This window comes from Pseudomonas sp. AM4(2022) (genome assembly GCF_036346515.1).
Lineage (GTDB): Bacteria > Pseudomonadota > Gammaproteobacteria > Pseudomonadales > Pseudomonadaceae > Aquipseudomonas > Aquipseudomonas paracarnis.
Window position 1 is genome coordinate 56,807 of record NZ_JAOTNW010000004.1, and the last position, 112,903, is coordinate 169,709.

The window sequence follows — 112,903 nt, forward strand, 5'->3', positions numbered from 1 at the left end:
CAAGCCAGCGGATCGTTCATCAATACCTGCCTTTTCTGAAAAAAAAAGCGCCGTTTCCCAGCTTGGCGTATAGGCCATTGCAGGGGAACGACGCCTTTGTCCGTAGGCCCGTGCCGCCTTTGGTGCGGGCTTGATACAGAGTGCATAGCAAGGCACATGCCATGGGTGGGCCGGTGCAACTGGCCGTCAGCTTTCCATCATGATTGAACCTCGTGCGCCTCGCAGTATGGCCGCTTCTTCAGGCCAGACCGCCAGGCATACCCACGGTGCACGCTGATTACCTCGCAACCCTCAATTGCCGCTGGCTGTACAGCGCGCTGCTGTGCGCCGCGCTGTTGCTGGGCAGTGGCACGGCCTGCGGCGCGGTGTTGCCGCTCTACGCCGCCGCCGACGCGAGAAGCTCGGCGGTGGTGCTGAGGCACATTTCCGTTAATAGGCTGCGCGGCATCATGCGCCGTGCGGGGCTGGATGAACCACGCTACCCCCTGCGTGAACACGGCGCGGGTACGTTCTATGTGACCGGGCCTCCCGGCTATGTCGACCAGGTGTTGCGCCTCGCTCAACGGATGGACCGACCCCCTCGCAAGGTGCCAGAGCGCGCCCCGGTATTCGGCGTGGTGAAAGTGATCAATGTCCTCGTAGACGATCACCTGCAGGGCGCGGGTGCCAACAGGGTCCTTGCACCGGGCATGGCTTCAATGATCAAAGCTGGGCTATCCCAGGCGCAGAAGGACCAACTGGCCGATGGCCGCCTTGTGTTAATGGCTTATCCGGATACCAACAGTCTGTTGATCAAGGGGCTGCCTGACCAAGTGAAGGTTATCGAAAAACGGGTGGCCGAGTTGGATGTCGCCCAGCCGCGGGATGAAACCTCGCCGGGGCAGGCGCACGCTGTCGGTGACGAGGTGCAACTGGCCGGCTCACCTCAGTTGACCGCCGCGCAATACGAGCACGTGCGACGTGCGTTCCTGCGAGCGGACCAAGAGTTTTCCCCCTGAAAAAGGCGTTTGTCCATGCACCTGGAAATACTGCTGCAGGAGCAACTGATCAGCCGCAAGCGTTTGGCCGCATTCGCACCAGGGAAGGTGCTGCCCTTGGACCCAGGCGTAACCCGCTGTGTGGAGGTGCGGGTCAATGGGCAACTGATGGCGGTGGGAGAGTTGGTGCAGTTGGAGGATCGGTTAGGGGTTGAATTGCAGGAAACCTTTCAGGAGTGGCTGCCGCGATAAGGGTGCGAGCGAATTATCTGACCGGCCTCGGCCCAAAAAAGGCAAATGAATGGGTTTTTTCCTAACGCAGGTACGGGGGCCGATTTTTATAGTCATGCCAATGGCAGATGAGTTGGTTCACACAGTATGGATTTGAATGTCGGCAGTCGACTACAGAGGTGCGTATGGCCGTCGTAATGGATGAAACGACGACGTCCCTGGTCTTCGCTCGTTGGACCTTGCACGGCGATGGCCGGTTGACGGGCGTGGAGGCGGATATTCAGTTGCCTCCCAAGGAGGGGCATGTGCTGCGGTTGCTGCTGGCCTCCGGCGGCGCGCTGATGACCAAGGATCGCTTGCTGGAACTGGCCTGGCCTCGGGGGGAAGTGGCCGATGAGTCACTCACGCGGTGTATCTATTCCCTGCGCAAGCACTTGAGGGCCGACAAAGGCTTTATCAAGACTATTTATGGCAAGGGTTATCGCTTTACATGCCCGGTCCGCACGGGTGATCAACCCAGGGCAGTGGTGCACGTGTGCGCCGTCTGTGGTCAGGCCAGCAATGTTCAGGGTTAAGGCATGGGGCAAAGGCCTGGCGCTCGGCGTATCGATGGGCTGCAACCCGGCATGGGCCTATTGCTGGGAAGAGGCGGCCAGCCGCCACGACCTTGAGCCGCAATTGCTGCAGGCTATCGCGTCGGTCGAATCGGGTTACCGGGCGCAAGCGATGAATTACACCAACCGCAATGGCACGCGGGACATCGGCTTGATGCAAATCAACAGCATCCACTTGCCTCGTTTGCTCAAGAAGGGCATTACCGAAGAACGGCTGTTGACTGAGCCTTGCCTGTCGGTAGAAGTAGGCGCCTCGATTCTTGCCGAATTTATCCAGCGCTTTGGCTACAACTGGACGGCGGTGGGGGCTTACAACGTGGGGCCTGGGCCCGGTCCTCAGCGTGAGGCATTACGCCTGCGCTACGCCGAAAGGATCTGGGTGCGTTATGAGGCGTTGATGGCGCAACGTCAATGAGATCGGGCGCGCCTCGCATGCAGGCCGCCACCCCGGCTATAATCAGCGCCACCTTTTGCCGCCATCCGAGTCTAGCCCGCCCATGTATACCCTGGCCCGCCAGCTGTTGTTCAAACTCTCCCCGGAAACCTCCCACGATCTGTCTCTGGACCTGATCGGTGCCGGTGGCCGTCTGGGGCTCAATGGCCTGGTATGCAAGGCACCGGCGAAAGTGCCAGTGTCGGTGATGGGGCTCGACTTCCCCAACCCGGTCGGTCTGGCTGCCGGCCTGGACAAAAACGGCGCGGCCATCGACGGGTTTGCGCAACTGGGGTTCGGCTTTGTCGAAATCGGCACCGTGACCCCACGGCCGCAACCGGGCAACCCCAAGCCCCGCATTTTCCGGCTGCCGGAAGCGGAGGCGATCATCAATCGCATGGGCTTCAACAACCTCGGCGTCGACCATCTGCTGTCGCGGGTTCAGGCGGCAAAGTACACCGGCATTCTGGGTATCAACATTGGCAAGAACTTTGACACGCCCGTGGAACGTGCGGTGGAGGACTATCTGATATGCCTGGACAAGGTCTACGAACACGCCAGCTATGTCACCGTCAACGTCAGCTCGCCCAACACCCCGGGCCTGCGCAGCCTGCAATTTGGTGATTCCCTCAAGCAACTGCTCGAAGCCTTGCGCCAGCGCCAGGAAGACCTGGCCGTGCGTCATGGCAAGCGTGTGCCGCTGGCCATCAAGATCGCGCCGGACATGAGCGATGAAGAAACCGTCCTGGTGGCCCAGGCCCTGGTGGATTCAGGGATGGACGCGGTGATTGCGACCAACACCACCCTCAGCCGCGTGGGCGTCGAAGGCCTGGCCCATGGTGACGAGGCGGGCGGCTTGTCGGGCGCGCCGGTGCGGGACAAGAGCACCCATATCGTCAAAGTGCTGGCGGCCGAGTTGGCTGGGCGTTTGCCGATCATCGCGGTGGGCGGTATCACCGAAGGCAAACACGCGGCTGAGAAGATCGCGGCCGGCGCCAGCCTGGTGCAGTTGTACTCCGGCTTCATCTACAAAGGCCCGGCATTGATTCGCGAGTCGGTGGATGCCATCGCTGCCTTGCGCTGATCAGGCAATAAAAAGGGCTCCGTAAAGGAGCCCCTGGGCCGAAGCCCGCCGCCCGGATGGGGCGTGCGTGGTTAAGTCGCTACAAATTCAAAGATGTGTGTGTCGCAATTAAATCCCCTGATTAGCCGACGGCGTGAAGTTCGTTGAGTCTGTGGATGCCCGCAGTGCCAGTCATACCGTCCCAGTTGTCGCCGCGTCCTTCTCGCCAGCCGTTGATCCAGGCTTGGCGTACCGACGGTAGAGTAAATGGGCAAAGCTCACGGGATTTTCCATGAACGCCATATTGATATCCGCGTAAAAATGCTCTTTCCAACGGATCACGCTTAAGTCTTCTCATAGGGTGTTTCCCTCACTTGTTGACTGTCTAGATATCCTTCGGCCTTGTCCAAGGCCGGGCAGAGTTTTTCTGCCGTTGGTGGGCTCGCTGCCGGCGTGGCGAGCCAATGTGTTGGCACCGTTACGGCGCCAACCTGTGTTGAGTTCTAACCAATAGGTCACATGTATTCAATGATCGTTTTGTCATAAGCACGTAACGATAGCGATGCTATAGCCATAAGCTGGGCTGGTTATTCGCCCCTTTTATAGGGCAAAGCCAGCTATGATGTGCCCTGTAAAGAGGAAAGGTTTAATTCCTTAGTGAGAATGCCCGCCTATTGCAGTCGGTTATTATTCGACGAAGGGTCGGAATATTTCTTTTTGTTGCGCAACATTCTTCTTCTGCCTCGCCAATAAAGGCTCAAGAGCCCACCAGACGGGGTGGAACGGCACATTCGTGCCACGCGAGCACTCTTCGAGAAAAGTGCTTGATTGAAAACCGAACCGGCGATGCGTCGCCGGTTCACTTATTGCTGAAAAGCCTGGAATGCCCCATGTCGGACCGTTTTGAACTCTTCCTCACCTGCCCCAAGGGCCTCGAAGGCCTGCTGATCGAGGAAGCCGTCGGGCTTGGCCTTGAGGAAGCCCGCGAGCACACCTCGGCCGTGCGCGGCATGGCCGACATGGAAACCGCTTACCGCTTGTGCCTCTGGTCGCGCCTGGCCAACCGCGTGTTGCTGGTACTCAAGCGTTTCCCGATGAAAGACGCCGAGGATCTTTACCACGGCGTGCTGGACATCGAATGGGCTGACCACATGGTCCCCGACGGTACCCTCGCGGTGGAGTTCAGCGGGCACGGCTCGGGCATCGACAACACCCACTTCGGCGCGCTGAAGGTCAAGGATGCGATCGTCGACAAACTGCGCACCCCGACCGGCGAACGTCCGTCCATCGACAAGATCAACCCTGACCTGCGCATTCACCTGCGCCTGGACCGTGGCGAAGCCATCCTGTCCCTGGACCTTTCCGGTCACAGCCTGCACCAGCGCGGCTACCGCCTGCAGCAGGGTGCGGCACCCCTGAAGGAAAACCTGGCGGCGGCGATCCTGATCCGCGCCGGCTGGCCGCGCATTGCTGCTGAAGGCGGCGCGCTGACAGACCCGATGTGCGGTGTGGGTACCTTTCTGGTCGAGGGCGCGATGATCGCCGCCGACATGGCCCCCAACCTCAATCGTGAATTGTGGGGGTTCACCACCTGGCTGGGCCACGTCCCGGCGCTGTGGAAAAAACTGCACGCAGAAGCCACTGAGCGTGCCGCTATCGGCATGAACAAGCCGCCGTTGTGGGTACGTGGCTATGAAGCCGACCCACGCTTGATCCAGCCTGCGCGCAATAATATCGAGCGCGCCGGGCTGAGCCATTGGATCAAGGTGTACCAGGGTGAAGTCGGCACTTTTGAGCCGCGTCCGGACCAGAACCAGAAAGGCCTGGTCATCTGCAACCCACCTTATGGCGAGCGCCTGGGTGATGAAGCCAGCCTGTTGTACCTCTACCAGAACCTCGGCGAGCGCCTGCGCCAGGCCTGCATGGGCTGGGAAGCGGCGGTGTTTACCGGCGCGCCGGACCTGGGCAAGCGCATGGGTATCCGTAGCCACAAACAGTATTCGTTCTGGAACGGCGCATTGCCGTGCAAGTTGCTGCTGATCAAGGTCAACCCGGATCAGTTCGTCACTGGCGAACGCCGCACTCCTGAACAGCGCCAGGCCGAACGTGAGCAAGCGGCTTACGACCAGGCCCCGAGCGAGCCGGCAGAGCGTCAGTACAACAAGAACGGCAACCCGATCAAGCCCGCCCCGACCCCCGTGGTGGAGCAGGCGCGCTTGAGCGAAGGCGGGCAGATGTTTGCCAACCGCCTGCAGAAGAACCTCAAGCTGCTGGGCAAATGGGCCAAGCGCGAAGGGGTGGATTGCTACCGTGTGTATGACGCCGATATGCCTGAGTACTCCATGGCGATCGACCTGTACCACGATTGGGTGCACGTGCAGGAATACGCGGCGCCTAAATCCATCGACCCGGAAAAAGCCTCGGCCCGCATGTTCGATGCCCTGGCGGCAATTCCCCAGGCACTGAACGTCGACAAGAGCCGTGTGGTGGTCAAGCGTCGTGAACGTCAGAGCGGCACCAAGCAATACGAGCGTCAGAGTGCCCAAGGCAAATTCACCGAGGTCAGTGAAGGCGGCGTTAAGTTGCTGGTCAACCTCACCGACTACCTGGACACCGGCCTGTTCCTCGACCATCGCCCGATGCGCATGCGCATCCAGAAGGAAGCGGCGGGTAAGCGCTTCCTCAATCTGTATTGCTACACCGCCACAGCCAGTGTGCATGCTGCCAAGGGCGGCGCACGCAGCACCACCAGCGTCGACCTGTCCAAGACCTACCTGGACTGGGCGCGTCGCAATTTCTCCCTCAACGGCTTCTCCGACAAGAACCGCCTGGAACAGGGAGACGTGATGGCGTGGCTGGAAGCGAGCCGCGATGAATTCGACATGATTTTCATCGACCCGCCGACCTTCTCCAACTCCAAGCGCATGGAAGGCATCTTCGACGTGCAGCGTGACCATGTGCAGTTGCTCGACCTGGCCATGGCGCGCCTGGCACCGGGTGGCGTGCTGTACTTCTCCAACAACTTCCGCAAGTTCCAGCTGGAAGACAACCTCAGCGAACGCTATGCGGTCGAGGAAATCAGCGACAAGACCATCGACCCGGATTTTGCGCGCAATGCCAAGATCCACCGCGCCTGGAAAATCACCGCACGCTGATTTTCCCCTGTAGGAGCGAGCTTCTGTGGCGAGGGAGCTTGCTCCCGCTGGGCTGCGCAGCGGCCCCGGAAAATTGCCGGCGCTTCGCACCCGAGCGGGAGCAAGCTCCCTCGCCACAATAAGTCCGTTGACGGTTTTGCACTGGTCAAACCCGTGACCGATGGCTATAACTTAAGCCCTAGCCAAAGTGACACCCCCGCACACTGGCGCTGTGAGTGTTGCCTATGCCGATGCAAGCCGTTCGCCCGAAAATCCTTGGTTTTATCAGTGAGCAGGCATCGGCTTGGCTGGTGGCATTGGTGGTGTTACTGGTCGGTAGCGCGCTGACGGTGGTCGTCGCGTGGGCGGCTTCTGACCTGTATCAGCAACAGGTGCGCCAGCGGTTCCAGTTGCTGGTCAACGAACGCTACAGCCGCATCCAGGAACGTTTTGAAGACCAAGAGCAACGCCTGGGCAGCCTGCAGCGTTTCTTCGTCAATTCCGGCGAGGTGTCCCGCGCCGAGTTCGACGGTTTCGCCAAACCGCTGTTGTTGCATGCCCGTGCCTATGCCTGGGCACCACGCATATTTCGCACGCAGCGCAGCTTGTTTGAGCAGGACATTTCTCGCCAGCGTGGCATTCCCTTCAGTATCCGCGAACTCAATACCTCCGGTGAATTGGCGTCAGCGGCCGAGCGCGATGAATACGTACCGGTACTGTACAGCCAGACGCAAAGTTTGCTGGGCTCGCCGCTGGGCTTTGATCTGCTGGCCCAGCCCCTGCGCCGTTCAGCGCTGGAGCGTGCGCAACAAAGCGGCCAGCTGGCGGTGTCACAACCTATGCAATTGGTGGGGGTGGAGCCCGCTTATGCGGCAGGCGTTTTGTTGGTGGCGCCCGTGAGCAAAGTCGCAGATGCCGAGCCTTATGGCTTTGTGATGGCGGTTATCAGCATGCGCCAGCTGGTGGCCGAGGGGTTGCCCAGGTCCAACCGGGACAACCTGGTGATGCAGATCGTAGACACCTCCGACACCCAGCAACGGGTGTTGTATGCCTCCAGCAACGCCTTGGGCAGCAGTGGTTTGACGGCTGCGCGCCGCCTCACCCTGGGCGATCATGTCTACGCCCTGAGCCTGAGCGCCAGCGAAGTGTTCGACAGGGCCAACCATTCTTCGATGCACACCATTCTGGCGATGGGCGTGCTGCTCAGTGCCTTGCTCAGTGCGTTGCTCTATGTGTTAGTCAGCCAACGCCAGCGCGCACTGAAACTGGTGGAGCAGCGCACCCTGCAATTGCGCACCCGTGAGCAGGAGTTGCGTGGCGCCCATGGGCAACTGCGCAGTGTGCTGAATGCGGCGACTCAAGTGGCGATCATTGCCACTGACCTGCGCGGCGTGATCAACACCTTCAATGCTGGTGCCGAGCAGATGCTGGGCTTTACGGCCGAGGAGGTGCTGGGGCATATGACCTTGGACCGCCTGCACGTGGCCGTGGAACTCGACGCGCGCGCTGAACCGTTGAGCAGGGCGTTGGGCAAGCGTATTCCAGCGAGCCAGGCGATGCTGGTGGAGAGCCCGGACGGTCAACATGAAGGACGTGAGTGGACGCTGGTGCGCAAGGACGGCAGCCAACTGACGGTCAACATGTTGCCGACCGTCCTTTTGGATGACCATGGCCTGTGGGTCGGGCACTTGGCGATTTACCTGGATGTCACCGAGCAAAAGCGCGCCTATGAGGCCCTTGCGGTACGCGACCGCCTGCTGAAAAAACTCAGTGCCCATGTGCCGGGTGGGATCTTCCAGTTCACTTTGGAACCACAGGACAATTGGCGTTTCATCTATGCCAGCGAAGGCATGCGCGATATCTATGAAATCGAACTGGGCGTGCTGCAGCAGGATGCGGGCAAGGTGCTGGAGCGCATTCACCCTTCGGACCTGGAGCGAGTGCGTGCCTCCATACGCCTTTCTGCGTTGCAACTGAGCCATTGGCGCGAAGAGTACCGCGTGCAATTACCCCAGCGAGGCCTGCGCTGGATTCGCGGCGAAGCGACGCCAGAAGAGTTGCCGGGAGGCGGTACGCTTTGGCACGGTTATGTGTCGGACATTTCTGATCTCAAACGGGTCGAGGAAGAACTGCGTGCGCTGTCCATCACCGACTCCCTGACGGGGATCTATAACCGGCGCTATTTCCAGGATCGCCTCAAGGGTGAAATGCTCCGGCTCAACCGGACCTCTGGCGCGCTGTCGTTGATCATGCTCGATATCGACCACTTCAAGCGCATCAACGATCAGCACGGCCATGCCGTGGGCGACAGCGTGCTGCAGGAGTTGTGCAAGCGTATCGGCCAACGCGTGCGCCGCACCGATGTGTTTTGCCGGCTGGGCGGGGAGGAGTTCGTGGTGCTGTGCCCCAACACCAATGGCGCACAGGCCTACAGCCTGGCGATGCAGTTGTGGCAGTCGTTGCGTGATGCGTCGATGGAGCCGGTGGGGGTGGTTACCGCCAGCTTCGGCGTGGCCAGTTGGCGGGTTGACGAAGGCATCGATGGGTTGCTGCTGCGCGCTGATTCGGCGGTGTACGTGGCCAAACAGGCGGGCAGGGATCGGGTCGAGGAAGCCCTGATGCCTGTAGGAGCGAGCTTGCTCGCGAAAAAGCCATAGACGCCGCGTTTATTCAGGAAACACGCGTTATCGTTGACGTTTTTCGCGAGCAAGCTCGCTCCTACAGGGCAATGTGAAGCTTTAGAGAACCGGTGCGGCTGCAACGGCCTTCGGCTGGCGATACAGGTCCAGCAGCACCTGATCCAACACCGACGAGGCTCCCCAAGGCTTGGCGTCGTTGAGAATCGCCACCACCGCCCAGGTATTGCCATTGTTATCGCGGCTGTAACCGGCGATGGCGCGCACGGTGTTCAAGGTGCCGGTCTTCACATGGGCTTCGCCGCGCATGGCGGTGGTTTTCAGACGTTTACGCATGGTGCCGTCGGTGCCGGCGATCGGCATCGAGCTGATGTACTCCGCCGCATAAGGACTTTTCCATGCCGCTTGCAGCATGGCCGCCATTTCGCGGGCGCTGACCCGTTCGGCGCGGGACAGGCCGGAACCGTTCTCCATCACCAGGTGCGGCGCAGTGATACCTTTCTTGGCCAGCCACTGGCGCACGACGCGTTGCGCAGCCTTGGCATCGTCGCCATCGGCATCGTTGCGAAACTGCGCACCCAGGCTCAGGAACAACTGCTGGGCCATGGTGTTGTTACTGTATTTGTTGATGTCGCGGATGATTTCCGCCAGGTCCGGCGAGAAGGCTCGGGCCAGCACCTTGGCATCCTTGGGCACCGGAGCCTGGATATCACGGCCCTGGATGGTACCGCCCAACTCCTTCCAGATCGCCCGCACGGCGCCTGCGGTGTAGGTGGCGTGGTCGAGCAGCGACAGGTAAGTCTGCGAGCTGCAGCCATCACCCAGTTGGCCGCTGACGGTCACGGTCACGCTGCCGTCGGCGGCGGTCACCGGGCTGTAGCGCACGTCACCGGTGCACTGTTTGGCGTTGGTGACTTTTACCTGATTATCGATGCGGATGCTGGCAATCGGCGGCTCGACCGACACGATCACCCGCCCCGAATCATTGCGGGTCACGAAGCGCAGGGCCTTGAGGTTGACCAGCAAGGCGTCGGGCTTGACCAGGAACGGCTTGTTCTCATCGTTGCCGTCGTCGTTGAACTCGGGCAATTGCGGCTGGTTGAAGAAGTTGCGGTCCAGCACCAGGTCACCGGTGACTTGCTGTACGCCATTGGCACGCAGGTCGCGCATCAGCAGCCAGAGTTTTTCCATGTTCAGCTTCGGGTCGCCGCCGCCCTTGAGGTACAGGTTGCCACGCAACACGCCGCCGCTGAGGGTGCCATCGGTGTAGAACTCGGTCTTCCACTGATGGTTGGGGCCGAGCATTTCCAGGGCCGCGTAAGTGGTGACCAGCTTCATGGTGGAGGCCGGGTTCACCGAGACGTCGGCATTGAAAACCGTAGGGGTACCAGGGCCGTTCAGGGGCAGCATCACCAGGGACAGCGCGGTATTTTGCAGCTTGGCCTTCTGCAAGGCCTGCGCAACGCTGGGTGGCAGGGTGTTATTGACGGGAGCGGCGGAAACGGAAAAGGCCAGGGGCAAGACAACACTGGCAAGTAACACTGAACGCAAAGATTTGATCATAAGAAATAAAACCCTACTGCTGAGGAGGGTGAAAAAGGCGAGGGGTATGGAAGAAAATCCCTCATTGGTCACGAAAGTGTCGGCATTATGCCCCAAGCTGGCGCCACGTGTAGCTGAACGATAGCTGCTAATCGTGGTTTTTTTGCGCGCATTTGCCCGTCGGTCCCAGAGAGTCGGGCAATTGCCGCCTTAAACTGCTAAAGTGCCGCCCGTTAATACTTATGAGGATTGTTCCAATGGCGACTAACCGTTCCCAGCGTCTGCGCAAAAAACTGTGCGTTGATGAATTTCAAGAGCTGGGTTTCGAACTGAACCTGGACTTCAACGAAGGCCTGAGTGAAGAAGCTATCGACGCTTTCCTCGAAGCATTCATCAAAGAAGCCATGGAAGCCAACGGCCTGGGCTATGTTGGCGGCGATGACTACGGTCTGGTTTGCCTGCAAAAGCGTGGCTCGGTCTCCGAAGAGCAGCGTGCTGCGGTCGAAGCCTGGCTGAAAACCCGTTCCGAGCTGACCAAGGCTGAAGTCAGCCCGTTGCTGGACGTGTGGTATCCAGAAAAGCCGATCAACGCGGCTAAGTGATACTAAAAAAAACGGCGACCTGAGGGTCGCCGTTTTTTTATGCCTTGCGCCAATTCAATATCAGCAGCGTCAACACCCCCGCCACAATCCCCCAGAACGCCGACCCGATGGAAAACAACGTCAAGCCAGACGCGGTGACCATAAAGGTGATCAGCGCCGCTTCCCGTTCCTTCGGCTCATTCATGGCGATGCTCAAGCCATTGATGATCGAGCCAAACAACGCCAATGCCGCAATCGACAGCACCAGTTCCTTGGGCAGTGCCGCAAAGAGTGCCGCCAGCGTGGCGCCGAACACCCCGGCAATGCCGTAGAACACTCCGCACCACACCGCGGCGGTGTAGCGTTTGTTGCGGTCTTCATGGGCGTGGGGGCCGGTGCAGATCGCGGCGCTGATCGCCGCCAGGTTGATGCCGTGGGAGCCGAACGGTGCCAGCACCAACGACGCCAGGCCGGTGGTGGTGATCAATGGCGAAGCCGGCACGGTATAGCCGTCGGCGCGCAGTACGGCTACGCCGGGCATGTTCTGCGAGGTCATGGCCACCACGAACAGCGGAATGCCGATGCTGATGGTCGCCGCCAGCGAGAAGTGCGGCGTCGTCCATACGGGCGTAGCCACCTCCAGATGAAAACCGCTGAAGTCCAACAACCCCATCAGCCCTGACAAGGCGGTGCCGATGAGCAGGGCGGCCAGCACGGCATAGCGCGGCGACAGGCGCTTGATGATCAGGTAGGTGAAAAACATCCCCAGCACCAGCCCGGTACGGTGCTGGGCGGCGACGAAAATCTCGCTGCCGATCTTGAACAGGATCCCCGCCAGCAACGCCGCTGCCAGTGACGCCGGAATCCGCTTGACCAGTTTCTCAAAGCTGCCGGTCAACCCGCAGAGCGTCACCAGTACCGCACAGGTGATGTAGGCACCGATGGCCTCGCCATAGCTCACGCCGCCCAGGCTTGTGATCAACAGCGCCGCGCCAGGGGTGGACCAGGCGATGGTGATCGGTGTGCGATAGCGCAGGGACAGGCCGATGCTGCACACCGCCATGCCGATGGAAATCGCCCAGATCCACGAAGAAATCTGCGCGGTAGTCAAGCCGGCGGCCTGGCCGGCCTGGAACATCAGCACCAGGGAGCTGGTATAGCCGGTCATCATGGCGATAAAGCCAGCGACGACGGCCGACGCAGAAGTGTCGGCCAGTGGGCGCAAGGGCGCTTGGGTGGCGTCGGTCATGGAGCGATGATCCTTGTGTCAGGCTTTCTTGTAGGAGCGAGCTTGCTCGCGAAAAACGTCAACGATAACGCGGGCTACCTGAATAACCGTAGCGCTCTCAGGTTTTTCGCGAGCAAGCTCGCTCCTACAAAGAGGGCGTGGGAAATCGTGGAATCAAGCCTAAACTCAAACGTAACGAGTCATTGCAATACAGCCGGGGCCGCAAACAGCCGTACAGTGTGTTGGCGCAGTGGGTTGTGTACAATGTGCGCTGTTTTTAGGTGATACTTGCCAGCGACACGCTGTTGCCGTATTACCGTTAATTCGCCGTTCTCAAACCCGAGTGCCCATGAACGAACAGTTGCAACCTCTCAAGAAACAACCGCGAGCCGGCAAGGCCGGTCGCAGCGGAACCCAGGACGATATCGTCTATGCGCATATCTTCGAGGCGATCCTTGAACAACGCCTGGCGCCCGGAACCAAATTGAGTGAAGAGGCACTGGGCGAGATCTTCGGCGTGAGCCGCACCATCATTCGCCGCGCGCTGTCGCGTCTGGCTCATGAAAGCGTGGTACTGCTGCGGCCCAATCGCGGTGCGGTGGTTGCCAGCCCAAGCGTTGAAGAAGCACGCCAGGTGTTCATGGCGCGGCGCCTGGTGGAGCGGGCGATCACGGAGTTGGCGGTGCAGCACGCCACGGCCGAGCAGTTGGCCGAGTTGCGCCAGATGGTCAACGACGAGCGCGACAGCTTCTCGCGCGGTGACCGTGGCGCCGGTATCCGTCTCTCCGGCGAATTCCACTTGAAGCTGGCCGAAGCCGCAAAGAACGCGCCGCTGATCAGCTTCCAGCGCAGCCTGGTATCCCAGACGTCATTGATCATCGCCCAGTACGAAAGCGGCAACCGCTCGCACTGTTCCTACGATGAGCACACCCAGTTGATCGACGCGATCGAAGCACGGGATGCGGTGCTGGCGGTGAACTTGATGATGCATCACATGGATCATATCGACAGCAAGCTCAACCTCGATGAAGAGAGTGCGTCGGATGATTTGCATGCGGTGTTTTCGCATCTTTTACAGACTAAAAAACCTGGGCGCTCGTCTGTAAAGTTGTAAACCCAATCAAATGTGGGAGTGAGCTTGTGTGGGAGCTGGCTTGCCTGCGATAGCATCACCGCGGTGTAACTGACATACCGCGGTGCCTGCATCGCGGGCAAGCCCGGCTCCCACACAAGCCCCTCCCACATTGGTTTTGTGGTGTCTCTGAGATCAGCGCTGGTGCACCAGTTGCCCGGCTGCATAGGTCTGCAACACCGTCCGGTCATCCCCCAGCGTCATCAGCACAAACAACGTCTCGGCAATGTTATTGGCCTGTTTCAGGCGATAGCTCAGCAGTGGCGTGGCGTTGTAATCCAACACCAGGAAGTCTGCATCGGTGCCAGGCTGCAAGGTGCCGATCTTGTCTTCCAGGCGCAGCGCCCTTGCGCCGCCCAGGGTCGCCAGGTACAGCGACTTGAACGGGCTCAGCCGCGCACCTTGCAGTTGCATGACCTTGTAGGCTTCGTTCAGGGTTTGCAGCAGCGAGAAGCTGGTGCCGCCACCCACGTCGGTGCCCAGGCCCACGTTCAAGTTGTGTTTCTCGGCCATCGGCAGGTTGAACAGACCACTGCCGAGGAAGAGGTTCGAGGTCGGGCAGAACGCGACTGCCGAGCCGGTCTCTGCCAGCCGTGCGCATTCGTCGTCACACAGGTGTACGCCGTGGGCAAACACCGAGCGCTCGCCGAGCAGCTTGTAATGGTCGTAGACATCCAGATAGCCGTTGCGCTCCGGGAACAGCTCATTGACCCACTCGATTTCCTGCTTGTTCTCGCTGATGTGGGTCTGCATGTACAGGTCTGGGTATTCGCCCAGTAACTGACCGGCCAGCGTCAGTTGCTCCGGCGTGCTCGTAGGAGCAAAGCGTGGCGTCACCGCATAGTGCAGGCGCCCCTTGCCGTGCCAGCGTTCGATCAGCGCCTTGCTTTCCTGGTAGCCGGATTCGGCGGTGTCGGTCAGGTAATCCGGCGCGTTGCGGTCCATCATCACCTTGCCGGCAATCATGCGCAGGTCGAGTTTCTCGGCCGCTTCAAAGAATGCATTCACCGATTGCGGGTGCACGCTGCCGAACACCAGCGCCGTGGTGGTGCCGTTGCGCAGCAGTTCCTTGATGAAGATATCGGCGACTTCTTCAGCGTGAGCCTTGTCGGCAAACTGGCTTTCACAGGGGAAGGTGTAGGTGTTGAGCCAGTCCAGCAACTGTTCGCCATAGGCGCCGACCATACCGGTCTGCGGTAGGTGGATATGGGTGTCGATCAAGCCGGGGGTGATCAGCGCGTCTTTGTAATGGGTGATGTCGATATCGGCGGGCAGGCTCGGCAGCAGGTCGCTGGCGTGGCCAAGGGCGCTGATCTGGCCGTTGTCGATCACCAGCAGGCCGTCCTCGAAATATTCATAGGAGGCTTCGATCCCCACGATGGCAGGGTCGGCGATGCTGTGCAGGATGGCGGCACGGTAGGCTTTGCGAGTCAAAGGCATGATCGTCTCAATTCAGATAGCTTGGCTGCGGCGCGAAGCCGGCAGCAGTTTGGCAATAGGTTCGGCGCCGGCAAGGTGCTGGCCGAAACTGGCGTTATAGGTGGCGATGATTTCGCCGGCGATGGAGATGGCGATCTCCACCGGAAGCTTGCCCTTGACCTCGGGGAGGCCCATGGGGCAGCGCATGCGTTGTAATTGCGCGGCGTCAAAGCCACGGTCACGCAGGCGGTGCTCGAATTTGACCCGCTTGGTTTTCGAGCCGATCAGGCCGAAGTAGGCGAAGTCGTTGCGCTTGAGCAGGGCGGCGGTCAGTTCCAGGTCCAGCGCGTGGTTGTGGGTCATGACAATGCAGTAACTGCCTGCTGGCAAGTCGGCAATTTCGTCGACCGGCTCTTCGCTGACGATTTTACGCACGCCTTGGGGGATGTGCTCTGGGAATTCCTGCTCGCGGGAATCGATCCAGCGCACCCGACAAGGCAGGCTCGCCAGCAATGGCACCAACGCACGGCCGACGTGGCCGGCGCCAAACACGGCGATGTGCGCTTGCGCCTGGCCCATGGGCTCGAACAGCAGCACGGTGACGCCACCGCAGCACTGGCCCAGGCTTGCGCCGAGGCTGAAGCGCTCCAGATGGGTGTTTTGCTGGCCGCGTACCAGCATGTCCCGGGCGATCTGCATCGCCTTGTATTCCAGGTGCCCGCCGCCGATGGTGTCGAAGGCTTGCGCGGCGCTGATGACCATCTTGGAACCGGCGTTGCGCGGGGTTGAGCCGAGTTCTTCGATGATGGTGACGAGCACGCAGGGTTCGCCCTGGTTGTGCAGGGTGGCGAGGGCGCTGATCCAGTTGTCCATGTCTACCTCAACATTTCTGCTGTTAGTTCGGCCGCCTTCGCGAGCAAGCCCGCTCCCACATTGGAATGCATTTCAAATGTGGGAGCGGGCTTGCTCGCGAAGGCCGCGCCTCGGTCTAGAGCGAAGCCATCTCAGTGTCAGCCTCGACAGCTTTCGCCACCTGCAACTGCCGCATCTGCTCACACCCCCACAACACCCGCTCGGGCGTGGCCGGCGCATCGATCTTGGGCTGCTGGCGATAGTCAGCCAAACTCGCCACTGCATCCTTGATCGCACACCACGACGCAATCCCCAGCATGAACGGCGGCTCGCCCACGGCCTTGGAATGGAACACCGTGTCTTCCGGGTTCTTGCGGTTCTCTACCAGCTTCACCCGCAGGTCCAGCGGCATGTCGGCCACCGCCGGGATCTTGTAGCTGGCCGGGCCGTTGGTCATCAGCTTGCCCTTGTTGTTCCACACCAGCTCTTCCATGGTCAGCCAGCCCATGCCCTGGATGAAGCCGCCTTCCACCTGGCCGATGTCGATGGCCGGGTTCAGCGAGGCGCCCACGTCATGCAGGATGTCGGTGCGCAGCATTTTGTATTCGCCGGTCAGGGTGTCGACGATCACTTCGCAGCAGGCCGCGCCGAACGCGTAGTAGTAGAACGGCCGCCCGCGTGACTGGCTGCGGTCGTAGAAGATTTTCGGGGTTTTGTAGAAACCTGTGCTGGAGAGCGATACCTGGGCGAAATACGCCTGCTGGATCAACGCCTCGAAGCTCAGGATCTGCTCGCGCACGCGCACATGGCTGTTGCGAAATTCCACGTCCGCTTCGCTCACGTCGTATTTGCGCGCCGCAAATTCCACCAGGCGCTGCTTGATGGTTTCGGCCGCGTTCTGGGCGGCCTTGCCATTCAGGTCGGCGCCGCTGGAAGCGGCAGTGGGCGAGGTGTTGGGCACCTTGTCGGTGTTGGTGGCGGTAATCTGTACGCGGTCGATTTCTACCTGGAACACTTCGGCCACGACTTGCGCGACCTTGGTATTCAAGCCCTGGCCCATCTCGGTGCCGCCGTGGTTCAGGTGGATGCTGCCGTCGGTGTAGATATGGATCAGTGCGCCGGCCTGGTTGAGGAAGCTGGCGGTGAACGAAATACCGAATTTCACCGGGGTCAACGCCAAGCCCTTTTTGAGGATCGGGCTGTGGGCGTTGTACAGGCGGATCGCTTCGCGGCGCTCTGCGTACTGGCTGCTGGCCTCAAGCTCGGCGGTCATTTCTTCGAGCATGTTGTGCTCGACGGTCTGGTAGTAGTGGGTAACGTTGCGCTCGGTCTTGCCGTAGTAGTTGGCCTTGCGCACGGCCAGCGGGTCTTGGCCTAAATGGCGCGCGATGGCGTCCATCACCTCTTCGATGGCGACCATGCCCTGCGGGCCGCCGAAGCCGCGATAGGCAGTGTTGGAGGCGGTGTTGGTCTTGCAGCGATGGCCGTTGACCGTGGCGTCGCCCAAGTAATACGAGTTGTCGGCGTGGAACATGGCGCGGTCGACAATCGAGTTGGACAGGTCCGGCGAACAACCGCAGTTACCCGCCAGTTCCAGGTTGATGCCGTGCAGTCGGCCGTTGTCGTCAAACCCCACGTCGTATTCGATATAGAAGGGGTGGCGCTTGCCGGTCATCAGCATGTCTTCGACCCGTGGCAGGCGCATCTTGGTCGGCTGGCCGGTGAGGCGCGCCACCACGGCGCACAGGCACGCCGGGCTGGCGGCCTGGGTTTCCTTGCCGCCAAAACCACCACCCATGCGGCGCATGTCGACCACGATCTTGTTCATCGACACGTCCAGCACTTCGGCCACCAGCTTCTGCACTTCGGTGGGGTTTTGCGTGGAGCAGTAGACGATCATGCCGCCGTCTTCGGTGGGCATCACCGAAGAGATCTGGGTTTCCAGATAAAAGTGCTCCTGGCCGCCGATATGCAAGGTGCCCTGGATACGGTGCTTGGCGCTTGCCAGCGCAGTGGCCGAGTCGCCGCGTTGGTGGGTGTGGCTGTCGAGCACAAAGTGCTTGTTGCGAAACGCCTCGACCACATCCAGCACTGGCTCCAGGTCTTCATATTCGATCACCGCCGCCATTGCCGCCTTGCGTGCGGTCTCCAGGTCACGGGCGGCCACGGCCAGCACCACCTGGCCGACGAACTGCACGGTGTCGATGGCCAGCAGTGGGTCGCCGGGCATCAACGGGCCGATGTCTTTCAGGCCCGGTACGTCTTCATGGGTGATTGCAATGCGCACGCCGTCGAAGGCGTAGCAGGGCGCGGTGTCGATGCTGATGATCCGGGCATGGGCGCGGTCGGACATGCGCGCATACAGGTGCAACTGGTTGGGAAATTCCAGGCGGTCGTCGATGTACTGCGCTTCACCGCTGACGTGCTTGGCGGCGCTGTCATGCTTGACGCTGCGCCCGACCCCGGTGGTGAGGTCCTGGGCAAACAGTGCGGCAAGTTCGGCCTGGGTTTTTACCACGGCGTGATGGTTAGACATAAGCGGTCACCCGAGTCTCGATGTGCGGCGTTTGCAGTTCGATGAAGTATTTGCGCAACAGGTTCTGCGCGCTGAGCAGGCGGTATTCCTTGCTGGCGCGGAAGTCCGACAGTGGGGTGAAGTCACCGGCCAGGGCGGTGCAGGCTTTTTCTACTGTGGCCGCATTCCACGTGGCGCCTACCAACGCAGCTTCGCAGCGGGTTGCGCGTTTTGGCGTGGCGGCCATGCCGCCGAACGCAACGCGCGCTTCGCTGACCACGCCGTTGTCGATCTTCAGGTTGAACGCTGCGCACACGGCGGAAATATCGTCGTCCAGGCGCTTGGACACCTTGTAGGCCCGGAACAGCGTGTGGCCCTTGGGCACGATGATGGTCTCGATGAACTCGCTGTCCTGGCGCGCGGTGACGCGGTAATCGATGAAGTAGTCTTCCAGCGCCAGGGTGCGGCGGGTGTTGCCCTTGCACAGTACGATCTGTGCGCCCAACGCAATCAGCAGCGGCGGCGAATCACCAATGGGCGAAGCGTTGCCGATATTGCCGCCCAGGGTGCCTTGGTTGCGAATTTGCAGGGAGGCGAAGCGGTGCAGCAGTTCGCCGAAGTCCGGGTATTCGTGGTGCAGCGCGGCGTAGCAGTCGGAGAGGGCGGTGGCCGCGCCGATTTCCAGGCGGTCGTCGAACTGCTCGATGCGCTTCATGGCTTCAATGTTGCCGACGTAGATCATCACCGGCAGGGTGCGGTGGAACTGGGTGACTTCCAGCGCCAGGTCGGTGCCGCCGGCCAGCAGACGGGCTTGCGGATAGGCGTCATAGAGGTCGGCCAGGTCGGCGACGGTCAGTGGCACCAGGCAGCGCTTGTCGCCGCTGTTGAGTTCACCGGTTTGCGTCGGCGCGATAGCCTTGAGGCGGGCGATGGTTTCAGCCTGGCGGCTGTCGAATTGATCCTGGGGCTTGTTGCAGCAGGCCTGTTCGGCGGCGGCGAGGATCGGGCGATAACCGGTGCAACGACACAGGTTGCCGGCCAGCGCTTCATGGGCTTTCTGGCTGTCGGGGGCATCGCTGTTCTTTTGCAGGGCAAACAGCGACATCACGAAACCTGGGGTACAAAAGCCGCACTGCGAACCGTGGCACTCGACCATGGCCTGTTGCACGCTGTGCAGTTGGCCCTGGTGCTTGAGGTCTTCGACGCTGATCAGTTGTTTGCCGTGCAGTGACGACACGAACGTCAGGCAGGAATTGAGGCTGCGATAACGAATCTGCTCTGCGCCTTGCTCGTCGGTGTGCAGCTCGCCGACCACCACGGTGCACGCGCCACAGTCGCCGCTGGCGCAGCCTTCCTTGGTACCGGGTTTGCCCACATGCTCGCGCAGATAGTTGAGCACGGTCAGGTTGGGGTCCAGGGCGTGCTCGCTACGGAGTTCCTGGTTAAGTAAAAACTGGATCACGGAAGGCCTCGCAGACTCATTATTGTTGTTAACCGCTTTGCGCCGAATCTAGTCATGTCTGACTTTTCGGTCAATTGTTTTCTGACCTAAGGGTCAAGAAAATACGGTCGCAACACTTTCAATTATGGTCCAGTCTTCTGGAACCGGCGTTTTTGGCGGCTTACAGGCTTTCAACGTTGCTTATTTCATGCCAAATTCGCCACGGTGGGCGTAGCGCCATCAGCGGGCCAATGCGCTACACTGCCGCGCTTGTACCGATAGCAGATTTTGAAGGGAAAACATGACGTTCAAGGCGCCGGACAGTCTCGCCGAGCAAATTGCTCACCACCTCGCCGAACGTATCATTCGCGGCGATCTCAAGCCTGGGGAGCGGATCCAGGAACAGAAGGTCACGCTGGCGCTCAACGTCAGCCGTGGTTCCGTGCGCGAAGCTTTGCTGATCCTTGAGCGCCGCCATCTGATTGCGATCCTGCCGCGCCGTGGCGCCCACGTCACCGAACTCACCGCGCACAAGGTGCAGAGCCTGTGTACGTTGATGGGCGAGATGTACATCCTGCTCGGCAATGCGGTTGCCGAAGGCTGGCAGACCCAGGCCGACATGGCGCCGTTCCTGCAAATTCAACAACGCCTGCAGCTGAGCCTGGAGCGCGAGGACATCCGCGCTTTCGTCGAAGAAAGCTTCAGCGTGATGCGTGCCGCGTACCCCTTCGCCAACAACCCTTATTTGCAGGAAACCGTCGAAAACCTGCAGCCGGCGATGAACCGCGCTTATTACCTGGCGCTGGATCAGCGCAAGGCGTCCATGAGCGAGTTCCTGGCGCTGTTCGAGCAATTGCTCGCTGCGGTGCTTGCCCGTGACCTGGTGCAGATTCGCCTGGTGCTCACCGCCTATTGCCAGCGCAGCAGTTCGCTGGTCATCGCAGCCTTGGCGGGCGCCTAAGCGTGCGGCTCAAGTGCATCAAGTTGGCGGGGTTCAAATCCTTCGTCGACCCCACCACCGTCAACTTTCCCAGCAACATGGCGGCGGTGGTGGGCCCCAATGGCTGCGGCAAGTCGAACATCATCGACGCCGTGCGCTGGGTGATGGGCGAGAGCTCGGCGAAGAACCTGCGTGGCGAGTCGATGACCGACGTCATCTTCAACGGCTCCACCAGCCGCAAGCCGGTGAGCCAGGCCAGTATCGAGCTGGTGTTCGATAATTCCGACGGCACCCTGATCGGCGAATACGCAGCCTACGCGGAAATTTCCATCCGTCGTAAAGTCACCCGCGACAGCCAGAACAGCTACTTCCTCAACGGCACCAAGTGTCGCCGTCGCGATATCACCGATATCTTCCTCGGCACAGGCCTGGGCCCGCGCAGCTATTCGATCATCGAACAGGGCATGATCTCCAAGCTGATCGAAGCCAAGCCCGAAGACCTGCGTAACTTTATCGAAGAAGCGGCCGGCATCTCCAAATACAAGGAGCGCCGCCGCGAGACTGAAAACCGTATCCGCCGTACCCACGAAAACCTCGCCCGGCTGACCGACCTGCGCGAAGAGCTGGAGCGCCAGCTCGAACGCCTGCACCGCCAGGCCCAGGCCGCCGAGAAGTATCAGGAATACAAGGGCGAGGAGCGCCAGCTCAAGGCGCAACTGTCGGCCCTGCGCTGGCAGGCATTGAATGACCAGGTGGGCCAGCGCGAAGCGATTATTGGCACCCAGGAAGTCAGCTTTGAAGCGCTGGTGGCCGAGCAGCGTAATGCCGACGCCAGCATTGAGCGCCTGCGTGACGGTCACCATGAGTTGTCCGAGCGCTTCAATCTGGTGCAAGGCCGCTTCTATTCGGTGGGCGGTGACATTGCCCGGGTCGAGCAGAGTATCCAGCACGGCCAGCAGCGTTTGCGCCAGTTGCAGGATGACTTGAAGGAAGCCGAGCGCGCACGCCTGGAGACCGAGTCGCACCTGGGCCATGACCGTACGTTGCTACTGACTCTGGGCGAAGAGCTGGACATGCTCACCCCCGAGCAGGAAATCACCAGCGCCGCCGCCGAAGAAGCCGCCGCCGCCCTGGAAGAATCCGAAACCACCATGCACGGCTGGCAAGAGCAGTGGGACGCCTTCAACCTGCGATCCGCCGAGCCACGCCGCCAGGCCGAGGTGCAGCAGTCACGCATTCAGCAGTTGGAAACCAGCATGGAACGCCTGGCCGAGCGCCAGCGCCGGCTGCAGGAAGAGCGCGTCCTGCTCGCCGCCGACCCGGAAGACGCGGCGATCATGGCGCTGAGCGAACAACTGGCCGAAAGCGAAATGACCCTGGAAGAGCTGGAGGCCAGCGAAGAACAGCAAGTGGAGCGCCTGGAGCAACTGCGTCAGCAGTTGCACACCGCGACCCAGGCGCAGCAGCAGGCCCAAGGCGATTTGCAGCGACTCAATGGTCGGTTGGCTTCGTTGGAAGCCTTGCAGCAAGCCGCGCTCGACCCCGGTACCGGCACCGCCGAATGGCTGCGCGACCAGCATTTGGCCGAGCGCCCGCGCCTGGCCGAGGGCTTGAAAGTCGAAGCCGGCTGGGAGTTGGCGGTGGAAACCGTGTTGGGTGCCGATCTGCAAGCGGTGCTGGTAGATGATTTTGCTGGTTTCGACCTGGCCGGGTTTGCCCAGGGCGATTTGCGCCTGCTCAGCCCAGCGGCTGATGGTGCACGGGTACCGGGCAGCTTGCTGGACAAGGTCGAGGCGGCGATGGATCTGTCGCCATGGCTGGGCCAGGTCAAGCCGGTTGAGTCCCTTGAGCAAGCCTTGGCTCAACGTGGCCAGTTGGCGGCCGGCGAAAGCCTGATCAGCCGCGATGGCTATTGGGTCGGCCGCCACTTTTTGCGCGTGCGCCGCGCCAGCGAAACGGAAAGTGGCGTATTGGCCCGTGGCCAGGAAATTGTCAACCTGAGTGCCGAGCGTGAAGAACGCGAAGCCACTCTGGAAAGCCTGGAAACCGAACTGCAAACCCTGCGCGCTACCCAGCGCCAGCAGGAAACCGGCCGCGAACACCTGCGTCGGCTGTTGCAGGACGAAGCGCGCCAGCAAGGCGAGTTGAAGGCCCAGTTGTCTGCGAGCAGGGCCAAGGTCGAGCAATTGACCCTGCGCCGCACCCGTCTTGACGAAGAAGTGGCCGAAATGGGCGAACAGCGCGCCCTGGAACATGAACAGATCGGTGAAGCGCGCCTGCACTTGCAGGAGGCCCTCGACAGCATGGCCCTGGACACCGAACAGCGCGAGTTGCTGCTGGCCCAGCGCGACAGCCTGCGCGAGCGCCTCGACCGCGTGCGCCAGGAAGCCCGCCAGCACAAGGACCATGCCCATCAGTTGGCCGTACGCCTGGGCTCGTTGCGCGCCCAGCACGATTCCACGCGCCAGGCCCTTGAGCGCCTGGAGATGCAGTCCGAACGCCTGACCGAAAAGCGCGAGCAACTGAGCCTCAACCTGGAGGAGGGCGAGGCGCCACTGGAAGAGCTGCGCCTCAAGCTCGAAGAGTTGCTCGACAAGCGCATGACCGTCGACGTCGAACTCAAGACCGCACAGATCGCCCTGGAAGACGCCGACCGCGAACTGCGCGACGCCGAAAAGCGTCGCACCATGGCCGAGCAGCAATCCCAGTTGATCCGCGGCCAGCTCGAACAACAGCGCATGGAATGGCAAGCCCTCACCGTGCGCCGCAAGACCTTGCAAGACCAATTGCTGGAAGACGGCTATGACCTGCACGGCGTGCTCAACACCCTGACCGCCCAAGCCAACGAGAAAGACGCCGAAGAAGAACTTGAACGGATTGCCGCACGTATTCAACGCCTGGGCGCGATCAACCTCGCCGCTATCGATGAGTACCAGCAGCAGTCCGAGCGTAAACGTTATCTGGATGCCCAGGACGCCGATCTGGTTGAAGCCCTGGACACCCTGGAAAACGTGATCCGCAAGATCGACAAGGAAACCCGCAACCGCTTCAAAGATACCTTTGATCAGATTAATGGCGGTTTACAGGCGTTATTCCCAAAAGTTTTCGGTGGTGGCAGCGCCTACTTGGAACTGACGGGCGAAGATCTACTCGATACAGGGGTAACGATCATGGCGCGGCCTCCGGGCAAGAAGAACAGCACCATCCATTTGTTGTCCGGCGGCGAGAAAGCCCTGACCGCATTGGCCCTGGTATTTGCCATCTTCAAGTTGAACCCGGCGCCGTTCTGCATGCTCGACGAAGTTGACGCGCCGCTGGATGACGCTAACGTTGGACGCTACGCTCGGTTGGTTAAAGAGATGTCCCAGACCGTGCAGTTCATCTATATCACCCACAACAAGATCGCCATGGAAATGGCCGACCAGTTGATGGGGGTGACGATGCATGAGCCCGGCTGTTCGCGGTTGGTCGCGGTGGATGTGGAAGAGGCGATGGCGATGGTGGAATCCTGAGCCACGCCGGGAGAGAGAATTTACAGCGCGCTGTAGGGCGATTTACCGGTCTGGGGAAAGTGGCAAATGGACATATTTGTTCAAGGCATTTTGACAGACGGTGTAAAGTTATCTTTGGTCGTGCTAGTTTAATGTCAATTTTTCGTGTGCGTGGGCAAAACGTCAGTCAGAACATAGAGTTGGCGCCACGTTTTAAAGCGGTTTGCACGGTGCTAAACCCCTTATTTTTCAGCATTTTTTATTAGAGGCACGGGATTACATGGAAATCGGTCTGCGCGAGTGGCTGATCGTCATCGGCATCATTGTCATTGCCGGTATTCTTTTTGATGGCTGGCGCCGCATGCGCGGTGGCAAGGGCAAGCTCAAGTTCCGGCTGGACCGAAACCTGTCCAACTTGCCTGACGACGACGGCGCCGCCGAGCTGCTCGGGCCGCCCCGTGTGCTGGATACCCATAAAGAGCCGCAACTGGACGAGCACGACCTGCCGTCGATGAGCGCTCCGCTGCGTGAAGCCCGCGAACCGTCGTCCAAGCGTGGCAAACGCGGTAGCGCGGCGGTTGCCGAGCCGCACCAGGGCGACCTGAACCTCGACGTCGATGATGGCCCGAGCTTCAGCAGCCGCGATGACGATTTCCCGGACGAGACGTCCACCAAGAGTGCAGCGCGCCAATCGGTGAACGATCAGCCGGCTGCCGAAGAAGTCTTGGTCATCAGCGTGATCTGCCGCGACGCCGGCGGTTTCAAAGGCCCGGCACTCTTGCAGAACATCCTCGAAAGCGGCCTGCGTTTTGGCGAGATGGATATCTTCCATCGTCACGAAAGCATGGCCGGTAACGGCGAAGTGCTGTTCTCCATGGCCAACGCGGTCAAGCCGGGCACGTTCGATCTGGACGATATCGACCTGTTCAGCACCCCGGCGGTGAGTTTCTTCCTTGGCCTGCCAGGCCCGCGTCACCCGAAACAGGCGTTCGACGTGATGGTGGCCGCCGCCCGCAAGCTGTCCCAGGAACTCAACGGCGAGCTCAAGGACGACCAACGCAGCGTGCTCACCGCCCAGACCATCGAACACTACCGTCAGCGCATCGTCGAGTTCGAGCGTCGCGCCCTGACACAGAAACGCTGAGGAACGATCTTAAGCGTTGTCTGTAGAATCCGTGCACTAACATATTGAGCAGCTTCGGCTGCTCTTTTGCTTTATGAGAGAACACCCATGACCGCCGCCCATACCCGCATTCTCGAACTGCGCGCTGAACTGGATCAGCACAACTACCGCTACCACGTCCTCGACGAGCCGAGCATCCCGGACGCCGAGTACGACCGCCTGTTCCACGAGCTCAAGGCCCTGGAGGCCGAGCACCCGGAACTGGTGACGCGTGATTCGCCGACGCAGCGGGTCGGCAGTGCGGCGTTGTCGGCGTTCACCCAGGTCAAGCACGAGATCCCGATGCTCAGCCTGGGCAACGCCTTCGATGAAACCACCATGCTGGAGTTTGATCGCCGGGTCACCGAGGGTCTTGACCTGCCGGTTGGCGATCTGTTTGGCGCTGGCGCGGCGGTGGAATACAGCTGCGAGCCGAAGCTGGATGGCCTGGCGGTCAGCCTGTTGTACCAGGATGGCGAGCTGGTGCGCGGTGCCACCCGGGGCGACGGCACCACGGGCGAGGACATCAGTGTCAACGTGCGCACCGTGCGCAATATCCCCCTGAAACTGCACGGCACGGGCTGGCCGGCCACCCTGGAAGTGCGCGGTGAAGTGTTCATGTCCAAGGCCGGTTTCGAGCGATTGAACGCCTCGCAACTGGAAGTGGGCGGCAAGACTTTCGCCAACCCGCGCAACGCCGCGGCGGGCAGCCTGCGCCAACTGGATTCGAAGATCACCGCCAGTCGCCCGCTGGAGTTCTGCTGCTATGGCATCGGCCAAGTGACCGCGGATATCAGCGACACCCATATCGGCAACCTCAAGCAGCTGCAGAAGTGGGGCATGCCGATCAGCCACGAATTGAAGCTGGCCAAAGGTATCCAGGAATGCCTGGACTACTACCGCGACATCGGTGAGCGCCGCAATGCGCTGGGCTATGAAATCGACGGCGTGGTGTTCAAGGTCAACAGCATTGCCTACCAGCGTGAACTGGGCTTCCGTGCCCGCGAGCCGCGCTGGGCGATCGCGCACAAATTCCCGGCCATGGAAGAACTCACCGAACTGCTCGACGTGGAGTTCCAAGTCGGCCGTACCGGTGCGGTCACGCCGGTGGCGCGCCTCAAGCCGGTCAAGGTGGCCGGCGTGACCGTGTCCAATGCCACCCTGCACAACATGGACGAAGTGGCACGCCTGGGGCTGATGATCGGTGACACGGTTATCATTCGCCGCGCCGGTGATGTGATTCCGCAGGTGGTCTCGGTGGTCACCGAACGCCGCCCGGAAAACGCCCGCGCTGTGCAGATCCCGCAAAATTGCCCGGTGTGCGGTTCCCATGTGGAGCGCACGCAGTTGGTCAAGCGCAGCAAGGGCAAGGAAACCGTCAGCGAAGGCGCGGTGTACCGTTGCGTCGGGCGTCTGGCCTGCGGTGCGCAGCTCAAGCAGGCAATCATTCATTTCGTCTCGCGCCGGGCCATGGACATTGATGGCCTGGGTGACAAGACCATCGAGCAACTGGTGGATGAACAGCTCATCGGTTCGCCGGCCGATCTCTACAAGCTTAAGTACGAACAGATCATCGACCTGGAAGGCTTTGCCGATATCTCCAGCAAGAAGCTGATCAGCGCCATCGAAAACAGCAAGACCCCGAGCCTGGCACGCTTTATCTACGCCTTGGGCATCCCCGATGTGGGCGAGGAGACGGCCAAGGTCCTGGCGCGCTCGCTGGCGTCCCTGGAGCGTGTTCAAAAAGCGTTGCCAGAGGTGCTGACGTACTTGCCGGATGTAGGGCTGGAAGTGGCTCATGAGATCCATAGCTTCTTTGAAGACGGGCACAACCAGCAGGTGATTGGCGCGCTGTTGTCGCCGGACGAATGTGGCCTGCAATTGCAGGAGCAGGGCGAGCTCAGCGCGGAATTCGCCGCCAGCACCACCTTGGGTGGTTTGCTCGACAAGCTGCATGTGCCATCGGTGGGCCCGGGCGCGGCGCAGAAGCTTGCGGACAAGTTCGGTTCGTTGGAAGGCGTAATCAAAGCTGACTGGCTCGATATGCGCCAAGCGCTGCCCGAGAAGCAAGCCAAGGCTGTACGGGAGTTTTTCGACAATGCTGACAACGCCAACCACGCCCTGGCCATTGAGCAACAGCTCAAGGACTTCGGCATGCACTGGCAGAGCGAGAAAAAGGTCGTTGAAGGCTTGCCCGAAGCCGGGCACACCTGGGTACTCACCGGCTCCCTGGAGCTGATGAGCCGCGATGTGGCCAAGGACAAGCTCGAAAGCCTGGGGGCCAAGGTGGCCGGTTCCGTTTCGGCGAAAACCCACTGCGTGGTGGCGGGACCGGGCGCCGGTTCGAAATTGGCCAAGGCCAATGAGCTGGGCCTGAAAGTACTGGACGAAGAGGCCTTCGTCGCTTTCCTGGCCAAGCACAACATCACCGTCTGATTGATCGTCCCCACGCTCCGCGTGGGAACGCATCCTGTGACGCTCCGCGTCGCGGCCTTCGCGCAGACGCAGAGCGTCCAAGGCGGCATTCCCACGCGGAGCGTGGGAACGATCTCTTCCGAGAAATGATCTAGTCTCTGTCACCCCAGGGAGAGATCGCCATGTTCCGCTACTTCGAGCAACTCAGCACGCGCATCGCCGCTCCGTTCATGGCCCAAACCTCGCGCAACAGCAAGGTGTGGCAATGCCGGTGCGGCCAGTCGCTGTTCTTTCGCAACAGCCAATGCCTGGCCTGCCAGGCGGCGTTGGGTTACCAGCCGCAGCAAAGCCGCCTGTCGTCCTTGCAACCTGGACCGGTGGTCGGTACGTGGCTGGCCGACGGCAATCTCGATGCCGGCGCTTTCCGGCGCTGTGCCAACCTCGATTCACCCGCCGCCTGCAACTGGCTGATTCCTGCTCACAGCACAGCGTCGTTATGCGTGGCCTGTAGCCTGAACCGCACCATTCCTGACCTTTCCGTTGCGCAAAACCCCGAACGCTGGCGCAAGGTCGAAACCGCCAAACGCCGCTTGGTCGCGCAACTGATCAGCCTGGGCTTGCAGGTGGTGCCCAAGAGCGTAGACGAAGAGGCTGGCTTGGCCTTTGACTTCATCGGTATCGACCTGGAAGGCAACGCGCCCACCACTGGCCACGCCAATGGGCTGATCACCCTGGACATCAAGGAAGCCGACGACGCCCACCGCGAAAAAATCCGCGTACAGATGCGCGAGCCGTACCGCACTTTGCTTGGCCATATTCGTCATGAAGTCGGCCATTACTACTGGGACCGCCTGATCGCCAACAGCCACTGGCTTACACCTTTTCGCAACCTGTTCGGCGACGAACGCGCCAGTTATGCCGAAGCCCTCGACCGGCACTACCAGAGCGGCCCGCGCCCGGACTGGCAACTCACCTGCGTGAGCGCCTACGCCACCATGCACCCATGGGAAGACTGGGCCGAAACCTGGGCTCACTACCTGCACATGATGGACGCCGTGGACACAGCACTGGGCTTTGGCATGAGCGCCCGCGAGATGGACCTGGATTACCAGCCATTCCCCCTGACCACGCTCTACGACCCCCAACACCCTGGCGGCCCGGCATTCCTTTCCTTCGTCAATGCCTGGATCGAACTGGCCGGCATGCTCAACGAACTGTCCCGCGCCATGGGCCAGCCGGATTTCTACCCCTTTGTGCTGCCGCCCGCGGTGATTGCCAAGCTGCACTTTATTCACCTGGTCATCCAGGAAGAAGGCGGCAGGGCCGATGGGGTTATGGCAAGTGCTTGAGCCTTCTCATTTTTTAATCCGGAACCAACGGTTGTAACTTCCGATGAGATGGGTACAATGGCGCGGCTTGCCGAGAGGCAGCGTCGTTATGGTGACCCCATCGGTCCCCCCGCAACGATTACCCGTGAACCTGGTCAGAGCCGGAAGGCAGCAGCCACAGCGGGAACATTGTGTGCCGGGGTGTGGCTGGTGGGGTTGCCTCCATAACGCTCCCTTCTGCAGTCCCTTCTAAAACTCAAGTTATTTTCAGCCAGTCATCTGTGATGCTTCTTGCACAGTGCATGACGGTCATTTCGCGTCTAGTGGCATACTCCCAAGCGTCTCTTCCCCTGGCTACGAGGCTCTATGCACTCGGAACATTTCGACTTATCCAGCCCCGTATTCTTGCCGATCACCGCGCACACCTGTGCGGGTTTGTTGGGCAGTGAGGGTTTCGATGCGCTTGTAGCCCTGAGTGAGCCCGAATTGGCGGCGGTGCTGGTGATCCAGAACCTGGCGCAGGTGCCGGAAAGCGACCTGAGCGCCAACGGTGCTGAAAAAGTGTTGGCCAAGCTGATTGACTGGGCAGTAGATGCCAGCCATTCGGCCAGTGTGTCCCTGCTCTCTGAAGCGCAGCGGCTGTTCGATCAGAGGAAGCTGTACTTCGGCCTCAATGTGGTCAAAAGCCTGAAGCTGCGCTTTCTGCTGGAGGAGGAAGTACAGGCGCGGGACTATCTGTTGCCCAGTGGCAAATGGGATGTCGAATATAAAGTCCGCCACCTCAAGGCCAATGATCCGTTCAGCCAGCAGGTGATCACGCCCAGGCATCGCGAGCGCTGGTTGAGCGCCGAGCAGGACAAGCTGCTCAGAACCTTCCGTGCCAACCTGAACGAAGACCTGCATGTGCAAGGCTACGCAGGCATTGGCAAGAGTCACCTGCTGGTGGCTTTGCTGGAGCACCTGCGCCCGGAAAAGACCTTGCTGCTGGCACGTACCCCGGCAAAACTCGAAACCCTGCGTGCGCGCATGGTGGGTGTGCGGGAGCGTAAGGCCGGGCATACCTTCCAGGGCTTTGCCCATGCCCTGTTGCATGGCCCCAGGTTACAGCCGCTGAATACGCCGGCGAGGGTGCCGACCAAGCAGGCGCTCGCCCAAGAACTGAATATCTTTGGTTTTCGCCGCCTGGAAGGGCAAGCGGTGGTGGAGGTGTGCCTCAAGGTGCTTGAGGCTTACTGCCGCTCCTGGGAGTACAGCCTGTCGGCCCAGCATTTGCCGCATTTCAAGCAACCGCTCGCCGGCGTCGATGCCAGGGTGCTGCTCGAATATGCTAGCCGGTTGTGGGGCTATCTTGAGGCGAACCCGGCCTGGGGCCACCATACCGGGTTTGAAGCCTTGTTGATGATCAAGCGCGCCAGCCTTGCAGGCTGCGTCGTCCCCGAGCGCTATACCCACGTGCTCATCGATGAGAGCCAGGACATCCCGGCGCCGCTGCTGCAAATCATCGAGCGCGGCCGCCAGGTGCTGATCACTTTGGGGGATGAGTATCAGCAGGCCAGTGGCGGCGTGGTCAAACGCGCCCGTGAGGTTCGCCATACCGACGTGTGCTACTCCGTGCGTTCCGGGCGCAATGTCGAGCGCCTGGTCAACCCGTTGATCAGCTTGCACTCGGAAAAAAGCAAATCGCTTTTCGAGGGCGCACGCGATGCCGATGTCGGCATTGAGTTTTATCCGCAGGGTTTCGTACCCCCGCAAGGTTGCGTGGTGTTGACCGCTTCCCATTGGGACACCATGCAGTGGGCGATCCAACTGAGCCACGCCCGTTGTGCGTTCGGCCTGGCGAGCAAAGAGGCCCAGCAGTCGCTCAAGCATTTCATGGACACGGTCATCGCGTTGTTCAAACCCGATTTCTATAGCAATGAGTTCAATGACCTCGGCCCCCATGCGTTTTTCAGTGACATGGCCGATTGGCAGCAGGTGCGCGAAGCCTGCCAGTTCGATGAGGCGTTTCTGTGGGTCGAGGCCGAACTGGAAAAAGGCTTTAACGTGGCGGATGTCACGCGTTTGAACAGGTTGATCGGCCATCCGGACGAGCGTGTCCTGTTGATGCTGGCGCAGGATGCGGGCGGCATGGAGTTCGACCGGGTACTGCTTACGCCGGAACTGTTGACCAACGTGAAGTTCCAGGACGCCTACGCGTTCGATCAAAGACTCTGTGCGGTGTATATCGCGATTTCACGGGCCAGGGTGCAGTTGTACCTGCCCTACGATGTGGTCGAGTGGCTCGACTACCACAAGTATCAAAAGACCCGTGAGTCCCACGGTTACTGACGGATTTAAGCCGGCTGTTTCACAACTTTCATAAAGCCCTCTGGACAACCCGCAGACCGCCTTGTTAGCTTGCGCCGGCCACTTGTTTCAGAGTATGACAAGGGCATGGATTTGATGTTGAAGTGCTATCACTTCTTTCACTCACAAGGATGTCTGTCATGAAAAGCCTGCAAGGGTTGCCTCGTCTTATCAGTGCTTCGGTAGGGACGCCCGGCAAAGCCCGCAACTTGCCCGCCGATGTTCAGTGCATCCAGTATCTATTCAATTTGATCATTCCCAAGATGGGGTTTGCCTTGCTGGAGAACGGCAAGTGCGACGGCCAATTGGTGCAATGCATCAGCCAGTACCAGTTTCGCCATCTCAAGTACGCCCATCCCGATGGCGTGATCGACCCCACCGGGCGGACGTTCAACAGTCTGATCGAAGAGGCGCTGAAGGTGCCGGTGCGGGCTTTTCCTAACACGCGTATTCCGACGTTTCTCAATATCTTCGGCAATAACAACGTCGATGCGGTACAGGCCACGGTCAATGTGTACCTGGACCGCGTGCGTGCGGTGATCGAGGCCGAACGGCGTAACCGGCAGTTGATGATGCAGTCCACCTGCGACGGCGGGACGACATTGAGCGATACGGATTTCCAGAACGCAGCCAAGCAATTGGGCAACGGTATTTCGGTGAATGTGGTCAAGGCGTTCGCCACGGTGGAGTCGGGCGGGAAGGTGGGGTTCGGGCCCGCCAAGTTGCCGATCATCGCCTTTGAAGGGCACCACTTTCGCAAGTACACCAAGCACATCTATGACCAGTCGCAGCCGCTGCTGTCGTATGTCTACAAGAAAAAAGCCGGCCCGCAGTGGCAGGTGAACAACAAGGATCAGGTCAAGGCCTGGGAGACCATGGCCACTGCCTTTGCGCTGGACCAGGAAGCGGCCTTGATGTCGGCCTCCTGGGGCATGTTTCAGATCATGGGGTTCAACTTTGCCGCGTGCGGATTCAAGACAGTGTTTGAGTTCGTGGCGTCATTGAAGGTCAATGCCGGTAACCAACTCAAAGCCTATCTCAGCCTTTGCAGCCACAATTCGGCGTTGTTGAGTGCCATGAAAAACAAGGATTTTACCGCCATGGCCCGAAACTATAACGGCGACGATTACGGCAACTATGACGTCCTGATGAAACAAGCCTACGAAGCCTTTGAAGGGAAGAAATAAGATGATTCGTTATCTGGCGATGGGAGTGTTGTCGTGGTGCGCCGTGGCGCCCGCGTTGGCCGGCTCGGCGGCGTTGCATTCAGGCCAATATGAAGGGCTGATGCTGGCGGTGACGCCTGGGCATCAGGTCGAGGGTTTCTACCAGGAATCGATGGGCGAGGGTGTGGCCCGTGGTTGCACGTTCTACCTGCAAGGCAAACCCGAAGCGCTCACCACCTGGCGGGACGCTGCCTACCCAGGCAGTGTGGCAGCGGCGCCCGACGGGGTGACCCTGACGGTGGAGCAGGGCCGCCAACACCCTGGCTGCATCAACGTGCTGATGCCGGAAATCGCCACCGGCCTGGAGCTGAGCCAGACCGCCAGCAAACAATGGATCGGCTTGGTGACGGTGTCTGCCGACAAGGCTTACCTGCTCAAAACGCCGGGCGCCAAAGCGGCAAAGCGGCCCTACATTGTCAAGCATGACGTGGTGGGCGTACTGGCATTCAAGGACGGCTGGGCGCAGGTGGAATTCATCAACGCTGACGACCGTTCGTTCACGGGCTGGATCAGCCAGGGCCAGTACGCACGGTTGGCTGCCCCGAAGCCCTGAATTGTAGGAGCGAGCTTGCTCGCGAAAAACGTCAACGATAATGCGTGCTTTCTGAATAAACGCGGCGCCCGTGAGTTTTTCGCGAGCAAGCTCGCTCCTACATTAGGGCGATTAAGGCAAGTCAGCCGAAGGTCTCGCGCAGTAGCCCGGCAAACGCATCTCGCGCCAGATGCCGCTGGGTGTCCGTATGCCAGAACAACAGGTTGTCCACGGGCGTCAGCGCTTCAAAGCGATAAGACGCCAACTGATTGGCCTGTTCATAGCGCGCCAGGATCCCCTCGGGTGCCAACGCCACGCCAATCCCCGCGCTGACGCATCCAATGATCGTGCCCCAGCTTGCATAGCTGGCGATTGCTGGCTTGACGTCATAGGGTTTGAGCCAGTTTTCCAGGGCGGCGCGATAAGGGCAGCCCGGTGGCCATACCAGCAATGTACGGCCGGCCAAGTCCTCGGCGCTGTTGATAGGTGCGCTGCACGCGCTGGCAATCAGCACCAGGCGTTCGCTGTAGACCACGCTCTGTTCCAGCTTCGTGCGTTTACCGCCGGCGGCCACCAGCGCCACATCCAGGCGGTGGTGCTGCAAGTCGTCCAGCAGTTGCGCCCAGGCACCGGTGACCAGTTCCAGGCTGACGTCGGGATAACGCCGGTGGTATTCCGCCAGCAGCGGCGGCAAGCGCCCGCTGGCACTGGATTCCACCGCACCGATGCGCAAGGTGCCACGGGGAATGGCGCTGGCATCCACCGCGCGTTTGGATTCATCCACCAAGGCCAGGATACGTTCGCAGTAATCCAGGAAGATCTCTCCCGCGGCGCTGATCGCCAGCCCTCGGCCGGCGCGGATAAACAACGGCGTGCCCAACTCGCTTTCCAACTGCTTGATGCGCGTGGTGATGTTGGACGGCACGCAGTGCAATTGCAGTGCAGCCTGGGCCACGCTGCCGGTTTGCGCCACGGCTCGCACCATTTTCAGTTGGGCCAGTTCCATTGCTCAGTTCCAATGATTTCAGAAGTCAGAAACGCTTAATTGTCCTATGCCTGGCGTGGGCCAAGACTGGCAGCATTCCTTTTGCGTGGATGCTGCCGATGAATACTCCGTCACCTCTGAAGCTTACGCTAGTCATCGCCAGCGTCATCCTCTGCTGGGCGTATTCGCCCATCGGCGTACACATGGGGCTGCACAGTTATAGTCCCGGCCAATTGGCGCTGCTGCGGTTTTTGATCGCGTCGGTATTCATGGGCGGCGTGGCCTGGGTGGTGGGAATTGGACGGCCACCATTGCGCGACCTGCCGTGGCTGCTGGTGCTGGGCTTTTTCGGGGTGTTCCTGCACCACACCAGTCTCAATTACGGGCAGCAATGGGTGACGGCGGCAGCGTCGAGTGTGTTAGCACAGTCGGCGCCGTTGTTCAGTGTGTTGATCGCGTTTTTCTGCTTGAAGGAGCAGGTCAGCGCCTGGCGCTGGGGTTGCGTGCTGTTGGGGTTGGCTGGCGTAGTGGTGGTGATCTGGGGCGACCAGGACATGGGCGATCTCAACCCGCGGGGTTTGCTGATCTTGTTGGCGGCCTGCTCATGGAGTGTGTACTTCGCCATCCAGCGGCATTACGCCCATCGCTACAGCCCGTTGACCATGGCCTGCTACATGGTGTGGTCCGGCACCCTGATGCTGTGCGTGAACCTGCCGGGCCTGCCCGCCGCCATCGTGCAGGCACCGATGGCGGAGAATCTTGCCGTGCTGGTGCTGGGCATTTTTCCCAGTGCCTTGGCCTATCTGGCCTGGGGTTACGTGTTGAAGCACGTCGAGGTCAGTCGTGCGTCGGTGGCGATGTACCTGATTCCCCCGGTTGCCATGCTGATGGCCGCCACGCTGCTGGGCGAACACGTCACGCTGCAGGTGATGCTGGGCGCGGGGATCGTGTTGGCCAGCGTCGCCGCTATCAGCCTGGAAGGGCGTTGGCGCTCCAAGGTGCCAGCAACACGCCCGCAGGGGCCTTCTGGGAGGCCAATCGAACAAGCTTCGTCAGATTAGACGAGCGTGCCGGATGCAATTTCCCCCTTGCTCCGCTAGCATTACCGGCTTCTGCTTCCCAGTTGCGACGGTTTTCGATGAGTTATCAGGTTCTTGCACGTAAATGGCGCCCGCGCTCGTTCCGCGAAATGGTCGGCCAGACCCATGTGCTCAAGGCTCTGATCAATGCCTTGGACAGCCAACGGCTGCACCACGCCTACCTGTTCACCGGTACGCGCGGGGTGGGCAAGACCACGATTGCGCGCATCATCGCCAAATGCCTGAATTGTGAAACCGGTATCACCTCGACGCCGTGTGGCACCTGTTCGGTGTGCCGTGAGATCGACGAAGGGCGTTTCGTCGACCTGATCGAGATCGACGCCGCGAGCCGAACCAAAGTCGAAGACACCCGCGAGCTGCTGGACAACGTGCAGTACGCGCCGAGCCGTGGCCGCTTCAAGGTCTACCTGATCGACGAAGTGCACATGCTGTCCAGCCACTCCTTCAACGCCTTGTTGAAAACCCTGGAAGAGCCGCCGCCCTACGTCAAGTTCATCCTGGCCACCACCGACCCGCAGAAACTTCCGGCAACGATTTTGTCGCGGTGCCTGCAGTTCTCCCTGAAAAACATGACCCCCGAGCGCGTGGTCGAGCATTTGACCCATGTGCTGGGCGTCGAGAACGTACCGTTCGAAGACGACGCACTGTGGTTGCTGGGCCGTGCCGCCGATGGTTCGATGCGCGATGCCATGAGCCTCACCGACCAGGCCATCGCGTTTGGTGAAGGCAAGGTCATGGCCGCCGACGTGCGCGCCATGCTCGGTACCCTGGACCACGGCCAGGTGTTCGACGTGCTGCACGCGCTGATCGAGGGGGACGCCAAGGCGTTGCTCGAAGCGGTGCGCCACCTGTCGGAGCAAGGCCCGGACTGGAACGGTGTGCTCTCCGAAATCCTCAACGTATTGCACCGCGTCGCCATCGCCCAAGCCCTGCCGGAAGGCGTGGACAACGGTCATGGCGACCGTGATCGCGTATTGGCCCTGGCCCAGGCCTTGCCTGCCGAAGACGTGCAGTTCTACTACCAGATGGGCCTGATCGGTCGCCGCGACCTGCCCCTGGCGCCCGACCCGCGGGGTGGCTTTGAAATGGTGCTGCTGCGCATGCTGGCGTTCCGGCCGGCAGATTCGGCAGACGCACCGAGACAGCCGCTAAAGCCAGTGGGGATCAGCCAGGCCACAGTTGATTCCGCCAAACCAGTGGCTGGCGCGGCCGTTGTCGCGCCAGTAGTTGCTGCGCCAGCGGTTGCTGTGCCTGAGCCGGTTGCGCTGGCACCTGAGCCCGAACCTGCGCCAGTTACCGTCGCACCTGTGGTCGAGCCCGAGCCGGTCATCGAGCCCGAGCCCGTGGTCGACTTGCCCTGGAATGACCCGGTCGAAGCGCAAGTAGAGCCCGAGCAACAGCCCGCCGTGGAGCCCGTGCTGGAAACCACCGGCGAGCAGCCCGAGCTGACGCCGATGCCTGCGCCGACTCCGGACAGCGTGGTGCCGGATGCCCCTGAGTGGGTGTCGGCGCCCGTTCCTGAACCGACGGTCGCCCAGGTCGACGCCGCCACCCCCGGCATTGACCTGGACGACGAGCCGCCGCTGGACGAAGACTACATCGAGCCGGACATGGATTCGGCCTACAGCTACCTGGACGAATTGGCCAGCGAGCACACTGCGGAACCTGCGCCCGAGCCCGAGGCAGAACCTGCCGCGGCCCCGGCTACCGGCCTGGCCCTGCAATGGCTGGAATTGTTTCCGAAATTGCCGATCTCCGGCATGACCGGCAGTATCGCCGCCAACTGCACCCTGATTTCCATCGAAGGCGACCACTGGCTGCTGCACCTGGACCCGGCCCATAGCGCCTTGTTCAACGCCACCCAGCAGCGCCGGCTCAACGATGCGCTCAACCAGTACCATGGGCGCACGCTGACCATCGCCATCGAGCTGATCAAGCCCGAGCAGGAAACCCCGGCCCAGGCAGCGACCCGTCGGCGCCTTAACCGCCAGCGCGAGGCCGAGGACTCGATCCACGCAGACCCGCTTATCCAACAAATGATGCAACAGTTCGGTGCGGTCGTCCGCCACGATACTATTGAACCTGTCGAAGCCCCGGTGCCCCAAGCGTCATGACACCGGGCTACTCATTGATCCACGTACTTTTGAGGTGATTCCCATGATGAAAGGTGGCATGGCCGGCCTGATGAAGCAGGCGCAGCAGATGCAGGAAAAAATGGCCAAGATGCAGGAAGAGCTGGCCAACGCCGAAGTCACCGGTAAAGCCGGTGGCGATATGGTCAGCGTGGTGATGACCGGTCGTCACGACATCAAGCGTGTCAGCATCGACCCAAGCGTATTGCCGGGCGTGGGTGAAGATGACCTGGAAATGCTCGAAGCGCTGTTCGCCGCAGCCGTGAACGACGCTGTGCGCAAGATCGAAGCCAACAGCCAGGACAAAATGTCCGGTGTGACCGCTGGCATGCAACTGCCACCGGGCATGAAACTGCCGTTCTGATACACGCTTTAGCTAAACTCAAATGCCAGGCATCGCGCCTGGCATTTTTTTTGGCCGGTCGAAACATCGAACCCCAAGCCTTCACCGATGGTCTGCACCCTATACCGTTGAAACCACTCACCGATAAAGGAGCCCCGCTGATGCCTCAAGATATGACGCTCAACCAACGCATCGTTCTGGTCTCACGCCCTCAAGGCGCCCCCACGCCGGAAAACTTTCGCCTGGAACGTGTAAGCCTGCCGGACCTGGCAGACGGCCAGGTGCTGCTCAAGACCCTGTACCTGTCTTTGGACCCCTACATGCGTGGACGCATGAGTGACGCGCCGTCCTATGCCGCGCCCGTGGAAATCGGTGAAGTGATGACCGGTGGGGCTGTCAGCCGTGTCGAGCAATCGCGCAACCCGAAATTCGAAGTGGGCGACCTGGTGGTCGGCGCCACTGGCTGGCAAAGCCACTGCATTTGCGAAGGCCATAACCTGATCCCGCTGCCCAAGGGCCTGCCGAGTCCGTCGATGGCCTTGGGCGTCCTGGGTATGCCGGGCATGACAGCCTATATGGGCTTGATGGATATCGGCCAGCCCAAGTCCGGGGAAACCCTGGTGGTGGCGGCTGCGTCGGGCGCGGTGGGGTCGGTGGTGGGCCAGGTGGCCAAGCTCAAGGGCTTGCGCGTGGTGGGCATTGCCGGTGGCGCGGACAAATGCCGCTATGTGGTGGATGAGTTGGGCTTTGACGCCTGTATCGACCACAAGAGCGAAGATTTTGCCCATGAGCTGGCCCTGGCCTGCTTCAAAGGCGTGGACATCTACTTTGAAAACGTCGGCGGTAAAGTCTTCGATGCTGTGCTGCCTTTGCTCAACCCCAAGGCGCGCGTGCCGCTGTGCGGGTTGATCGCCGGCTATAACGCCCATGAAGCGCCCAGCGGCCCTGACCGTTTGCCGGCCCTGCAACGCATCTTGCTGACCAAGCGGGTGCGCATCCAGGGCTTTATTGTGTTCGACGACTATGGCGACCGCCAGCCGGAGTTCCTCAGCGCCATGGCGCCTTGGGTGCGCGAGGGCAAGATCAAGTTCCGCGAGGACGTGGTCGATGGCCTGGAGCAGGCGCCCGAAGCCTTTATCGGCCTGCTCGAAGGGCGCAACTTCGGCAAGTTGGTGGTGCGCGTCGCGCAGGATTGAGTATTTGACGCTAATCCGGGGCGCGGGTATAAACCGCGTCTCGTTGTTTTGTCGGACCCTTCGCCCATGAGCTTCAGCCCCCTGATTCGCCAACTGATCGACGCCTTGCGCACTTTGCCCGGCGTCGGCCAGAAAACTGCCCAGCGCATGGCGCTGCAACTGCTGGAGCGTGACCGCAGCGGCGGTACTCGCCTGGCCCAGGCCCTGAGCCAGGCCATGGAAGGCGTGGGCCATTGCCGCCAGTGTCGCACCCTTACTGAAGAAGAACTCTGCCCGCAATGCGCCGACCCGCGTCGCGACGACACGTTGCTGTGCGTGGTGGAAGGGCCGATGGATGTGTACGCCGTGGAGCAGACCGGTTACCGCGGGCGTTACTTTGTGCTCAAGGGCCACCTGTCGCCGCTCGATGGCCTGGGGCCGGAAGCCATCGGTATTCCACAACTGGTGGCGCGGATACAAGAGCAGGGCACCTTTACTGAAGTGATCCTGGCGACCAACCCGACGGTGGAAGGTGAAGCCACGGCGCATTACATCGCCCAGTTGCTGACCAATAAAGGTTTGATTACTTCACGGATCGCCCATGGCGTACCGTTGGGTGGCGAGCTGGAATTGGTGGACGGCGGCACCTTGGCGCACTCGTTCGCAGGACGTAAACCCATCGCGCTCTAAAACCCACTGCAATTTGGGCTTCCTAATCCTGTAGGAGCGAGCTTGCTCGCGAAAAACTAATAGGCGCCGCGTTCACGCAGGAAGCACGCGTTATCGTTGACGTTTTTCGCGAGCAAGCTCGCTCCTACAGGGTTAGCGCAGATGCATGACTTGATAACCAAGCAAGCGCTTGGTAAGTTCGCTCCATCCCGCCATGGAGCTTGCCGATGTCTGCCTTTCAGGAATACTTCGATCCCAGCCACCAATTGGTCCGCGACAGCGTGCGCCGCTTCGTCGAGCGCGAGATGTTGCCTGGCATCGAGCAGTGGGAGGAGGCGCAAAGCTTTCCCCGCGAGCTCTACCTCAAGGCCGGTGCGGCGGGCATTCTGGGGATCGGTTATCCCGAAACGCTGGGTGGCAGCCACGAAGGCGATCTGTTTGCCAAGGTCGCCGCCAGCGAAGAGCTGATGCGCTGCGGCTCTGGTGGCGTGGTGGCAGGGCTCGGCTCCCTGGATATCGGCCTGCCGCCCATCGTCAAATGGGCCCGGCCTGACGTGCGTGAGCGCATAGCGCCTCGGGTGCTGGCCGGCGAAAAGATCATCGCCCTGGCGGTCACCGAACCCAGCGGCGGCTCAGATGTAGCCAACCTTCAAACCCGCGCCGTACGTGAAGGCGAGCATTACCGCGTAAGCGGCGCCAAGACCTTTATCACCAGCGGCATTCGCGCTGATTTCTACACCGTGGCCGTGCGCACGGGCGGGCCGGGCTTTGGCGGCATCAGCCTGCTGCTGATCGAAAAAGACACCCCGGGTTTCACCGTTGGCCAGCCGCTGAAGAAGATGGGCTGGTGGGCATCGGACACCGCCGAGTTGTTCTTCGACGATTGCCGCGTGCCGGTGGGCAATCTTATCGGCGTCGAGAACATGGGCTTTGCCTGCATCATGGGCAACTTCCAGAGCGAGCGCCTGGCCTTGGCGCTGATGGCCAACATGACTGCACAGCTGGCCCTGGAGGAAAGCCTTCAATGGGCCGCCCAGCGTGAAGCATTCGGCAAACCTATCGGCAAATTCCAGGTGCTCAAGCATCGCCTGGCGGAAATGGCTACCGCCGTGGAGGTTTCCCGCGAGTTCACCTATCGCCAGGCCGCGAAAATGGCCGCTGGCAAGAGCGTGATCAAAGAGATTTCCATGGCCAAGAACCTGGCCACCGATACCGCTGATCGAGTGACGTATGACGCGGTGCAGATACTGGGGGGGCAGGGGTATATGCGTGGCAGCCTGGTGGAGCGGCTTTATCGCGATAACCGGATTTTGTCGATTGGTGGCGGGACGCGTGAAGTGATGAATGAAATCATCAGTAAGCAGATGGGGTTGTAAACCGGGGTGTTCTTTCGGGCCTCATCGCGGGCAAGCCCGGCTCCCACAGGGGAATGCATTCCAAGGTGGGAGCCGGGCTTGCTCGCGAAGGCGGCAGTACTGACGACGCTTATCTTTCAGTCAGCCCAAATTGCGTCAGGCAAAACGTCGGAATGCCCATGTCTGCCAAACGCTGCGAGCCACCCAGCTCTGGCAAATCAATAATCGCCGCAGCCTCAAAAATCTTTGCCCCCATGCGCCGCACCAGGTTCGCCGCCGCAATCAGGGTGCCTCCGGTGGCGATCAGGTCATCGAACATCAGCACCGAATCGCCTTCGCACAGGCTGTCGGCGTGCACTTCCAGGAAGGCTTCGCCGTACTCGGTCTGGTAACCCTCGGCCAGCACGTCCGCCGGCAGCTTGCCTTGCTTGCGAAACAGGATGAGCGGCTTGTTGAGCTGGTAGGCGATGATCGAGCCGATCAGGAAACCACGGGCATCCATCGCACCGATATGGGTGAAATCGGCTTCGACATAGCGTTGGGCAAAGCTGTCGGCCACCAGGCGCAAGGCACGGGGCGATTGGAACAGCGGCGTGATGTCACGGAAGATCACCCCAGGCTTGGGGAAGTCGATGACGGGGCGAATCAGGGATTTGATGTCGAACGAATCAAAGGTCATCGTCGAGGAGTCCAGAGCGGAAAACGGACTCGAAGTATACCTGCGGCCTCGCCGATTGGCGCGGCCGCAGCCTGGATCAGACCTCCAGGGAACCGCCAGCCAATGCACACAGCTGGATCGGGTCGAGGATATGCACCTCTTTACCCTCGGCGGCAATCAACTGGTTCTGCTGGAAACGAGTAAACACGCGGGACACGGTCTCCACTGCCAGGCCCAGGTAATTACCGATCTCATTGCGCGACATGCTCAGGCGGAACTGGTTGGCCGAGAACCCACGGGCACGGAAGCGCGCCGACAGGTTGACCAGGAACGTGGCGATGCGCTCATCGGCGGTTTTCTTCGACAGCAGCAGCATCATTTGCTGGTCATCACGAATCTCGCGGCTCATCACGCGCATCAATTGGCGGCGCAATTGCGGCAGTTGCAGGGCCAACTCATCCAGGCGCTCGAAAGGGATTTCGCACACCGACGTCGTCTCCAAGGCCTGGGCCGACACCGGGTGAATCTCGGTGTCCATCCCCGACAGCCCGACCAACTCGCTGGGCAGGTGGAAACCGGTGATTTGTTCTTCGCCGCCATCGCTGAGGCTGAAGGTCTTCAATGCGCCCGAACGTACTGCATAGACGGAATCAAACTTGTCGCCCTGGCGAAACAGAAACTCGCCTTTTTTCAGCGGGCGGCCGCGTTTGACGATGTCGTCCAGCGCATCCATGTCTTCCAGATTCAATGAAAGTGGCAGGCAGAGGGGAGCCAGGCTGCAATCCTTGCAATGGGCCTGGCTGTGAGCGCGCAGTTTGACTGGCTCGGACATTTCTTAAATCCTTGTGGGAAAACACACATAAGACGTAAGGGTAACGCACTGGGGGGCACGGAGGCCAGCGTGTACAAAAAACCGATCGGTATATAAAGATTTGGCTAAAACCGCCGATAGTACTGCTATCGACTACAAATACGGCGGCTCAAACCATGTTAGCCCTCACTGCTCAACTCGCTTCGCGCACTCAGATCCAGGCACTGCCTGAACCCAAGAAGGCTGCCGAACCCGATGTTGCCGCGATTCCGACGACGGACGAAGCCAAGCCTGCTGTTTCGGTGACCATTTCCGGCGCCGCGATGAAAGCTGCTGCGGCGGAAAAAACCTCAAACAGTGACATCGACGAAAGCGGCCTGGCGGACAACGTCAAGAATCTGCTCAAGATGATTCGTGAGATCAAAAAGCAGATTGCCGAGAAACAAGCCGAGATGGCTGCGGTAATGGCCGACAGAAATCTCAGCCCTGAACAGGCCCGTGCCCGACTCTCCGGGCTGCAGTCAGCGTTGAGCGCACTGCAAGCCAGCTTGACCAGCGCCCAGGCGTCCCTGACCAAGGCGATGAAAGACATGAGTGCCGGTGATGCAGTCAAGGCCGCCAGCCTGGCCATGAAGTAAGTACGTCTAGATGACCCGCGAAAATCGTTGCCTGTTCTGGTGCTCCAGGTAGGCATCGAACACCATGCACACTGAACGTACCAGCAAGCGCCCGGCCGGGAGCACACGAATGCCCTGGGCGTCCAACTCGATCAGGCCGTCGGCGGCCATCGTTTCCAACTGCGGCCATAACTCGGCAAAATAGCCGCGAAAATCGATGTTGTACGCCTGTTCGATCCCCTCGAATGCCAGGCTGAAATTGCAGATCAAATGCTGGATCACATCCCGTCGCAACCGGTCGTCCGTAGTGCAGACCAGGCCGCGGCTGGTCGCCAACTGCGCGCCCGCCAAGGCATTCTGGTACTGGTTCAGGTCACTGCTGTTCTGGCAATACAGGTCGCCGATCTGGCTGATCGCTGACACCCCCAGCCCAATCAGGTCGCAATGCCCGTGGGTGGTGTAACCCTGGAAGTTACGCTGCAGCTTGCCTTCTTCCTGGGCCACCGCCAGTTCGTCGTCCGGCAGGGCAAAGTGGTCCATGCCGATGTAGCGGTAACCGGCCTGGGTCAGTTGTTCGATGGTGGTTTGCAGCATCAGCAGTTTTTCTGCCGGCGAGGGCAGGTCGTCGGTGTTGATCCGCCGTTGGGGCATGAAGCGTTCCGGCAGGTGCGCGTAGTTGAACACGGACAGGCGATCAGGCTGCAAGCGGATGACTTCCTCCACGGTGCGCGCAAAGTTCAACGGCGACTGCTTGGGCAGGCCGTAGATCAGGTCGATATTGATCGAGCGAAATTGCAAGGTGCGCGCTGCATCGATCACGGCGCGGGTTTCTTCCAGGCTTTGCAGGCGATTGACCGCCCGTTGCACCTCGGGGTCGAGGTCTTGGAGGCCGATGCTCACGCGGTTGAAGCCCAGTTCACGCAGCAGGCCCATGGTGGCCCAGTCGGCTTCACGCGGGTCGATTTCGATGCCGTAGTCGCCCGAATCGTCATCCAGCACATTGAAATGCTGGCGCAGGCATTTCATCACCTGGCGCAGTTCATCGTGGCTGAGAAAGGTTGGTGTACCGCCGCCCAAATGCAGTTGCTCAACGGGCTGCTGCGGGTCGAGGTGGCAGGCCACCAGCTGGATTTCCTGCTCCAGGCGCTGCAGGTAGGCCTGGGCGCGGCCACGGTCCTTGGTGATCACCTTGTTGCAGGCGCAGTAGTAGCAAATGTTGGCGCAGAACGGCACATGCACATACAGCGACAGTGGCCTTACGGCCTTGCGGCTGTCACGCAGGGCGTGGAGCAGGTCGAAGGTGCCGACCTGGCTGTCAAATTGTACGGCGGTGGGGTAGGACGTATAGCGCGGCCCCGCCAAGTCGTAGCGGTGAATCAGATCTGTGTCCCAACGAATGGCGTCGAGCATGCGGGCGGTCCCCCGGATTGGCTAGTGGGCCGAGTCTAGGGGCAGGGCGGTGCAGGCATCTTGATTTGCATCAACGGGGAGCGGCGCTATGCCACAGGGCCTGCTAATGCCCCATTAGCCAGTGCTGGTGGGGGCCAGGCAAGGTCCAGAGACCGAAGATCATCACCAGCACGCCACCGGCCACACGCACGCTGCGCTTGCGCAACAACGCAGTCACGCGTTCGGCGGCCAGCCCGGTGGCCAGCAGCACCGGCCAGGTGCCCAGCCCGAACGCCAGCATCAGTAAGGCACTGTCCAGCGCATTGCCCTGGCTCGCCGCCCATAGCAGGGTGCTGTAGACGAGCCCGCACGGCAACCAGCCCCACAGCGCGCCCAGCAGCAAGGCACGGGGCAGGCTGGACACTGGCAGCAAACGGTTGGCTACCGGCTGCAGATGCCGCCACAGGCCGCGTCCCAGGCTTTCGATACGGGTGAGGCCGCTCCACCAGCCTGCCAGGTACAGGCCCATGCAGATCAGCAGCAGCCCGGCAAGCACTCGCATGAACATCGCCGCCGGGCTGTTGGCCACCGCCCAGCCGGCCAGGCCGATCAATAAACCGGCGGTTGCATAGCTGAGGATGCGTCCCAGGTTATACGCCAGCAGCAGGCGAAAACGGCGGCTGCGTTGTTCCTTGGGGATCGCCAGGGTCAGCGCGCCCATCAGTCCGCCGCACATGCCCAGGCAATGGCCGCCGCCGAGCAGGCCGAGGATCAGCGCCGAGACCAGCAAGGGCGCCAGCTCAAACATGGGGGGGCTCTTTGGGCGCTTGCTCGGGGCTGTTGGCTTGGTCGATGGCGGCCAGGTGGTTCGGGTCCTGGTCGTCGAACAACACGCTGTGGGCCGGGCCATCGAGGTCTTCGTACTGGCCGCTGTCCACGGCCCAGAAGAAGATGTAGATGGCCACGCCCACTAACAGCAGTGCCGCCGGAATCATCACGTAGAGAGCTGGCATCTGTACTCCATGCCCGCGCGGCTCAGGCCGGCAGCGGGCGGGTTGCTGGGGCGGTGCCCGGGGCTTGCGTGCTCGGCAGGCGAGTGAGGCGCAACGCGTTGAGCACCACGGTCAACGAACTGAGGGACATGCCGATCGCCGCCCAGATCGGAGTGATCCAACCCAGGGCCGCAAACGGCAGCATAAGCCCATTGTACAACCCGGCCCACAACAGGTTCTCGATGATCACTCGGCGAGTACGCCGCGCCAGGCTGAAGGCCTGCACCAGCGCATCCAGGCGGTTGGACAACAGCACCGCATCGGCGCTGGTTTTCGCCAGGTCCGTGGCCGAGCCCATCGCCACACTGATATCGGCAGCCGCCAACACTGGCACATCGTTGACCCCATCGCCGAGCATCAGCACTTTGCGACCTTCTTTGTGCAGGTTTTGCAGTACCTGCAGCTTGTCGTCAGGGCGCAGGCTGCCGTGGGCTTCGTCGATACCCAGCTCAGAGGCGACACTGGCCACCATCGGCGAACTGTCGCCGGAGAGCAACAGCGTGCGCCAGCCCCGCGCCTTGCATGCGGCCAGCAAGGCGGGGGCGTCGTTGCGCAGACGGTCATCCAGTACGAACCAGGCCAGCGCCCCGCTGCGGTCGCCCAGCAGCAGCCATTGCCCGGCCTCGTCCGGCGAGGCGGGAATCGCGCAGCCACTGAGTTCACAGACAAAACCCGGCTGGCCGATGCGCAACAGACGTTCTCCCACACGACCTTCCAGGCCCAGGCCTGGAGTGCTCAGCACTTCATCAGCGGCCAGCGGCGCACGGCCGAAGGCACGGGCAATCGGGTGTTCGGAACGGTTCTCCAGGGCGGCGGCAAGGCCCAGGCATTGGTCGCTGTCCAGCGCACTCAAGGGCCGAATGGCGCGCAACGCCAGGCGCCCTTCGGTGAGGGTGCCGGTCTTGTCGAAAATCACCGTATCAATCTGGTTCAGGCCCTCGAGCACATGGCCGCGGGTCAGCAGCAACCCGAGACTGTGCAAGGTGCCGGTGGCGGCGGTGAGCGCGGTGGGCGTGGCCAGGGACAGGGCGCACGGACAGGTCGCCACCAGCATCGCCAGCACAATCCAGAACGCTCGGGATGGGTCCAGCTCCCACCACAGCAGGCCGATCAGCGCGGCGGCGATCAGTGAGCACAACAAGAACCACTGCGCAGCGCGGTCGGCGATTTGCGCCAGGCGCGGCTTCTCGGCCTGGGCGCGCTCCAGCAGGCGCACGATGGCGGACAAGCGCGTGTCATGCCCCAGGGCGCGCACTTGGACGGTCAGCGCGCCTTCGACATTCAGCGTGCCAGCCGTGACGCTGTCACCCGTGCGCCGAGGTTGCGGTAGGTACTCGCCGGTCAGCAGGGATTCATCAATGCTGGATTGGCCGTCGAGAATCACCCCATCCGCCGGCAGCACCGCACCGGGATGCACCAGCACACGATCCCCCAGCGCCAACTCGCTGAGCAGGATGCGTTCGCTCTGGCCATCGTCCTTGAGGCGCAGGCAGGAGGCGGGCAACAGGTTGACCAGTTGGGCGGTGGCTGCGGCGGTGCGTTCCCGGGCGCGGCGCTCAAGGTAGCGCCCGGCCAGCAGGAACAGGGCAAACATGCCCACGGCATCGAAATACAGTTCGCCCACGCCGGTGATCGCGGTCCAGATGCCGGCCAGGTACGCGCCGCCAATCGCCAGGGACACCGAGACGTCCATGGTCAGGTGGCGCGTGCGCAGGTCACGCAGGGCGCCTTTGAAGAAGGGCGCGCAGCTGTAGAACACGATGGGCGTGGTTAGAAACATCGCAACCCAGCGCAGGATGACGTGCAATTCTGGGCTCAGGTCGATATTGAATTCCGGCCAGGTGGCCATGGTTGCCATCATGGCCTGGAACCACAGCAAACCAGCGACCCCCAGTTGTCGCAGGGCCAGGCGATTCTCGCTGGCCAATTGTTCGGCGGCGCGGTCGGCCTGGTAAGGGTGGGCGGCGTAACCGATATGGCGCAGCTCGCTGAGCAGTTGGCTCAACGGCAATTGCCCATCGGCCCAGCGCACGTGCAGGCGGTGGTTGGACAGGTTCAATCGCGCTTCGGCCACGGCAGGCAGGCTGCGCAGGTGTTTCTCGATCAACCAGCCGCAGGCGGCGCAACTGATGCCTTCCATTAGCAGGGTGGTTTCGGCCAGGTCGCCTTGATGGCGGACAAAGGGTTCTTGCACATCGGCGCGGTCGTACAGCGCCAGTTCCTCCACCAACTGCACAGGCAGCGCCTCGGGGTTGGCCGAGGCTTCGCTGCGGTGTTGGTAATAGCTCTCCAGCCCGCCGGCCACTATCGCCTCGGCCACGGCCTGGCAGCCCGGGCAGCAGAGTTCACGGCGTTCGCCCAAGATCAGGGCGGTGAACCGGCTGCCGGAGGGGACGGGTAGGGCGCAGTGGTAGCAGGGGGTGGGTTGGGTCATTGCTCAGTTCCGTAGATCGTTCCCACGCTTTGCGTGGGAATGTTGCCCGTGACGCTCTGCGTCACAAAGCAGACGCAGAGCGTCCAGCAAGGCGTTACCACGCAGAGCGTGGGAACGATCATCGTCTACTTCTTCAGGTCTTCGGCGCCCTGTAACGGTTCGTCACCCAGCAGCAAGTCCTTGTCGTGGCTGACCTCTTCTTCTTCGAACAGGCGCCAGGTCTTGTCGCCTTCCACCCCCAGCAATTCCACAAAGCGCCGGCCTTCGACCTTGTCGGTGACCTGGCCGATGTAGCGGCCTTGCTCACTGTCGCTGCGGGTGAGGTTGATCTTGCGATCCTTCTCTGGCTGGGTCGGGGAGATCAGGTTCAGCTCCAGGGTTTTTGGATTGCTGTAGCCAGTCAGTTGCAGCTCGACCTCGCCGGTCAGGTCGTCCAGGTGCAGCTTGCCGCGCAGTTGCAGGGTCTGGGCCAGGCGTTCGCGGTCCAGGGAACGGTTGATGCCTTTGCCGGCCTCGTAGTAGTTGTCGTTGACCAGGTTGTCCGGGTTATTCACCGCGATGGTCACCATGGACAAGGTCAGGGTCACAGAACAGGCCAGAATCGCGATGATGATCCAGGGCCAGAGGTGTTTGTACCAAGGGCTGGCGGCAGTAGTTGCGGGCATGCGTGTGTTCCCTGTTAACGGACTTGTGGGCCGATGAATCGGCTCTTGGCTTCAATATGGACGCTGGTGTCATCGGCGTCTTCGAGGATGAAGGTCACCTCGTTAGTGCTCGACGGCAACTGCTCCGGCGCACTCGACAACTCCACCGGCATGCTGACGATATCGCCGGCGGCCACTTTGATTTCGCGCCGGCCTTGCAGTTTGAGGTCGGGCAGGCCAGCGGCGTCGAGCACGTAGGTGTGGTCGCGCTGGTCTTTGTTCATGATCTTCAGGCTGTAGACGTTTTCGATGCGACCTTCGGCGTTTTCGCGGTATAGCACGCGGTCCTTGCTGACGTCGAAACCCACCAGCGAGCGCATGAAGAAGGCGGCCACCAACAGGCTGATCATCGCCAGCAACACCAGGGCGTAACCGATCAAGCGCGGGCGCAGCTTATGGGTTTTCTGCCCCGACAGATTGTGTTCGGTGGTGTAGCTGATCAGGCCGCGTGGGTACTCCATCTTGTCCATGATGTTGTCGCAGGCATCGATACAGGCGGCGCAGCCGATGCACTCGATCTGCAGCCCGTCGCGGATATCGATGCCGGTAGGGCACACCTGCACGCACATCGTACAGTCGATGCAGTCGCCCAGGCCCTGGGCCTTGTAGTCGGTACCCTTTTTACGTGGGCCACGCACTTCGCCACGGCGCGGGTCATAGGACACGATCAAGGTGTCCTTGTCGAACATCACGCTCTGGAAGCGCGCATAGGGGCACATGTAGATGCACACCTGCTCGCGCAGCCAGCCGGCGTTGCCGTAGGTGGCGAGGGTGAAGAAACCCACCCAGAAATACGACCAGCCATCGGCCTGGCCGGTGAAGAAATCGAATACCAGTTCGCGGATCGGCGAGAAGTAGCCGACGAAGGTGATGCCGGTGGCAAAGCCGATCAGCAGCCACAGGCTGTGTTTGCTGAACTTGCGCAGGAATTTGTTGGCGCTCATGGGCGCCTTGTCGAGCTTGATGCGCTGGTTGCGGTCGCCTTCGGTGACCTTTTCGCACCACATGAAGATCCATGTCCACACGCTTTGCGGGCAGGTATAACCGCACCACACGCGCCCGGCGTATACGGTGATAAAGAACAGGCCAAAGGCCGCCACAATGAGAATGCCCGACAGCAGGATGAAATCCTGGGGCCAGAACGTTGCACCAAAAATAAAGAATTTACGCTCCGGCAGGTTCCACCACACCGCCTGGTGACCACCCCAGTTCAGCCACACCGTGCCAAAGTACAGCAGGAACAGAGCGGCACCGCCGACCATGCGCAGGTTGCGGAACAAGCCAGTGAAGGCGCGGGTGTAAATCTTCTCACGCGAAGCGTAGAGGTCGACGGTTTTGGCAGGCGGGGTAACGTCATGTACCGGTATCTGGTCGCTCATCATTGCATCCCACGGCGGTGGAGATTTGCCTCGGCCAGTACGTGCCAGCCGGGGTCAAATTAAGGGTGTTGCAGTGGCCTAATGATACGCCCCCGATGGTGCGCAAAGGGTGCGACCTTTGGTCGCGTTGGGGGAAATCAATTGATGGTGTACGTGACCTGGATCAATTGACTTGGCAAGTATGGACGGTTTTTGTCGGTAAGCCGGTCATTCGTCCCATGGATTGATCAGTGCAACGCCACTCGATTTGAAGTCGCTGATGTTACGCGTGACGACGGTAAGCCCGTGAACCAGCGCGGTTGCGGCAATCAATGAATCGCTTTCGTTGGCTCGGTCGGGTACATGCAAGTGTGCGCAACGCAACGCGACTGCTGCATCGACGGGCAGGATTCTGGCATCAAAGGCGGGCATCACATGACGCTTGAGCCAGGCTCTCAACACCTTCCCCTGCGCCGGGTCTCGCCGCTCAATTCGCAGGACTCCGGTTTCCAATTCCTTCAGCGTGATCGCCGAAATAAACATACGTGGCGCTACCACACTTTTTGCCCACGCCACGACATTTGCATCAGCCTGAGGTTTACGCAGTTCAGAGATCACATTCGTGTCGAGTAAATACATCAAGAAAAGTCCACGGGGCGATGAATGATCACGGCACGTTCGGTTTCGAAGTCGATATCGGCCGCTTCCGGCATCACCAACAGGTCAACGATGTCGGCATTCAGACCTGTCAGCTTCTGGTAGTCCTCAATGCTTAGCAGTACATGGGCAGGCTTGCCGCGATCAGTGATAAAAACCGGCCCTTTGCGGGCGGCTTTTTTGGCACCGCTTGTGTCTTGATTGAATTCGCGGCTGGAAATGGTCGTGATGGTCATGGGGTAGTTCCCCCTTCGCTGGACTGAATGTAGTTACGTTACTACTTGGCGAGTGCGTGCGGCAAGGTTGAGGCTACGAACGGTAGATTTGGCTTTGAAAGGTTCGCAGCTAAAACAACAAAGCCCCGCCAGCATTCGCTGCGCGGGGCTCCATTGTTTCAGGGGTCTTACTGCTCCTCAGCCTTCTTATCCCCATGAGACAAGCTATACACATACGCCGCAAGCAAGTGCACCTTGTCATTGCCCTGCAACTGCTCCTGCGCCGGCATCTGGCCCTGGCGGCCATAACGGATGGTCTGCTGCAGTTGCGCGAAGCTTGAACCGTAGATGAACGCACCCGGATGCGTCAGGTCGGGCGCGCCCATCGCTGGGGTGCCTTTACCGGCCGGGCCGTGGCAGGCCACGCAGTTGGCGGCGAAGAGTTTCTCGCCGTTGGCCACGTCGGCTTTGGCGCCTTCCGGCAGTTTGCGGCCGTCGAGGTTGGTTACCACAAAGCCCGCCACGTCAGCCACGCCTTGCTCGCCGATGACTTCGGCCCAGCCCGGCATCACCGCGTGGCGGCCTTTCATGATGGTTTCCTTGATGGTGTTGGGTTCGCCACCCCAGCGCCAGTCGGCGTCGGTCAGGTTGGGGAAGCCGTAGGCGCCCTTGGCGTCGGAGCCGTGGCACACCGAGCAGTTGGAGGCGAACAGGCGACCGCCCATCTTCAAGGCTTGCGGGTCCTTGGCGACTTCCTCAATCGGCATCGACGCGAATTTGGCGAAGATCGGCCCGAACTTGGCCTCCGACCTGGCCATTTCCTTTTCCCATTCGTGCACGCCGGTCCAGCCGGTCTGGCCGTTGGCGAACGGGGTTTGCTTGTCGTTGTCGAGGTAGTTGTAGCCAGGCAGCAGGCCCTTCCAGTTACCGAGGCCAGGGTAGAGCACCAGGTAGCCAAGGGCGAAGACGATGGTGCCGACAAACAGCATGAACCACCACTTGGGCAGCGGGTTGTCGTACTCCTCGATGCCGTCGAACGAGTGGCCAACGGTCTCGTCCGTCTGCTCGGTGCGCTGGCCCTTGCGGGTCGACAGCAGCAGCCAGGTCAGGGCGAAGATGGTACCCAGACTGAGGACTGTGACGTACAGACTCCAGAACGTAGTCATTCTTTGTTACTCCTAGAAGCTTGCTCGACGTGCTTGATGGCTTCGGGGTCATCTGCAAAGGGCAGCATGGTCGCGTCGTCAAACTCCGACTTGCGCCGTGGGCTGAACACCCACAACGCCAGGCCGATAAAGGCCACCATCACCACAACGGTGCCCAGGCCACGAATCATCCCGATATCCATGAAGGTCACCGTTTGCTTTTGATGATGGTGCCAAGGCCTTGCAGGTAGGCCACCAATGCGTCCATTTCGGTCTTGCCCTTCACGGCGTCGGCCGCACCGGCGATGTCTTCGTCGGTGTAGGGCACGCCCAGGGTGCGCAAGACTTCCATCTTCTTCGCGGTGTCCTTGCCGTCGAGCTTGTTTTCCACGAGGAACGGGTACGCCGGCATTTTCGACTCCGGCACCACGTTGCGCGGGTTGTACAAGTGCGCACGCTGCCAGTCATCGGAGTAACGCCCGCCCACACGGGCCAGGTCTGGGCCGGTGCGCTTGGAGCCCCACAGGAACGGGTGGTCCCACACGCTTTCACCGGCGACCGAATAGTGGCCGTAGCGTTCGGTTTCGGCGCGGAACGGGCGGATCATCTGCGAATGGCAGCCCACACAACCGTTGGCGATGTAGACGTCGCGGCCTTCCAGTTCAAGGGCGGTGCGCGGCTTCATGCCTTCGACCGGCTTGTTGGTCACGTCCTGGAAAAACAGTGGGACGATTTGGGTCAGGCCGCCGATGCTCACGGCGATGACCATGAAGAAGGCCAGCAGGCCGATGTTCTTCTCGACTACTTCATGCTTCATCAGTGAGCTCCCACAACGGCGATCTTGGCGGCGGCTTCGGCTTCTACAGGGTCGCTGGCACGCACGGTGCGCCAGACGTTGTAGGCCATCAACAGCATGCCGCTGGCAAAGAACGCACCGCCCAGGGCACGTACGATAAAGCCCGGGTGGCTGGCTTGCAGCGCTTCGACGAAGGAGTAGGTGAGGGTGCCGTCATCGTTGATCGCACGCCACATCAGGCCCTGGGTGATGCCGTTGACCCACATCGAAGCGATGTACAGCACGGTACCGATGGTCGCCAGCCAGAAGTGCGCATTGATCAGCCCGACGCTGTGCATCTGCACGCGGCCGAACAGTTTGGGGATCATGTGGTACAGCGCGCCGATGGAGATCATCGCTACCCAGCCCAGTGCGCCGGCGTGCACGTGGCCGATGGTCCAGTCGGTGTAGTGGGACAGCGAGTTGACGGTCTTGATCGCCATCATCGGCCCTTCGAAGGTCGACATGCCGTAGAACGCCAGAGACACCACCAAAAACCGCAGGATCGGGTCGGTGCGCAGCTTATGCCAGGCGCCCGAGAGGGTCATCATGCCGTTGATCATGCCGCCCCAGCTTGGCGCCAGCAGGATGATCGACATCGCCATGCCCAGGGACTGTGCCCAATCCGGCAAGGCGGTGTAGTGCAAGTGGTGAGGGCCGGCCCAGATGTACAGGGTAATCAGTGCCCAAAAGTGCACGATGGACAGGCGATAAGAATAGATCGGGCGCTCGGCCTGCTTGGGCACGAAGTAGTACATCATCCCCAGAAAGCCGGTGGTGAGGAAGAAGCCTACGGCGTTGTGGCCGTACCACCACTGGATCATCGCGTCCGTTGCGCCGGAATAGGCCGAATAGGACTTGAACAGGTTCACCGGCAGGGAGGCGTGGTTGACGATGTGCAGCATCGCCGTGACCACGATAAAGGCCCCGTAGAACCAGTTGCCCACGTAGATGTGCTTGGTCTTGCGCTTGACGATGGTGCCGAAGAACACCAGGCCGTAGGTCACCCACACGATGGCAAGCAAAATGGCGATCGGCCATTCCAGCTCGGCGTATTCCTTGGTGGTGGTGTAGCCCAGGGGCAGGCTGATGATGGCGCCGACGATGACCGCCTGCCAGCCCCAGAAGGTGAAGGCAGCAAGGCCATCGGAAATCAGTCGCGTCTGGCAGGTGCGCTGCACGACATAGTAGGAGGTGGCAAACAGTGCACATCCGCCGAAGGCGAAGATCACCAAGTTGGTGTGCAGTGGGCGCAGGCGGCCGAAGGTCGTCCAGGGCAGGTCGAAATTCAATTGCGGCCAAACCAGTTGCGAGGCGATGAACACCCCGAGCCCCATGCCAAGGATCCCCCAGACCACCGTCATGATGGCGAACTGGCGGACTACCTTATAGTTATAAGCAGTCGGACTGATTGCTGTGCTCATTCTAAGGTTCCACGGTTTAGGTTTTTTTATAGGTAAAATCGGTCGCAAGTATGTAGAAAGCGAGGGGCCATTGCAACGCAACGGCTGACCTGGATCAATGCGTTCCACGCCAGATTCTGCGCCCTTTCCATGTTTGGCGTAGGGACAAAATCCAAAATAGAAAGCTGATCGAGTGGACAGGAAATTTCAAGGGCGCAACGGCTACCGTCGCGTAGGCCCGGAATGGTCCACTGTGGGAACAAGCGTAGACCCGAATAGGAGGAGGGGAAAGGTGGGCTTGGAAGGGGTGCGACACTTGGTCGCGACTTATGCCTGTGGCGAGGGAGCTTGCTCCCGTTGGGCTGCGCAGCGGCCCCAAAATCGTGGGAGCGCTTCGCACTCCAGCGGGAGCAAGCTCCCTCGCCACAGGTAGAGCTTTTACTGCGGTTGGCTGTCTGGCGTTGCACCTTCAGCGTTATGGGACAAGCTGTACACGTAAGCCGCCAGCAGATGCACCTTGTCATTACCCTGCAGCACCTCCTGGGCCGGCATCTGGCCCTGGCGACCATGGCGGATGGTCTGCTGCAACTGCGCCAGGCTGGTGCCGTAGATAAACCCTGCAGGCTCGGTCAGGTTGGGCGCGCCCATGGCTTCCACGCCGTGGCCTTGTGGGCCATGGCAAGCCACGCAGGTGGTGCTGAATGCGGCTTGGCCGGCGGCCAGGTCAGCGGTGTTGTCCGCCGGCAAGGGCAGCTTGGCCAGGTCGTGGCGCACATAGGCGGCGACGTTTTTCACCCCGTCCTCGCCCAGCACTTCGCCCCAGGCCGGCATCGCCGCGTGGCGACCGTTCAGGATGGTGGCCTTGATGGCCTCAGCTGAACCGCCCCAGCGCCAGTTGCTGTCCGCCAGGTTGGGGAAACCATAGGCGCCCTTGGCGTCCGAGCCGTGGCATACCGCGCAGTTGGAGGCGAACAAGCGACCGCCCATCTTCAACGCTTGCGGGTCCTTGGCGACTTCTTCCACCGGCATGGCCGCGAACTTGGCGAAGATCGGCCCGAACCTGGCGTCGGCCTTGGCCATTTCCTTGTCCCATTCCTTGGTCTGGGTCCAGCCGTCCTCATAACCCGGCAGTACACCTTTCCAGTTGCCCAGGCCCGGGTAGAGGATCAGGTAGCCGACGGCAAACACCAGGGTGCCGGCGAACAACATGAACCACCACTGGGGCAGCGGGTTGTCGTACTCCTCGATACCGTCGAAGGCGTGGCCCATGGTCTGGTCGACGCTGCCCTTGGTCTCGCCCTTGCGGGTGCCGACCAACAGCCAGGTCAGGCCGACCAGGCTGCCCAGGGTCAGTACGCAGATCCATGTACTCCAAAACGTAGTCATGGCCGAGTGCTCCTTGTGGCTGGCTCTGCTTGAGCGTCGAGTGGGGAAGGTTCATCGGCAAACGGCAGCAGGCGCGCTTGCTCGAATTCCGCGTTGCGGCGGTTGTTGAATACCCACAGCGACAGGCCGATAAAGGCGATGGCGACGACCAGCGTGCCCAGGCCGCGGATGGTGCCCGCATCGAATTCAAATCCCATGGCTCACCTCTTGCTCTTGATGGCAGTGCCGAGCACTTGCAGGTAGGAAACCAGCGCGTCCATCTCGGTCTTGCCTTTGAGGCTGGCGACTGCGCCATTGATGTCGTCGTCGGTGTACGGCACGCCGAGGGTGCGCATCACTTTCAATTTGGTCTCGGTGTGGCTGCTGTCGACAGCGGCGGTGACCAGCCAGGGGTAGGCCGGCATTTTCGACTCCGGCACCACGTTGCGCGGGTTGTACAAGTGCGCGCGGTGCCAGTCGTCCGAGTAGCGTGCGCCGACGCGGGCCAGGTCGGGCCCGGTACGCTTGGAACCCCACAGGAACGGGTGGTCCCACACACTTTCGCCGGCCACCGAGTAGTGGCCGTAGCGCTCGGTCTCGGCGCGGAACGGGCGGATCATCTGCGAGTGGCACTGCACGCAGCCTTCACGGATGTAGATGTCGCGGCCTTCCAGTTGCAGCGCGGTGTAGGGCTTCATGCCTTCCACCGGCTTGTTGGTCACGTCCTGGAAGAACAGCGGGACGATCTGGGTCAGGCCACCGATGCTCACGGCGAGCACCATCAGCAGCATCAACAGGCCGACGTTCTTTTCAATCGTTTCGTGTTTCATCATCGACTCCTCAGGCCATTTGCGCGGCAGCGGTGACTTCGGCAGGTTGCGCCGAACGCACGGTGCGCCATGTGTTGTAAGCCATCAGGAACATGCCGCTGAGGAAGATCGCACCGCCCACCAGACGCACGATGAAGCCTGGGTGGCTGGCCACCAGGGTTTCGACGAAGGAGTAGGTGAGGGTGCCGTCTTCGTTGACCGCACGCCACATCAGGCCCTGGGCGATGCCGTTGACCCACATCGAGGCGATGTAGAGCACGGTGCCGATGGTGGCCAGCCAGAAGTGCGCGTTGATCAGGCCGAGGCTGTACATCTGCTCGCGACCGAAGATTTTCGGGATCATGTGGTACAGCGCGCCGATGGAGATCATCGCCACCCAACCCAGCGCCCCGGCGTGTACGTGGCCGATGGTCCAGTCGGTGTAGTGGGAGAGGGCGTTGACGGTCTTGATCGCCATCATCGGGCCTTCGAAGGTCGACATGCCGTAGAAGGCCAGGGAGACAACGAGGAAGCGCAGGATCGGGTCGCTGCGCAGCTTATGCCAGGCGCCCGAGAGGGTCATCATGCCGTTGATCATGCCGCCCCAGCTTGGCGCCAGCAGCACCAGTGACATCACCATGCCCAGGGACTGCGCCCAGTCCGGCAAGGCGGTGTAGTGCAAGTGGTGAGGGCCGGCCCAGATGTACAGGGTGATCAGCGCCCAGAAGTGCACGATGGACAAGCGATATGAATACACCGGGCGTTCGGCCTGCTTGGGCACGAAGTAGTACATCATGCCGAGGAAGCCCGCAGTGAGGAAAAAGCCTACTGCGTTATGCCCATACCACCACTGCACCATGGCATCCGTCGCACCGCCGTACAGCGAGTAGGACTTGGTCAGGCTGACCGGGATTTCCAGGTTGTTGACGATATGCAAAATGGCCACGGTGATGATGAACGCACCGAAGAACCAGTTGCCCACATAGATGTGCTTGGTCTTGCGTTTCATGATCGTGCCGAAGAACACGATGGCGTAGGCGACCCAGACGATGGTGATCAGGATGTCGATCGGCCATTCCAGCTCGGCGTATTCCTTGGAGCTGGTGTAGCCCAGTGGCAGGCTGATCGCGGCCAGCAGGATCACAAGCTGCCAGCCCCAGAAGCAGAACGCGGCGACTTTCGGCGCGAACAGCTGCGTCTGGCAGGTGCGTTGCACCGAGTAAAAGGAGCTGGCGAATAGCGCACAGCCACCGAACGCGAAGATCACCGCGTTGGTGTGCAAAGGGCGCAGGCGGCCGAAGCTGGTCCAAGGCAAATCGAAGTTGAGCGCAGGCCAAACCAATTGGGCGGCGAGAAAAACCCCGAGCCCCATGCCGACGATGCCCCACACCACCGTCATAATGGCGAATTGGCGGACCACCTTGTAGTTATAGGCGGTACTTAAAGTAGTGTTCATGGTTCCCCATCCACGGTTCAACCCAAGCAAGTGCGGCACTTGGGCTGGAGTTATAGGCAGACTAAAAAGCGAGGCAAGCATGGGCAAAGAGCACAAGGCCAGTATTGACGGGGATCAATGGGCGCAGTGTGTACGGGAACACGGCTGGTTGTGGGATGTCGCTGCGGGCACGACGTCGGGTGAGCCGGTCACGCTGATCCTGGCCCACGGCGCCGGCGCGCCGATGGACTCGGCGTTCATGAACGACATGGCTGCACGCCTTGCCGGGCATGGCGTGAGCGTATTGCGCTTCGAGTTTGCCTACATGGCCCAGCGCCGTATGGACGGCGGCAAACGCCCGCCGAATCCGGCACCGAAACTGCTGGAAGGCTGGCGCGAGGTGCATGCCCAGGTGCGACGTCATGTCGCTGGGAAACTGGCGATTGGCGGCAAGTCCATGGGCGGGCGGATGGCGAGTCTTTTGGCTGATGAGTTGGGTGCTGACGGGCTGGTGTGCCTGGGTTATCCCTTCTATGCGGTGGGTAAACCGGAGAAACCACGGGTCGAGCATCTGGCCGGGCTGAAGGCGCCGACGTTGATTGTGCAGGGTGAGCGCGATGCGCTAGGCAATCGAGCGGCGGTTGAGGGGTATGACTTGTCGCCGAACATCGAGCTGATGTGGCTGGTGGCGGGGGATCATGATTTGAAGCCGTTGAAGGCGTCGGGATTTACCCATGAGCAGCATCTGGACGCGGCGGCGGTGCAGGTGTCGAGTTTTTTGCTGAGTCTTGAATGAAACCTGTGGCGAGGGAGCTTGCTCCCGCTGGGCTGCGCAGCGGCCCCAAAAGTCTTGGGAGCGCTTCGCACTCCAGCGGGAGCAAGCTCCCTCGCCACAGTGGTTTATCGGTTAAAACGCTCCACCAGCGAATACTGGGTATTGGCGGTATGCGTCAACTCTTCACTCAGTTGCGCCGAGTTCATGGCCTGCTCTGAAGTCTGGTCCGCCAACAGCGCAATGGTGCTGATGTTGCGGCTGATCTCCTCGGCCACCGCACTTTGCTCCTCGGTTGCGGCTGCGATCTGAGTGGTCATGTCGGTGATATTGGCCACCGCCTCACTGATGCCCACCAACGCCTGGTCCGCTTCCATCACCCGCGCTACACCTTCTTCAGCCTGACGGTGCCCGGCGTCCATGGTTTGCACGGCCGCAGCTGCGGTGTGTTGCAGCTTGGCGATCAGGGTATGGATCTGCCCGGTGGATTCGGCCGTACGCTGCGCCAGTTGGCGCACTTCATCGGCGACCACTGCAAAACCACGGCCCATCTCACCGGCCCGCGCGGCTTCGATAGCGGCGTTGAGTGCCAGCAGGTTGGTCTGGTCGGCAATGCCTTTGATCACGTCGACCACACCGCCGATTTCATCGCTGTCTTTGGCCAGTTGCGTGACGGTCACACCGGTCTCCCCAACGGCTGCCGAAAGACGCTGAATCGCCTCGCGGGTTTCCCCGGCGATATCGCGGCCGCGCCCGGTCAGGCGGTTGGCTTCCTGGGTGGCGTCGGCGGTGCGCTGCACGTGGCTGGCCACTTCCTGGGTGGTCGCCGCCATCTGGTTTACCGCAGTGGCCACCTGTTCGGTTTCCACGCGCTGGCGTTCCAGGCCGCTGGAGCTGTTGTGCGCCAGGGTGTTGGACTGCGCGGCCTGGTCGTTGAGGTGCTCGGCTGTGTCCTGCAGGCGGGTAAGGCAGGTCTTCAGACGCGCTTCCTGGCTGAGGATCGACATTTCCAGGCGCGCCTGTGCGCCACGGCTGTCGGTGTACATCTGCGCGATCAACGGGTCGGATGTGGTCTGTTCGGCCAGGCGCAGCAAACGCTTGAGGCCGCGCTGCTGCCAGCTCAGGCCCAGCAGGCCCAATGGCACCGACAGCGCCGCTGCCAGGGCAAAACCCCATTGGGAGGTGAGGGTGGCGCCGATCATGAAGCTCAACTGGCTGACCAGGATAAACGGCAGCCAGTCCTGCAACACCGGCAGCCATTTGTCCCGCTGGGGAACGGCCGACTTGCCTTGGTTGATGCGTTGATAAAGCGCCTCGGCCCGGCGGATCTGCTCGGCGGTGGGCTTGATGCGCACCGATTCGTAGCCGATCACCTGGTTACCGTCAAAGACCGGCGTCACATAGGCGTTAACCCAATAGTGGTCACCGGTCTTGCAGCGATTCTTGACAATGCCCATCCATGGCAAGCCTTGTTTGAGCGTGGACCACATATGCGCGAACACGGCCGGAGGCACATCCGGGTGACGCACCAGGTTGTGTGGCGCGCGCACCAGTTCTTCGCGGGTGAACCCACTGATTTCGACAAAGGCGTCGTTGCAGTAGGTAATCACACCCTTGGCATCTGTGGTGGAGATCAACCGTTGCTGAGCGGGGAAGGTACGTTCGCGCTGGGTAACGGGTTGGTTATTACGCATGATTGTTCAATCCGCAAGGCTTTCAGGGGGTATCGGCCATGCGGGGCATTTATTTAACTTATTTTTGCAACAATCCTGGGAGCAGTGGGCTGGCTGTGGCGAGGGAGCTTGCTCCCGCTCGGGTGCGTAGCGCCCGCAAGTTTTCTGGGGCCGCTTCGCAGCCCAGCGGGAGCAAGCTCCCTCGCCACAACAGCTCGCTCCTACAGTAAGAAATGCTTAGCTGGCGAGCATCGGGTAGGTAAACAACCCGAAGTGCAACAGATTCAAGCCAAAATGCGTGGCAATCGCCGCGCCTAGCCCGCCGAACCGATACGCCAGGCCGTAACCCACACCGGCAATACCCGCCAGCAGCATCCACTGCCACCCCGCAGCAAAATGCACCAGGCCAAATAACAGCGAGGCCAGCAGCAGCGCCAGGTTCTCGCCATAGGGCAGGTGTTTGAAGCGTTGGCTCAGACCGCCCTGGATATACCCGCGAAACAGCGCTTCTTCGACCAACGTCACCAGCAGCAGGTTGTTCAACACCCACAGCCACGCCTCGTCCGGCCACTTGGGCGCCCAACTGATCATCCCCAGCAGGGCCGCGCCACCCAAGGCGGCGATGGCGGCCAGGGTCAGCGCCACGGCCGTGACGCAGATCGACAGGCGCAATGAGCGTCGCGCCACGATCCACGGGCAGGCCAGCAACAGCCAGAAGCCGATCAGGGGTTTGTCCTGGTTCAGGTACATCGAGAAGGGCACTGAGTCGGGAGTAAAACGCTGGGGCGCAATACCGCGGCCGTTATAGAAACCCGGCAGCCAGTGCATCGCCAGGCCCAAGGCCAGGACAATAAACAAGCCGTGGCCCAGGTAGCGCGCCCAAGGGTTGCGTTGCTGGCGCACGGCGTACCCGGCCACCAGCAGCAGTGCGATGGATACCGCCGCCAGTACGCCCAGTTGGCCGTAGATCAAAGCCACGACATAGCCAATGGAAAGTAGGGTGAGGTACAGCCAGGGCAAAGCAATCATGTGAAATCCCTCGAAAAATCCGGGCAGCATTATAGCGAGTGGCCAGGTTCTAGGGCATGAAAACGCCTCCACGTACAAGGCAAGGGGGAAAGGATTGCAAAGTATGTTTGCGGCTGGTTATAGTCGTCGCGTCTTAATCCCTTCAAAAAAGATCAGCACATGCCAGCTTCCCAGCGCATAGCGGTAGTCGATTCAGCGGTCAACGCTGTGGTCGTGCCGTGCCGTGGCAAGCAGCCTGCGCAGATCAGTCATTACCCCCCACCTGTCAGTAGCACGCCGGTGCACGCAGTCGTAGCACCGCCGGGTGTTGGCATTTCGGGCTGATCAGCGATTCGCTGTTGCCCGTGCCTGCCTGAAAAAAAACCTACTGAAATTCAGTTTTTTACTGAGTCGGCTTTTTTGCCTGATAACAGGTGGTAACCATGTCTGTGCTTTCAAAACAATCCGTGGCCGCGGCGGCCTCGACGAGCTTGTTTGTCTTGCTGTGGAGCAGCGGGGCGATCTTCTCCAAGTTAGGCCTTGCCCATGCTTCGCCCTTTGCCTTTCTGTTGATCCGGTTTGCCATCGCCCTGATGGGGTTGGTGGTACTGGTACCGATCCTCAAGTTGAAGCTGCCACGTCCCGGCAAGCCCCTGCTGTATGCGGCCGCGACGGGCCTGGTACTGCTGGGGGCCTACCAGATCTTCTATCTGCTGGCCCTGGACCTCAACGTCACCCCCGGGGTGATGGCGACCATCATGGGCGTGCAGCCGATCCTTACCGTGGTATTGATGGAGCGCCAACGCTCCTGGCGCCGGCTGTTCGGCCTGGGGTTGGGGTTGGCGGGCTTGATCATGGTGGTGTATCAGGGCATCGGGCTGGCGGGCATGTCCCTGGCGGGGATGCTGTTCGGGCTGCTGGCGCTGGCGAGCATGACGTTTGGCTCGATCATGCAAAAACGCATCACCGACAATCCCTTGGGCACGCTGCCACTGCAATACCTGGCCGGGTTGCTGCTGTGCGCGGTGTTCGTGCCGTTCCAGCCGTTCCACTTTGAACACGGTGCACGTTTTTACCTGCCGGTACTGTGGATGGGGCTGGTGGTGTCCGTGCTGGCGACGTTGTTGCTGTACCGCCTGATCGCCCGGGGCAACCTGGTGAATGTCACCAGTCTGTTCTATCTGGTGCCGGCGGTAACCGCGGTGATGGATTACCTGATCTTCGGCAATCGTCTGGCGCTGTTGAGCGTGCTGGGAATGGCGTTGATCATCGTCGGTTTGATCTTCGTGTTCCGTAAGAACTAAAAACCACCCCCTGTAGGAGCGAGCTTGCTGTGGCGAGCAAGCTTGCTTGCGCTGGGGTGCGAAGCACCCCCAGGAGCTTGCGACTGCTACGCAGTCGAGCGGGAGCAAGCTCCCTCGCCACAGGGGCGCTCCTACAGTTTTTGCGGGCGCAGCACCAACCACAACGCCCCGGCAATCAACACCCCGCCATACAGATGGGCCATGGACAATGGCTCATCCAACAGCAGCGCCCCCCACAACACGCCGAACGGCGGGATCATAAAGGTCACGGTCATCGACTTGACCGGGCCAATGGATGACAGCAGGCGGAAGTACAGGATGTAGGCAAACGCCGTACACACCAGCCCCAACCCCAGCAGCGACGACCACACCTGCCAGCCGCCCCAGCTCGCCGGTGGATGGCTGATGGCGCTGTAGGCAAAGAACGGCAACAGGAACAACGTCGCCCCCAACATGCTGCCCAAGGCCGAGAGGCGGCTGTCCAACCCGCCGCGCTGGTCCAGCCAACGCCGCGCCAGGAAACCGGCAAAGCCATAGCAGGTGGTTGCCAGCAGGCACGCCAATGCGCCCATCAATAATTCCAGATCAAAGGCCACCGGCCCCGCACGCGTGAGCACGGCAACGCCAAACAGCCCCAAGGCGACACCTGCGATTTTCGACGGCGTCAGGCGTTCGCTGAAAAACAATCCGCCAATCAGCACGCCCATCAGCGGTGTGGTGGCGTTGAAAATCGCCGAATAACCCGCCGGCAGTACCTGCGCCGCCACTGAATACATGGTCGCCGGAATCCCGGAGTTGATCACCCCCAGCAGCAAAACGGTTTTGAACTTGCCCTGGAAATCCCAGCTCACGCGCATCATCGCCAGGATCACCAATAAACCCGCGGCGGCAATCGACACGCGGAAAAACGCGGTGGGCACTGTGCCGATTTCCGGCGCGATAATGCGCATGAACAGGAAACTCGCGCCCCAGATGGCAGCCAGCCCCAGCAGATACAGGGTGTCAACAGGTCTCACGGAAAACTCCTACGCCAATCGGGCGCAGAAGTGTTGCCCAGCGGGCAGGTCGGCACAATGGCTAATTGCAGTCAGTTCACCCCTGCGCAAAATCATTCTTCTCCTGCCTCGGTTCACTGGCTAAGCTCTGGGCTTCCAGATACCCGTTCGAGGTTTCCCGCATGTCGCAGTCCGCCCTCGCTATCGCCCGGATGATCCTCGACGGTTTCGACGATTACCGTGAGCACTTCCGCCAGATCACCGATGGCGCCCGTGAGCGTTTCGAGAAGGCCCAGTGGCAGCAGGGGCAGGCCGCGTCGGCCGCGCGCATCAACCTCTATGAAGAGAAAGTCGCTGAGGTCACGACCCGCCTGCGCGCCAGTTTTGACCCTGCAGCGTTGCAGGACATCGGCCAGTGGCCCCTGGTAAAAAGCGCCTATATCGGCCTGATCGATCTGCGTTTTGACGATGAACTGTCCGAGACCTGGTACAACTCGATCTTCTGCGGCCTGTTCAGCCATGACCTGATCAGCGACGGCTGCATGTTCATCCACACCACCCGACCGAGTCTGCGCCGGGCGCGGGCGGCGCAAACCCGTATCTACACGCCGGCCGGTAAAATAGCGGACATGCTCGCACAGGTTTTCTCTGACTACAGCTTCAGCGAGCCCTACGCCGACCTGCCCGCCGACCTGCGCCGTCTCGAAGCCCAGTTGCGGGAAAACCTGCCGGATTGGGTGTGCAAGGACCCGGACCTCAAAGTCGAGTTGTTTTCCTCGGTGCTGTACCGCAACAAAGGCGCCTACCTCGTGGGGCGCATCTACACCCGCGACGAACAATGGCCGCTGGTGATTCCGCTGCTGCATCGCGAAGGGCGTGGCATCCAGATCGATGCGTTGATCACCGACGAAGCCGACGTGTCGATCATCTTCTCGTTCACCCGTTCCTATTTCATGGTCGACGTGCCCGTGCCAGCAGAATTCATCGGCTTTCTCAAGCGCATCCTGCCGGGCAAGCACATTGCCGAGCTGTACACCTCCATCGGTTTCTACAAGCACGGCAAATCCGAGTTCTACCGCGCGCTGATCAACCACCTGGCCACCACCGATGACCAGTTCATCATGGCCCCCGGCGTGCGCGGCATGGTCATGAGCGTGTTCACGCTGCCGGGTTTCAATACGGTGTTCAAGATCATCAAGGACCGCTTCTCGCCGTCGAAAAACGTCAACCGCGCCACGGTGATCGAAAAGTACCGCCTGGTAAAAAGCGTCGACCGCGTAGGGCGCATGGCCGATACCCAGGAGTTCGCCGACTTCCGCTTCCCCTTGAGCAAGTTCGAGCCCGAGTGCCTGGCCGAGTTGCTGGAAGTCGCCGCCGGTACTGTCGAAGTGGAGGGCGACACCGTGCTTATCCGCCACTGCTGGACCGAGCGACGCATGACCCCGCTCAACCTCTACCTCGACAACGCCAACCCCGCCCAGGTGCGCGAAGCATTGGAGGATTACGGCCTGGCGATCAAGCAACTGGCGGCAGCGAATATCTTCCCCGGCGACATGCTGCTGAAGAACTTTGGCGTCACCCGCCACGGCCGCGTGGTGTTCTACGACTACGACGAAATCTGCTTTCTCACCGAAGCCAACTTTCGCCATATCCCCGCGCCGCGCACCCCCGAGGATGAAATGGCCTCCGAGCCCTGGTACTCCATCGGCCCGCTGGATGTGTTCCCCGAGGAGTTCCCGCCGTTCCTGTTTGCCGACGCCGGGCAACGCAGATTGTTCGATGAGCTGCATGGCGAGCTGTACAACGCTGATTACTGGAAAGGCCTGCAGGACGCGATTCGTGCCGGTAAGGTGATCGACGTATTCCCCTACCGCCGCAAAGACCCGCTTTAACCTATTGCCCCTGTGGGAGCGGGCTTGCTCGCGAATACGGTGGTTCAGTTGATACATCTGTGACTGACACACCGCTTTCGCGAGCAAGCCCGCTCCCACATTTTGGTTCGGTTTACACCCGTTGAAGCTCAACTGCCTGCCAGATGGGCTGCTTTTCTGCCACACTTGCCGGCCGTGCATAAATAGATGACCGTCGAAATAGCTGATGACAGACCAAGCACCCACCATCGACCAACTGCTCAAAACCCTCGATCACGCCATGCTCGCAGACCGCCACCGCTTGCGGCGCCAGTTGCTTGAGCTGCGCAAGAAGCCCGACGAGGAGAAGCTGGCGCAGTGGGTGGCGCGCATGCAGGCATCGTGCGCGCAGGTCACGGCGCGGCGCGCCAGCCTGCCGGTGATTCGCTATGACGACAGCCTGCCGATTGCCGCCAAGCGCGATGAGATCAAGGACGCGCTCAATAAACACCAGGTGCTGATCATTGCCGGTGAGACCGGCTCGGGTAAAACCACGCAGTTGCCGAAAATCTGCCTGGAAATCGGCCGCGGCCAGTTCGGCCTGATCGGTCATACCCAGCCACGTCGGATCGCCGCGCGCAGTGTCGCCAGCCGCGTCGCTGAAGAACTGGCCACACCATTGGGCGCGTTGGTCGGCTATCAAGTGCGCTTTGAAGACCAGAGCGATGCCAACACCCTGATCAAGCTGATGACCGACGGCATCCTGCTGGCCGAAACCCAGAACGACCGTTACCTGGAACGCTACGATACGATCATCGTCGACGAAGCCCACGAACGCAGCCTGAACATCGACTTCCTGCTCGGCTACCTCAAGACCCTGTTGCCGCGCCGCCCCGACCTGAAAGTCATCATCACCTCGGCCACCATCGACCTGGAGCGCTTTTCCAAGCACTTCGACGATGCGCCGATCGTCGAGGTGTCGGGCCGTACCTTCCCGGTGGACACCTGGTATCGCCCACTCACCCTGGAACAGGACGAGGAGGGCAACCGCGTCGAGGACGACCTGACCGTCGACCAGGCGATCCTCGCCACCCTCGATGAAATCGCCGCCTATGAGCGCAGCGAACGGCGCAGCCCAGGCGATGTGTTGGTGTTTTTACCCGGCGAGCGCGAGATTCGTGACGCGGCCGATATGCTGCGCAAGGCCCAGCTCAAGCACACCGAGATTTTGCCGTTGTACGCACGGCTGTCGCCGGCCGAGCAGCAGCGCATTTTCCAGTCCCACCCGGGCCGGCGCGTGGTACTGGCGACCAACGTCGCGGAAACCTCGCTGACCGTGCCGGGCATTCGCTATGTGATCGACAGCGGCACGGCGCGCATCAGCCGCTACAGCTACCGCGCCAAAGTGCAGCGTTTGCCCATTGAGGCGATTTCCCAAGCCAGCGCCAACCAGCGTAAAGGCCGTTGCGGCCGGGTTGAGCCGGGCATTTGCGTGCGCTTGTACAGCGAAGAAGATTTTATCGCGCGCCCGGAATTTACCGACCCGGAGATCCTGCGCACCAACCTCGCCGCCGTGATCCTGCAGATGCTGCACCTGCGCCTGGGCGAGATCACCGATTTCCCGTTTATCGAACCGCCGGATGGCAAGGCCATCAGCGACGGTTTCAACCTGCTGCAAGAACTCTCGGCGGTGGACCGCAACAGCCAGCTCACACCGCTGGGCCGCCAGCTCGCCCGCTTGCCGGTGGACCCGCGCATGGGTCGCATGTTGCTGGAAGCGGCCAAGCTCGGCAGTTTGCAGGAAGTGTTGATCGTCGCCAGCGCCATGTCGATCCAGGATCCGCGCGAGCGCCCACCAGAGCGTCAACAAGCGGCCGACCAGGCCCACGCGCAGTGGAAAGATCCGGATTCGGACTTCGCCGGGTTGGTCAACCTGTGGCGCGGTTTCGAGGAGCAGCGCCAGGAACTGACCGCCAGCCCGTTGCGCAACTGGTGCCGCAAAAACTTCCTCAACTACTTGCGCCTGCGCGAGTGGCGCGACTCCCATCGTCAATTGAGCCTGATCTGCCGCGACATGCAGCTGAGCCTCAACAAAGAGCCCGCCGACTATCCGAAGCTGCATAAAGCCGTGTTGTCCGGCCTGCTCAGCCAGATCGGCCAGAAGACCGAAGACGGCGATTACCTCGGAGCGCGCCAGCGTCGCTTCTGGATTCACCCGTCTTCGGGTATCGGCAAGAAGCGCCCGCAATGGCTGATGACCGCCGAACTGGTGGAGACCACCAAGCTCTATGCACGTATGGTGGCGAAAATCGACGCCGACTGGATCGAGCCGCTGGCCGGGCACCTGATCAAGAAAAACCACTTCGAACCCCATTGGGAGAAGAAGCGCGGCCAAGTGGTGGCCTTTGAACAGATCACCCTGTTCGGGCTGATCGTGGTCGGGCGCCGGCCGGTGCATTACGGGCCGATTGACCCGGTGGTGTCCCGCGAGCTGTTTATCCGTGAAGGCCTGGTGCGCGGCGAGATTCAGTCCCGTGCCAAGTGCCTGACGGCCAACCAGAAACTGCTGGAGCAACTCGACGAGCTGGAAGCCAAGGCTCGCCGTCGCGACATCCTGGCCGACGAAGAAACCCTGTACGCCTTCTACGATGCGCGCCTGCCCGCAGAGATTCACCAGACCGCCACCTTTGACAGTTGGTACAAGGTCAACAGCCAGAAAGACCCGCAACTGTTGATCATGCGTGAAGAAGACGTACTGGCCCGCGAGGCCAGTGAAGTCACCGCCGCGCATTACCCGGACACCTTGCACCTGGGCGACCTGGCCCTGGCCTTGAGTTACCACTTCGAACCCAACCACCCCCGTGACGGCGTGACCCTGCGGGTGCCGGCGCCGTTGTTGCCGGCGTTGCCAGCCGAGCGCCTGGAGTGGCTGGTGCCGGGGTTGATCGAGGCTAAGTGCATCGCCCTGGTGCGCAACTTGCCCAAGGCGTTGCGCAAAAACTTCGTACCGGTGCCGGACTTCGTCAAGGCCGCGCTGCAACGCATGGAATTCGGCCAGGGCTCGTTGCCCCAGGCGCTGGGACGTGAATTGCTGCGCATGACCGGTGCGCGGGTCAGCGATGAGGCGTGGGCCGAGGCGGCGCAACAGGTGGAAAACCACCTGAAGATGAACCTGGAAGTGGTCGACGGCCAGGGCAAGTTCCTTGGCGAAGGCCGTGACCTGGCTGAGCTGACCGCACGGTTCGCCGAAGCCAGCCAGGCCGCCTTGGCCGTGCCGCAAACCGCGAAAAGCCAGCAGCCGGTAGAGGCCAAGGTGTTTGCGGCGGTGGCGCAAAAGACCCAGCAGAACATCGCCGGCCTGTCGATGACGGTGTACCCGGCACTGGTGGAAGAGAACGGCACGGTCAAGGAGGGACGTTTCTCTACCGCCGCCGAAGCCGAGTTCCAGCACCGTCGCGCCTTGCAGCGCCTGCTGATGCAGCAATTGGCGGAACCGGCGAAATTCCTGCGCGGCAAATTGCCGGGGCTGACCGAACTGGGCTTGATGTACCGCGAATTGGGGCGTATCGACGCGCTGGTGGAAGACATCCTGCTGGCCAGCCTCGACACCTGCGTACTCGAAGGCGAAGCCAGCCTGCCAAGGGATGGCGCTGGCCTGGCGGCCTTGGCTGAACGCAAGCGCGGCACTTGGACTGAGCACGCCGAACGCCTGGCACGCCTGACCCTGGAGGTGCTGAAACTCTGGCACGGCCTGCAAAAACGCTTCAAGGGCAAGATCGACCTGGCCCAGGCCGTAGCCTTGAACGATATCAAGCAGCAACTGAGCAACCTGGTGTACCCAGGTTTTGTGCGGGAGACCCCGGCCCAGTGGTTCAAGGAACTGCCGCGTTTCCTTAAGGCCATCGAGCTGCGCCTGGAAAAACTGCCGAGCCAGGTGCAAAAGGACCGTGTGTGGAGCAGCGAATTGGGCGGCCTGTGGGCGCAGTACCAGAACCGCCTGAACAAACACACCCAGGAAGGCAAGCGCGACCCGCAACTGGAGCTGTACCGCTGGTGGCTGGAGGAATACCGAGTGTCGCTGTTTGCCCAGCAGTTGGGCACCAAGGTACCGATTTCCGATAAGCGCCTGAGCAAGCAATGGAGCCAGGTAGATCCCTGAAGCCCTTACCCACCTGTAGGAGCGAGCTTGCTCGCGAAAAACGTCAACGATAACGCGTGTTTCCTGGATAAACGCGGCGCCTATGAGTTTTTCGCGAGCGAGCTCGCCCCTACAGCTGGGTGTTTGTCTGGCCTATAGCGCCAAATCCCCAGTGTTGTGGCAAACTTCGCGGTTACAAGATTGAATAAAAGCATTGCCAGTTTGATGCCCGCTGGATGACATCAAACCACTTTAAGTTTGGTACGACGGTACCAATATCTTCTGCCTGACAGATTTAGAGGAACGACCGTGCATAACGTCGTCATCAGCGGCACTGGCCTGTACACCCCGGCCAACAGCATTTCCAACGAAGAGCTGGTGGAGTCTTTCAATGCCTACGTACAACAGTTCAACGCCGACAACGCCGCCGCTATCGAACGTGGCGATGTGCAGGCGCTGACCGAGTCGAGCGCGGCATTCATTGAAAAGGCATCCGGCATCAAGAGCCGTTTTGTGATGGACAAGGACGGCATCCTCGATCCGCAGCGCATGGCTCCACGGCTGCCCGAGCGCAGCAACGACGAATGGTCGGTGCTTTGCCAGATGGCCATCGGTGCCGCCGAACACGCCCTGCAGCGCGCCGGCAAGACCGCCGCCGACATCGACGGCGTCATCGTCGCCTGCTCCAACCTGCAACGCGCTTACCCGGCGATCGCCATCGAAGTCCAGGAAGCCCTGGGTATCCAGGGCTTCGGTTTCGACATGAACGTGGCGTGTTCCTCGGCCACCTTCGGTATCCAGAACGCGGCCAACAGCATCCAGTTGGGCCAGGCCCGGGCGATTCTGATGGTCAACCCGGAAGTCTGCACCGGCCACCTGAACTTTCGTGACCGTGACAGCCACTTCATCTTCGGTGATGCCGCCACGGCGGTGATCCTGGAGCGTGCTGACCTGGCGACGTCCGAGCATCAGTTCGATGTGGTGAGCACCAAGTTGCTGACCAAGTTTTCCAACAACATCCGCAACAACTTCGGCTTCCTCAACCGCACGGCGGAAGAGGGCATCGGCGCCCCCGACAAGCTGTTCGTGCAGGAAGGCCGCAAGGTGTTCCGTGATGTCTGCCCGATGGTGGCCGAATTGATCGGCGAGCACTTGGCAGAAAACCAGCTGAGTGTCACTGATGTGAAGCGTTTCTGGCTCCACCAGGCCAACCTGAGCATGAACCACCTGATCGTGAAGAAACTGCTGGGGCGCGACGCGTCGGTGGAAGAAGCACCGGTGATCCTTGATACTTACGCCAATACCAGCTCGGCCGGCTCGGTGATTGCGTTCCACACTTATCAGGATGACCTGCCCAAGGGCGCGGTTGCCGTACTCAGCTCCTTTGGCGCCGGGTATTCGATTGGCAGTGTGATCCTGCGCAAACGCTGAGTGTGTGGCCGGACGCGGTCAACTGTGGGAGCTGGCTTGCCTGCGAAGGCATCGGCTCGGTGTGCCTGAATCACCGAGTTGTCTGGATCGCAGGCAAGCCAGCTCCCACATTGACCGTATTTCCACGGCAAGATTGAGGTAAACGATGGCAGCAGCGGACGACGCGCACCTGCTTGAACGCCTGCTCAAGGGTGAGCAGCGGGCTTATAAGGAATTGGTCAACACTTACCAGAGTGCAATGCGTGCAGTGGCCTATGCCATCGTCGGCCAGCGCCACGCCGATGAGGTGGTGCAGGATGCCTGGCTCTCGGTGGTGCGCAACCTGGCCAAGTTCGAAGGGCGATCGAGCCTCAAGACCTGGCTGTTGACGATCACTGCCAACTCCGCAAAGAGCCGTTACAAACAAAATCGTCGGGAAGTGCTGCTCGACGATTTGCCCTCACCCCACGGCACTATTGGCGATGACCGCTTCAGCCCGGATGATGGCCATTGGGCTGTCGCCCCTTACGCTTGGCACCAGGACACCCCGGAAGCGCTGCTGACCGAAGATGAATTGCGCAAGTGCCTGGAGCATACGATTCTGAGTTTGTCTGAATTGCAAAGCAGTGTGCTGGTACTGCGTGAACGCCAGGGCCTGGAACTGGAAGAAATCTGTAATCTTCTGACCCTTTCACTCTCCAACGTCCGTGTGCTGTTGCATCGAGCACGGCTTAAAGTCTTCGCCACGGTGGAGCATTTTGAGGAAACGGGCGAATGTTGACCTGTAAAGAGCAAGTAGCGCGTTCCAGTGACTACCTCGATGGGCAATTGACCTTTCGGGAGCGTCTGCTGGTGCGTCATCACTTGATGTTCTGCCCGAACTGCCGGCGCTTTATCCGTCAGATGCGCCTGATGCAGGCGACACTCAAGCGTATGCCGCAGGAGCCGGTGGAAGGTGTTGATGCGCTGGCCGAACAGCTGGCCGCCGAGCGCCGTAAAGACATCATGTAGGAGCGAGGGGGACGCCTAGTTCTTGCTCGCGAAAAACGTCAACGATAACGCGGGTATCCTGGATAAACGCGTTGCCTGTGGGTTCTTCGCGAGCAAGAACTAGGCGTCCCCCTCGCTCCTACAAGTTAGGCGTTAGAACTTGGCTTCAGCATCCAGCTGCAAGGTGTTGGTATCGGCATCCCGCTGAGTCCGGCTGGCGAAGTCAGCCTTGGTCAGGAAGTAGGTGGCGCCGATGGCGAAGTTCTTGTCGATGTCGTAGCTCACTTTCATCTTATGACCGCGCGAACCGGTGGTGCCGTTGGCGAAGTCCGAATCGGTGAAGGCGCCTACGACGGCATTACGTTGAACGTCGCGGTAGTTGTAGTCCAGGTTCAAACCGAACACCTTGGACTTGGCACCCAGCAACCAGGCGGTGTCCTGGTCGGTCACCGCATCGTTGTTTTTCACGTACTGGCCGTAGAACGACAGCGGCACGGCCAGGCCGCCAATGTCTGCTTGCGCAAAGCCTTCGTACAGGCGGAATTCATTGTTGGCCGAGTTGCCGTTGACCGCCAGTGCGCAAGGCGTGGTGGTGGTTGTGCAGCGGCTGTCTTCGTCATTCTTGTAGGCGTAGATGCTGCCGCCCAAGGTCATTTTCAGGTTGTCGGTAACCGAGAAACGCGTGCCCAACTGGCCGGACGTCAGGCGCAGGTCATGGCGAAATTGCACGCCGTCACCGTCCACGTTGTCCTTGAGGTTGTAGTTACCCAGGCTACCGAACAGCTCAGCGCTGCTACCCAGTGGGTATTTGTAGGTGACGGCCAGGCCTTCAGGGTTGATGTCGCTATCCCAGATCACATCGCCCATGTTCACCCACGGCTGCAGCATCTTGCCGCCGATCACGTGCAGGTTCTTGATCTGGTCCGGGTGGTAGTCGATGTAGCCGAGGTCCAGCCAGATCGACTTCTTATCGAAGTAACCATCCTGGTCCTGGTTGGTGGAGCGAGCATCGTCGCCGCCGCCGGTGGCAATACGGATACCGGTGTCCACCTGCGGGTTGATTTCGGTGTAGGCACCCAGGCGGGCACGGATACGTTGACGGTCCTTGTCACGCCCACCGTTGTTGGGCTCGCCGTCGATCTTGATGGTTTCCTGGCGGAAGCGCACATCGCCCTTGAACTGGGTCTTGGCTGCCCATGCCAATTTCTGGTCGAAGCTGCTCAGCTCGTTGGTTTTTTTCGCAGTGGCCGCGATCTGCTCGTTGGTCTCTTGTTGAGCTTGGCGTGCGATCTGCTGTTCTTTCTGATCCCTGGCCAGTTCCATTTGCAGTTCGGTGTACTGCGCCGCGGTGATCTGGCCGTTGGCCTTGAGCATGTCGAGCAATTTAGCGTCGACTGCAGCGCTGGCTGGAACGCTCAGTGCCAGCAACAGGCCGCCACACAGGACCGCCGCAGTTTTAGTGGAAGCAAGACGCATATCAATCTCCGAAAGTGAGGAGGGATGGCAACACCCTCCAGGACACAACCGACCCATGACGGACGGAAAAATGTCGCCCGGTAGACCCGGACGCTCTAAAAACTGGCGTCAGTATCGCGACCGTTTATGACGGAGTAGTGGCTAAGTGATTTCATCTAGATGACAAATCGTTGCGCTACGGAACTAAGGGTTTTGGCGCCTGTCGGCGTGTTTTGAGGATGTGCGCGCGGCTGTGATCAGCGATACTCGCCAGGTTTTCATGCCAAGAAACAATGAGGATGCCGATGCCGCTGCAACGCCTGGACAGCCTGTCCGATATCGCTGCGCACACGTGGGATGCCCTGATGCCACAGGCCCAGCCGTTTATGCAGCATGGGTTTCTCAGCGCGCTGGAAGACAGCGCCAGTGTCGGCCCGCATTCGGGCTGGCAGACGGAGCACTTGCTGCACTGGGAAGGCGACCGGTTGATGGCGGCATTGCCGGGTTATCGCAAATGGCATTCGTATGGCGAGTACGTGTTCGATCACGGCTGGGCCGATGCCTGCGAGCGCGCCGGCATCGACTATTACCCCAAGTTGCTGACGGCCGTGCCGTTCAGCCCGGTCGGTGGGCCGCGTGTGTTGGCTGCCAGTGCCGCAGACGCTTTCGAATTGCTCAATAGCCTGCCGGGGTATCTGGAGATCGAAGGCCTGTCGAGCGCCCATATCAACTTTACCGATGCCCTGGCCGATGAAGCCATGGCCCAACACCCCGGCTGGTTGCAACGCTTGGGTTGCCAGTTTCATTGGCAGAACCGAGGCTACCGCGACTTCCAGGATTTTCTCGACGCCCTGAGTTCACGCAAGCGCAAACAGATGCGCAAAGAACGTGAACAAGTGGCAGGGCAAGGTATCGAGTTCGAGTGGTTGCAAGGCCATGAGCTGAGCGAAGCGCAATGGGACTTTGTCTATGCCTGCTATGCCAACACCTACGCGGTGCGCCGGCAATCGCCCTACCTGACCCGCGCTTTTTTCAGCCTGCTGGCTGAACGCATGCCCGCGGCCATCCGCGTAGTGCTGGCCAAACAAGGCACGCGGCCGGTGGCGATGGCCTTCAGCCTGCTCGGTGGCGACAGCTTCTATGGCCGCTACTGGGGTTGCCTGGCGGAATTCGACCGCCTGCATTTCGAAACCTGTTTCTACCAAGGCATGGACTACGCCATCGCCCACGGCCTGCAACGCTTCGATGCGGGTGCCCAGGGGGAGCACAAATTGATTCGCGGGTTTGAGCCGGTGATTACGCGGTCCTGGCACTACCTGCGCCACCCGGGGTTGAAGAACGCTGTGGAAGATTTTCTTGAGCGCGAACGGGTGGGGGTTCTGGCGTATGCCGAAGAGGCGAGGGCGGCCCTGCCTTATCGGCAGGTCTGAACCATCGGTCTGGCAACACCACCGATTAACAATAAAGCCGCTAGTATGTATGTACAAACGTACATACAGGATGTGCCATGCATTTTGAATGGGATGAATCTAAGAACAAAGCCAATATTACTAAGCACGGCATCGACTTTAACGACGTCCCAGATATTTTTCGGCATCCAATGCTGGCCTTGCGCGATGATCGGGCAGATTATGGCGAAGAGCGTTGGATCAGTATTGGCTGGATCAAATTGTTAATGGGTGTGGTCGTATATACCGAGCGGTGCGGTGATGTGATCCGTATCATCTCTGCGCGAAAAGCAACCAAGAAGGAGGCCAAATACTATGACGCAAACATCGAAAACTGATTGGGAGCGCCTGGCCAACATGAATGATAAAGAAATCGACACCAGCGATATTCCTGAGCTGGACGCCGAATTTTTCCGACGCGCCGAGTTACGTGTTCCGGTGAAGCAGGCGGTGACCATTCGGCTGGATGCCGATGTTCTGGAATGGTTCAAAGGCCAAGGCACCGGATACCAGACACGCATTAATCAATTGTTGCGTCAGTACATGCAAGCCCACCAGGGTTGAAGCGCATTCAATAGAGGTCAGGCCGTAAAACACACTGTAGGAGCGAGCTTGCTCGCGAAGAACGTGCAGACGACGCGGGATTACAGCTGTAAGCACCGCGTCATCGTTAGTGTTTTTCGCGAGCAAGCTCGCTCCTACAGGGATTGGGTCAAGCGGGTTTTTCTTCACCCAACCATCGGTAGGTAATGCCGCCGATCACCGCGCCGAGGATCGGCGCGAGCCAGAACAACCACAACTGCTGGAGTGCCCAGCCGCCGACAATCAACGCAGGCCCCGTGCTGCGGGCCGGGTTGACCGAGGTGTTGGTCACCGGGATGGAGATAAGGTGGATCAGCGTCAGCCCCAGGCCAATGGCGATGGGCGCGAAGCCTGCAGGGGCTCGACGGTCGGTAGCGCCAAGGATGATCAGCACGAACATCGCAGTCATCACCAGCTCGCAGACAAAGCCTGCCGCCATTGAATAACCACCGGGTGAGTGTTCGCCATAACCGTTGCTTGCCAGCCCGGACGCTAGCTCGAACCCTGGTTTGCCACTGGCGATGAAGTACAGCAGTGCGGCGGCGATGGCGCCACCGATCACTTGCGACACGATGTAGGCCGGCAACTCTCTGGCCGGAAATCTGCCGCCCACCACCAACCCCACCGAGACGGCCGGGTTAAGGTGGCAGCCGCTGATATGCCCGATGGCAAACGCCATGGTCAGTACCGTGAGTCCGAAAGCCAGGGATACGCCGAGCAGGCCGATGCCGACGTTGGGGAACGCTGCGGCCAACACGGCACTCCCGCAGCCACCCAACACCAGCCAAAACGTACCCAGTCCTTCCGTTACGGAACGTTTGAACAGTGACATGAACACTTCCTTAGATTGCTCTATCTGATTAACGGTCTGTGTGGCTTCCCTTCCGCCTTAAATCAGGGCCCTCCTGGGGCCTGATTGCAGTACAGCAGGATTGTGTCGCAAGACCAGCCAGATAGAGAAAGCTGTCAGAATTGTTCGGAATTGAGCGGGGCTTTACCCAGCGAAATCAGTCTATGCCGACAAAACCCCCGGTCTGATGCTGCCATAACCGCGAATAAAGCCCGCCGTATGCCAGCAACTCGGAATGGCTGCCGCTCTCGGCGATCTGGCCTTTTTCCAGCACCACCAGGCGGTCCATTCGTGCGATGGTCGACAACCGGTGTGCAATCGCAATCACCGTCTTGCCCTGCATCAAGGTTTCCAGGCTCTCCTGGATCGCCGCTTCCACTTCAGAGTCCAGCGCAGAGGTGGCTTCGTCCATGATCAGGATCGGCGCGTCCTTGAGCAGCACGCGGGCGATAGCGATACGCTGGCGTTGCCCGCCGGAGAGTTTCACCCCGCGCTCACCCACATGGGCATCCAGCCCGGTGCGGCCCTCGGAATCCGACAGCAGTGGGATGAACTCATCGGCGCGGGCCTTGTGCACCGCCGCCCACAGTTCCTCGTCAGTCGCGTCGGGCTTGCCATACAGCAGGTTGTCGCGGATCGAGCGGTGCAGCAACGAGGTGTCTTGGGTGATCATGCCGATTTGCGCGCGCAGGCTTTCCTGGGCGACTTCGGCGATGTCCTGGCCGTCGATGAGGATGCGCCCGCCCTGCAGGTCGTAAAGGCGCAGCAGCAGGTTGACTAGCGTCGACTTGCCCGCGCCGGATGGGCCGATCAAGCCGATCTTTTCCCCGGCCTTGATCTCGAGGTTGAGGCCGCCAATGATTCCGCTCTGCTTGCCGTAGTGGAAGTCCACCTGCTCGAAGCGCACCTGGCCGTGGGGCACCGTCAGGCGCGGAGCGTTTTCACGATCGACCACGGCCAGTGGCTGGGCGATGGTCTTCAGGCCGTCCTGCACGATACCGATGTTTTCGAAGATGCCGTTGACCACCCACATGATCCAGCCGGACATGTTGACGATGCGGATCACCAGGCCGGTGGCCAGGGCAATCGCGCCCACGGAAATCAGCGACTGGGTCCACAGCCACAGGGCCAGGCCAGTAGTGGTGACAATCAGCAGGCCGTTCAAAATACAGATCACGGTGTCCATGCTGGTGAGTACGCGGGCGGCCAGTTGGGTTTTTTCGGTCTGCTCGATGATCGCTTGCTTGGCGTATTCCTGTTCATTCTGCGTATGGGCGAACAGCTTCAAGGTGGTGATATTGGTATAGCCGTCGACAATCCGGCCCATCAACTTGGAGCGCGCCTCCGAGGAGACCACCGAGCGCTCTTTCACGCGAGGTACGAAGTAACGCAGGGCCAGGCTGTAGCAAACGATCCAGGTGATCAGCGGAATCATCAGCCGCCAGTCAGCCTCGGCAAACAACACCAGGGCACTGATGGCGTAGATCGACACGTGCCAGATAGCCTCTGCGGTCGCCACCGCCGAGTCACGCAAGGAATTGCCGGTTTGCATGATCCGCTGGGCGATGCGCCCGGCAAAATCGTTCTGGAAGAAATTCAGGCTCTGCTTGAGCACGTAGCTGTGGTTTTGCCAGCGAATCAGGCTGGTCATGCCGGGGTTGATGGTCTGGTGCACCAGCAAGTCATGCAGGCCGTTGAAGAGGGGGCGCAACAACAGGGCGACCACGGCCATCCAGATCAGCTCGGCGCTGTGGATCTGGAAGAAGTTCGCCGGTGGCGTGCCCTGGGCCAGGTCGATGATGCGGCTCAGGTAGCTGAACAACGCGACTTCGATCAGGGCGCCGACCAGCCCCACCACCAGCAGCGCGGCAAAGCACGGCCACACCTGGCGCAGGTAATAGAGATAGAAGGGCAGGACTTTTTCGGGAGGGGCCGCGCTGGGGGCGTCGCGGAAAATATCGATCAGTTGTTCAAAACGACGATAGAGCATTAGGTTTGACGCCCGCCGGGCGGGCTCTCCTTTCAAAGGTGCACGGTGCCGTGGGGGGCGCCGTGCAAAGCTGCCTGCGGACCTCAGTCGATGCGCTTGGCCGACTTGATGATCACAGGATCGATAGGCACGTTCTGCATGCCTTGCTTGGTGGTGGTCTGGGAGTTGACGATGACGTCGACGACGTCCATGCCCTTGACCACTTTGGCGAACACGGCATAACCGGCATCGCGGCCCGGGTCGAGGAAGGCATTGTCAGCCACGTTGATGAAGAATTGGCTGGTGGCCGAGTTCGGGTCATTGGTGCGAGCCATGGACAAGGTGCCACGCACGTTATGCAGGCCATTGCTAGCTTCGTTCTTGATCGGTGCTTCGGTCGGCTTTTGTGACATTTGCTGGGTGAACCCGCCGCCCTGGACCATGAAGCCCGGGATCACGCGGTGAAAGATCGTATTGGTGTAGAAGCCCTTGTCGACATAGGCCAGGAAGTTCTTGGTGCTGATCGGAGCCTTGACCGGGTCCAGTTCGATTTCAATCTGGCCGTTGGTGGTGTCGAGCAAAACATGTGGCGCCTTGGCCGGCTCAGCTGCCATCAGGTTGGCAGCGAACAAGGCGGAACCGGCAAAGAAGGCGATTTTTTTTAGCATGGGTCAGTGATCCTGGGTAGTGGTTTCGACGGTCTTTAGAAAATCGAGCAAGGTCGCGTTAAAGACCTCGGGTTGATCCAAGGGCGTGGCATGGCGGGAATCTTCGATCACCACCAGCCGCGCATCGGGCAGCAGTTTTACATAGATTTCTTTCTGCGCCACGGGGGTGTAGTCATGGTCAGCGCTGATGACCAGGGTTGGACAGGCAATTCTCGACAGTTGTTCCTGCACGCCCCAGCCCACAATGGCGTCGAAGCTGGCGAGATAAGCACGTTTGTCGTTTTTTACCCAGCGTTCGGCCATCTTGCGGCGCAGGTCGGCTTGCTCAGGTTTTGGGAACAGCCGATCGCCCAAGGCCTTGCCGATGGTGCCCAGGCTGAGCACGCGGGCCAGGGTCCAGCGTTTGGCCCATTGCCAATAGTCATCGGCACTGCGCACCTTGACCTCAGGCGCGCTGTTGACGATGCACAGGCTCTTGACCCGCAGGGGTTCATCCACTGCCAGTTGGAAGGCGATCATGCCGCCCATGGATAAACCCACCACGTGGGCCGCTGGCAGGTCCAGGTGTTCGATCAGGGCGATCAGGTCGAAGGTAAACCCCTTGATGCTGTAGCGCTCCCGGGGTTTGTCCGAGCGACCATGGCCACGCACGTCAACCACGATCAGGTGGTAGTGTCGGGCGAGTACCGGTACTTGCAGTTCCCAATCCTGGCTGCTGGAGCCCAGGCCGTGGATCAGGATCAGCGGGTTGCCATGGCCATATTCCTCGTAATGCAGGCTGCAGCCTTCATGGTCGAACCAGGCCATGGATGAACTCCGTTTCAGGCTTGTTGGGGAGCGGCAAAGGGCGCGTCCAGGGGAGCGGTGTCGAAGGTGCGCAGCAATTCCACGAGGATCTGCGTGGCGGGCCCCAAGGGTTTGTCTTTGTTGGAGTACAGGTAAAACGTCGGGTTGCGACTGCCGCCTTTTTCGAGGGGCAGCTGCTTGAGCACGCCCTCCTTGAGTTCGCGCTCGATCATGTGCCGGGGCAGCCAGGCAAAGCCCAGGCCGCTGGCGACGAAGGTGGCCGCGGTAGCGAGGCTGCCGACAGTCCAGCGCTGTTCAGCGCCGAGCCAGCCGACGTCGCGCGGTTGTTGGCGGCCGGAGTCACGGATCACCACCTGCATCTGGCTCTCCAGGTCGTGGAAACTCAGCTCACGGTTGAGGCGATGCAGCGAGTGATCGGGGTGGGCCACGGCGATGAACTCCACATCGCTCATTTCCGTGCCCAGGTAGCCCGGGATGATAAACCCGCAAATGGCCAGGTCCGCCATGCCGTCGAGCAGCAACTCTTCGACGCCGGACAGCACTTCTTCGCGCAGGCGCACCCGGCAGCCACGGCTTTGCGGCATAAAGGCGGTTAATGCGCGAACGAGACGTGCGCTGGGGTAGGCGGCATCCACCACCAGACGCACTTCGGCTTCCCAGCCCTGTTCCATGTGATGGGCGAGGTCTTCCAGCTGGCTGGCGTTTTTCACCAGTTGACGGGATCGGCGCAGCAGCACTTCACCGGCCTCGGTCAGCACCGCCTTGCGCCCGTCGATACGCAGCAAGGGGACTCCGAGTTGGTCCTGCATGCGCGCCACGGTGTAGCTCACTGAAGATTGCGAACGGTGCAGCGCTTCGGCGGCCTGAGCAAAGCCGCCATGGTCGACCACGGCTTGCAAGGTGCGCCATTGATCGAGGGTAACGCGGGGCGCTTTCAAGATGAGCTCCTCTTGTCCTAAGCTGGCGGTCCTTATTGGAGACTGCCGAATGAGAAAATTGTGTTGTGTGTTGCTGGCGCTGCTGCCGATGAGCGCGTTTGCCTACCCCATCGATGTGACGAAGAAGATCAACGGCGTAAGCGTTGACTACACAGCGTCCGATGTGGACGCCGACATCAGTTCGATCCAGCTAAGTAACTACGGCACCAACGACGCGGTATGTTCGGTAACCTTCACCAACGGCCCGGAATCGCCACGCCGTCGTACCGTGACCGTGCCTGCTGGCAAAAGCACTAACACCACGGTCAAGTTCAATCGCTCCATCATCAAGATGCGTATTGCTCTGAACTGCGCGCCAAAATAAAGCAACAGCGGAGCATGCCCACAGGAATACTCCGCTTATAAACAAATTTCTAGATGGGTTGTAGCAGTTTTTTGCGCTTTTTTATCGAACGGGCCCTGGTTAACCTTCTCTCCATCGACTTACAGCAATTACCGATGGAGCCTACGAAGCCATGTCCAATGTTCTGATCATCGAAAGCAGTGCGCGCCAGCAGGATTCCATTTCCCGCCAGCTCACCCAACAGTTCATCAGCCAATGGCAATTCGCCCATCCGGCAGACCGCATCACCGTGCGCGACGTCGCGCTCAATCCGGTACCCCACCTGGATGCCAACCTGCTAGGTGGCTGGATGAAGCCGGCGGAGCAGCGTAACGACGACGAACAGGTGTCCCTGGACCGCTCCAACGAGTTGACTGACGAACTGCTGGACGCCGACGTGTTGGTGATGGCCGCGCCGATGTACAACTTCGCCATCCCCAGCACCCTTAAAGCCTGGCTGGATCACGTGTTGCGGGCCGGTGTGACGTTCAAATACACCGCCACCGGGCCCCAGGGTCTGTTGACCGGCAAGCGCGCTATCGTGCTTACCGCACGCGGTGGTATCCACACCGGCGCCACCTCGGATCATCAGGAACCGTACCTGCGTCAGGTCATGGCATTTATCGGCATTCATGACGTCACCTTCATTCACGCCGAAGGCGTCAACCTGGGCGGCGACTTCCAGGAGAAGGGCGTCAATCACGCCAAGGCACTGCTGGCTCAGGTGGCCTGAGGCGTTAATCGTCAGATAATCCCGTGCTGCTTATATAGCCCCACGCAAACCCTTCAAGTACGCGTATCGAACCTCCCTTTGCACTTTTTGCTCCTGAGTGCTCCTGCCCGACTGCCGCTTTAGCGAGGTCGGGTTTTTTTTGCGCCGAGTTTCTTCAACCCCCAAAAAGCTTTAATGTCGCGCCCATTCGAAACGAGGCGCGCATGGGCTATCTACTGGTTGTCACCCTGATTCAGGCATTTTCCTTCAGCTTGATCGGCGAATACCTCGCCGGTCACGTCGACAGCTACTTCGCAGTGCTGGTGCGCGTGGTGCTGGCCGGGCTGATCTTTATTCCGCTGACGCGCTGGCGTTCGGTGGAGCCCGCGTTCATGCGCGGCATGTTAGTGATCGGTGCATTGCAGTTCGGCGTGACCTACGTATGCCTGTACCTGAGCTTTCGTGTGCTGACGGTGCCGGAAGTGCTGCTGTTCACCATCCTCACACCGCTGCATGTGACCCTGATCGAGGACGCGCTTAATCGCCGCTTCAATCCTTGGGCGCTGGTGGCGGCCCTGGTGGCGGTGGGTGGTGCGGCGGTGATTCGTTTCGATCAGATCACCCCGCACTTCCTGATGGGGTTCTTGCTGCTGCAATTGGCCAACTTCACCTACGCCGCCGGGCAAGTCATGTACAAGCACCTGGTGGCGCGTTATCCCAGTGACCAGCCGCACTTCCGGCGTTTCGGTTATTTCTACCTGGGCGCCTTGTTGGTGGTGTTGCCGGCGTTCCTGCTGTTCGGCAAGGCTGATTTCCTGCCGCAAGCGCCGCTGCAATGGGGCGTGCTGGTGTTCCTCGGGTTGGTCAGCACTGCGCTGGGCATGTACTGGTGGAACAAGGGCGCCTGCCTGGTCAATGGCGGCACCCTGGCGGTGATGAACAACCTGCATGTGCCGGTGGGGCTGTTGCTGAACTTGTTGATCTGGAACCAGCACGAACCGCTGGGCCGTTTGGCCCTGGGCGGTCTGGTGATTCTGGGGGCGGTTTGGATCAGCCGGCTGGGTGTGCGTCGGGCGGTGCCGTCCCCATCGTGATCACCACCTTGCCTTTGGCGCGGCCTTGTTCGACATAGTCCAGGGCCGCCGCTGTGAATTCGAAAGGAAAGGTACGGTCGATGACCGGCCGGATACTGCCGGACTCGACCAGCGCGGTGATTTCATCCAGTTGTGCGCCACTGGCACGCATGAAGACAAACTCATAGCTCACGCCTTGCTTGCGTGCTTTCCTGCGGATACCGCTGCTCAACAGGCCCATGACCAGGCCTAATAGCCATGGCAGGTTCTGGGCGCTGGCGAAGGCGGGAGTCGGCGGCCCGGAGATGGAGATGAGCTGACCGCCGGGCTTGAGAATCTTCAGTGACTTGGCCAGCGCACCCGGGCCAAGGCTGTTCAGCACCACATCGTAATCCCGCAGCACGGCCTCGAAAGCTTGCTGTTTGTAGTCGATCACTACATCCGCGCCCAATGCCTTGACCCACTCCACATTGGCGGTGCTGGTGGTGGTGGCGACAAAAGCGCCCAAATGCTTGGCCAACTGAATGGCGATACTGCCCACCCCGCCTGAGCCCGCATGAATGAACACCTTCTGGCCTTTCTTCAGCTTCGCGGTTTCCACCAGCACCTGCCACGCCGTCAGCGCGACCAGGGGCAAGGATGCGGCTTGCTCCATGCTGATGTTGCCGGGTTTGCGCGCCAGTGCGTCTTCGTGCACGGCAATCCGCTCGGCGAAGGTGCCGATACGTTGCTGGGGCGGGCGGGCGTAGACTTCGTCCCCCGGCTTGAAGCGTCGCACCGCAGCGCCGACGCTGAGCACCACGCCGGCCAGGTCATTGCCCAGTGTCAACGGCAACGCATAGGGCAGGATCAGTTTGAATTCGCCCTTGGCGATCTTTGCATCCAGCACATTGACGCTGCTGGCCCGCACCTGAACCAGCACGTCATGCTCGCCCACGACAGGCGCGGGGGCCTCGATGAGGCGGCCGGGCTGCTTGCTGTACCGTTCAATGGAAAATGCCTTCATGGTTCAACGCTCGTTGCTTCGATGAGAAGGGGCAGGCGCGGAGCGCGCCTGCTACCGGTTGATCAGGCGTTGGCCAGGTAACGTTCGGCAACCTGGGACTGCTTGATCTGCGCCAGCAAGCCTTGCCGCGCAGCCTGCAACGCGTCCCAACGGGCGCCGTCCTGCAACGGCGGGATGGTCACCGGCTCGCGGCGATCGAAACCAACCAGCGCCGCGTCCACCAGATCACCCACTTCCATCACGTCCGTGAGGGTGTTGATGTCAATGCCCGCACGCTCCCAGATCTCGGTACGCGTGGCAGCGGGCAGCACGGCTTGCACGTACACGCCTTTGGGCGCCAGCTCCAGGCTCATGCCCTGGGACAGGAACAGCACGAACGCCTTGGTCGCGCCGTACACCGTCATGCCGAATTCCGGGGCCAGGCCCACTACCGAGCCAATGTTGATGATAGCGCCGTTGCCGGCTGCCGCCAGGCGTGGGGCGATGGCACTGGCCAGGCGTACCAGCGCCGTGGTGTTGAGGGCGACCAACTGCGCGACGCTGTCGGTGGACTGTTCGATAAAACCGCCAGACTGCGCGGCGCCTGCATTGTTGACCAGAGTGCCAATGCTGGCGTCGTCGCGCAGGCGCGCTTCAACTGCGGCCAGGTCAGCGCTCTGGGTCAGGTCGGCCGGGAGGATATCAACGCTGACGGCATGCTGTTCACGCAGTCGGGCGGCGAGCGCTTCCAGGCGCGTGATATCACGGGCGACCAGTACGAGGTCATGGCCGCGTGCGGCAAAACGTTCGGCGTAGGCGGCACCAATGCCGGTCGAAGCGCCAGTGATCAGAACGGTGTTGGAAGTGCTCATGGTGTGGTGCTCTGTGAGTGCGAGGAGGTTTTATGATGTCGATCATAATCAAAGCTGTCAACGGTTTTGATTATGATCGACATCATAGTAATATGCCTATCTCGCAAGCTGGCAGGACCACAGACATGAAGATCACCAAGGCGCAGTCACAGAGCAATCGGGCCCATATCGTCGCGACAGCTTCCGAGCTGTTCCGCGAGCGGGGTTTCGATGGGGTGGGCGTGGCCGAGTTGATGGCTGCGGCCGGTTTTACCCAAGGCGGCTTTTACAAGCACTTCGGTTCCAAGGCGGACTTGATGGCGGAAGCGGCCGCCAACAGCCTGGCGCAGTCACTGGCTGATAGCGCGGAGATGGAGGTGGAGCAGTTTTTCGAGGTTTACCTGTCCAGGCAGCACCGCGATCATCGCGGCGGCGGATGCACATTGGCGGCGTTGTGTGCCGATGCTGCCCGTCAATCGGACACGCTGAAGGCGACCTTTGCCGACGGCTTGGAAAACACCCTGCAGGCCTTGGAAGCAAAGTACAACGCAGCTCATGAGACGCCACAAGAAGGCGTGCGCGCGAAAATGCTCGACAGCATGGCCCATGCCATCGGCGCAATCATGTTGTCGCGGGCGTGCCCGGATGATTCCGCCCTGGCCGATGAAGTGCTTGAGGTGTGCCGCAAGGAGATTACGGCGTCACTGCCGTAATCCCGTTCGCATCACCTCATGCCGTTTCGGCGACGGGTACCTGCGTGGCCCCAGCCAATGCCGGCAGCACACCAGCGCGCAGGTCATTACCGCTTGGCTGCTGATACAGGCTCAGCCCGAACTCCGGCAACACCGCCAACAGATAATCAAAAATATCCCCCTGGATCCGCTCGTAATCGCCCCACGCCGTGGTGCGGGTAAAGCAGTAGATCTCCAGCGGCACGCCCTGGGCGGTGGTTTGCATCTGGCGCACCATGCAGGTCATGTTCGGCTGGATGTCCGGGTGGCTTTGCAGGTACGCCAGGGCGTAGGCGCGGAAGGTGCCGAGGTTGGTCATGCGCCGACGGTTGGCCGACAGTTGCGCGCTGTGGCCCTGGGCCTCGTTCCAGGCCTTGAGTTCGGCCTGTTTGCGGCTGATATAGCCGCTGAGCAAGTGCACCTGGGTCATGCGCACTTCTTCCTCATCGTTCAGGAAGCGTACGCCGCTGGCGTCGATGTACAGGCTGCGCTTGATACGGCGCCCACCGGAGGCCTGCATGCCACGCCAGTTCTTGAACGACTCGGACATCAGGCGCCAGGTGGGGATGGAAACGATGGTCTTGTCGAAGTTCTGCACCTTCACCGTGTGCAGGGTAATATCGACCACATCGCCATCGGCACCGACCTGGGGCATTTCGATCCAGTCACCGACGCGCAGCATGTCGTTGCTGGTCAATTGCACACTGGCGACGAACGACAGCAGGGTGTCCTTGTACACCAACAGAATCACCGCCGACATCGCACCCAGGCCTGAGAGCAGCAACAGCGGCGAGCGGTCGATCAGGGTGGCGACGATGATGATCGCGCCGAACACGAACAGCACCATTTTCGCCAGTTGCACATAGCCTTTGATCGAACGGGTGCGTGCGTGTTCGGTGCGTGCGTAAATATCCAGCAGCGCGTTGAGCAGGGCACTCATGGCCAAAACCATGAACAAGATGCTGATCGCCAGGGCCACGTTGCCGATGAACAGGATGGCGGTCTTGCTCAGGTCCGGCACCAGGTACAGGCCGAACTGGACCACCAGCGACGGCGTCATCTGCGCCAGGCGATGGAAGACTTTGTTATGCCGCAGGTCGTTCAGCCAGTGCAGGGCCGGCTGCCGGCCGAGCAATTTGACCGCGTGCAGGATGAGGTAACGGGCGACGCGTCCCACCACCAATGCCACCACCAGCAACACCAGCAAGCCGAGGCTGGAATGCAGGACCGGGTGTTCATCGAGGGCGCCCCAAAGGTCTTGGACGTTGAGCCAGAGCTGTTTGATATCCATGAGTGAACCGATTCTTCTGTAAGACAACACGGGGCGATTAGAGCATTTAAGTGCAATAAAGTTGACGCTCTGGACAAAATCGCTGACAAAAAAGCAGCTGATTGGCCCCGTTCGCGTAAAGAAACTCGGTTTGGGCGCCCGAAACCGGTAACCTATGCAGCTGATATTTTGTATTTCTTCGAGGTAGCACCCGTGTTTTCCCAATTCGCCCTGCACGAACGCCTGCTCAAAGCCGTGGCCGAGCTTAAATTTGTCGAGCCTACGCCTGTGCAAGCAGCGGCCATCCCGCTCGCGCTGCAAGGGCGTGACCTGCGGGTGACGGCGCAAACCGGCAGCGGCAAGACTGCCGCTTTCGTCCTGCCGGTGCTTAACCGCCTGATTGGCCCGGCCAAAGTGCGCGTCAGCATCAAGACCCTGATCCTGCTGCCGACCCGCGAGCTGGCCCAGCAGACCCTGAAGGAAGTCGAGCGCTTCTCGCAGTTCACCTTCATCAAGTCCGGCATCATTACCGGTGGCGAAGACTTCAAAGTCCAGGCCGCGATGCTACGCAAGGTGCCGGACATCCTGATCGGCACCCCAGGGCGCATGATCGAGCAGCTCAACGCTGGCAACCTCGACCTCAAGGAAGTCGAGGTGCTGGTGCTCGACGAAGCCGACCGCATGCTCGACATGGGCTTTGCCGATGATGTGCAACGTCTGGTCGGCGAGTGCGTCAACCGTCAGCAGACCATGCTGTTCTCCGCCACCACCGGTGGTTCGACCCTGCGCGACATGGTCGCCAAGGTGCTGAACAACCCTGAGCACTTGCAGGTCAACAACGTCAGCGACCTGAACGCCACCACGCGCCAGCAGATCGTCACCGCTGACCATAACGTGCACAAAGAACAGATCCTCAACTGGTTGCTGGCCAACGAGACCTACCAAAAGGCCATCGTGTTCACCAACACCCGTGCCGCCGCCGACCGTATCTACGGGCGCCTGGTTGCGCAGGAATACAAGGCGTTCGTGCTGCACGGCGAGAAAGACCAGAAGGACCGCAAGCTGGCCATCGACCGTCTCAAGGCGGGCGGCGTGAAGATCCTGGTAGCCACCGACGTCGCTGCCCGTGGCCTGGACGTTGACGGCCTTGACCTGGTGATCAACTTCGATATGCCACGCAGCGGCGACGAATACGTGCACCGTATCGGCCGTACCGGACGGGCCGGCAACGATGGCCTGGCCATCTCGCTGATCTGCCACGGCGACTGGAACCTGATGTCGAGCATCGAACGCTACCTCAAGCAGTCGTTCGAGCGCCGCACCATCAAGGAAGTCAAAGGCACTTACACCGGGCCGAAGAAGGTCAAGGCGTCGGGCAAGGCCGTTGGCGTGAAGAAGAAAAAGACCGACGCCAAGGGCGACAAGAAGAAAACCGGCGCCAAGTCACCGACCAAGCGCAAGATCGCCAACCGGCCGAAGACCGACAACCTGTCGCTCGTCAGCAAGGACGGCATGGCGCCGCTCAAGCGCCGCAAGCCAGAAGCACCGGCTGCCGAATAAGCAGGCGGGCATAAAAAAACCGGACGATGTCCGGTTTTTTTTCGCCATCAGTTGTTGGTTTTGGCGGCCGCTTCCTTGAGCTCCTTGAGCCGCGCATCGATCAACTGGCACTTGTCGGGAAACTCGGCGCTTTCGGTATCCAGGTCCATCTTCTGCAGCTCGGCATTTATCTGCTTGGCCTTGGTCGGGTTCTGTTCTGTGAGCTTGGTCACTTCCTTGGCCAGCGCTTCACGCTTGGCCGTTGCCTCCTCGGGCGTGCAGGCCCAGGCGGGCAGGGCGCTTAACAGCGTGGCGGCGAGAGTCAGCTTCATCAAGGTTTTCATGGTCGGACTTCCTTGGCAGTGATGTGCAGTTGAGGTGGCGAACCTCTGGAAAGTTCAGAGAAATGACGCCCGTCTGTTCAGTTGAACGGCCAGTGCCAGGACATGTCACTCCCTTAGACGGGCTAACTCCATCGGCCTGCAGGAGGAATCAGGATGACGACTTACAATTGGGATCTGATCGAACGTCTGCTGCATGAAGTGCAGAACGGCGAGGGCAGCTTTGCGCCGCGCAAATACGCCGAGCAGGAAGCGGCCGAGAAGGCGACGGCCGGCGAGGCCACTGGCAACCTGGACGCACTGAAGAAGACCGCTGCCGATTACGAGGCGCTGCTGTTCAAGCGTGGCTTTATTGAATCGCGGCCAGAAGAAGAGGGCGGCAATGGCGAGAATTTCATTCTGACGGCGCTGGGTGCGCAATTGCTGGCGCTGATCGACAGCTCGATTCCGGGCAATGATCATCCGCGTCAGGTGTTGGATGAACAAGCGGATGCGCTTGATCCGGCAACGTTCGCTGAAGTGGCCTCCAAAGCCCAGATCGCCTGATCCTGTTATGCCCCGGCGCCCCTGAGGGTGCCGGGTGAACCTGTCGAATCGGTAATCTGCCGCTAAGGTTGCTGACAGCCGGCGACTCCTAATCTGCTGCCATTCAACTCACGGACTTGAATCGGCATGCACTCCACAACCTCCAGACGCACATTCGTCAAAGGCCTGGCCGCAGGCGGCCTGCTGGGCGGGCTCGGGCTTTGGCGCCCGCCTGTGTGGGCACTGACCAGCCCCGGCCAGCCCACGGTGCTCGCCGGCAGCGAGTTTGACCTGTTTATTGACCAGACCCCCGTCAACCTGACAGGCCAACCGCGCACCGCGTTGACCGTCAACGGCAGCCTGCCCGGCCCGCTGTTACGCTGGCGGGAGGGCGACACCGTGACCCTGCGCGTGAAAAACCGCCTTGGCGAGCCCACCTCGATCCACTGGCACGGCATTCTGTTGCCATCGACCATGGACGGCGTGCCCGGCCTGAGCTTCAAGGGCATCGAACCGGGCGGCCTTTACGTTTACCAGTTCAAGGTCAAGCAGCACGGCACCTACTGGTACCACAGCCATTCCGGGCTTCAGGAGCAGCAGGGCGTGTACGGCCCGCTGGTCATCGACCCCAAGGACCCCGAGCCGTATACCTACCAGCGCGATTACGTGGTGATGCTGTCGGACTGGACCGATGAAGACCCCATCGCCCTGATGAAGACCCTCAAGAAGCAGTCCGATTACTACAACCTGCACAAACCCACCCTGGGCGATTTTATCCGGGATGTGGGCAAACAAGGCTGGTCGGCCACGGCTGCCGACCGGCTGATGTGGGCGCAAATGAAGATGAACCCCACCGACCTTGCAGACGTCAGTGGCGAGACCTACACCTACTTGCTCAACGGCCAGCCGCCTGGGCAAAACTGGAGCGGGGTGTTCAAGGCGGGGGAAACGATTCGCCTGCGTTTTATCAATGGTTCGGCGATGACCTATTTTGATGTGCGCATTCCCGGGTTGAAGATGACCGTCATCGCCGCGGATGGTCAGCCGGTGAAGCCGGTAAGCGTCGACGAGTTCCGTATCGCCGTGGCGGAAACCTACGATGTGCTGGTCGAGCCCGTGGCAGACGCTTACACCCTGTTTGCCCAGTCCATGGACCGCACAGGCTATGCCCGTGGCACCCTCGCCCGGCAGGTGGGGGCGACGGCCTTGGTACCGCCGCTTGATCCGCGCCCGTGGCTGACCATGGAGGACATGGGTATGGGCGGCATGGACCACGGCGCCATGGCCGATATGCCGGGCATGGAAGGCATGGATCACAGCGCCATGGGCGCGATGGCGATGCAGAAACACCCCGCCAGCGAGCAGAACAACCCGCTGGTAGACATGCAGGCGATGAGCCCGGTGCCCAAGCTGGACGACCCTGGAATCGGCCTGCGCAACAATGGCCGCCGGGTGCTCACCTATGCCGACCTGCGCAGTACCTTCGAAGACCCCGATGGCCGCGACCCCTCGCGCACCGTCGAATTGCATCTCACCGGGCATATGGAAAAGTTCGCCTGGTCGTTCAACGGCGTGAAGTTTTCCGATGCCGAGCCTCTGCAACTGACCTATGGCGAGCGCGTGCGGGTGGTGTTGGTCAACGACACCATGATGGCCCATCCGATTCACCTGCATGGATTATGGAGCGACCTGGAGGACGAAAACGGCCAGTTCCAGGTGCGCAAACACACCATCGACATGCCACCGGGCTCCCGGCGCAGTTACCGCGTCACCGCCGATGCCTTGGGGCGCTGGGCCTATCACTGCCACCTGCTGTACCACATGGAAATGGGCATGTTCCGTGAGGTGCGCGTGCATGAATAAGGAAGCGAGCATGAACCGTTGCGTCTCGTCCCTTTGCATCGCTTTCGCCACGCTGGGGTTCGCCCCATGGACGTTGGCGGCCGAGGATGAATTTCAGGGCATGAGCCCGGCGACGCCGGCGCTGACGCAAAGCCGTACGCCGATTCCGGCGCTCACCGACGCAGACCGTGCAGCGGTCTACAACGCGCCGGGAGGGCATCAGGTGCACGACAGCAGCGTCAACTCGATGCTGCTGATCAACCAGTTGGAATGGCAGGGCGGCGACGGCAACACGCAGAGTTGGGACATCAAGGGTTGGGTCGGCGGTGACATCGACCGGTTGTGGCTACGCAGTGAAGGCGAACGCAGCGCGGGCCGCACTGAAAGCGCCGAAGCCCAAGCGTTATGGGGGCACGCAATCAGCCCGTGGTGGGATGTGATCGGCGGCGTGCGCCAGGACTTCAAGCCTGGTGCCAGCCAGACCTGGGCGGCCTTTGGCCTACAAGGCATGGCGCTCTACAACTTCGAGGCCGAAGCCACGTTGTTTGTCGGCGAATCGGGGCATACCGCCGCACGCCTTGAGGGTGACTACGACATTCTGCTCACCAATCGCCTGATCCTGCAGCCCACCGCAGAACTCAATTTTTATGCGCAGAACGATCCGCAACGCGGCGTTGGTTCGGGCTTGGCAAAAAGTGAACTGGGCCTGCGTTTGCGCTACGAAGTTCGCCGCGAGTTTGCGCCCTATGTTGGGGTCAGCTGGAACCGGGCTTATGGCCAGACCGCGCAATACGCACGGGACGAGGGCGAAGACATCCATCAACTGCGCTGGGTGGTCGGCGTGCGGTTGTGGTTCTGAAAGGTTTCCCTTTTTTATCATTCGCCGCCTCGCGCGGCCTGGAGTCTTGCATGTCTATGTTGAACACCATGCTGCTGGGTGCTGCGCTGTGGGTAGGCTTAAGTCTTAGCCTTCCAGCTTCGGCCCATCCAAAGCTGCTGTCGTCGCTTCCGGCGACAGGTGCACAGGGCGCTGCGCCTGCAGTCATTGAATTGCACTTCTCGGAAAATCTGTTGACTCAGTTTTCCGGGGCCAAGCTGACCATGACCGACATGCCGGGCATGCCCGATTCTCCGATGCCGGTGAAGGCCGCCGTGTCGGCGAGCAGCGACCCCAAGGTGATGTTGATCAAGCCGGTCTCCGCACTCACCACCGGCAGCTATCGGGTGGATTGGCGTGCCGTGTCGTCTGATACGCATCCGATCACGGGTAATGTGGTGTTCAGCGTGCAGCCATGAGTGAGCTGATCCCCATCGCATTGCGCTTCGCGCTCTATCTCGACCTGATGATGCTATTTGGACTGGGGCTGTTCGGCCTTTATGGTCTGCACGCTGAGCAACGCAGACGGCTCAATCTAAGGGCATGGATGGGATTGACGGGCGGCTTGGGGCTGGTGTTTTCGGTGGCGTCGCTATTGGTCATGACCCAATCCATGAGCGGAGCCACGGATTGGCAGGCGCTGTGGCCGCATGTACAGATGATGCTGTGGCAGACTGACCTGGGGCTGACGTGGTGGGTGCGTGTCGCGGCGCTGGTCCTGGCGACACTGAGCACTCACCTGGCGCTGGCCACGCTGTCGGCTGGCGTGGCGTTGGTCACCCTGGTGTGGACAGGGCACGGCGTGATGCACGAAGGCGTGCAAGGCGTGTGGCACATCGTCAGCGACAGTGCACACCTGTTGGCGGCGGCAGGTTGGGTGGGGGCGCTGGCGGCATTTGGTCTGCTGCTGATGCCTGCGTCGTTGCCACGGGGCGATCGGATCCAGGTTCTCGCCAGGGCGTTGGCGGGTTTCGAGCATATGGGCGCGGGATTTGTCTTGGTGCTGGCCGGCACGGGTGTGGCCAATTATCTGTTCGTCGTCGGACCAAACCTGGGGGGCATCACCGGTGGAGTCTACGCGGTGCTGCTTTGCCTGAAGCTGGGGTTGTTTGGCCTGATGCTGGCCTTGGCGGCCCTCAATCGCTTTCATCTGACGCCGCTTCTACATCGATCTATCGCGGCGGGCGACTATAGCGTGGCGATCCGTGCGTTACGGCGCAGCATGGTTATGGAGTTTGGTGCGGTGGTGCTCATCCTTGGCTTGGTGGCCTGGCTGGGCACCTTGGCGCCAGACTAAGACTGCGCGCTTTTCAGGCATTTGAGCGCCTGGAAGTCGCTGCGGACCTTGTCGATTTTCTGGGTAAGTTTCAGGCGCTGCGCTGGGGAGCTTTGGGCCATCACGTCGACGAGCAAGCTGCGCGCGGCGGCTTCGGTCTGTGCGTAGGCGGCGCGGTATTGCGGGGTCCACAGGCTTTCGCGATCCACCAGCAGTTGTTGGATTTTTTGCGGGAAATCGGCAGTGTGGCGTTGTTGCAGCGCCTCGATAAATTGCGCCTGCCAATGGGCGCGGTTGCCGATCCACGCTTGGTTTTGCGCGCCCAACTCGGCAGACCAGGCCGTCACGCGGTTTTGCTGGCCGGGGCTCAATGGGCCGATCCAGGCGTCCAGTCGCTTGCTCATGCGTTCGGCGCGTTCCTTGATTTGCTGGGCCAGCGGCGGCTTGAGGTATTCGTCCTGGCGTTTGCGCAGGTCCTTGGCCAGGGCGTCGCTCATGTCCTTGACCTGCTGATCGTCCAGGCCTTGCAGCAATTGCACGGCTGAGGGGGTGATTTCCCGCGCAATCTCGGCAATTGCCTGTTTGGCCTCGACAGTACGGGTTTGCAACGCGGCGTCGGTGACCTGGTTGCTGTCGACCATCTGCTGCAGGCGGTCGAGCCAGTCCAGGTAGCCAGGCAATTGCGTGGTGCAGTGCCAGGCCAGGTGCTCCTTGAGAGTGTCGTTGAACCAGCTCTTCTGCCCGGCATGCATGTCCAGGTAATCGTTGAGGGTCCATGGGATGATCACGTCGAGGTTACGGTAGGCCAGGCCCACGCGATTGCAGCCGGCGAGCACCAGGCTCAGGGTCAGCAGTACCATCAGGAGTTTGAGCCGGCGCAACATGGGCAGGTCCTTGCATGGAGGGCGTTAATGTATGTGAACCTGCGCGGGGTGCGACAGTTCAGCCCATCAATAAAACGACCGCGCGGCCTTCAAGGTCAACAGCCCATCACATTGCGAGTTGTGTCCGGAGTAGGCCGAGCAGTCACTGCCGCTGAGGCTGGAGCCGCTGTAGATCAGGTCCAGGTCAATGCCTTTCCAGGCCCGGGAAAACTGCACCGACCAATCGCTGAAACTGCTGATGGCGCCGTTCTCTACCGAGACCGGCGTGCCCAGTTGATGGGTGGTGTACTTCATGCTGACACCGATGCCGAAAGGCTGGGTGCCGCCCAGGTCGGCAAACAGGGTGCTGTCCTGGCGGTCGGGGTCGTTGCTGAAAGACACGCCAAAGCGGTTGCCCAACAGGTTCAGCCCGCCGTAGAACTCCTGGCTGTCGAGGGGGCTGACCTTGGGGTAGCTGTAATGGATCAAGCCGACTTCGTAGCCCAGGGTCTGGTCGAACGGACGCTTGAAGCCCATGTAGGAGTCGACTTCAAGGTTATTGGCCGACGACAGGCCCATGTTCGGGGAAAACTGGCCGAAATACAGGCCGCTGTCGTGGGTAAGGTCCAGGCCACCGTGGAACGAGTCGCTGCCAGGGGCGGTCGGCTTGACCAGGCCCTGGGCCATGGTGCGGCTGGGGGTGGTGCCTAATTTCAGGTCGAAGTCACCCAGTTCACGCTGGAAGATATGCGCTTGGGCCAAAGGGCTGGCGACCAGGATGCTGACCACGAAAATACAGCGTTTAAGCATGCTTCACTCCATGAAAAGCGAGGAGCAGTAACGGAAAGATTCAGGCGGATGCCCGTGCTAGACGTGTGCAAGGATACCGGCGAATGCCAGGCGTTGAGGCCCGTTCGTCGATTAGCTGCGTATTGAATGTATCGGGAGGGGGTGGCAACTCTAGTCCTAGCGCCTCGAAGGCAAGACGCTTAGGGACCAGATGCAGTGCGCGGGTATGACTATTACTTCTTGCCCAGGCTGATCTGCTTGGATGGGCCGAAAGTCTGGCCGCTCACGCCCTTGGCAATTTGCTGGATTTCGCCGCCGGACTTGAGGAACGCAGCGATCTGGCTGTTGATCGATTCGCTGGTTTCAACGGCGGGAGCTGGCTTTGCTTTGCTGTTGGATGCTTTTACACGCATGGCGGCCACTAACCTGTAGAAAATTAACTTGGCCAGGCATCGTACAGGAAATACTTGACAATTGCTTGGCAAATATCCCTCAGAAATAAGACGCAGCGCTGGAAATAACCGAAGTTCAGCGCTGAAATAAAGCGCTAACTTACTGTTTTAGCTGGAAACCACAGGCTGGTGGGCACGCTGATGGCCTGCTCAAAGTGAACCGAACGATCAGACGAGTGGGGCGGTGCCACTGGAACGCCATACCAGCCCGCGATTTTTCAGGCGTGTGCGCGTGCAGGGCACAACTCGGGTAGAATGCCGCCCACGCAATGAGGGTATTGGAAATGGCTTTAGTCGGGCGCTACAACAGCTTGCAAGTAGTCAAGCACACTAACTTTGGTTTGTACCTCGATGGTGCGCAAGAGGGGGAAATCCTCTTGCCTAATCGGTATATCCCTAAAGATATTCCCAGTGAAGATGAAGACTGGCTCAACGTTTTCATTTATCTGGACAGCGATGACAAACTTATCGCCACCACCGAAAAGCCCAAAGTTCAAGTCGGTGAATTTGCCAGTTTGAAAGTTGTGGAAGTCAACAGTATCGGCGTGTTCCTTGACTGGGGTTTGCCCAAGGACCTGCTGCTGCCGTACTCGGAAGAAAAACGCCAGCTGACCGCGGGCGAATACTGCGTGGTGCACGTTTACCTCGACAAGCACACCAAGCGCATCACCGCCACCGCTCGCCTTGACCGTTATCTGGACAAAACGCCGGCGAACTATCAGGTGGGTCAGGAAGTCGACCTGCTGGTGGCCGAAGCCACCGACATGGGCTTCAAGGCGATCATCAACAACAAGCACTGGGGCCTGATCCACAAGAACGAAGTGTTCAAGTTCCTGCGCCCGGGCAAGGAAGAGAAGGGCTTTATCAAAGAGATCCGCGCCGATGGCAACATCAGCCTGAGCCTGCAGCCGGTGGGCCAGGAAGCGGCCTCCAGCCTGAACTCGAAGATCCTCGCCAAGTTGCGCGATAACAATGGCAGCCTGCCGGTCAGCGACAAAAGCGACCCGGCGGTGATCAGCAACTTGTTCGGGGTGAGCAAGGGCAACTTCAAGAAGGCCATTGGTGCGCTTTATAAGCAGGGCCAGATCGTGATTCATGCGGACCGCATTGAACTAAGCTGAGTACAGGCTGCTCTCCTGTAGGAGCGAGCTTGTTGTGGCGAGGGAGCTTGCTCCCGCTCGACTGCGCAGCAGTCGCGAGCTTTTGGGGGCGCTTCGCACCCCAGCGCAAGCAAGCTTGCTCGCCACAACAAGCTCGCTCCTACAAAGGCTCGTGTCATGTCCAAGAGAACGCTCTTCGCCTACCTCGGTACCTTGCTCGCCTTCCTGGTCCTCGACGGCCTTTGGCTTGGCGTGCTCATGGGCTCCACCTACAAATCCCTGCTTGGCGCGCTGATGCTTGATCAGCCACGCCTGTTGCCTGCGGTATTGTTCTATCTCCTGTATGTCCTTGGCTGCGTAGTGTTGGTGGTCTTGCCCAGCGCCAGTTGGCAGCGCGCTGCGCGTTTGGGCGCCTTGCTTGGCCTGGTGGCCTATGGCACCTATGACCTGAGCAACTGGGCCACGCTTCAAGGCTGGTCCGCTGGGTTGGCGCTGATGGACATGGCGTGGGGCACGTGCCTAACAGCGATTAGCTGCACCGTTGGCCACTTGTGTGCAAATCGGCTGCGCCGGTAGAGGGCGGCTGATCAGTACTGAACCGGCTAATAACAACCCGGTACCGGCAACGACCAACGCCGGTTGCAGGCTGCCACTGAGGTGGCTGCTGACCGACGCCAACAGTGGCCCGCTCAATTGGCCGACGGCGAAGCTGGCGGTCAGTAACCCCGTGCTGCGTTGGTAGCCATGGGGCGCGACCTCCCGTAATCGCGCCATCACCAACTGCATGCAGGCCAGAAAGGGCGCACCGCACAGCAACACGCCCAGCGCCAAGCCCCAGCCATTGCCAAGCAGGCAGGCAAATACCCCGGCCGCTTGCAGCCATAAAGTCGCCATCAGCCAGCGACGGGTGGTGTTCGGGTGCTTGCGGCGCAGGCTTGCAACCCCCACTCCCAGCGCGGCCGCCAGGCCAAAGCAGGGCCAGAACAAGTCGGCCTGCCAGGCCCCGTGGAATTGAGCGCTGGCCATCTGCGACAGAAAAGTCGCCGGGATGATATAGCCCAGGCCATACAGGAAATAAATCCAGCATAGGTGCGCGATACTGCCGTTGTTTCCCGCGCTGGTGGCCTGTGTAACCTTCAGGGCCGGCTTGGGTAGAAACGGTAGGATCGCCAACAACATCACCAGCGCCACCGCCCCGTAGAGCAACCACAGCGTGGCAGAGCTTTGCCCCGATAGGTTCGACACCAGCGCCAGCAGCCCCGTCAACACAATCCCCAACCCCGGCCCTGCAAACACCAGCGCACCCAGGCGTGGACGACCGGCGGCAATCGCCAGTGGTTGGCTCAGGCTGGTAATCATCACCAGAGCCCACGCACTGGCGACCCCGGTGCCGAAGCGCAGCAGCACATGCGGCCAGAACCCGTGGGCCCAGTAGGACGCCAGGGTCAGCAATACGCACAACCACAGCCCGCCGTATAGGCGCCCGCGCACATGCTGATGGCTGCGGGCAAAGATCGAGTCCACCGCGCCGACAAAATAGCCCAGGTAATTGGCGGCTGCGATCAGGCCGGCGCCGGTCAGGTTGATCTGGCCTTCACTGAGCAAATGCGGCATTTGCGGAGTCAGGGCGAAGCGGCCAATGCCCATGGCCATCATCAGGGCGACGAAGCTGGCGAGTAAGCGAATCAGCGGGGACATGTTCAGGTTTCCTGCAAAGAAGCGAATGCCTTGCAGGCTAAGACGGATTGACTTTCTGTAAAATTGAATAATAGTGAGTAACTTGTTCAGTTTTGGAGAAAGTAATGGAGTTCAGTCAATTGCGCATTTTCCAGGCCGTGGCGGAAGAGGGCTCCATCACCCGCGCCGCTGAGCGCCTGCACCGCGTGCCCTCAAACCTGTCGACCCGGCTTAAACAAATGGAAGAGCAACTGGGCGTCGATCTGTTCGTGCGCGAGCGCCAACGCTTGCAGCTTTCTCCGGCAGGCAAGGTACTGCTGGACTACAGCACCCGCCTGCTGGCGCTGCACGACGAAGCCCACGGCGCCGTACAAGGCGGGCAGCCGGCCGGTGATTTCGTCTTGGGCAGCATGTACAGCACCGCCGCGGTTCATTTGCCGAAGCTGCTGGCGCGCTATCACAAGACTTACCCCATGGTGAACCTTCAGGTGCAGTCGGCGCCCAGTGGGGAGTTGCTGGAAGGGCTGATCACCGGGCGCCTGGACGCAGCCTTCGTCGACGGCCCGCTGACCATCGCCACCCTGGATGGCGTACCGCTGTGCGAAGAGCGCCTGGTGCTGATTTGCGAGGCCGATCACCCGCCGGTGCGTGGCCCCCAGGATGTGACGGGCCGTGCGGTGTTCACGTTTCGGCGCAGTTGCGCCTACCGCACGCGCCTGGAAACCTGGTTTTCCCATGAGCGTGTGGCGATGGGGCGGGCGATCGAGATCGAGTCCTACCAAGGCATGCTCGCCTGTGTGATTGCCGGTTCGGGGGTGGCGTTGATGTCTGAGTCCATGCTCGAAAGCCTGCCCGGCAAGGACAGCGTGTCCGTTCATCCGCTGACCGGGCCTTTTGCCACTGCGACCACCTGGCTGATGTGGCGAAAGGGTATGCTCGGCGCTAATCTCAATGCATGGATCGACCTGCAGCAAGACGGCAACCCACGATGCGTGCAAGACACGCGCGCGATTGCTTGAACGATCCGTCAGGATTTGGATCAATTTAGTAATAGTTCGTTGTGGTTTCCTTCAAGCATTACCTAGGACTTAGGGCTACTATCACTGTAGGAAACGGCGACAGAACTCACGCCGGCCAGCACTACCCTCAAAGGGGGCAATCATGAAAGAGAAAATCCAAAACTGGCTCCACGACCTTGGCGTTGCGTTGGGCTTGATCGAGCCTCCGCTGCAACCAGTGCCGATCCGCACGGATGACGAGCAGCGTCGGCCACGTCGCCGCTAATCACGCGGTCTAAAAAATGTGGGAGCGGCGGTGCGACGATTCGACTTGCTCGCGAAAGCGGTGTGTCAGGCAACGAAAAGGTTGAATGACACACCGCTTTCGCGAGCAAGCCCGCTCCCACAGTTGTTTTTCACCAGGCAAAAAAACGGGCGCGACCTCCGACGTCGCGCCCGCTGAAGAAAATATCCCCGTCCCTGTTATAGCTCAAACCACCGCAGCCGCCACTTTGTCGGGGCGACGCGACAGCAAACTCACCAGCACAAAGCTCACCAGCGCCACCGCCAGGCTGTAGTAGATCGGCGTGTTTGCATCCAACCCATCCTTGAACATAAACACCAGCGCGGTCACGAAGCCCAGGCTCATGGACGTGATTGCGCCCGAGGTCGTCGCGCGCTTCCAGAAGATCGCGCCGATCAAGGGCACCAACATACCGCCCACCAACAGGTTATAGGCCAGGGTCAGGGCGCTGATCACATCGTTCACCACCAAGGCGATACCCAGCACGGCAATGCCGGTCAACAGGGTAAACAGGCGATTGATGCGCAGGCTCGACGCCTTGCCGCCGCGCAGGCGGGGCAGCAGGTCTTCGGTCAACACGGTGGAGGCGGCGAGCAGGCCGGCGCTGGCGGTGGACATCATGGCGGCCAGCGCGGCCGCGATGACCAGGCCGCGAATGCCGTCCGGCAGCGAGGCTTTGACGATCGCGGCGAAGGCATTGTTGACGTTGTCCAGGTCCGGGATCAGCACATGGGCAGCCATGCCGATCAGCGCACAGGCCAAGCCGTACAGGATGCAATAGAAACCGGCGAAAGTGCCCGCGTACTGGGCGACCTTTTCATCTCGGGCAGTGAACACTCGTTGCCAGATATCCTGACCGATCAGGATGCCGAAGAAGTAGATCATGAAGTAGGTGATGATCGTGTCCCAGCCGATTGCGGTAAAGCTGAAGTTCGACGCCGGCAGCTTAGCCACCAGCTCATCCCAGCCACCGACGCGGTACAGGCAGATCGGTAACAGGATGAACATCAGGCCGACGGTCTTGATCACGAATTGCACAATGTCGGTGAGGGTCAGCGACCACATGCCACCGATGGTCGAATACACCACCACCACGCCGCCGCCCACCAGTACCGACAACCAGAACGGCAGGTCGAACAGCACTTGCAGCACGGTGCCGATGGCCAGAATCGAGGTCACGCCGATCATTAGCGCGTAGGCCAGCATGATCACCGCGCTGGCCTGGCGGGCCATGGGGTTGTAGCGTTTTTCCAGGACCTGGGTGACGGTGAAGATTTTCAGCTTCAACAGGGGCTTGGCCAAGAACAGGTTCAGGGCAATGATGCCCGCGCCGAGTGCGGCGCACAGCCAGAAACCCGAAATACCATGCACATACCCCAGGCGCACGGTGCCGACGGTGGAGGCACCGCCCAGCACCGTGGCAGCCATGGTGCCCATGTACAGCGATGGGCCGAGGTTGCGGCCGGCGACCAGGTAGTCTTCGTGGGTTTTGGCGCGACGCATGCCGTAGTAGCCGAGCACCAGCATGCCGGCGGCGTAGATGAGTACGACGAATAAATCCAAAGCCATGACGGCGGTTCTCCGATTATATTTTTTATGGGCGATCAGGCGGCAGTTGGCTCGGTAAACACGCGAGCGAAGGTCAGGTACATCGTTGTCGGGGATCTGTGCGACCCCCTTGGTTGTGAGTGTGAAGACGCGGTTTTTTTCGTTCTCAGCGCGTTCGCCCTTATCAGCGATGCGCGACGCCAGGCAATACGCAGAGCATTTCGTACAGCAAGTTGGCGCCCAGCAACGAGGTATTGCCGGTGGTGTCGTAAGGCGGCGAAACTTCTACCAGGTCGCAACCAATCAGATCGAGGCCCTGGCAGCCACGGATGATTTCGATGGCCTGGATGGTGGTCAGCCCGCCAATTTCCGGGGTGCCGGTGCCGGGCGCCCAGGCGGGGTCGATGCCATCGATGTCGAAGCTCAGGTACACCGGGCCGTCGCCGACTTTTTCCCGCACTTCGGCCATCAGCGGCGCGAGGGAGTGATGCCAGCATTCTTCGGCCTGGACCACACGGAAGCCTTGCTTGCGGCTCCAGTTGAAGTCTTCGGCGGTATAACCCTGGGCGCGCAGGCCGATCTGCACCACGCGGTCGCAATCGAGCAAGCCTTCTTCCACGGCGCGGCGGAAGGTGGTGCCGTGGGCAATTTTCTCGCCGAACATATGGTCGTTGACGTCGGCGTGGGCATCGATGTGCACCAGCCCGACCTTGCCATGTTTTTTGTGGATCGCCCGCAGGATCGGCAGGGTGATGGTGTGGTCGCCGCCCAGGGTCAGGGGGATGACGTCGTGCTCGAGGATCTCGTCGTAGGCCTCTTCGATGATGCGCACCGCGTCGAGCAGGTTGAAGGTATTGATCGCCACGTCGCCGATATCGGCCACCGACAATGAGTCGAAGGGGGCAGCGCCGGTGGCCATGTTATAGGGGCGGATCATCACCGACTCGGCGCGGATTTCCCGTGGGCCAAAGCGTGTACCGGCGCGCAGCGAGGTGCCGATATCCAGGGGCACGCCGATAAAGGCGGCGTCCAGGCCCTTGGCGGTTTGCAGGTGGGGAAGACGCATCATGGTGGCGATGCCGGCGAAGCGCGGCATTTCGTTGCCGCCCAGTGGTTGGTGGAAAATCTTGTCCACGGGATTGCCTCATCGTTGTTTTGTTTATTGATGGCCGATTCTGCGAAAAGCCTGGCTTAGGAAGAATCGGCAGAGGCAAATACTTAGTTCAGATTTTTCTAAACTAAAGTCTGGGGTAAACTCCATGGTCTCTGTAGGAGCGAGCTTGCTCGCGAAAAACGTCAACGATGATGCGCACGTCCAGAATGTACGCGGCGTTCTCAGGTTTTTCGCGAGCAAGCTCGCTCCTACAGTTAGTTGAAGTTTATGGAGCCCCCATGGCCAACGCCTTGCCCGACCTGAAACTCCTGCGCATCTTCGTCAGCGTCGTGCGCCATCAAGGGTTTGCCAATGCCCAGCACGAGCTCAACCTGTCGACGTCGGCCATCAGCACCTACATGAGCCAACTCGAGTCAGCCTTGGGGCTTGTGCTGTGCCATCGTGGCCGTGGCGGCTTCAGCCTGACCAGCAAGGGCGAGCTGTTTCATCAGGAAACCCTGCGCCTGCTGGGCGAACTCGAAGGTTTCGAGCAATACGCTGCCGCGTTGAAAGGCGAGTTGCGCGGCACCCTCAAGCTTGGGGTGCTCGACTCCACCGTCAGCGACAAGGCCTTGCCGTTCGCCGAAGTGATTGGCGCCTACAGCCTGGAGCACCCGGCGGTGCATTTGCACCTGTCGGTGATGAGCCCCTACGAATTGCAACTGGGGGTCCAGGACAATCGCCTGGACCTGGCCATCGGTGCGTTTTCCAACCGCATGAGTGGGCTGATCTACATGCCGCTGTACCGCGAACAGCACTGGTTGTATTGCAGCACCCGACATCCTCTGTTCAACGAGCGGCGCATCCCGGAGCAAGTGATCACCCAGCAACGCATGGTCGGGCGAGGTTACTGGAGCCAGGCCGAGCTGGCGCGCCACGGCTTCAAGCATAGCGCTGCCACGGTGGAAAGTATGGAAGCGCAACTGATTCTGGTGCTGTCGGGCGCTTATATTGGCTACCTGCCAGAGCACTACGCCCAGGCCTGGGCTGACAAGGGCGACCTGCGCGTTTTGCTGCCGGCCACCTTCGGTTATCAGGCACCGTTTTCGATGATCATGCGCCGTGGCCGTAGCCGCGAGCCCCTGATCCAGACCTTTCGCGATTTGCTCAAGACCCAGCTCAACCAGGCCTGAACACACCATGTCCCGACCCCACTGCCCGCGCTGCCTGCGCCCGACCACGCACTGCCTCTGTGCGCTGATCCCCCACCTCGACAGCCGCACCCGCGTGTTGCTGTTGCAGCACCCGAGCGAGGTCGGCCATGCGCTCAATACTGCGCGGTTGGCGGCGTTGGGCCTGAACAACGCGCAGTTGGTGGTGGGGGAGGTGTTTGATGACCTCGCGACGCTATTGAGCCCGCCTGGCTATCGGGCACGTCTGTTGTTTCCGGCGGATGACGCCGAGCCGCTGCACGCCTACGCACCTGACGATCAGCCACTGCTGTTGGTGGTTCCCGATGGCACCTGGCGCAAGGCGCGCAAACTGTTGCACCTCAACCCCTTGCTGGCGGCGTTGCCCCGGGTGACATTGGTCGAAGGTGGCGTTTCCCGCTATCGCTTGCGCAAGGCGCCGGGGCCTGGCGCCTTGTCGACGGTCGAAGCGATCACGCAAGCGTTGCAGGTATTGGAAGCGCCGACGTCGTTTGAGCCACTGCTCAAACCCTTTGAAGCGCTGATCGAAGGGCAGATTGCTGCGATGGGCGCTGAAGTATTCCAGCGCAACCATGGCGACCCGACGTAAACCCGGCTTATGCCTTTAAGCCATAAGCACCACACTTTGCGTGATATGGCCCGCCGGCCTTTCCCGGTATGATGTGCGCCCCGCAGTCTGGATTGCGAATACGCCATGACCTTGCAGTACCCAACAATCGCCGATTGTGTCGGCAACACGCCCCTGGTCCGCTTGCAACGCATGGCGGGTGAAACCAGCAATACCCTGTTGCTCAAACTCGAGGGCAACAACCCGGCCGGTTCCGTCAAAGACCGCCCGGCACTGTCGATGATCGCCCGCGCCGAGTTGCGTGGGCAGATCAAACCCGGCGACACCCTGATCGAAGCCACCTCGGGTAACACCGGGATCGCCCTGGCCATGGCCGCAGCGATCAAGGGTTACAAGATGGTGCTGATCATGCCTGACAACGGCAGCGCCGAGCGCAAGGCGGCGATGACCGCCTATGGCGCCCAACTGATCCTGGTTACCCAGGAAGAAGGCATGGAAGGCGCCCGCGATCTTGCCGAGCGCATGGCCGCCGAAGGCCGTGGCGTGGTGCTCGATCAGTTCGCCAACGGCGACAACCCCGAGGCGCACTACACCAGCACCGGCCCGGAGATCTGGCGCCAGACCCAGGGCACCATCACCCACTTCGTCAGCTCCATGGGCACCACCGGTACCATTATGGGCAACTCGCGCTACCTCAAGGAGCAGAACCCGGCGATCCAGATCGTCGGCCTGCAACCGATGGAAGGCGCGGCCATCCCGGGCATTCGTCGTTGGCCCGAAGAGTATTTGCCGAAGATCTACAACGCCACGCGCGTAGACCGCATCATCGACATGGCCCAGCGCGAAGCCGAAGACACCACGCGCCGCCTGGCCCGTGAAGAAGGCATCTTCTGCGGCGTGTCCTCCGGTGGCGCCGTGGCCGGTATGTTGCGCTTGTCCAAAGAAGTGGAAAACGCGGTGATCGTCGCGATCATCTGTGACCGAGGCGACCGTTACCTGTCGACCGGCATTTTCGACGAACCCAACTGATGGCCAAGCACGAGAGAGGCCTGCGCTTCCAACCGACGGGCGGCAGCCGGGCCCCACAGATACCCGTGGGCAAGAAACAGCGCCTGACCATCGAGCGCCTGGCCAATGATGGCCGGGGCATCGTGTTCTTTGAAGGCCGCACCTGGTTTGTGAATGGTGCGTTGGCCGGCGAAGAAGTGGAGGCCCGGGTGTTGGGCGCCCACGGCAAAGTGGTCGAAGCGCGTACCGAACGGGTATTCCAGGCCAGCGAGTTGCGTCGCCCGGCACCCTGCGCCCATGTTGGCCGCTGCGGCGGTTGCAGCGTGCAGCACCTGCCCCATGAAGAACAACTTGCCCTGAAACAGCGCATGCTTGCCGAGCAATTGTCCCGGGTAGCCGGCGTCGAGCCACAGGAGTGGGCAGCGCCGTTGAGCGGGCCGGAATTCGGTTACCGGCGCCGCGCCCGCGTAGCCGTGCGTTGGGACGCCAAGGCGAAGCAACTCGAAGTGGGTTTTCGCGCCGTGGCCAGCCAGGACATCGTCGCTATCGATGATTGCCCGGTGCTGGTACAGGCCTTGCAGCCGATCATGCAGCGTTTGCCCACGATGCTGCGTCGTTTGAGCAAACCGCAGGCGTTGGGGCATGTCGAGTTGTTCAGCGGCTCGTCCATCGCGGTGTTGCTGCGGCATATGGCGCCGTTGTCCGAGGCTGACCTGCAGGTCCTGAAGGAATTCTGCACCTTCCATGACGCCCAATTGTGGCTGCACGGGGAAGGGCAGCCGGAGCCTGTCGAACCGGGTCAGGCCCTGGGCTTCCGTTTGGAGGCGTGGGATCTGGAGCTGGCGTACCGTCCGGGCGACTTTGTGCAGGTCAACGCCGGGGTCAACCAGGCGATGGTCGCCCAAGCCCTGCAATGGCTGGCGCCACAAGCCGACGAACGGGTACTGGACCTGTTTTGCGGCCTGGGCAACTTTGCCCTGCCACTGGCTCGCCACGTACGCGAAGTGGTGGCGGTGGAGGGCGTACAGGCCATGGTGGACCGTGCGGCCCTCAATGCCGTCAGCAACCATTTGCATAACGCACAGTTTTTTCAAGCCGATTTGTCCCAGCCTTTGACCGACGCAGAATGGGCCAAACAGGGCTTTTCTGCGGTACTCTTGGACCCACCCCGCGATGGTGCCCTGGAGGTTGTGCGCAAACTTGCCGCCTTGGGGGCCAAGCGCCTGGTGTATGTGTCCTGCAACCCAGCCACGCTGGCGCGGGACACGGTTGAGTTGGTCAAGCAAGGCTACCGGCTAAAGCGTGCCGGGATCCTCGACATGTTTCCGCAGACCGCGCATGTCGAGGCCATGGCGTTATTTGAAGCGGGCTAGGATGCCCGTTTAATCCGACTGGCCTGCGTTCTCCAGGGCCTGAACACTGCCACGGAGTTCGCAGTAAAAGTCGGCGATGATTTTGGCGCATCGAAGGTGCGTCGTAGGGAAGGTAAGCAAGATGGTACAGGTGAGAGCACACCAGCCGATCAACACCGACGGCAGTATCAATCTCGAGGCATGGCTGGATCATGCCGTCAGTGTCGACCCGGCACTGGACCGTGAAGCCTTGAAAGCAGCCTGCGAGTTCGCTCGTGAGTCTGAACAGCAAGACAATGCGGCCAAGAACCTGTGGGCCGAAGGCACTTCAAGTTTTCGCACTGGCCTGGAAATCGCCGAGATCCTGGCCGATCTCAAGCTGGATCAGGATTCGCTGATCGCCGCCGTGCTCTATCGCGGCGTGCGCGAAGGGCACATTGCGTTGCCGCTGGTCAGCCAGCGTTTCGGCGCGGTGGTGGCCAAGCTGATCGACGGCGTGCTGCGCATGGCGGCCATCAGCGCCAGCCTCAGCCCGCGCCAGTCGATGGTGTTGGGCACCCAGGGCCAGGTAGAGAACCTGCGCAAAATGCTGGTAGCGATGGTCGACGACGTACGCGTCGCCCTGATCAAGCTGGCCGAGCGTACCTGCGCGATCCGTGCGGTGAAGACCGCCGATGACGAAAAGCGCAACCGTGTGGCCCGCGAAGTTTTCGATATCTACGCGCCGCTGGCCCATCGCCTGGGCATCGGCCACATCAAGTGGGAGCTGGAGGATTTGTCCTTCCGCTACCTGGAACCCGACCAGTACAAACAAATCGCCACGCTGCTGCATGAGCGGCGCCTGGACCGCGAGCGCTTTATCAGCGACGTGATGGGCCAGTTGCGTTCGGAGCTGCAGGCCACCGGCGTGGACGCCGACATCAGCGGCCGCGCCAAGCACATCTATTCCATCTGGCGCAAAATGCAGCGCAAGGGCCTGGCCTTCAGCCAGATCTACGACGTGCGTGCGGTGCGCGTGCTGGTGCCGGAAATGCGCGACTGCTACACCGCGCTGGGCATCGTCCACACCCTGTGGCGACACATTCCCAAGGAGTTCGACGACTACATCGCCAACCCCAAGGAAAACGGCTACCGCTCGCTGCACACGGCGGTAATCGGCCCTGAAGGCAAGGTGCTGGAAGTGCAGATCCGCACCCACGCCATGCACGAAGAGGCCGAGCTGGGGGTGTGCGCGCATTGGCGCTACAAGGGCACCGACGTCAAGGCCGGGTCCAACCAGTACGAAGAGAAAATTTCCTGGCTGCGCCAAGTGCTGGAGTGGCACGAAGAACTCGGCGACATCGGCGGCCTGGCCGAGCAACTGCGGGTGGATATCGAGCCGGACCGGGTCTATATCTTCACGCCTGACGGCCACGCCATCGACTTACCCAAGGGCGCCACACCGCTGGACTTTGCCTACCGCGTGCACACCGAAATCGGGCATAACTGCCGCGGCGCCAAGATCAACGGGCGCATCGTGCCGCTCAACTACAGCCTGCAAACCGGTGAACAGGTCGAGATCATCACCAGCAAGCACGGCACGCCGAGCCGCGATTGGCTGAACCCGAACCTGGGCTACATCACGACCTCGCGAGCGCGGGCGAAGATCGTCCACTGGTTCAAGCTGCAGGCGCGTGACCAGAACGTCGCCGCCGGCAAGACCTTGCTTGAACGCGAACTGGCGCGCCTGGGCCTGCCTCAGGTGGACTTCGACAAGCTGGCCGAAAAGGCCAACATGAAGATCGCCGAAGACATGTTCGCCGCCCTCGGCGCGGGCGACCTGCGCCTCGCGCAACTGGTCAACCTGGCCCAGCAACTGGTCGAGCCGGAGCGCGGCAACGAACAGCTCGAGCTGATCCCGCGCAAAGCCACTGGCTACAAGCCGGGCAAGCGTGGCGATATCCAGATCCAGGGCGTGGGCAACCTGATGACGCAAATGGCCGGCTGCTGCCAGCCGTTGCCGGGCGACGCCATTGTCGGCTACATCACCCAGGGCCGTGGCGTGAGCATTCACCGCCAGGACTGCGCCTCGGTGCTGCAACTGGGCGGGCGCGAACCGGAGCGGATCATCCAGGTCAGTTGGGGCCCGGTGCCGGTGCTCACGTATCCGGTGGACATCATCATCCGTGCCTACGACCGTTCCGGCTTGCTGCGTGACGTCTCGCAAGTGCTGCTCAACGAGCGGATCAACGTGCTGGCGGTCAACACCCGTTCGAACAAAGAAGACAACACTGCGTTGATGTCCCTGACCATCGAGATTCCGGGGTTGGACGCACTGGGACGGTTGCTGGGGCGGATTTCCCAGTTGCCGAACATCATCGAAACCCGGCGCAACCGCACCCCATGATTAGCTGAATGAACGCGCAGTAACCTGTGGGAGCGGCTTGCTCGCGAATGCGGTTTGTCAGTGCCGGATGTGTTGACTGGCCCACCGCCTTCGCGAGCAAGCCCGCTCCCACATTGGATTTTCAGTGTTTTCACTCCAGCGGAAAGAGACTGATGTATTCACTCGAAGACCTGCTGCACCTGATGAACCGCCTGCGCGACCCGCAATACGGCTGCCCATGGGACATCAAGCAAACCTACGCGACCATCGTCCCGCACACCTTGGAAGAAGCCTATGAAGTGGCCGACGCCATCGAGCGCGGCGACTTTGACCATCTGCAAGGCGAGCTGGGCGACCTGCTGTTCCAGGTGGTGTATTACAGCCAACTGGCGCGGGAAGAAGGGCGCTTCGAATTTGCCGGCGTGATCGACAGCATCACCCGTAAGTTGATTCGCCGGCATCCTCATGTGTTCCCAACCGGCGACCTGTACGCACCGCTGGATATCCCGCAGTTGAGCGAAGAACAGGTCAAGGAACGCTGGGAGCAGATCAAAGCTGAGGAGCGCGCAGAAAAGTCCGAGGCTCCCGAGCAACTCTCCCTGCTCGATGATGTGCCCACCGCCTTACCTTCGTTGTCCCGTGCGGCCAAATTGCAAAAGCGCGCTAGCCAGGTCGGTTTCGACTGGCCGTCCGCGTTGCCGGTGGTGGATAACGTGCGCGAAGAGTTGGACGAAGTGCTCGAAGCCATGGCCGATAACGACTCGGCGGCCATCGCCGATGAAGTCGGCGACCTGCTGTTTGCCGCGGTCAACCTGGCGCGTCACCTCAAGGTCGACCCGGAAACCGCCTTGCGCGGTGCCAATGCCAAGTTCGAACGACGTTTCCGATTTATCGAACAGGCATTGCGCGATACACACCAACCCATAGAAGATTGCACCCTCGAAGAGTTGGACGCCCTCTGGGGTGAAGCCAAACGTCAGGAAAAGAATGTGTCCAGCTGCGGTTGAGCAGTTGCCTAAGTGAGTAAGCACCATGAGCCTTTCCCTTCGCGACCAGTTGCTCAAAGCAGGTCTGGTCAACCAAAAGCAGGCCAAGCAGGTCGGCAAAGAGAAACAGAAACAGCAGCGCCTGGTCCACAAGGGCCAGGCCGAAGTCGATGATACCCAGGCGCGCCTGGCCGCTGAGGCACACGCCGAGAAGGTCAAGCGTGACCAGGAACTCAACCGCCAGCAGCAGGAAAAAGCCGAGGCCAAGGCGCGTACCGCCCAGGTCAAGCAACTGATCGAGACCTCGCGCCTGCCCAAGCTGACCACCGAGGACTACTACAACTTCGTGGATGACAAGAAGGTCAAGCGCCTGTCCGTCAACACGCTGATGCGCAACAAGCTGAGCAACGGCTCCCTGGCCATCGTGCACCACGGTGGCGGCTACGAGGTGATCCCGCGGGAAGCGGCGCTTAAGATCCAGGAGCGCGCGCCGGAGCGTATCGTGCAGCTCAACATCCTCACCGAAAGCCAGGTGCCGGATGAGGATGATCCGTACGCCGCATACCAGATCCCTGATGATCTGATGTGGTAAGCATCTAGAAACGACAAACCCCGCCAAAAGGCGGGGTTTGTGTTTTAGCGTGCAGCGTCAGCCTGTTACCAATCCACTGCGTAACTCAGGCTGAAGGTACGACCCTCGGCATTCGGGTACGGTGCGCGGGCGTTGGCCTGGGCGAACATGTTCTGGTAGTTGCGGTTGGTGAGGTTGTACACCGCACCTTCGAGGCGGCCTACCGGTAGCCTTACCGAGCCCAGCAGGTCGACCAGGGTGTAGCCCTGGATATCGCGACCGTTGTTGTCTTTGGCCGCAGCGTCATAATTGGCCAGGCGCATACCCTGCAAGCGCAGGCTGTAGTCGTCACGCTCATAGCCGACAAAGGCTGTGGTCTTGGCGGGGGAGATGCGGGTGGCAGGCAGGTCGATCCACTTGCCGTTCTGCTGGGTCTCGCCTTTGGCGTAAGCGTAAGTACCGCCGATGGACCATTGGTCGGTGATGTTATAGGTCAGGCCGGTTTCGACGCCACGCACGCGTTCTTTCTGATTGATCAGGCGCAGCACACGATCATTGGCATCATAGAACTGCGTGACATCCGAGGTGTTTTCGTACGCGGTGACACTGGCCTGCCACTTGTCCCAGTCGCCACGCCAGCCCAGCTCGTAGCTGTCGACTTTCAAGGCCTGGGCATTGAGATCCTGGATATCGTATTTGCTGTTCACGTCACGCAGGAAGCGCTGGATATCCGGTAGGGAAAAGCCCTGACTGAAGTTGACGAACACATCCTGGTTGTCGGTCAGGTGGTACACCGCACCGAGGTTATACAGCGTGTCATCGTATTTGAGCGTGCCACCGGGCAGTGTCGCGCGGTTGCCGGTCTGTACGATTTCGCCATACGCGATGCTGTCGGAGACCTTGCTCTCAATCCATTCGCGACGTACGCCACCGCGCAAGGTCCATTTGTCGATGTCGTAGGAGAGCTGGCCAAAGATGGCTTTGGTGGTGGTCTCGATATCTGGACCCAGTTCGAACGTGGTACCGGTTTTCGTGTAGGTCAGGCCATTGACCCGGTATTGGTCGCCACGCTGGCGTGAGGTTTCATGGTCGTAGTCCGCGCCCCATACCAGGTTGCCCGTTGCCGGGCCGATGTCCGGCATCTGGGTGTCGATCGCCGCACGCAGGCCGTAGACGTCCTGCACGCTGTTGTTATCTGACACGCCTGCCCGGCCTCGGGACAGGTCTGGAAAGAACAGGGCGTCGGCCCGCCGCCAGTAGCTTTCGACCTGCAGGCCCTGGCCGTAGAAATCCTTGTCGGCGTAGTTGAGGTTGACCGCCTGGTTGTGGGTGTAGGGTTGGTCGCCCAGGTCCAGACCTTTTACGGCGACTGCGTTGCTGGTGATGCGGGGGTTCTTGGTGTAGCGGGTGTCTTGTTCGTCCTTGTAGTCTTGCAGCGACAGGCTGATCTTCTTGTCGTCATCAAGCTCATAGCCGAAGCGACCTTGCAGGTCGTAGGTATCGGTGTCCATGTTGCTGCCCTGGGACGTGTCCTGGGGGATGCGCTTGCCATTACCGTCGAACTGATCGTTGCGCTGCACGGTGTTGCCCGAGAGGTACCAGTCCACCGGGCCCTTGCGCCCGGTGGCGCTTTGGAAGGCCTGGTAAGCGAACCCCTTGTGGCTGAGGTTGTTGCCGGCGGTCATGCCGATCTTGCTGCTGAACGCCAGGTCCTCACCTTGGTTGCGTTTGGTGATGATGTTGATGATGCCGCCCGATGCGCCTGCGCCGTAGACACTGCTGGCGCCGGAGATCACTTCGATACGCTCGATGCTTTCTGGCGCCACGCTGTTGAGTTGGCGGAAGTTATCGCGCGTGGCGTTTTGCGAAACCCCGTCGATCAGGATCAGGGTATTACGCCCGCGAAGCGTCTGGCCGAAGTTGCTCATGCCGCCGCTGGAAGGGGCAATGCCAGGCACCAGTTGGCCGAGGATATCTGCAACCCGACGTCCTGCCCCCGTCTGCTGGCGGATTTGCGCTTCATTGATCACCTGCACTGAGCCTGGAATCTGCGCAATGCTGGTTTCGCTGCGCGTGGCCGATACGACTGTCGCCTGTAATTGCAGGCTGGTCGGCGCTGCCTGTGTCTGTTCTGTCTGATCGGCCCAGGCAGGGGCACTTATTGACCCAAGAAGTGGCAGCAGTACTGCCAATTGCGATGTGTTCATGATCATGTCTCAGAGTTATTAGAAGTATTGACAGAAAAATCGGATGTTTCAGGCGCTCGGGCAAACGAACGGATGGCGCGGATACTCACGGCGGCCAAGGCGTAGGTCAGTGCGACCAGCCAGAAGCTGTGCGCCAGGCCCACCCACCCCATGCCGATACCGCCCAACAGTGCGCCGCACAGTGCACCTGCTTTGGCGGCGCTGTTGCCCATGCCCAGGGCAAAACCCTGCTGGCTGTGCGCTACGGTAGTGGCGATCAGTGTGTAGGCCACGGGCAACAAAGCACCCTGCCACACGCCCCACAGCAGCCGACTGGCGATAAACCCCGACCATTCACCGGCCAGCGCCGTGCAGGCCAGCGTGAAGGCGCAGGCCCACGTGACCCACTCGATGATGCGCAGCGTATGTGCTGGCTGATGTCGATCGAACAGGCGGCCCCACAACGGTGCGGACAGTGCCAGGGTCAGGGCGCTGGCGCCATAGCTGGCGCCGATCAGCCACGCGGGCGCGTGCAACACCTGGGCGACATATAAGGCGTAAAACGGTTGCGGCATCATCCTGGCTGCCTGGATCAATACGATGATCCCCAGCATCGCGCCAATCCAGCCTTTGGGGAGTGCGGCAGGCTTGGACGTGCGGGCAGGTCTGGATCGTGGTGAGTCACTG

General features: G+C 60.8%; 103 protein-coding genes and 1 other RNA gene (2 of these 104 cut by a window edge). 56 read left to right on the top strand and 48 right to left on the bottom strand.

The genetic code is table 11. The annotated features are described in order from the left end of the window. Positions 1-20: the 5' portion of a CmpA/NrtA family ABC transporter substrate-binding protein gene (locus ODQ19_RS06935; RefSeq protein WP_330209659.1), read on the bottom strand. 1,180 nt of this gene lie to the left of the window's left edge; the window shows 20 of its 1,200 coding nt (coding positions 1-20); it begins with the start codon at positions 18-20; its stop codon lies off the left edge, out of view. A gap of 246 nt (positions 21-266) precedes the next feature. Here ODQ19_RS06935 and ODQ19_RS06940 point away from each other — a divergent pair, with 246 nt between their 5' ends. The 5 genes from ODQ19_RS06940 (at position 267) to ODQ19_RS06960 (ending at position 3,339) form a co-directional block, all read left to right on the top strand. Continuing rightward, the gene (locus tag ODQ19_RS06940) at positions 267-998 is read left to right on the top strand and encodes a secretin N-terminal domain-containing protein (RefSeq protein ID WP_330209660.1); all 732 of its coding nucleotides are present in this window, start codon (positions 267-269) and stop codon (positions 996-998) included. 15 nt (positions 999-1,013) lie between these two features. Beyond that, positions 1,014-1,229: a FliM/FliN family flagellar motor switch protein gene (locus ODQ19_RS06945; protein WP_003193267.1), complete on the top strand. Its 216-nt coding sequence runs from the start codon at positions 1,014-1,016 to the stop codon at positions 1,227-1,229. A 164-nt stretch (positions 1,230-1,393) separates the two neighbouring features. Beyond that, positions 1,394-1,783, top strand: a complete 390-nt coding sequence (locus tag ODQ19_RS06950) for a winged helix-turn-helix domain-containing protein (protein ID WP_116667070.1) — start codon at positions 1,394-1,396, stop codon at positions 1,781-1,783. Continuing rightward, a complete protein-coding gene (locus ODQ19_RS06955) occupies positions 1,770-2,237 on the top strand; it encodes a transglycosylase SLT domain-containing protein (protein WP_330209661.1) in 468 nt (155 codons plus the stop codon). Before ODQ19_RS06950 ends, ODQ19_RS06955 begins: the two co-directional genes overlap by 14 nt. An 82-nt stretch (positions 2,238-2,319) precedes the next feature. Then, positions 2,320-3,339 (top strand): quinone-dependent dihydroorotate dehydrogenase, encoded by a 1,020-nt coding sequence (locus tag ODQ19_RS06960; RefSeq protein ID WP_116667068.1) that lies wholly within the window; start codon positions 2,320-2,322, stop codon positions 3,337-3,339. A gap of 121 nt (positions 3,340-3,460) precedes the next feature. Here ODQ19_RS06960 and rmf read toward each other — a convergent pair whose 3' ends face one another. Then, positions 3,461-3,676, bottom strand: coding sequence for a ribosome modulation factor (gene rmf / locus ODQ19_RS06965; protein WP_002553055.1), 216 nt, complete (start codon positions 3,674-3,676; stop codon positions 3,461-3,463). A 532-nt stretch (positions 3,677-4,208) separates the two neighbouring features. Here rmf and rlmKL point away from each other — a divergent pair. Both rlmKL and ODQ19_RS06975 read left to right on the top strand, forming a co-directional pair. Further along, on the top strand, positions 4,209-6,473 hold the full coding sequence (gene rlmKL / locus ODQ19_RS06970; RefSeq protein ID WP_330209662.1) for a bifunctional 23S rRNA (guanine(2069)-N(7))-methyltransferase RlmK/23S rRNA (guanine(2445)-N(2))-methyltransferase RlmL: 2,265 nt from the start codon (positions 4,209-4,211) through the stop codon (positions 6,471-6,473). Between the two features lie 224 nt (positions 6,474-6,697). Then, complete coding sequence (locus tag ODQ19_RS06975) at positions 6,698-9,109, top strand: sensor domain-containing diguanylate cyclase (RefSeq protein WP_330209663.1); 2,412 nt, start codon at positions 6,698-6,700, stop codon at positions 9,107-9,109. Positions 9,110-9,190: 81 nt separating this feature from the next. Here the strand turns inward: ODQ19_RS06975 and dacB are convergent, their stop codons facing one another. Then, positions 9,191-10,651 (bottom strand): D-alanyl-D-alanine carboxypeptidase/D-alanyl-D-alanine endopeptidase, encoded by a 1,461-nt coding sequence (gene dacB, locus ODQ19_RS06980; protein ID WP_116667065.1) that lies wholly within the window; start codon positions 10,649-10,651, stop codon positions 9,191-9,193. Between the two features lie 236 nt (positions 10,652-10,887). Here dacB and ODQ19_RS06985 point away from each other — a divergent pair, with 236 nt between their 5' ends. Continuing rightward, positions 10,888-11,232 (top strand): YggL family protein, encoded by a 345-nt coding sequence (locus ODQ19_RS06985; protein WP_003193255.1) that lies wholly within the window; start codon positions 10,888-10,890, stop codon positions 11,230-11,232. Between the two features lie 37 nt (positions 11,233-11,269). Here the strand turns inward: ODQ19_RS06985 and ODQ19_RS06990 are convergent, their stop codons facing one another. Next, the gene (locus ODQ19_RS06990; protein WP_019820510.1) at positions 11,270-12,460 is read right to left on the bottom strand and encodes a benzoate/H(+) symporter BenE family transporter; all 1,191 of its coding nucleotides are present in this window, start codon (positions 12,458-12,460) and stop codon (positions 11,270-11,272) included. A 328-nt stretch (positions 12,461-12,788) separates the two neighbouring features. Here ODQ19_RS06990 and ODQ19_RS07000 point away from each other — a divergent pair, with 328 nt between their 5' ends. Continuing rightward, positions 12,789-13,553 (top strand): GntR family transcriptional regulator, encoded by a 765-nt coding sequence (locus tag ODQ19_RS07000; protein ID WP_116667064.1) that lies wholly within the window; start codon positions 12,789-12,791, stop codon positions 13,551-13,553. Between the two features lie 153 nt (positions 13,554-13,706). On the opposite strand, the gene guaD is transcribed toward ODQ19_RS07000, so the two are convergent. The 4 genes from guaD to xdhA form a co-directional block, all read right to left on the bottom strand. Beyond that, entirely contained in the window at positions 13,707-15,011 is a 1,305-nt protein-coding gene (gene guaD / locus ODQ19_RS07005; RefSeq protein ID WP_330209664.1) for a guanine deaminase, read from the bottom strand. 12 nt (positions 15,012-15,023) lie between these two features. Then, positions 15,024-15,863, bottom strand: a complete 840-nt coding sequence (gene xdhC, locus ODQ19_RS07010) for a xanthine dehydrogenase accessory protein XdhC (RefSeq protein WP_330209665.1) — start codon at positions 15,861-15,863, stop codon at positions 15,024-15,026. 115 nt (positions 15,864-15,978) lie between these two features. Further along, positions 15,979-18,378 carry a xanthine dehydrogenase molybdopterin binding subunit gene (gene xdhB, locus ODQ19_RS07015; protein WP_330209666.1) on the bottom strand — a complete coding sequence of 800 codons (2,400 nt, stop codon included), beginning with the start codon at positions 18,376-18,378 and terminating at the stop codon, positions 15,979-15,981. Continuing rightward, on the bottom strand, positions 18,371-19,819 hold the full coding sequence (xdhA, locus tag ODQ19_RS07020) for a xanthine dehydrogenase small subunit (protein WP_330209667.1): 1,449 nt from the start codon (positions 19,817-19,819) through the stop codon (positions 18,371-18,373). The genes xdhB and xdhA overlap by 8 nt, the downstream gene beginning before the upstream one ends. 280 nt (positions 19,820-20,099) lie before the next feature. On the opposite strand from xdhA, the gene ODQ19_RS07025 reads away from it, so the two are divergent. The 9 genes from ODQ19_RS07025 to ODQ19_RS07065 all read left to right on the top strand — a co-directional run bounded on the left by ODQ19_RS07025 (position 20,100) and on the right by ODQ19_RS07065 (position 33,259). Further along, positions 20,100-20,759 (top strand): GntR family transcriptional regulator, encoded by a 660-nt coding sequence (locus ODQ19_RS07025; protein ID WP_116667058.1) that lies wholly within the window; start codon positions 20,100-20,102, stop codon positions 20,757-20,759. A gap of 2 nt (positions 20,760-20,761) precedes the next feature. Then, on the top strand, positions 20,762-24,250 hold the full coding sequence (gene smc / locus ODQ19_RS07030; RefSeq protein ID WP_330209668.1) for a chromosome segregation protein SMC: 3,489 nt from the start codon (positions 20,762-20,764) through the stop codon (positions 24,248-24,250). Between the two features lie 259 nt (positions 24,251-24,509). Next, complete coding sequence (zipA, locus tag ODQ19_RS07035) at positions 24,510-25,373, top strand: cell division protein ZipA (protein WP_320746909.1); 864 nt, start codon at positions 24,510-24,512, stop codon at positions 25,371-25,373. An 87-nt stretch (positions 25,374-25,460) separates the two neighbouring features. Beyond that, complete coding sequence (gene ligA / locus ODQ19_RS07040; RefSeq protein WP_330209669.1) at positions 25,461-27,827, top strand: NAD-dependent DNA ligase LigA; 2,367 nt, start codon at positions 25,461-25,463, stop codon at positions 27,825-27,827. A gap of 161 nt (positions 27,828-27,988) precedes the next feature. Continuing rightward, entirely contained in the window at positions 27,989-29,155 is a 1,167-nt protein-coding gene (locus tag ODQ19_RS07045; protein WP_330209670.1) for a zinc-binding metallopeptidase family protein, read from the top strand. A 98-nt stretch (positions 29,156-29,253) separates the two neighbouring features. Further along, positions 29,254-29,350: signal recognition particle sRNA small type (gene ffs / locus ODQ19_RS07050), an RNA gene on the top strand. Positions 29,351-29,500: 150 nt separating this feature from the next. After that, a complete protein-coding gene (locus tag ODQ19_RS07055; protein WP_330209671.1) occupies positions 29,501-31,462 on the top strand; it encodes a hypothetical protein in 1,962 nt (653 codons plus the stop codon). 158 nt (positions 31,463-31,620) lie between these two features. Next, positions 31,621-32,667 (top strand): N-acetylmuramidase family protein, encoded by a 1,047-nt coding sequence (locus tag ODQ19_RS07060; protein WP_116667053.1) that lies wholly within the window; start codon positions 31,621-31,623, stop codon positions 32,665-32,667. Position 32,668: 1 nt separating this feature from the next. Further along, positions 32,669-33,259, top strand: a complete 591-nt coding sequence (locus ODQ19_RS07065; protein ID WP_116667052.1) for a hypothetical protein — start codon at positions 32,669-32,671, stop codon at positions 33,257-33,259. 121 nt (positions 33,260-33,380) lie between these two features. Here the strand turns inward: ODQ19_RS07065 and ODQ19_RS07070 are convergent, their stop codons facing one another. Continuing rightward, entirely contained in the window at positions 33,381-34,244 is an 864-nt protein-coding gene (locus ODQ19_RS07070; RefSeq protein WP_116667051.1) for a LysR family transcriptional regulator, read from the bottom strand. 98 nt (positions 34,245-34,342) lie between these two features. Between ODQ19_RS07070 and ODQ19_RS07075 the strand changes: the two genes are divergently transcribed. From ODQ19_RS07075 to ODQ19_RS07100, 6 genes are all read left to right on the top strand, one after another. Further along, entirely contained in the window at positions 34,343-35,284 is a 942-nt protein-coding gene (locus ODQ19_RS07075; protein ID WP_330209672.1) for a DMT family transporter, read from the top strand. Positions 35,285-35,361: 77 nt separating this feature from the next. Then, positions 35,362-37,437: a DNA polymerase III subunit gamma/tau gene (dnaX, locus tag ODQ19_RS07080; RefSeq protein ID WP_330209673.1), complete on the top strand. Its 2,076-nt coding sequence runs from the start codon at positions 35,362-35,364 to the stop codon at positions 37,435-37,437. Positions 37,438-37,480: 43 nt separating this feature from the next. Further along, positions 37,481-37,819 (top strand): YbaB/EbfC family nucleoid-associated protein, encoded by a 339-nt coding sequence (locus ODQ19_RS07085; protein WP_003193199.1) that lies wholly within the window; start codon positions 37,481-37,483, stop codon positions 37,817-37,819. Between the two features lie 140 nt (positions 37,820-37,959). Beyond that, the gene (locus ODQ19_RS07090) at positions 37,960-38,994 is read left to right on the top strand and encodes an NADP-dependent oxidoreductase (protein ID WP_330209674.1); all 1,035 of its coding nucleotides are present in this window, start codon (positions 37,960-37,962) and stop codon (positions 38,992-38,994) included. A 66-nt stretch (positions 38,995-39,060) separates the two neighbouring features. Beyond that, a complete protein-coding gene (recR, locus tag ODQ19_RS07095; RefSeq protein WP_032895829.1) occupies positions 39,061-39,663 on the top strand; it encodes a recombination mediator RecR in 603 nt (200 codons plus the stop codon). 206 nt (positions 39,664-39,869) lie between these two features. Further along, entirely contained in the window at positions 39,870-41,018 is a 1,149-nt protein-coding gene (locus ODQ19_RS07100; protein WP_078803600.1) for an acyl-CoA dehydrogenase family protein, read from the top strand. A 109-nt stretch (positions 41,019-41,127) separates the two neighbouring features. Here the strand turns inward: ODQ19_RS07100 and ODQ19_RS07105 are convergent, their stop codons facing one another. After that, a complete protein-coding gene (locus tag ODQ19_RS07105) occupies positions 41,128-41,676 on the bottom strand; it encodes an adenine phosphoribosyltransferase (protein WP_003193191.1) in 549 nt (182 codons plus the stop codon). Positions 41,677-41,752: 76 nt separating this feature from the next. After that, positions 41,753-42,487 carry a fumarate/nitrate reduction transcriptional regulator Fnr gene (fnr, locus tag ODQ19_RS07110; protein ID WP_005790290.1) on the bottom strand — a complete coding sequence of 245 codons (735 nt, stop codon included), beginning with the start codon at positions 42,485-42,487 and terminating at the stop codon, positions 41,753-41,755. 155 nt (positions 42,488-42,642) lie between these two features. On the opposite strand from fnr, the gene ODQ19_RS07115 reads away from it, so the two are divergent. Beyond that, a complete protein-coding gene (locus ODQ19_RS07115; protein ID WP_116667047.1) occupies positions 42,643-43,104 on the top strand; it encodes a hypothetical protein in 462 nt (153 codons plus the stop codon). A gap of 6 nt (positions 43,105-43,110) precedes the next feature. Here the strand turns inward: ODQ19_RS07115 and hemN are convergent, their stop codons facing one another. The 16 genes from hemN to ccoN (ODQ19_RS07195) all read right to left on the bottom strand — a co-directional run bounded on the left by hemN (position 43,111) and on the right by ccoN (ODQ19_RS07195) (position 57,905). Continuing rightward, on the bottom strand, positions 43,111-44,493 hold the full coding sequence (gene hemN / locus ODQ19_RS07120) for an oxygen-independent coproporphyrinogen III oxidase (RefSeq protein WP_330209675.1): 1,383 nt from the start codon (positions 44,491-44,493) through the stop codon (positions 43,111-43,113). A gap of 103 nt (positions 44,494-44,596) precedes the next feature. Next, positions 44,597-45,280, bottom strand: a complete 684-nt coding sequence (locus ODQ19_RS07125; protein WP_330209676.1) for a sulfite exporter TauE/SafE family protein — start codon at positions 45,278-45,280, stop codon at positions 44,597-44,599. Next, positions 45,273-45,485 carry a cbb3-type cytochrome oxidase assembly protein CcoS gene (gene ccoS / locus ODQ19_RS07130; protein ID WP_330209677.1) on the bottom strand — a complete coding sequence of 71 codons (213 nt, stop codon included), beginning with the start codon at positions 45,483-45,485 and terminating at the stop codon, positions 45,273-45,275. Before ccoS ends, ODQ19_RS07125 begins: the two co-directional genes overlap by 8 nt. Positions 45,486-45,507: 22 nt before the next feature. Continuing rightward, positions 45,508-47,958 (bottom strand): heavy metal translocating P-type ATPase, encoded by a 2,451-nt coding sequence (locus ODQ19_RS07135; protein WP_330209678.1) that lies wholly within the window; start codon positions 47,956-47,958, stop codon positions 45,508-45,510. A gap of 125 nt (positions 47,959-48,083) precedes the next feature. Continuing rightward, entirely contained in the window at positions 48,084-48,623 is a 540-nt protein-coding gene (locus ODQ19_RS07140; protein ID WP_116667044.1) for a FixH family protein, read from the bottom strand. A 14-nt stretch (positions 48,624-48,637) separates the two neighbouring features. Further along, positions 48,638-50,041: a cytochrome c oxidase accessory protein CcoG gene (gene ccoG / locus ODQ19_RS07145; RefSeq protein ID WP_034128398.1), complete on the bottom strand. Its 1,404-nt coding sequence runs from the start codon at positions 50,039-50,041 to the stop codon at positions 48,638-48,640. 207 nt (positions 50,042-50,248) lie between these two features. Next, on the bottom strand, positions 50,249-50,659 hold the full coding sequence (locus ODQ19_RS07150; RefSeq protein ID WP_073527185.1) for a type II toxin-antitoxin system VapC family toxin: 411 nt from the start codon (positions 50,657-50,659) through the stop codon (positions 50,249-50,251). After that, on the bottom strand, positions 50,659-50,913 hold the full coding sequence (locus tag ODQ19_RS07155; RefSeq protein ID WP_034128400.1) for a type II toxin-antitoxin system Phd/YefM family antitoxin: 255 nt from the start codon (positions 50,911-50,913) through the stop codon (positions 50,659-50,661). Before ODQ19_RS07155 ends, ODQ19_RS07150 begins: the two co-directional genes overlap by 1 nt. A 167-nt stretch (positions 50,914-51,080) precedes the next feature. Beyond that, the gene (ccoP, locus tag ODQ19_RS07160; RefSeq protein WP_032895838.1) at positions 51,081-52,058 is read right to left on the bottom strand and encodes a cytochrome-c oxidase, cbb3-type subunit III; all 978 of its coding nucleotides are present in this window, start codon (positions 52,056-52,058) and stop codon (positions 51,081-51,083) included. Next, positions 52,055-52,240 (bottom strand): CcoQ/FixQ family Cbb3-type cytochrome c oxidase assembly chaperone, encoded by a 186-nt coding sequence (locus tag ODQ19_RS07165; protein ID WP_003193169.1) that lies wholly within the window; start codon positions 52,238-52,240, stop codon positions 52,055-52,057. The genes ccoP (ODQ19_RS07160) and ODQ19_RS07165 overlap by 4 nt, the downstream gene beginning before the upstream one ends. Positions 52,241-52,245: 5 nt before the next feature. After that, positions 52,246-52,854 carry a cytochrome-c oxidase, cbb3-type subunit II gene (gene ccoO, locus ODQ19_RS07170; protein WP_213632336.1) on the bottom strand — a complete coding sequence of 203 codons (609 nt, stop codon included), beginning with the start codon at positions 52,852-52,854 and terminating at the stop codon, positions 52,246-52,248. Beyond that, positions 52,854-54,296 carry a cytochrome-c oxidase, cbb3-type subunit I gene (gene ccoN / locus ODQ19_RS07175; protein WP_014719443.1) on the bottom strand — a complete coding sequence of 481 codons (1,443 nt, stop codon included), beginning with the start codon at positions 54,294-54,296 and terminating at the stop codon, positions 52,854-52,856. Before ccoN (ODQ19_RS07175) ends, ccoO (ODQ19_RS07170) begins: the two co-directional genes overlap by 1 nt. A gap of 417 nt (positions 54,297-54,713) precedes the next feature. Continuing rightward, positions 54,714-55,661, bottom strand: coding sequence for a cytochrome-c oxidase, cbb3-type subunit III (ccoP, locus tag ODQ19_RS07180; RefSeq protein ID WP_330209679.1), 948 nt, complete (start codon positions 55,659-55,661; stop codon positions 54,714-54,716). Next, positions 55,658-55,858, bottom strand: coding sequence for a cbb3-type cytochrome oxidase subunit 3 (locus ODQ19_RS07185; RefSeq protein ID WP_330209680.1), 201 nt, complete (start codon positions 55,856-55,858; stop codon positions 55,658-55,660). Before ODQ19_RS07185 ends, ccoP (ODQ19_RS07180) begins: the two co-directional genes overlap by 4 nt. Before the next feature lie 3 nt (positions 55,859-55,861). Beyond that, positions 55,862-56,470: a cytochrome-c oxidase, cbb3-type subunit II gene (ccoO, locus tag ODQ19_RS07190; protein ID WP_003193159.1), complete on the bottom strand. Its 609-nt coding sequence runs from the start codon at positions 56,468-56,470 to the stop codon at positions 55,862-55,864. A 10-nt stretch (positions 56,471-56,480) separates the two neighbouring features. Beyond that, positions 56,481-57,905 carry a cytochrome-c oxidase, cbb3-type subunit I gene (ccoN, locus tag ODQ19_RS07195; protein WP_003193158.1) on the bottom strand — a complete coding sequence of 475 codons (1,425 nt, stop codon included), beginning with the start codon at positions 57,903-57,905 and terminating at the stop codon, positions 56,481-56,483. Positions 57,906-57,984: 79 nt separating this feature from the next. Between ccoN (ODQ19_RS07195) and ODQ19_RS07200 the strand changes: the two genes are divergently transcribed. Continuing rightward, the gene (locus ODQ19_RS07200) at positions 57,985-58,680 is read left to right on the top strand and encodes an alpha/beta family hydrolase (protein WP_330209681.1); all 696 of its coding nucleotides are present in this window, start codon (positions 57,985-57,987) and stop codon (positions 58,678-58,680) included. Between the two features lie 104 nt (positions 58,681-58,784). On the opposite strand, the gene ODQ19_RS07205 is transcribed toward ODQ19_RS07200, so the two are convergent. Continuing rightward, positions 58,785-60,350 (bottom strand): methyl-accepting chemotaxis protein, encoded by a 1,566-nt coding sequence (locus ODQ19_RS07205; RefSeq protein ID WP_014719440.1) that lies wholly within the window; start codon positions 60,348-60,350, stop codon positions 58,785-58,787. Between the two features lie 216 nt (positions 60,351-60,566). Then, positions 60,567-61,358 (bottom strand): CPBP family intramembrane glutamic endopeptidase, encoded by a 792-nt coding sequence (locus tag ODQ19_RS07210; protein ID WP_330209682.1) that lies wholly within the window; start codon positions 61,356-61,358, stop codon positions 60,567-60,569. 422 nt (positions 61,359-61,780) lie between these two features. On the opposite strand from ODQ19_RS07210, the gene ODQ19_RS07215 reads away from it, so the two are divergent. Then, positions 61,781-62,641 carry a DMT family transporter gene (locus tag ODQ19_RS07215; protein ID WP_330209683.1) on the top strand — a complete coding sequence of 287 codons (861 nt, stop codon included), beginning with the start codon at positions 61,781-61,783 and terminating at the stop codon, positions 62,639-62,641. Positions 62,642-62,772: 131 nt separating this feature from the next. On the opposite strand, the gene ODQ19_RS07220 is transcribed toward ODQ19_RS07215, so the two are convergent. Further along, positions 62,773-63,657 (bottom strand): DMT family transporter, encoded by an 885-nt coding sequence (locus ODQ19_RS07220; RefSeq protein ID WP_197883817.1) that lies wholly within the window; start codon positions 63,655-63,657, stop codon positions 62,773-62,775. Between the two features lie 161 nt (positions 63,658-63,818). Between ODQ19_RS07220 and aceK the strand changes: the two genes are divergently transcribed. The 5 genes from aceK to ODQ19_RS07245 all read left to right on the top strand — a co-directional run bounded on the left by aceK (position 63,819) and on the right by ODQ19_RS07245 (position 72,045). Continuing rightward, positions 63,819-65,528, top strand: coding sequence for a bifunctional isocitrate dehydrogenase kinase/phosphatase (gene aceK, locus ODQ19_RS07225; protein ID WP_003193146.1), 1,710 nt, complete (start codon positions 63,819-63,821; stop codon positions 65,526-65,528). Between the two features lie 205 nt (positions 65,529-65,733). Then, complete coding sequence (gene hrpA / locus ODQ19_RS07230; protein ID WP_330209684.1) at positions 65,734-69,645, top strand: ATP-dependent RNA helicase HrpA; 3,912 nt, start codon at positions 65,734-65,736, stop codon at positions 69,643-69,645. A 288-nt stretch (positions 69,646-69,933) separates the two neighbouring features. After that, on the top strand, positions 69,934-71,055 hold the full coding sequence (locus ODQ19_RS07235) for a beta-ketoacyl-ACP synthase III (RefSeq protein ID WP_330209685.1): 1,122 nt from the start codon (positions 69,934-69,936) through the stop codon (positions 71,053-71,055). A gap of 145 nt (positions 71,056-71,200) precedes the next feature. After that, positions 71,201-71,815, top strand: coding sequence for an RNA polymerase sigma factor (locus ODQ19_RS07240; protein ID WP_116667034.1), 615 nt, complete (start codon positions 71,201-71,203; stop codon positions 71,813-71,815). After that, positions 71,809-72,045, top strand: a complete 237-nt coding sequence (locus ODQ19_RS07245; RefSeq protein ID WP_014719432.1) for an anti-sigma factor family protein — start codon at positions 71,809-71,811, stop codon at positions 72,043-72,045. Before ODQ19_RS07240 ends, ODQ19_RS07245 begins: the two co-directional genes overlap by 7 nt. A 132-nt stretch (positions 72,046-72,177) precedes the next feature. Here ODQ19_RS07245 and ODQ19_RS07250 read toward each other — a convergent pair whose 3' ends face one another. Continuing rightward, entirely contained in the window at positions 72,178-73,500 is a 1,323-nt protein-coding gene (locus ODQ19_RS07250; RefSeq protein WP_003193136.1) for a putative porin, read from the bottom strand. 284 nt (positions 73,501-73,784) lie between these two features. On the opposite strand from ODQ19_RS07250, the gene ODQ19_RS07255 reads away from it, so the two are divergent. From ODQ19_RS07255 to ODQ19_RS07265, 3 genes are all read left to right on the top strand, one after another. Continuing rightward, positions 73,785-74,909: a GNAT family N-acetyltransferase gene (locus ODQ19_RS07255; RefSeq protein ID WP_003193134.1), complete on the top strand. Its 1,125-nt coding sequence runs from the start codon at positions 73,785-73,787 to the stop codon at positions 74,907-74,909. A 77-nt stretch (positions 74,910-74,986) separates the two neighbouring features. Continuing rightward, positions 74,987-75,265: a BrnT family toxin gene (locus ODQ19_RS07260; protein ID WP_330209686.1), complete on the top strand. Its 279-nt coding sequence runs from the start codon at positions 74,987-74,989 to the stop codon at positions 75,263-75,265. Next, entirely contained in the window at positions 75,243-75,491 is a 249-nt protein-coding gene (locus tag ODQ19_RS07265) for a BrnA antitoxin family protein (RefSeq protein ID WP_032895852.1), read from the top strand. Before ODQ19_RS07260 ends, ODQ19_RS07265 begins: the two co-directional genes overlap by 23 nt. A 148-nt stretch (positions 75,492-75,639) precedes the next feature. On the opposite strand, the gene aqpZ is transcribed toward ODQ19_RS07265, so the two are convergent. The 5 genes from aqpZ to ODQ19_RS07290 all read right to left on the bottom strand — a co-directional run bounded on the left by aqpZ (position 75,640) and on the right by ODQ19_RS07290 (position 80,741). Next, positions 75,640-76,341: an aquaporin Z gene (gene aqpZ / locus ODQ19_RS07270; protein WP_116667031.1), complete on the bottom strand. Its 702-nt coding sequence runs from the start codon at positions 76,339-76,341 to the stop codon at positions 75,640-75,642. A 175-nt stretch (positions 76,342-76,516) separates the two neighbouring features. Further along, positions 76,517-78,349, bottom strand: a complete 1,833-nt coding sequence (locus ODQ19_RS07275; RefSeq protein WP_330209687.1) for an ABC transporter ATP-binding protein — start codon at positions 78,347-78,349, stop codon at positions 76,517-76,519. Positions 78,350-78,432: 83 nt separating this feature from the next. Beyond that, positions 78,433-78,996, bottom strand: a complete 564-nt coding sequence (locus tag ODQ19_RS07280) for a peptidylprolyl isomerase (protein WP_116667029.1) — start codon at positions 78,994-78,996, stop codon at positions 78,433-78,435. Between the two features lie 3 nt (positions 78,997-78,999). Then, entirely contained in the window at positions 79,000-79,803 is an 804-nt protein-coding gene (locus ODQ19_RS07285) for an alpha/beta fold hydrolase (RefSeq protein ID WP_116667028.1), read from the bottom strand. A 14-nt stretch (positions 79,804-79,817) separates the two neighbouring features. Further along, the gene (locus ODQ19_RS07290; RefSeq protein WP_116667027.1) at positions 79,818-80,741 is read right to left on the bottom strand and encodes a LysR family transcriptional regulator; all 924 of its coding nucleotides are present in this window, start codon (positions 80,739-80,741) and stop codon (positions 79,818-79,820) included. 49 nt (positions 80,742-80,790) lie between these two features. Here ODQ19_RS07290 and ODQ19_RS07295 point away from each other — a divergent pair, with 49 nt between their 5' ends. From ODQ19_RS07295 to ODQ19_RS07305, 3 genes are all read left to right on the top strand, one after another. Continuing rightward, entirely contained in the window at positions 80,791-81,105 is a 315-nt protein-coding gene (locus tag ODQ19_RS07295) for a 3-phosphoglycerate kinase (RefSeq protein ID WP_116667026.1), read from the top strand. A 151-nt stretch (positions 81,106-81,256) separates the two neighbouring features. Then, positions 81,257-81,856, top strand: coding sequence for an FMN-dependent NADH-azoreductase (locus ODQ19_RS07300; RefSeq protein WP_330209688.1), 600 nt, complete (start codon positions 81,257-81,259; stop codon positions 81,854-81,856). Positions 81,857-82,059: 203 nt separating this feature from the next. Beyond that, complete coding sequence (locus tag ODQ19_RS07305; RefSeq protein WP_034136149.1) at positions 82,060-82,929, top strand: carboxylate/amino acid/amine transporter; 870 nt, start codon at positions 82,060-82,062, stop codon at positions 82,927-82,929. On the opposite strand, the gene ODQ19_RS07310 is transcribed toward ODQ19_RS07305, so the two are convergent. Continuing rightward, complete coding sequence (locus ODQ19_RS07310; protein WP_330209689.1) at positions 82,886-83,914, bottom strand: NADP-dependent oxidoreductase; 1,029 nt, start codon at positions 83,912-83,914, stop codon at positions 82,886-82,888. The genes ODQ19_RS07305 and ODQ19_RS07310 overlap by 44 nt on opposite strands. 62 nt (positions 83,915-83,976) lie before the next feature. After that, complete coding sequence (locus tag ODQ19_RS07315; RefSeq protein ID WP_330209690.1) at positions 83,977-84,765, bottom strand: SDR family NAD(P)-dependent oxidoreductase; 789 nt, start codon at positions 84,763-84,765, stop codon at positions 83,977-83,979. Positions 84,766-84,890: 125 nt separating this feature from the next. Here ODQ19_RS07315 and ODQ19_RS07320 point away from each other — a divergent pair, with 125 nt between their 5' ends. Further along, positions 84,891-85,457, top strand: coding sequence for a TetR/AcrR family transcriptional regulator (locus ODQ19_RS07320; RefSeq protein WP_034128300.1), 567 nt, complete (start codon positions 84,891-84,893; stop codon positions 85,455-85,457). Positions 85,458-85,473: 16 nt separating this feature from the next. Here the strand turns inward: ODQ19_RS07320 and ODQ19_RS07325 are convergent, their stop codons facing one another. Further along, complete coding sequence (locus ODQ19_RS07325) at positions 85,474-86,766, bottom strand: mechanosensitive ion channel family protein (RefSeq protein ID WP_014719419.1); 1,293 nt, start codon at positions 86,764-86,766, stop codon at positions 85,474-85,476. A gap of 192 nt (positions 86,767-86,958) precedes the next feature. Here ODQ19_RS07325 and ODQ19_RS07330 point away from each other — a divergent pair, with 192 nt between their 5' ends. Continuing rightward, positions 86,959-88,305: a DEAD/DEAH box helicase gene (locus ODQ19_RS07330; RefSeq protein ID WP_003193110.1), complete on the top strand. Its 1,347-nt coding sequence runs from the start codon at positions 86,959-86,961 to the stop codon at positions 88,303-88,305. A gap of 47 nt (positions 88,306-88,352) precedes the next feature. Here the strand turns inward: ODQ19_RS07330 and ODQ19_RS07335 are convergent, their stop codons facing one another. After that, on the bottom strand, positions 88,353-88,628 hold the full coding sequence (locus ODQ19_RS07335; RefSeq protein ID WP_116667022.1) for a hypothetical protein: 276 nt from the start codon (positions 88,626-88,628) through the stop codon (positions 88,353-88,355). Positions 88,629-88,781: 153 nt separating this feature from the next. Between ODQ19_RS07335 and ODQ19_RS07340 the strand changes: the two genes are divergently transcribed. The 5 genes from ODQ19_RS07340 (at position 88,782) to copD (ending at position 93,166) form a co-directional block, all read left to right on the top strand. Further along, on the top strand, positions 88,782-89,171 hold the full coding sequence (locus ODQ19_RS07340; RefSeq protein ID WP_116667021.1) for a transcriptional regulator: 390 nt from the start codon (positions 88,782-88,784) through the stop codon (positions 89,169-89,171). A 126-nt stretch (positions 89,172-89,297) separates the two neighbouring features. Continuing rightward, complete coding sequence (locus tag ODQ19_RS07345; protein WP_330209691.1) at positions 89,298-91,013, top strand: copper resistance system multicopper oxidase; 1,716 nt, start codon at positions 89,298-89,300, stop codon at positions 91,011-91,013. A 10-nt stretch (positions 91,014-91,023) separates the two neighbouring features. Beyond that, on the top strand, positions 91,024-91,851 hold the full coding sequence (locus ODQ19_RS07350) for a copper resistance protein B (protein WP_330209692.1): 828 nt from the start codon (positions 91,024-91,026) through the stop codon (positions 91,849-91,851). 50 nt (positions 91,852-91,901) lie between these two features. Next, a complete protein-coding gene (gene copC / locus ODQ19_RS07355; protein ID WP_330209693.1) occupies positions 91,902-92,288 on the top strand; it encodes a copper homeostasis periplasmic binding protein CopC in 387 nt (128 codons plus the stop codon). Further along, positions 92,285-93,166 carry a copper homeostasis membrane protein CopD gene (gene copD, locus ODQ19_RS07360; protein ID WP_330209694.1) on the top strand — a complete coding sequence of 294 codons (882 nt, stop codon included), beginning with the start codon at positions 92,285-92,287 and terminating at the stop codon, positions 93,164-93,166. The genes copC and copD overlap by 4 nt, the downstream gene beginning before the upstream one ends. Here copD and ODQ19_RS07365 read toward each other — a convergent pair. From ODQ19_RS07365 to ODQ19_RS07375, 3 genes are all read right to left on the bottom strand, one after another. Continuing rightward, positions 93,163-94,029: a DUF6279 family lipoprotein gene (locus ODQ19_RS07365; protein ID WP_330209695.1), complete on the bottom strand. Its 867-nt coding sequence runs from the start codon at positions 94,027-94,029 to the stop codon at positions 93,163-93,165. The genes copD and ODQ19_RS07365 overlap by 4 nt on opposite strands. A 66-nt stretch (positions 94,030-94,095) precedes the next feature. After that, positions 94,096-94,818, bottom strand: coding sequence for a TorF family putative porin (locus tag ODQ19_RS07370; RefSeq protein ID WP_116667015.1), 723 nt, complete (start codon positions 94,816-94,818; stop codon positions 94,096-94,098). 212 nt (positions 94,819-95,030) lie between these two features. Continuing rightward, positions 95,031-95,210: a hypothetical protein gene (locus ODQ19_RS07375; RefSeq protein ID WP_003193095.1), complete on the bottom strand. Its 180-nt coding sequence runs from the start codon at positions 95,208-95,210 to the stop codon at positions 95,031-95,033. Between the two features lie 323 nt (positions 95,211-95,533). Between ODQ19_RS07375 and ODQ19_RS07380 the strand changes: the two genes are divergently transcribed. Then, positions 95,534-96,370 (top strand): CvfB family protein, encoded by an 837-nt coding sequence (locus ODQ19_RS07380; protein ID WP_116667014.1) that lies wholly within the window; start codon positions 95,534-95,536, stop codon positions 96,368-96,370. A 156-nt stretch (positions 96,371-96,526) separates the two neighbouring features. Then, positions 96,527-96,925 carry a DUF2177 family protein gene (locus ODQ19_RS07385; protein ID WP_330209696.1) on the top strand — a complete coding sequence of 133 codons (399 nt, stop codon included), beginning with the start codon at positions 96,527-96,529 and terminating at the stop codon, positions 96,923-96,925. Here the strand turns inward: ODQ19_RS07385 and ODQ19_RS07390 are convergent. Further along, complete coding sequence (locus tag ODQ19_RS07390) at positions 96,869-98,047, bottom strand: MFS transporter (RefSeq protein WP_330209697.1); 1,179 nt, start codon at positions 98,045-98,047, stop codon at positions 96,869-96,871. The genes ODQ19_RS07385 and ODQ19_RS07390 overlap by 57 nt on opposite strands. 104 nt (positions 98,048-98,151) lie before the next feature. On the opposite strand from ODQ19_RS07390, the gene ptrR reads away from it, so the two are divergent. After that, positions 98,152-99,045: a putrescine utilization regulator PtrR gene (gene ptrR / locus ODQ19_RS07395; RefSeq protein WP_330209698.1), complete on the top strand. Its 894-nt coding sequence runs from the start codon at positions 98,152-98,154 to the stop codon at positions 99,043-99,045. Positions 99,046-99,187: 142 nt separating this feature from the next. Next, on the top strand, positions 99,188-99,310 hold the full coding sequence (locus ODQ19_RS07400; protein ID WP_003193089.1) for a PA1414 family protein: 123 nt from the start codon (positions 99,188-99,190) through the stop codon (positions 99,308-99,310). A gap of 204 nt (positions 99,311-99,514) precedes the next feature. Here the strand turns inward: ODQ19_RS07400 and ODQ19_RS07405 are convergent, their stop codons facing one another. Beyond that, the gene (locus ODQ19_RS07405; protein WP_330209699.1) at positions 99,515-100,897 is read right to left on the bottom strand and encodes a sodium:solute symporter; all 1,383 of its coding nucleotides are present in this window, start codon (positions 100,895-100,897) and stop codon (positions 99,515-99,517) included. Positions 100,898-101,060: 163 nt separating this feature from the next. Next, entirely contained in the window at positions 101,061-102,011 is a 951-nt protein-coding gene (gene speB, locus ODQ19_RS07410; RefSeq protein WP_116667009.1) for an agmatinase, read from the bottom strand. 257 nt (positions 102,012-102,268) lie between these two features. Between speB and ODQ19_RS07415 the strand changes: the two genes are divergently transcribed. The 7 genes from ODQ19_RS07415 to ODQ19_RS07445 all read left to right on the top strand — a co-directional run bounded on the left by ODQ19_RS07415 (position 102,269) and on the right by ODQ19_RS07445 (position 110,051). Continuing rightward, a complete protein-coding gene (locus tag ODQ19_RS07415) occupies positions 102,269-103,162 on the top strand; it encodes a LysR family transcriptional regulator (protein WP_034108063.1) in 894 nt (297 codons plus the stop codon). 7 nt (positions 103,163-103,169) lie between these two features. After that, on the top strand, positions 103,170-103,769 hold the full coding sequence (locus ODQ19_RS07420) for a tRNA-uridine aminocarboxypropyltransferase (protein WP_330209700.1): 600 nt from the start codon (positions 103,170-103,172) through the stop codon (positions 103,767-103,769). A gap of 105 nt (positions 103,770-103,874) precedes the next feature. Continuing rightward, on the top strand, positions 103,875-104,777 hold the full coding sequence (cysM, locus tag ODQ19_RS07425) for a cysteine synthase CysM (protein ID WP_003193080.1): 903 nt from the start codon (positions 103,875-103,877) through the stop codon (positions 104,775-104,777). Then, positions 104,777-106,129 carry a 23S rRNA (uracil(1939)-C(5))-methyltransferase RlmD gene (rlmD, locus tag ODQ19_RS07430; protein ID WP_330209701.1) on the top strand — a complete coding sequence of 451 codons (1,353 nt, stop codon included), beginning with the start codon at positions 104,777-104,779 and terminating at the stop codon, positions 106,127-106,129. The genes cysM and rlmD overlap by 1 nt, the downstream gene beginning before the upstream one ends. 121 nt (positions 106,130-106,250) lie before the next feature. Then, positions 106,251-108,494, top strand: coding sequence for a GTP diphosphokinase (gene relA / locus ODQ19_RS07435; protein ID WP_003193076.1), 2,244 nt, complete (start codon positions 106,251-106,253; stop codon positions 108,492-108,494). A gap of 152 nt (positions 108,495-108,646) precedes the next feature. Beyond that, positions 108,647-109,480: a nucleoside triphosphate pyrophosphohydrolase gene (gene mazG, locus ODQ19_RS07440; RefSeq protein ID WP_330209702.1), complete on the top strand. Its 834-nt coding sequence runs from the start codon at positions 108,647-108,649 to the stop codon at positions 109,478-109,480. 25 nt (positions 109,481-109,505) lie between these two features. Further along, positions 109,506-110,051: a DUF2058 domain-containing protein gene (locus tag ODQ19_RS07445; protein WP_014719402.1), complete on the top strand. Its 546-nt coding sequence runs from the start codon at positions 109,506-109,508 to the stop codon at positions 110,049-110,051. Positions 110,052-110,116: 65 nt separating this feature from the next. Here the strand turns inward: ODQ19_RS07445 and ODQ19_RS07450 are convergent, their stop codons facing one another. Next, positions 110,117-112,237, bottom strand: coding sequence for a TonB-dependent receptor (locus ODQ19_RS07450; protein ID WP_330209703.1), 2,121 nt, complete (start codon positions 112,235-112,237; stop codon positions 110,117-110,119). A gap of 2 nt (positions 112,238-112,239) precedes the next feature. Further along, positions 112,240-112,903, bottom strand: the 3' portion of a protein-coding gene (locus tag ODQ19_RS07455) for an MFS transporter (RefSeq protein ID WP_116667002.1). 557 nt of this gene lie beyond the right edge of the window; only the last 664 of its 1,221 coding nucleotides appear in the window; the start codon falls outside the window, past its right edge; it ends in the stop codon at positions 112,240-112,242.

Coding starts and splice junctions, on each gene's coding strand:
- ODQ19_RS06975 (WP_330209663.1), top strand. CDS start 6,698: ATGCCGATGCAAGCCGTTCGCCCGAAAATCCTTGGTTTTATCAGTGAG.
- ODQ19_RS07240 (WP_116667034.1), top strand. CDS start 71,201: ATGGCAGCAGCGGACGACGCGCACCTGCTTGAACGCCTGCTCAAGGGT.
- ccoN (WP_014719443.1), bottom strand. CDS start 54,296: ATGAGCACAGCAATCAGTCCGACTGCTTATAACTATAAGGTAGTCCGC.
- ODQ19_RS07185 (WP_330209680.1), bottom strand. CDS start 55,858: ATGGGATTTGAATTCGATGCGGGCACCATCCGCGGCCTGGGCACGCTG.
- ODQ19_RS07215 (WP_330209683.1), top strand. CDS start 61,781: ATGTCTGTGCTTTCAAAACAATCCGTGGCCGCGGCGGCCTCGACGAGC.
- cysM (WP_003193080.1), top strand. CDS start 103,875: ATGACCTTGCAGTACCCAACAATCGCCGATTGTGTCGGCAACACGCCC.
- ODQ19_RS07295 (WP_116667026.1), top strand. CDS start 80,791: ATGAGAAAATTGTGTTGTGTGTTGCTGGCGCTGCTGCCGATGAGCGCG.
- ccoS (WP_330209677.1), bottom strand. CDS start 45,485: ATGCCAGCTCTCTACGTGATGATTCCGGCGGCACTGCTGTTAGTGGGC.
- copC (WP_330209693.1), top strand. CDS start 91,902: ATGTCTATGTTGAACACCATGCTGCTGGGTGCTGCGCTGTGGGTAGGC.
- ODQ19_RS07380 (WP_116667014.1), top strand. CDS start 95,534: ATGGCTTTAGTCGGGCGCTACAACAGCTTGCAAGTAGTCAAGCACACT.
- fnr (WP_005790290.1), bottom strand. CDS start 42,487: ATGTCCGAGCCAGTCAAACTGCGCGCTCACAGCCAGGCCCATTGCAAG.
- ccoP (WP_032895838.1), bottom strand. CDS start 52,058: ATGACTACGTTCTGGAGTCTGTACGTCACAGTCCTCAGTCTGGGTACC.
- ODQ19_RS06960 (WP_116667068.1), top strand. CDS start 2,320: ATGTATACCCTGGCCCGCCAGCTGTTGTTCAAACTCTCCCCGGAAACC.
- ccoO (WP_003193159.1), bottom strand. CDS start 56,470: ATGAAACACGAAACGATTGAAAAGAACGTCGGCCTGTTGATGCTGCTG.
- hrpA (WP_330209684.1), top strand. CDS start 65,734: ATGACAGACCAAGCACCCACCATCGACCAACTGCTCAAAACCCTCGAT.
- hemN (WP_330209675.1), bottom strand. CDS start 44,493: ATGCTCGACGCCATTCGTTGGGACACAGATCTGATTCACCGCTACGAC.
- xdhC (WP_330209665.1), bottom strand. CDS start 15,863: ATGGACAACTGGATCAGCGCCCTCGCCACCCTGCACAACCAGGGCGAA.
- ODQ19_RS07350 (WP_330209692.1), top strand. CDS start 91,024: ATGAACCGTTGCGTCTCGTCCCTTTGCATCGCTTTCGCCACGCTGGGG.
- mazG (WP_330209702.1), top strand. CDS start 108,647: ATGTATTCACTCGAAGACCTGCTGCACCTGATGAACCGCCTGCGCGAC.
- ODQ19_RS07210 (WP_330209682.1), bottom strand. CDS start 61,358: ATGATTGCTTTGCCCTGGCTGTACCTCACCCTACTTTCCATTGGCTAT.
- ODQ19_RS07060 (WP_116667053.1), top strand. CDS start 31,621: ATGAAAAGCCTGCAAGGGTTGCCTCGTCTTATCAGTGCTTCGGTAGGG.
- ODQ19_RS06985 (WP_003193255.1), top strand. CDS start 10,888: ATGGCGACTAACCGTTCCCAGCGTCTGCGCAAAAAACTGTGCGTTGAT.
- ODQ19_RS07260 (WP_330209686.1), top strand. CDS start 74,987: ATGCATTTTGAATGGGATGAATCTAAGAACAAAGCCAATATTACTAAG.
- ODQ19_RS07340 (WP_116667021.1), top strand. CDS start 88,782: ATGACGACTTACAATTGGGATCTGATCGAACGTCTGCTGCATGAAGTG.
- ODQ19_RS07065 (WP_116667052.1), top strand. CDS start 32,669: ATGATTCGTTATCTGGCGATGGGAGTGTTGTCGTGGTGCGCCGTGGCG.
- ODQ19_RS07415 (WP_034108063.1), top strand. CDS start 102,269: ATGGCCAACGCCTTGCCCGACCTGAAACTCCTGCGCATCTTCGTCAGC.
- ODQ19_RS07070 (WP_116667051.1), bottom strand. CDS start 34,244: ATGGAACTGGCCCAACTGAAAATGGTGCGAGCCGTGGCGCAAACCGGC.
- ODQ19_RS07000 (WP_116667064.1), top strand. CDS start 12,789: ATGAACGAACAGTTGCAACCTCTCAAGAAACAACCGCGAGCCGGCAAG.
- ODQ19_RS07420 (WP_330209700.1), top strand. CDS start 103,170: ATGTCCCGACCCCACTGCCCGCGCTGCCTGCGCCCGACCACGCACTGC.
- aceK (WP_003193146.1), top strand. CDS start 63,819: ATGTCGCAGTCCGCCCTCGCTATCGCCCGGATGATCCTCGACGGTTTC.
- ODQ19_RS07315 (WP_330209690.1), bottom strand. CDS start 84,765: ATGAGCACTTCCAACACCGTTCTGATCACTGGCGCTTCGACCGGCATT.
- ODQ19_RS07090 (WP_330209674.1), top strand. CDS start 37,960: ATGCCTCAAGATATGACGCTCAACCAACGCATCGTTCTGGTCTCACGC.
- ODQ19_RS07390 (WP_330209697.1), bottom strand. CDS start 98,047: ATGTCCCCGCTGATTCGCTTACTCGCCAGCTTCGTCGCCCTGATGATG.
- zipA (WP_320746909.1), top strand. CDS start 24,510: ATGGAAATCGGTCTGCGCGAGTGGCTGATCGTCATCGGCATCATTGTC.
- ODQ19_RS07105 (WP_003193191.1), bottom strand. CDS start 41,676: ATGACCTTTGATTCGTTCGACATCAAATCCCTGATTCGCCCCGTCATC.
- rlmKL (WP_330209662.1), top strand. CDS start 4,209: ATGTCGGACCGTTTTGAACTCTTCCTCACCTGCCCCAAGGGCCTCGAA.
- ccoG (WP_034128398.1), bottom strand. CDS start 50,041: ATGAGCGACCAGATACCGGTACATGACGTTACCCCGCCTGCCAAAACC.
- ODQ19_RS07275 (WP_330209687.1), bottom strand. CDS start 78,349: ATGCTCTATCGTCGTTTTGAACAACTGATCGATATTTTCCGCGACGCC.
- relA (WP_003193076.1), top strand. CDS start 106,251: ATGGTACAGGTGAGAGCACACCAGCCGATCAACACCGACGGCAGTATC.
- ODQ19_RS07055 (WP_330209671.1), top strand. CDS start 29,501: ATGCACTCGGAACATTTCGACTTATCCAGCCCCGTATTCTTGCCGATC.
- ODQ19_RS07150 (WP_073527185.1), bottom strand. CDS start 50,659: ATGTATTTACTCGACACGAATGTGATCTCTGAACTGCGTAAACCTCAG.
- ODQ19_RS07140 (WP_116667044.1), bottom strand. CDS start 48,623: ATGCCCGCAACTACTGCCGCCAGCCCTTGGTACAAACACCTCTGGCCC.
- ODQ19_RS07255 (WP_003193134.1), top strand. CDS start 73,785: ATGCCGCTGCAACGCCTGGACAGCCTGTCCGATATCGCTGCGCACACG.
- ODQ19_RS06945 (WP_003193267.1), top strand. CDS start 1,014: ATGCACCTGGAAATACTGCTGCAGGAGCAACTGATCAGCCGCAAGCGT.
- ptrR (WP_330209698.1), top strand. CDS start 98,152: ATGGAGTTCAGTCAATTGCGCATTTTCCAGGCCGTGGCGGAAGAGGGC.
- ligA (WP_330209669.1), top strand. CDS start 25,461: ATGACCGCCGCCCATACCCGCATTCTCGAACTGCGCGCTGAACTGGAT.
- ODQ19_RS07135 (WP_330209678.1), bottom strand. CDS start 47,958: ATGACCCAACCCACCCCCTGCTACCACTGCGCCCTACCCGTCCCCTCC.
- ODQ19_RS07345 (WP_330209691.1), top strand. CDS start 89,298: ATGCACTCCACAACCTCCAGACGCACATTCGTCAAAGGCCTGGCCGCA.
- ODQ19_RS07375 (WP_003193095.1), bottom strand. CDS start 95,210: ATGCGTGTAAAAGCATCCAACAGCAAAGCAAAGCCAGCTCCCGCCGTT.
- ODQ19_RS07385 (WP_330209696.1), top strand. CDS start 96,527: ATGTCCAAGAGAACGCTCTTCGCCTACCTCGGTACCTTGCTCGCCTTC.
- recR (WP_032895829.1), top strand. CDS start 39,061: ATGAGCTTCAGCCCCCTGATTCGCCAACTGATCGACGCCTTGCGCACT.
- ODQ19_RS07205 (WP_014719440.1), bottom strand. CDS start 60,350: ATGCGTAATAACCAACCCGTTACCCAGCGCGAACGTACCTTCCCCGCT.
- ODQ19_RS07365 (WP_330209695.1), bottom strand. CDS start 94,029: ATGTTGCGCCGGCTCAAACTCCTGATGGTACTGCTGACCCTGAGCCTG.
- ODQ19_RS07445 (WP_014719402.1), top strand. CDS start 109,506: ATGAGCCTTTCCCTTCGCGACCAGTTGCTCAAAGCAGGTCTGGTCAAC.
- ODQ19_RS07025 (WP_116667058.1), top strand. CDS start 20,100: ATGACGTTCAAGGCGCCGGACAGTCTCGCCGAGCAAATTGCTCACCAC.
- aqpZ (WP_116667031.1), bottom strand. CDS start 76,341: ATGTCACTGTTCAAACGTTCCGTAACGGAAGGACTGGGTACGTTTTGG.
- ODQ19_RS07085 (WP_003193199.1), top strand. CDS start 37,481: ATGATGAAAGGTGGCATGGCCGGCCTGATGAAGCAGGCGCAGCAGATG.
- ODQ19_RS07405 (WP_330209699.1), bottom strand. CDS start 100,897: ATGGCTTTGGATTTATTCGTCGTACTCATCTACGCCGCCGGCATGCTG.
- ODQ19_RS07075 (WP_330209672.1), top strand. CDS start 34,343: ATGAATACTCCGTCACCTCTGAAGCTTACGCTAGTCATCGCCAGCGTC.
- ccoO (WP_213632336.1), bottom strand. CDS start 52,854: ATGAAGCATGAAGTAGTCGAGAAGAACATCGGCCTGCTGGCCTTCTTC.
- ODQ19_RS07100 (WP_078803600.1), top strand. CDS start 39,870: ATGTCTGCCTTTCAGGAATACTTCGATCCCAGCCACCAATTGGTCCGC.
- rmf (WP_002553055.1), bottom strand. CDS start 3,676: ATGAGAAGACTTAAGCGTGATCCGTTGGAAAGAGCATTTTTACGCGGA.
- ODQ19_RS07320 (WP_034128300.1), top strand. CDS start 84,891: ATGAAGATCACCAAGGCGCAGTCACAGAGCAATCGGGCCCATATCGTC.
- ODQ19_RS07245 (WP_014719432.1), top strand. CDS start 71,809: ATGTTGACCTGTAAAGAGCAAGTAGCGCGTTCCAGTGACTACCTCGAT.
- ccoN (WP_003193158.1), bottom strand. CDS start 57,905: ATGAACACTACTTTAAGTACCGCCTATAACTACAAGGTGGTCCGCCAA.
- ODQ19_RS07250 (WP_003193136.1), bottom strand. CDS start 73,500: ATGCGTCTTGCTTCCACTAAAACTGCGGCGGTCCTGTGTGGCGGCCTG.
- ODQ19_RS07280 (WP_116667029.1), bottom strand. CDS start 78,996: ATGCTAAAAAAAATCGCCTTCTTTGCCGGTTCCGCCTTGTTCGCTGCC.
- ODQ19_RS07125 (WP_330209676.1), bottom strand. CDS start 45,280: ATGTTTGAGCTGGCGCCCTTGCTGGTCTCGGCGCTGATCCTCGGCCTG.
- ODQ19_RS06950 (WP_116667070.1), top strand. CDS start 1,394: ATGGCCGTCGTAATGGATGAAACGACGACGTCCCTGGTCTTCGCTCGT.
- dacB (WP_116667065.1), bottom strand. CDS start 10,651: ATGATCAAATCTTTGCGTTCAGTGTTACTTGCCAGTGTTGTCTTGCCC.
- ODQ19_RS07335 (WP_116667022.1), bottom strand. CDS start 88,628: ATGAAAACCTTGATGAAGCTGACTCTCGCCGCCACGCTGTTAAGCGCC.
- guaD (WP_330209664.1), bottom strand. CDS start 15,011: ATGCCTTTGACTCGCAAAGCCTACCGTGCCGCCATCCTGCACAGCATC.
- ODQ19_RS07200 (WP_330209681.1), top strand. CDS start 57,985: ATGGGCAAAGAGCACAAGGCCAGTATTGACGGGGATCAATGGGCGCAG.
- ODQ19_RS07325 (WP_014719419.1), bottom strand. CDS start 86,766: ATGGATATCAAACAGCTCTGGCTCAACGTCCAAGACCTTTGGGGCGCC.
- rlmD (WP_330209701.1), top strand. CDS start 104,777: ATGGCCAAGCACGAGAGAGGCCTGCGCTTCCAACCGACGGGCGGCAGC.
- ODQ19_RS07045 (WP_330209670.1), top strand. CDS start 27,989: ATGTTCCGCTACTTCGAGCAACTCAGCACGCGCATCGCCGCTCCGTTC.
- ODQ19_RS07310 (WP_330209689.1), bottom strand. CDS start 83,914: ATGAAGGCATTTTCCATTGAACGGTACAGCAAGCAGCCCGGCCGCCTC.
- ODQ19_RS06990 (WP_019820510.1), bottom strand. CDS start 12,460: ATGACCGACGCCACCCAAGCGCCCTTGCGCCCACTGGCCGACACTTCT.
- ODQ19_RS06955 (WP_330209661.1), top strand. CDS start 1,770: ATGTTCAGGGTTAAGGCATGGGGCAAAGGCCTGGCGCTCGGCGTATCG.
- ODQ19_RS07165 (WP_003193169.1), bottom strand. CDS start 52,240: ATGGATATCGGGATGATTCGTGGCCTGGGCACCGTTGTGGTGATGGTG.
- ODQ19_RS07115 (WP_116667047.1), top strand. CDS start 42,643: ATGTTAGCCCTCACTGCTCAACTCGCTTCGCGCACTCAGATCCAGGCA.
- ODQ19_RS07155 (WP_034128400.1), bottom strand. CDS start 50,913: ATGACCATCACGACCATTTCCAGCCGCGAATTCAATCAAGACACAAGC.
- ODQ19_RS07285 (WP_116667028.1), bottom strand. CDS start 79,803: ATGGCCTGGTTCGACCATGAAGGCTGCAGCCTGCATTACGAGGAATAT.
- xdhB (WP_330209666.1), bottom strand. CDS start 18,378: ATGTCTAACCATCACGCCGTGGTAAAAACCCAGGCCGAACTTGCCGCA.
- ODQ19_RS07265 (WP_032895852.1), top strand. CDS start 75,243: ATGACGCAAACATCGAAAACTGATTGGGAGCGCCTGGCCAACATGAAT.
- ccoP (WP_330209679.1), bottom strand. CDS start 55,661: ATGACTACGTTTTGGAGTACATGGATCTGCGTACTGACCCTGGGCAGC.
- ODQ19_RS07370 (WP_116667015.1), bottom strand. CDS start 94,818: ATGCTTAAACGCTGTATTTTCGTGGTCAGCATCCTGGTCGCCAGCCCT.
- ODQ19_RS07400 (WP_003193089.1), top strand. CDS start 99,188: ATGAAAGAGAAAATCCAAAACTGGCTCCACGACCTTGGCGTTGCGTTG.
- dnaX (WP_330209673.1), top strand. CDS start 35,362: ATGAGTTATCAGGTTCTTGCACGTAAATGGCGCCCGCGCTCGTTCCGC.
- ODQ19_RS07300 (WP_330209688.1), top strand. CDS start 81,257: ATGTCCAATGTTCTGATCATCGAAAGCAGTGCGCGCCAGCAGGATTCC.
- ODQ19_RS07450 (WP_330209703.1), bottom strand. CDS start 112,237: ATGAACACATCGCAATTGGCAGTACTGCTGCCACTTCTTGGGTCAATA.
- ODQ19_RS07305 (WP_034136149.1), top strand. CDS start 82,060: ATGGGCTATCTACTGGTTGTCACCCTGATTCAGGCATTTTCCTTCAGC.
- copD (WP_330209694.1), top strand. CDS start 92,285: ATGAGTGAGCTGATCCCCATCGCATTGCGCTTCGCGCTCTATCTCGAC.